The 115343-nt window shown below is 47.7% G+C and carries 95 protein-coding genes, 2 pseudogenes and 2 riboswitches (2 of these 99 running past the window's edge); of the genes and pseudogenes, 50 read left to right on the forward strand and 47 right to left on the reverse strand.

Going from position 1 to position 115343, the window contains the following annotated elements; translation table 11 throughout:
• A protein-coding gene (locus P6910_RS19095; RefSeq protein ID WP_317142838.1) for a hypothetical protein crosses the window boundary here: on the forward strand, positions 1 to 481 show its 3' portion. 386 nt of this gene lie to the left of the window's left edge; only the last 481 of its 867 coding nucleotides appear in the window; its start codon lies beyond the left edge, outside the window; it ends in the stop codon at positions 479 to 481.
• Positions 482 to 583: 102 nt separating this feature from the next.
• Positions 584 to 737: riboswitch (FMN riboswitch) on the forward strand.
• Between the two features lie 116 nt (positions 738 to 853).
• Positions 854 to 1507: a 3,4-dihydroxy-2-butanone-4-phosphate synthase gene (ribB, locus tag P6910_RS19100; protein ID WP_317142839.1), complete on the forward strand. Its 654-nt coding sequence runs from the start codon at positions 854 to 856 to the stop codon at positions 1505 to 1507.
• 97 nt (positions 1508 to 1604) lie between these two features.
• Here ribB and P6910_RS19105 read toward each other — a convergent pair whose 3' ends face one another.
• Positions 1605 to 2315, reverse strand: coding sequence for a DNA-3-methyladenine glycosylase I (locus P6910_RS19105; protein WP_317142840.1), 711 nt, complete (start codon positions 2313 to 2315; stop codon positions 1605 to 1607).
• Positions 2316 to 2466: 151 nt separating this feature from the next.
• On the opposite strand from P6910_RS19105, the gene P6910_RS19110 reads away from it, so the two are divergent.
• From P6910_RS19110 to P6910_RS19130, 5 genes are all read left to right on the forward strand, one after another.
• A complete protein-coding gene (locus tag P6910_RS19110) occupies positions 2467 to 3636 on the forward strand; it encodes an alanine--glyoxylate aminotransferase family protein (RefSeq protein ID WP_317142841.1) in 1170 nt (389 codons plus the stop codon).
• A gap of 126 nt (positions 3637 to 3762) precedes the next feature.
• Complete coding sequence (locus tag P6910_RS19115) at positions 3763 to 3972, forward strand: hypothetical protein (protein ID WP_317142842.1); 210 nt, start codon at positions 3763 to 3765, stop codon at positions 3970 to 3972.
• 719 nt (positions 3973 to 4691) lie between these two features.
• The gene (locus P6910_RS19120) at positions 4692 to 5066 is read left to right on the forward strand and encodes a hypothetical protein (protein ID WP_317142843.1); all 375 of its coding nucleotides are present in this window, start codon (positions 4692 to 4694) and stop codon (positions 5064 to 5066) included.
• Between the two features lie 156 nt (positions 5067 to 5222).
• Entirely contained in the window at positions 5223 to 6548 is a 1326-nt protein-coding gene (locus P6910_RS19125) for an ADP-ribosylglycohydrolase family protein (RefSeq protein WP_317142844.1), read from the forward strand.
• Positions 6549 to 6914: 366 nt separating this feature from the next.
• Entirely contained in the window at positions 6915 to 7976 is a 1062-nt protein-coding gene (locus P6910_RS19130; protein ID WP_317142845.1) for a hypothetical protein, read from the forward strand.
• Positions 7977 to 8107: 131 nt separating this feature from the next.
• On the opposite strand, the gene P6910_RS19135 is transcribed toward P6910_RS19130, so the two are convergent.
• Positions 8108 to 8881, reverse strand: coding sequence for a ferredoxin--NADP reductase (locus P6910_RS19135; RefSeq protein WP_317142846.1), 774 nt, complete (start codon positions 8879 to 8881; stop codon positions 8108 to 8110).
• 426 nt (positions 8882 to 9307) lie between these two features.
• Here P6910_RS19135 and P6910_RS19140 point away from each other — a divergent pair, with 426 nt between their 5' ends.
• Positions 9308 to 9433, forward strand: coding sequence for a LysR family transcriptional regulator (locus P6910_RS19140; protein ID WP_317142847.1), 126 nt, complete (start codon positions 9308 to 9310; stop codon positions 9431 to 9433).
• Positions 9434 to 9568: 135 nt separating this feature from the next.
• Here the strand turns inward: P6910_RS19140 and P6910_RS19145 are convergent, their stop codons facing one another.
• Both P6910_RS19145 and P6910_RS19150 read right to left on the reverse strand, forming a co-directional pair.
• On the reverse strand, positions 9569 to 10858 hold the full coding sequence (locus P6910_RS19145; protein ID WP_317142848.1) for an ankyrin repeat domain-containing protein: 1290 nt from the start codon (positions 10856 to 10858) through the stop codon (positions 9569 to 9571).
• A gap of 217 nt (positions 10859 to 11075) precedes the next feature.
• Positions 11076 to 12371, reverse strand: a complete 1296-nt coding sequence (locus tag P6910_RS19150; protein WP_317142849.1) for an ankyrin repeat domain-containing protein — start codon at positions 12369 to 12371, stop codon at positions 11076 to 11078.
• Positions 12372 to 12661: 290 nt separating this feature from the next.
• On the opposite strand from P6910_RS19150, the gene P6910_RS19155 reads away from it, so the two are divergent.
• The 6 genes from P6910_RS19155 (at position 12662) to P6910_RS19180 (ending at position 19237) form a co-directional block, all read left to right on the forward strand.
• Positions 12662 to 13552: a LysR family transcriptional regulator gene (locus P6910_RS19155; protein ID WP_317142850.1), complete on the forward strand. Its 891-nt coding sequence runs from the start codon at positions 12662 to 12664 to the stop codon at positions 13550 to 13552.
• A gap of 300 nt (positions 13553 to 13852) precedes the next feature.
• Complete coding sequence (locus P6910_RS19160; RefSeq protein WP_317142851.1) at positions 13853 to 14725, forward strand: aspartoacylase; 873 nt, start codon at positions 13853 to 13855, stop codon at positions 14723 to 14725.
• A 184-nt stretch (positions 14726 to 14909) separates the two neighbouring features.
• Entirely contained in the window at positions 14910 to 15473 is a 564-nt protein-coding gene (locus P6910_RS19165) for a hypothetical protein (RefSeq protein WP_317142852.1), read from the forward strand.
• Positions 15470 to 16528: a DNA polymerase III subunit delta gene (gene holA / locus P6910_RS19170; RefSeq protein ID WP_317142853.1), complete on the forward strand. Its 1059-nt coding sequence runs from the start codon at positions 15470 to 15472 to the stop codon at positions 16526 to 16528. Before P6910_RS19165 ends, holA begins: the two co-directional genes overlap by 4 nt.
• A gap of 276 nt (positions 16529 to 16804) precedes the next feature.
• Positions 16805 to 17686 carry a hypothetical protein gene (locus P6910_RS19175; protein WP_317142854.1) on the forward strand — a complete coding sequence of 294 codons (882 nt, stop codon included), beginning with the start codon at positions 16805 to 16807 and terminating at the stop codon, positions 17684 to 17686.
• Positions 17687 to 17857: 171 nt separating this feature from the next.
• Positions 17858 to 19237 (forward strand): sodium-dependent transporter, encoded by a 1380-nt coding sequence (locus tag P6910_RS19180; protein ID WP_317142855.1) that lies wholly within the window; start codon positions 17858 to 17860, stop codon positions 19235 to 19237.
• 245 nt (positions 19238 to 19482) lie between these two features.
• On the opposite strand, the gene P6910_RS19185 is transcribed toward P6910_RS19180, so the two are convergent.
• A complete protein-coding gene (locus tag P6910_RS19185; RefSeq protein WP_317142856.1) occupies positions 19483 to 21300 on the reverse strand; it encodes a hypothetical protein in 1818 nt (605 codons plus the stop codon).
• 356 nt (positions 21301 to 21656) lie between these two features.
• Between P6910_RS19185 and P6910_RS19190 the strand changes: the two genes are divergently transcribed.
• Complete coding sequence (locus P6910_RS19190) at positions 21657 to 21917, forward strand: AbrB/MazE/SpoVT family DNA-binding domain-containing protein (protein WP_317142857.1); 261 nt, start codon at positions 21657 to 21659, stop codon at positions 21915 to 21917.
• Entirely contained in the window at positions 21917 to 22246 is a 330-nt protein-coding gene (locus P6910_RS19195) for a type II toxin-antitoxin system PemK/MazF family toxin (RefSeq protein WP_317142858.1), read from the forward strand. The genes P6910_RS19190 and P6910_RS19195 overlap by 1 nt, the downstream gene beginning before the upstream one ends.
• A 114-nt stretch (positions 22247 to 22360) precedes the next feature.
• Here P6910_RS19195 and ilvD read toward each other — a convergent pair whose 3' ends face one another.
• From ilvD to P6910_RS19240, 9 genes and pseudogenes are all read right to left on the reverse strand, one after another.
• Positions 22361 to 24202, reverse strand: coding sequence for a dihydroxy-acid dehydratase (ilvD, locus tag P6910_RS19200; RefSeq protein ID WP_317142859.1), 1842 nt, complete (start codon positions 24200 to 24202; stop codon positions 22361 to 22363).
• A 150-nt stretch (positions 24203 to 24352) separates the two neighbouring features.
• On the reverse strand, positions 24353 to 25063 hold the full coding sequence (locus P6910_RS19205; protein ID WP_317142860.1) for a DUF3581 family protein: 711 nt from the start codon (positions 25061 to 25063) through the stop codon (positions 24353 to 24355).
• A gap of 287 nt (positions 25064 to 25350) precedes the next feature.
• Positions 25351 to 26055, reverse strand: a complete 705-nt coding sequence (locus P6910_RS19210) for a glutamine amidotransferase-related protein (protein ID WP_317142861.1) — start codon at positions 26053 to 26055, stop codon at positions 25351 to 25353.
• The gene (locus P6910_RS19215) at positions 26052 to 27221 is read right to left on the reverse strand and encodes an iron-containing alcohol dehydrogenase (protein ID WP_317142862.1); all 1170 of its coding nucleotides are present in this window, start codon (positions 27219 to 27221) and stop codon (positions 26052 to 26054) included. The genes P6910_RS19210 and P6910_RS19215 overlap by 4 nt, the downstream gene beginning before the upstream one ends.
• 18 nt (positions 27222 to 27239) lie before the next feature.
• The gene (locus P6910_RS19220) at positions 27240 to 28628 is read right to left on the reverse strand and encodes an aldehyde dehydrogenase family protein (protein WP_317142863.1); all 1389 of its coding nucleotides are present in this window, start codon (positions 28626 to 28628) and stop codon (positions 27240 to 27242) included.
• A gap of 23 nt (positions 28629 to 28651) precedes the next feature.
• Positions 28652 to 30025: a glutamine synthetase gene (locus P6910_RS19225; RefSeq protein ID WP_317142864.1), complete on the reverse strand. Its 1374-nt coding sequence runs from the start codon at positions 30023 to 30025 to the stop codon at positions 28652 to 28654.
• 61 nt (positions 30026 to 30086) lie between these two features.
• A pseudogene (gene eat, locus P6910_RS19230) lies at positions 30087 to 31289 on the reverse strand (ethanolamine permease); the annotation flags it as partial.
• Positions 31290 to 31314: 25 nt separating this feature from the next.
• Positions 31315 to 32876, reverse strand: a protein-coding gene (locus tag P6910_RS19235; RefSeq protein WP_317142866.1) for an IS3 family transposase whose coding sequence is annotated in 2 segments (ribosomal slippage) — positions 31315 to 32414 and positions 32414 to 32876 — 1563 coding nt in all. Because the reading frame shifts where the segments join, the coding sequence is not laid out codon by codon here.
• 75 nt (positions 32877 to 32951) lie between these two features.
• Positions 32952 to 33206 (reverse strand): annotated as a pseudogene (locus P6910_RS19240) (ethanolamine permease); the annotation flags it as partial.
• A gap of 277 nt (positions 33207 to 33483) precedes the next feature.
• On the opposite strand from P6910_RS19240, the gene phrB reads away from it, so the two are divergent.
• The 5 genes from phrB to P6910_RS19265 all read left to right on the forward strand — a co-directional run bounded on the left by phrB (position 33484) and on the right by P6910_RS19265 (position 39771).
• Positions 33484 to 34902 carry a deoxyribodipyrimidine photo-lyase gene (gene phrB, locus P6910_RS19245; protein ID WP_317142867.1) on the forward strand — a complete coding sequence of 473 codons (1419 nt, stop codon included), beginning with the start codon at positions 33484 to 33486 and terminating at the stop codon, positions 34900 to 34902.
• A gap of 180 nt (positions 34903 to 35082) precedes the next feature.
• Entirely contained in the window at positions 35083 to 35277 is a 195-nt protein-coding gene (locus P6910_RS19250) for a hypothetical protein (protein WP_317142868.1), read from the forward strand.
• A 239-nt stretch (positions 35278 to 35516) separates the two neighbouring features.
• Positions 35517 to 36491, forward strand: coding sequence for a DUF523 and DUF1722 domain-containing protein (locus P6910_RS19255; protein ID WP_317142869.1), 975 nt, complete (start codon positions 35517 to 35519; stop codon positions 36489 to 36491).
• 214 nt (positions 36492 to 36705) lie between these two features.
• A complete protein-coding gene (locus P6910_RS19260; RefSeq protein ID WP_317142870.1) occupies positions 36706 to 36975 on the forward strand; it encodes a hypothetical protein in 270 nt (89 codons plus the stop codon).
• A 345-nt stretch (positions 36976 to 37320) separates the two neighbouring features.
• Positions 37321 to 39771 carry an ATP-binding cassette domain-containing protein gene (locus P6910_RS19265; protein ID WP_317142871.1) on the forward strand — a complete coding sequence of 817 codons (2451 nt, stop codon included), beginning with the start codon at positions 37321 to 37323 and terminating at the stop codon, positions 39769 to 39771.
• A gap of 6 nt (positions 39772 to 39777) precedes the next feature.
• Here the strand turns inward: P6910_RS19265 and P6910_RS19270 are convergent, their stop codons facing one another.
• Both P6910_RS19270 and P6910_RS19275 read right to left on the reverse strand, forming a co-directional pair.
• Positions 39778 to 40758, reverse strand: coding sequence for a methyltransferase (locus tag P6910_RS19270; protein WP_317142872.1), 981 nt, complete (start codon positions 40756 to 40758; stop codon positions 39778 to 39780).
• Between the two features lie 596 nt (positions 40759 to 41354).
• A complete protein-coding gene (locus P6910_RS19275; RefSeq protein ID WP_317142873.1) occupies positions 41355 to 41549 on the reverse strand; it encodes a hypothetical protein in 195 nt (64 codons plus the stop codon).
• 26 nt (positions 41550 to 41575) lie between these two features.
• Between P6910_RS19275 and argS the strand changes: the two genes are divergently transcribed.
• Positions 41576 to 43318, forward strand: a complete 1743-nt coding sequence (gene argS, locus P6910_RS19280) for an arginine--tRNA ligase (protein WP_317142874.1) — start codon at positions 41576 to 41578, stop codon at positions 43316 to 43318.
• A gap of 48 nt (positions 43319 to 43366) precedes the next feature.
• Here the strand turns inward: argS and P6910_RS19285 are convergent, their stop codons facing one another.
• Positions 43367 to 44965: an FMN-binding glutamate synthase family protein gene (locus P6910_RS19285; RefSeq protein ID WP_317142875.1), complete on the reverse strand. Its 1599-nt coding sequence runs from the start codon at positions 44963 to 44965 to the stop codon at positions 43367 to 43369.
• 183 nt (positions 44966 to 45148) lie between these two features.
• Here P6910_RS19285 and P6910_RS19290 point away from each other — a divergent pair, with 183 nt between their 5' ends.
• On the forward strand, positions 45149 to 45637 hold the full coding sequence (locus tag P6910_RS19290; RefSeq protein ID WP_317142876.1) for a DUF29 domain-containing protein: 489 nt from the start codon (positions 45149 to 45151) through the stop codon (positions 45635 to 45637).
• Positions 45638 to 45668: 31 nt separating this feature from the next.
• Here the strand turns inward: P6910_RS19290 and dtd are convergent, their stop codons facing one another.
• Positions 45669 to 46106 carry a D-aminoacyl-tRNA deacylase gene (dtd, locus tag P6910_RS19295; protein WP_317142877.1) on the reverse strand — a complete coding sequence of 146 codons (438 nt, stop codon included), beginning with the start codon at positions 46104 to 46106 and terminating at the stop codon, positions 45669 to 45671.
• A gap of 87 nt (positions 46107 to 46193) precedes the next feature.
• Positions 46194 to 47147 carry a prolyl aminopeptidase gene (gene pip / locus P6910_RS19300; protein ID WP_317142878.1) on the reverse strand — a complete coding sequence of 318 codons (954 nt, stop codon included), beginning with the start codon at positions 47145 to 47147 and terminating at the stop codon, positions 46194 to 46196.
• 266 nt (positions 47148 to 47413) lie between these two features.
• On the opposite strand from pip, the gene P6910_RS19305 reads away from it, so the two are divergent.
• Complete coding sequence (locus P6910_RS19305; RefSeq protein ID WP_317142879.1) at positions 47414 to 49114, forward strand: CAP domain-containing protein; 1701 nt, start codon at positions 47414 to 47416, stop codon at positions 49112 to 49114.
• A gap of 41 nt (positions 49115 to 49155) precedes the next feature.
• Here the strand turns inward: P6910_RS19305 and typA are convergent, their stop codons facing one another.
• Both typA and P6910_RS19315 read right to left on the reverse strand, forming a co-directional pair.
• Positions 49156 to 50970: a translational GTPase TypA gene (gene typA, locus P6910_RS19310; protein ID WP_317142880.1), complete on the reverse strand. Its 1815-nt coding sequence runs from the start codon at positions 50968 to 50970 to the stop codon at positions 49156 to 49158.
• Between the two features lie 22 nt (positions 50971 to 50992).
• A complete protein-coding gene (locus P6910_RS19315; protein WP_317142881.1) occupies positions 50993 to 51634 on the reverse strand; it encodes a toluene tolerance protein in 642 nt (213 codons plus the stop codon).
• 392 nt (positions 51635 to 52026) lie between these two features.
• On the opposite strand from P6910_RS19315, the gene msbA reads away from it, so the two are divergent.
• From msbA to P6910_RS19330, 3 genes are all read left to right on the forward strand, one after another.
• A complete protein-coding gene (gene msbA, locus P6910_RS19320) occupies positions 52027 to 53868 on the forward strand; it encodes a lipid A export permease/ATP-binding protein MsbA (protein WP_317142882.1) in 1842 nt (613 codons plus the stop codon).
• Positions 53869 to 54153: 285 nt separating this feature from the next.
• Positions 54154 to 55596 (forward strand): bifunctional D-glycero-beta-D-manno-heptose-7-phosphate kinase/D-glycero-beta-D-manno-heptose 1-phosphate adenylyltransferase HldE, encoded by a 1443-nt coding sequence (gene hldE / locus P6910_RS19325; RefSeq protein ID WP_317142883.1) that lies wholly within the window; start codon positions 54154 to 54156, stop codon positions 55594 to 55596.
• Between the two features lie 142 nt (positions 55597 to 55738).
• Positions 55739 to 57130, forward strand: a complete 1392-nt coding sequence (locus P6910_RS19330) for a hypothetical protein (RefSeq protein WP_317142884.1) — start codon at positions 55739 to 55741, stop codon at positions 57128 to 57130.
• Between the two features lie 33 nt (positions 57131 to 57163).
• On the opposite strand, the gene P6910_RS19335 is transcribed toward P6910_RS19330, so the two are convergent.
• Together P6910_RS19335 and P6910_RS19340 are read right to left on the reverse strand one after the other, a co-directional pair.
• The gene (locus P6910_RS19335; RefSeq protein ID WP_317142885.1) at positions 57164 to 57973 is read right to left on the reverse strand and encodes an aldo/keto reductase; all 810 of its coding nucleotides are present in this window, start codon (positions 57971 to 57973) and stop codon (positions 57164 to 57166) included.
• On the reverse strand, positions 57966 to 59180 hold the full coding sequence (locus P6910_RS19340; RefSeq protein WP_317142886.1) for an FAD-dependent oxidoreductase: 1215 nt from the start codon (positions 59178 to 59180) through the stop codon (positions 57966 to 57968). Before P6910_RS19340 ends, P6910_RS19335 begins: the two co-directional genes overlap by 8 nt.
• A 252-nt stretch (positions 59181 to 59432) precedes the next feature.
• Here P6910_RS19340 and pxpB point away from each other — a divergent pair, with 252 nt between their 5' ends.
• From pxpB to P6910_RS19360, 4 genes are read left to right on the forward strand one after another with little or no spacing between them, the layout of a single operon-like run.
• Positions 59433 to 60134, forward strand: a complete 702-nt coding sequence (gene pxpB / locus P6910_RS19345) for a 5-oxoprolinase subunit PxpB (protein WP_317142887.1) — start codon at positions 59433 to 59435, stop codon at positions 60132 to 60134.
• On the forward strand, positions 60131 to 61117 hold the full coding sequence (locus P6910_RS19350) for a biotin-dependent carboxyltransferase family protein (RefSeq protein ID WP_317142888.1): 987 nt from the start codon (positions 60131 to 60133) through the stop codon (positions 61115 to 61117). Before pxpB ends, P6910_RS19350 begins: the two co-directional genes overlap by 4 nt.
• A complete protein-coding gene (locus tag P6910_RS19355) occupies positions 61107 to 61886 on the forward strand; it encodes a 5-oxoprolinase subunit PxpA (protein WP_317142889.1) in 780 nt (259 codons plus the stop codon). The genes P6910_RS19350 and P6910_RS19355 overlap by 11 nt, the downstream gene beginning before the upstream one ends.
• Complete coding sequence (locus tag P6910_RS19360; RefSeq protein WP_317142890.1) at positions 61886 to 62578, forward strand: diphthine--ammonia ligase; 693 nt, start codon at positions 61886 to 61888, stop codon at positions 62576 to 62578. The genes P6910_RS19355 and P6910_RS19360 overlap by 1 nt, the downstream gene beginning before the upstream one ends.
• Before the next feature lie 48 nt (positions 62579 to 62626).
• Here P6910_RS19360 and P6910_RS19365 read toward each other — a convergent pair whose 3' ends face one another.
• On the reverse strand, positions 62627 to 65614 hold the full coding sequence (locus P6910_RS19365; RefSeq protein ID WP_317142891.1) for a hypothetical protein: 2988 nt from the start codon (positions 65612 to 65614) through the stop codon (positions 62627 to 62629).
• Positions 65615 to 66727: 1113 nt separating this feature from the next.
• Here P6910_RS19365 and P6910_RS19370 point away from each other — a divergent pair.
• Both P6910_RS19370 and rsuA read left to right on the forward strand, forming a co-directional pair.
• Positions 66728 to 67507, forward strand: a complete 780-nt coding sequence (locus P6910_RS19370; RefSeq protein ID WP_317142892.1) for a DUF2057 domain-containing protein — start codon at positions 66728 to 66730, stop codon at positions 67505 to 67507.
• Complete coding sequence (gene rsuA, locus P6910_RS19375; RefSeq protein WP_317142893.1) at positions 67504 to 68220, forward strand: 16S rRNA pseudouridine(516) synthase RsuA; 717 nt, start codon at positions 67504 to 67506, stop codon at positions 68218 to 68220. Before P6910_RS19370 ends, rsuA begins: the two co-directional genes overlap by 4 nt.
• Here rsuA and P6910_RS19380 read toward each other — a convergent pair.
• The 12 genes from P6910_RS19380 to P6910_RS19435 all read right to left on the reverse strand — a co-directional run bounded on the left by P6910_RS19380 (position 68202) and on the right by P6910_RS19435 (position 80658).
• The gene (locus tag P6910_RS19380) at positions 68202 to 68732 is read right to left on the reverse strand and encodes a DinB family protein (RefSeq protein ID WP_317142894.1); all 531 of its coding nucleotides are present in this window, start codon (positions 68730 to 68732) and stop codon (positions 68202 to 68204) included. The two genes, rsuA and P6910_RS19380, sit on opposite strands and share 19 nt — an antisense overlap.
• A gap of 28 nt (positions 68733 to 68760) precedes the next feature.
• Positions 68761 to 69981 (reverse strand): hypothetical protein, encoded by a 1221-nt coding sequence (locus P6910_RS19385; RefSeq protein WP_317142895.1) that lies wholly within the window; start codon positions 69979 to 69981, stop codon positions 68761 to 68763.
• Positions 69982 to 69997: 16 nt separating this feature from the next.
• Complete coding sequence (locus P6910_RS19390) at positions 69998 to 70906, reverse strand: cyanophycin synthetase (RefSeq protein ID WP_317142896.1); 909 nt, start codon at positions 70904 to 70906, stop codon at positions 69998 to 70000.
• A complete protein-coding gene (locus tag P6910_RS19395; RefSeq protein ID WP_317142897.1) occupies positions 70903 to 71757 on the reverse strand; it encodes a hypothetical protein in 855 nt (284 codons plus the stop codon). The genes P6910_RS19390 and P6910_RS19395 overlap by 4 nt, the downstream gene beginning before the upstream one ends.
• A gap of 34 nt (positions 71758 to 71791) precedes the next feature.
• Positions 71792 to 72310 carry a hypothetical protein gene (locus P6910_RS19400; RefSeq protein ID WP_317142898.1) on the reverse strand — a complete coding sequence of 173 codons (519 nt, stop codon included), beginning with the start codon at positions 72308 to 72310 and terminating at the stop codon, positions 71792 to 71794.
• A gap of 310 nt (positions 72311 to 72620) precedes the next feature.
• Positions 72621 to 73094 carry a YHS domain-containing (seleno)protein gene (locus tag P6910_RS19405; RefSeq protein WP_317142899.1) on the reverse strand — a complete coding sequence of 158 codons (474 nt, stop codon included), beginning with the start codon at positions 73092 to 73094 and terminating at the stop codon, positions 72621 to 72623.
• Positions 73095 to 73288: 194 nt separating this feature from the next.
• Complete coding sequence (locus tag P6910_RS19410) at positions 73289 to 74233, reverse strand: CNNM domain-containing protein (RefSeq protein ID WP_317142900.1); 945 nt, start codon at positions 74231 to 74233, stop codon at positions 73289 to 73291.
• Between the two features lie 268 nt (positions 74234 to 74501).
• Positions 74502 to 75086, reverse strand: a complete 585-nt coding sequence (locus tag P6910_RS19415) for a cobalamin adenosyltransferase (RefSeq protein ID WP_317142901.1) — start codon at positions 75084 to 75086, stop codon at positions 74502 to 74504.
• A gap of 91 nt (positions 75087 to 75177) precedes the next feature.
• Positions 75178 to 77007: a TonB-dependent receptor domain-containing protein gene (locus P6910_RS19420; protein ID WP_317142902.1), complete on the reverse strand. Its 1830-nt coding sequence runs from the start codon at positions 77005 to 77007 to the stop codon at positions 75178 to 75180.
• Between the two features lie 4 nt (positions 77008 to 77011).
• A complete protein-coding gene (locus P6910_RS19425; protein ID WP_317142903.1) occupies positions 77012 to 78079 on the reverse strand; it encodes a cobalamin-binding protein in 1068 nt (355 codons plus the stop codon).
• A 129-nt stretch (positions 78080 to 78208) separates the two neighbouring features.
• Positions 78209 to 78417: riboswitch (cobalamin riboswitch) on the reverse strand.
• Between the two features lie 119 nt (positions 78418 to 78536).
• A complete protein-coding gene (locus P6910_RS19430) occupies positions 78537 to 79130 on the reverse strand; it encodes a cob(I)yrinic acid a,c-diamide adenosyltransferase (protein ID WP_317142904.1) in 594 nt (197 codons plus the stop codon).
• 46 nt (positions 79131 to 79176) lie between these two features.
• Positions 79177 to 80658: a cobyric acid synthase gene (locus P6910_RS19435; RefSeq protein ID WP_317142905.1), complete on the reverse strand. Its 1482-nt coding sequence runs from the start codon at positions 80656 to 80658 to the stop codon at positions 79177 to 79179.
• 230 nt (positions 80659 to 80888) lie between these two features.
• Between P6910_RS19435 and waaA the strand changes: the two genes are divergently transcribed.
• Positions 80889 to 82178, forward strand: coding sequence for a lipid IV(A) 3-deoxy-D-manno-octulosonic acid transferase (gene waaA / locus P6910_RS19440; RefSeq protein ID WP_317142906.1), 1290 nt, complete (start codon positions 80889 to 80891; stop codon positions 82176 to 82178).
• A gap of 451 nt (positions 82179 to 82629) precedes the next feature.
• Here the strand turns inward: waaA and P6910_RS19445 are convergent, their stop codons facing one another.
• From P6910_RS19445 to P6910_RS19455, 3 genes are all read right to left on the reverse strand, one after another.
• Complete coding sequence (locus tag P6910_RS19445; protein ID WP_317142907.1) at positions 82630 to 83610, reverse strand: hypothetical protein; 981 nt, start codon at positions 83608 to 83610, stop codon at positions 82630 to 82632.
• Between the two features lie 437 nt (positions 83611 to 84047).
• A complete protein-coding gene (locus P6910_RS19450) occupies positions 84048 to 84659 on the reverse strand; it encodes a hypothetical protein (RefSeq protein WP_317142908.1) in 612 nt (203 codons plus the stop codon).
• A gap of 215 nt (positions 84660 to 84874) precedes the next feature.
• Entirely contained in the window at positions 84875 to 86272 is a 1398-nt protein-coding gene (locus P6910_RS19455; RefSeq protein ID WP_317142909.1) for a TolC family outer membrane protein, read from the reverse strand.
• Between the two features lie 250 nt (positions 86273 to 86522).
• On the opposite strand from P6910_RS19455, the gene P6910_RS19460 reads away from it, so the two are divergent.
• The 4 genes from P6910_RS19460 to P6910_RS19475 all read left to right on the forward strand — a co-directional run bounded on the left by P6910_RS19460 (position 86523) and on the right by P6910_RS19475 (position 88861).
• Entirely contained in the window at positions 86523 to 87164 is a 642-nt protein-coding gene (locus tag P6910_RS19460) for a cupin domain-containing protein (RefSeq protein WP_317146571.1), read from the forward strand.
• A 26-nt stretch (positions 87165 to 87190) separates the two neighbouring features.
• A complete protein-coding gene (locus P6910_RS19465; protein ID WP_317142910.1) occupies positions 87191 to 87631 on the forward strand; it encodes a DUF1249 domain-containing protein in 441 nt (146 codons plus the stop codon).
• Between the two features lie 101 nt (positions 87632 to 87732).
• Complete coding sequence (gene cpdA, locus P6910_RS19470; protein WP_317142911.1) at positions 87733 to 88515, forward strand: 3',5'-cyclic-AMP phosphodiesterase; 783 nt, start codon at positions 87733 to 87735, stop codon at positions 88513 to 88515.
• A 91-nt stretch (positions 88516 to 88606) separates the two neighbouring features.
• A complete protein-coding gene (locus tag P6910_RS19475) occupies positions 88607 to 88861 on the forward strand; it encodes a PA3496 family putative envelope integrity protein (RefSeq protein WP_317142912.1) in 255 nt (84 codons plus the stop codon).
• A gap of 47 nt (positions 88862 to 88908) precedes the next feature.
• Here the strand turns inward: P6910_RS19475 and P6910_RS19480 are convergent, their stop codons facing one another.
• On the reverse strand, positions 88909 to 89676 hold the full coding sequence (locus P6910_RS19480; protein WP_317142913.1) for an alpha/beta fold hydrolase: 768 nt from the start codon (positions 89674 to 89676) through the stop codon (positions 88909 to 88911).
• Positions 89677 to 89878: 202 nt separating this feature from the next.
• Here P6910_RS19480 and P6910_RS19485 point away from each other — a divergent pair, with 202 nt between their 5' ends.
• Entirely contained in the window at positions 89879 to 90757 is an 879-nt protein-coding gene (locus P6910_RS19485) for a hypothetical protein (protein ID WP_317142914.1), read from the forward strand.
• Positions 90758 to 90826: 69 nt separating this feature from the next.
• Here P6910_RS19485 and P6910_RS19490 read toward each other — a convergent pair whose 3' ends face one another.
• The 3 genes from P6910_RS19490 to P6910_RS19500 form a co-directional block, all read right to left on the reverse strand.
• Positions 90827 to 91660 (reverse strand): thymidylate synthase, encoded by an 834-nt coding sequence (locus P6910_RS19490; RefSeq protein WP_317142915.1) that lies wholly within the window; start codon positions 91658 to 91660, stop codon positions 90827 to 90829.
• Positions 91661 to 91695: 35 nt separating this feature from the next.
• Positions 91696 to 92586: a prolipoprotein diacylglyceryl transferase gene (lgt, locus tag P6910_RS19495; RefSeq protein WP_317142916.1), complete on the reverse strand. Its 891-nt coding sequence runs from the start codon at positions 92584 to 92586 to the stop codon at positions 91696 to 91698.
• 342 nt (positions 92587 to 92928) lie between these two features.
• Positions 92929 to 93717 (reverse strand): sulfite exporter TauE/SafE family protein, encoded by a 789-nt coding sequence (locus P6910_RS19500; RefSeq protein WP_317142917.1) that lies wholly within the window; start codon positions 93715 to 93717, stop codon positions 92929 to 92931.
• A 371-nt stretch (positions 93718 to 94088) separates the two neighbouring features.
• Here P6910_RS19500 and P6910_RS19505 point away from each other — a divergent pair, with 371 nt between their 5' ends.
• The 7 genes from P6910_RS19505 to P6910_RS19535 all read left to right on the forward strand — a co-directional run bounded on the left by P6910_RS19505 (position 94089) and on the right by P6910_RS19535 (position 105014).
• Complete coding sequence (locus tag P6910_RS19505; protein WP_317142918.1) at positions 94089 to 94985, forward strand: lysophospholipid acyltransferase family protein; 897 nt, start codon at positions 94089 to 94091, stop codon at positions 94983 to 94985.
• 389 nt (positions 94986 to 95374) lie between these two features.
• Positions 95375 to 96793, forward strand: coding sequence for a glutamate decarboxylase (locus P6910_RS19510; RefSeq protein WP_317142919.1), 1419 nt, complete (start codon positions 95375 to 95377; stop codon positions 96791 to 96793).
• An 87-nt stretch (positions 96794 to 96880) separates the two neighbouring features.
• A complete protein-coding gene (gene gadC, locus P6910_RS19515; protein ID WP_317142920.1) occupies positions 96881 to 98467 on the forward strand; it encodes a putative glutamine/gamma-aminobutyrate antiporter GadC in 1587 nt (528 codons plus the stop codon).
• The gene (glsA, locus tag P6910_RS19520; RefSeq protein ID WP_317142921.1) at positions 98464 to 99402 is read left to right on the forward strand and encodes a glutaminase A; all 939 of its coding nucleotides are present in this window, start codon (positions 98464 to 98466) and stop codon (positions 99400 to 99402) included. Before gadC ends, glsA begins: the two co-directional genes overlap by 4 nt.
• Positions 99403 to 100017: 615 nt before the next feature.
• Complete coding sequence (locus tag P6910_RS19525) at positions 100018 to 101940, forward strand: PrkA family serine protein kinase (RefSeq protein WP_317142922.1); 1923 nt, start codon at positions 100018 to 100020, stop codon at positions 101938 to 101940.
• A gap of 187 nt (positions 101941 to 102127) precedes the next feature.
• Entirely contained in the window at positions 102128 to 103411 is a 1284-nt protein-coding gene (locus P6910_RS19530) for a YeaH/YhbH family protein (protein ID WP_317142923.1), read from the forward strand.
• Entirely contained in the window at positions 103404 to 105014 is a 1611-nt protein-coding gene (locus P6910_RS19535; protein ID WP_317142924.1) for a SpoVR family protein, read from the forward strand. The genes P6910_RS19530 and P6910_RS19535 overlap by 8 nt, the downstream gene beginning before the upstream one ends.
• Positions 105015 to 105033: 19 nt before the next feature.
• On the opposite strand, the gene P6910_RS19540 is transcribed toward P6910_RS19535, so the two are convergent.
• Positions 105034 to 106350: an amino acid permease gene (locus P6910_RS19540; protein ID WP_317142925.1), complete on the reverse strand. Its 1317-nt coding sequence runs from the start codon at positions 106348 to 106350 to the stop codon at positions 105034 to 105036.
• Between the two features lie 349 nt (positions 106351 to 106699).
• Between P6910_RS19540 and P6910_RS19545 the strand changes: the two genes are divergently transcribed.
• The 3 genes from P6910_RS19545 (at position 106700) to P6910_RS19555 (ending at position 109376) form a co-directional block, all read left to right on the forward strand.
• A complete protein-coding gene (locus P6910_RS19545) occupies positions 106700 to 107845 on the forward strand; it encodes an FAD-dependent oxidoreductase (RefSeq protein ID WP_317142926.1) in 1146 nt (381 codons plus the stop codon).
• Positions 107846 to 107868: 23 nt separating this feature from the next.
• Entirely contained in the window at positions 107869 to 108816 is a 948-nt protein-coding gene (locus P6910_RS19550) for a sulfurtransferase (RefSeq protein ID WP_317142927.1), read from the forward strand.
• A gap of 263 nt (positions 108817 to 109079) precedes the next feature.
• Positions 109080 to 109376, forward strand: coding sequence for a cold shock domain-containing protein (locus tag P6910_RS19555; RefSeq protein ID WP_317142928.1), 297 nt, complete (start codon positions 109080 to 109082; stop codon positions 109374 to 109376).
• Positions 109377 to 109650: 274 nt separating this feature from the next.
• On the opposite strand, the gene P6910_RS19560 is transcribed toward P6910_RS19555, so the two are convergent.
• The 3 genes from P6910_RS19560 to tyrS all read right to left on the reverse strand — a co-directional run bounded on the left by P6910_RS19560 (position 109651) and on the right by tyrS (position 114732).
• Positions 109651 to 111315 carry a choline dehydrogenase gene (locus tag P6910_RS19560; RefSeq protein ID WP_317142929.1) on the reverse strand — a complete coding sequence of 555 codons (1665 nt, stop codon included), beginning with the start codon at positions 111313 to 111315 and terminating at the stop codon, positions 109651 to 109653.
• Positions 111316 to 111567: 252 nt separating this feature from the next.
• Positions 111568 to 113205: a phosphoglucomutase (alpha-D-glucose-1,6-bisphosphate-dependent) gene (gene pgm / locus P6910_RS19565; protein ID WP_317142930.1), complete on the reverse strand. Its 1638-nt coding sequence runs from the start codon at positions 113203 to 113205 to the stop codon at positions 111568 to 111570.
• Between the two features lie 219 nt (positions 113206 to 113424).
• A complete protein-coding gene (gene tyrS / locus P6910_RS19570) occupies positions 113425 to 114732 on the reverse strand; it encodes a tyrosine--tRNA ligase (protein ID WP_317142931.1) in 1308 nt (435 codons plus the stop codon).
• Positions 114733 to 115203: 471 nt separating this feature from the next.
• Between tyrS and P6910_RS19575 the strand changes: the two genes are divergently transcribed.
• Positions 115204 to 115343: the beginning of an OapA family protein gene (locus P6910_RS19575; protein ID WP_317142932.1), read on the forward strand. The gene runs 1300 nt beyond the window's last position; the window shows 140 of its 1440 coding nt (coding positions 1-140); the start codon lies at positions 115204 to 115206; its stop codon lies off the right edge, out of view.

The raw sequence follows: 115343 nt of genomic DNA on the forward strand, positions 1-115343 counted from the left end.
GGGAGATGCCCCCCATGAATTTACCGAGGCCATTGATAAAATTGAAATAAGCTCCTGGCTGGGCCTGCTGAACCATGAACTTGAAAATCAGGTTCCGCTTAAAAACATCATACGTCAGCTTGAAGCTCTCAGGCTGAAACACATCTGGTCAAAAGATCTGGCTATGTTTGCCATTCCAGTGACCACAGCCTATTTTCGTGAACAAGCCAAAGAAAAGCTCCTGGATGGTGATTTTATCGGAACTTATCGTGACCTGGAGCAGGCCCTGAGACTCCCTGAAGAAGACAAGTCAGAGACCTACCAGGCCTATGCTGATTGTATTGTCCGACAGGTGAATGATCCTCTGTTTCGTTCAAGAGCGATCAAACCCGATCTGGAAAAGCTAAGCGCCAAGATGGAATACCTGCACGAAGTAGACTTCTGGACACCGGAGCTGGACATCGGACGCTTTCATCTCAAGAGTATGATGGGTGATATTTAGCGTTCTGATTTAAGAAGCCCGAGGGGCTTTTAAACATTATTCTCTGCAGAAACTTGCTCACTGACCTGCGCCCGCTTAGCATGGCCTGCTCAGTAATATCTGACTTATTCTCAGGCCGGGTGAAATTCCCCTCCGGCGGTCATTGCCTGAACCTCAGGTAAGAGCCCGCGAGCGCCTGTAGTCCAGTAGGACAGGGTCAGCAGATCTGATGTAAATCCAGAGCCGATGGTGATAGTCCGGATGAAAGAGAATGAAGAGCAACCCGTCTTTGGTTTGTGCCGGTGGCTCTATCTGCCTGAAACAGGAGCCTTGCTCCTGCCAGTGTTCATTCCTGTGCCCTGATTCTGGTGAACCCGATATAAGAGCTTTTCCATGAGTCAGTCTTTATTAGAACCCTTTGGTGACCCACTCCAACGTGTAGAAAGAGCGATTGACTCGCTTCGCAGAGGCGAAGGCGTCATTCTTGTAGATGACGAAAACCGGGAAAACGAAGGGGACCTGATTTTTGCTGCAGAAACTCTCACAGTAAAACAGATGGCCCTATTGATCCGTGAATGCAGTGGAATTGTCTGTCTGTGCTTAACCGATGAAAAACTCCGAGCTCTCGAGCTGCCTGCGATGGTTGAGGACAATTCCAGCAGCTATGGCACCGCTTTTACAGTGACTATTGAAGCCAAAAAAGGTGTAACCACTGGTGTCTCTGCAGCAGATCGTGTCACTACTATCAAAACCGCCATAAAAGACGATTGTCGTCCTCAAGAACTGGCCCGGCCAGGCCATGTATTCCCCCTGAGAGCTCAACCCAACGGAGTACTGGACAGAAGAGGGCACACTGAAGGCACTGTTGATCTTGCCATGCTAGCTGGATACAAGCCTGCTGGCGTTCTCTGTGTACTCATCCGTGAAGATGGGGAGATGATGCGCCTGCCTGGTCTGGTGGAATTTGCCAGAACTCAAAAACTTCCTGTTCTGACCATTGAAGATCTGGTCAGCTACCGTCTGGGTCAGCTGAAAAAAACCGCCTGAACATGCCTTTCATGACCGGAGTCAAAAGCGCCATTCAGGCCGTGGCTCCGGTGACAGACGGCTAATCATGACACTTTCCTGTCCAATGAAATTTTATTCAGTGAGCCATATCAGCCAACGCCTGAACATGGTTATCACCGACACCAAAAGCCAATATTCTGCTGAGTTCGGTCAACGATCGACCACTGGTCCCCCTAAGCTGATTGAAGAATAATTGGATAGCTTTCTGGCTTTTCTGGCTGGTTGCACTGCCCTCAATGATTTTCATAGCTCGGAAATAACCTTCAACATCCCTTGTCATCAGGAAGGTATCTTTGCCCAATGCCCTCAGGGCATAGGGGCCGGTATTCCCGCCCAGACGACTGCCATGTTTTTTCAGATAGGCCCAAAGCCCAATGATATTATCTTCAGGCCAGAGCGCGACAAACTGTGCAAAGCTGCCTTCTCCCTGTCGTACATCATGGATCATCAGGGCGTTTTCCCGGATGCTCCAGACTTTCTTGAGATGACGAATAATTTTAGGGTCAGTGGCTTTTCGCTCCAGCATGTCGTCAGGCATCATCAGCAGCTTGTCAATATCAAAACCCCAGAATACCTCCTCAAAGTCAGGCCATTTCTGATCCACAACTCTCCAGACAAATCCACTCTGAAAAACCTTGCGGGTAAGTTCTGCAAGATAGCGATCATCCGGAATACTTCTTAATTGGTCATTGGAAAGGGGTTTTACCAGCAACGATTCAACAGCTGCTTCTCCCCCCTTGCGTTCACAGGCACGCTCAAAGATGACATCATAGCGTTCTGGCTTCATGGCCACTCCATACTTCTGGCAAAGGTTTGCCGAAAAGTGTATACAGTGCTCAAAAAAAATTGAACATTGATACTTACTGATAAAATGTGTATTACATACACACCCGTTTGTCATAAACCTGACCAAAAGGTCAATAACAGCAGAACAAGACATGACCATTCAATCGTTTCACCCACCCAAACGAACACTGATGGGCCCAGGCCCTTCAGATGTATACCCTCGAATTACAGAGGCCCTGTCCCGCCCCACCATCGGTCATCTTGATCCTGAGTTTGTCCGTATGATGGATGAGGTCAAGGAGCTGCTTCAGTTCGCCTTCAGAACCCGTAATGCCCTGACACTGCCCATCTCCGCACCCGGCTCTGCCGGCATGGAAGCCTGTTTTGTCAACCTGATCGAACCAGGCGACAAGGTAGTGGTATGCATTAACGGTGTCTTTGGTGGCCGTATGAAGGAAAACGTCGAGCGGGCGGGTGGCGAACCCGTTGTTGTTCAGGGTGAATGGGGTCGTGCTGTTGATGTGGCTGAAGTTGAAAAAACGCTTCAGGCCCACCCGGACAGCAAAATTCTGGCCTTCGTTCATGCAGAAACCTCTACCGGTGCCCGCTCTGATGCAGAAACACTCTGTCGTCTGGCCAAAGAGCATAACTGCCTGACCATCGTTGATGCGGTCACGTCACTGGGTGGATCTGAGCTGGAAGTGGATGCCTGGGGTATCGATGCTATCTACTCAGGCACACAGAAATGTCTCTCCTGTGTGCCGGGTATTTCTCCGGTAAGCTTCAGTGAAAAAGCCGTGGAAAAAATTGCCAACCGCAAACACAAAGTCCAGAGCTGGTTCCTGGATATGAACCTGATCATGGGATACTGGGGCAAGGGGGCCAAACGGGCTTATCACCATACCGCGCCTGTCAACGCTATGTATGCCCTTCATGAGGCCCTGGTTATTCTGCAGGAAGAAGGCATCGAAAACGCCTGGCGCCGCCACAAGCTCCATCATCAGGCCCTGGCAACCGGTCTGGAAGCAATGGGTCTGGAGCTGGTTGTTCCTGAGGCTGAGCGTCTGAGTCAGCTCAATGCGGTCAGGATTCCCGATGGCATTGACGACGTCCGGGTGAGAAGTGAACTGCTGTCAAAGTACAATCTGGAGATCGGTGCTGGCCTTGGTGATCTGGCTGGAAAGGTCTGGCGGATCGGGTTGATGGGCTGCAGCGCCGACCAGACTCATGTTCTGTGCTGTCTGGGTGCTCTGCAGGCAGTATTGGGTTCTGATAAAAACGGAGCAGCCGCCGCTCTGGCATTTTATCGCTCTCAGAGCTGATGGCTTTGGTCTCCTTCATCCATTGCGGGAGACCTGATTTTTATTCAGCGAATTCTCAACAGTACACCGAGCCTTAAAGCATCATTCTGCTAATATCGAAGTAACAGATTCGTTGGGGTAAGAAGTATGTTCAAGCTGCTGGCAATTATTTTACTGACTCTGGCTGCGATCGTCGGCCTCGCCCGAAATTTTGAAATGCTCATTGGACAGGATTATGCCTATGTGAAAGCGGACTATCCCCGCTTTGCCGATAAGGCCTGGTTTGACTTTGAATTCGGTAAAAGAGCTGGACTCGAAGGCGTGTACGATGACGTTAAAGAAAAAATAAATCATTAGTCCTGCTTCAAACGTCTATATGCTGAGTCACCATTGCGCTTGCGGAATACTTGCCTCCTGCTGTAATTGTGAGTCCGCCAGCTGTTGTCGGCATCAGGAGACCACTGACTTGTATCATGAAAACCAACATTGTTTTTGGTTCTCTGAAAATCAGCTCGCGGACGCCCGCTTGTACTCATAATGTAACTACACCACGATCTGCAAAAATGATTCGTAAGTACTCAGCCATACGGAATCGAATATTTCTGGCTTATTGGGCAGGTGCTCTGCAAGGCGCAACGACGGGAACATAGCAAGCTATGTGACCAGAGTTGCAACGCAGCACGACTGCATGGATGCAGGAGCTAGAGCAACGCAGGAGCAGTTGCCGCGAGTGCCTGAGCAATAAGTCAGAAAATATGATTTCGTATGGTTGAGTACTTATATAACGGCTATTATTTTTTCCTAAGCGTGAAGGTACGACTATTATGTTGCATTGTTATTTAACTAATAGAGCTACTAACGCTGTGATTCCAACAAAAAGACTGTATGTATTATTATTTTTCATATTAGGCAATAGCTCTGTTTCAGAAGCTTCAATATTATCGGCTACAGAGAAATTTTTGAAGTTACATGACAAGATACTCGTAGAGTCCCAAAAACTAGGGTTGGAACAAGTGGATTTTTTTGCAGACATTTGCAGGTCTTCAGGTTTGAGGGATCCCATAGGGGATCTGAGAATGTCGCACTCCATGTTAACATGTCGTGATCAGCCCAGCCCCATGACAACCAGAGTCTTACTTTCTCAAAATGAGCAGGGCGTAGAGCAAGTTGGAATAAGTATAGAAATGCAAGTTTCTCTGGCATCTGTAGCCGCTGCAATCACTCATCGCTGCACACTCGACAAAGCTTTTTCTGAACTGGATACGAAGGCCAGAAGTGAGATAGAAAATGAATTAAAAATGCTACTTATTCAAATACGAACAATAATTAGCGGATACGAGCCTTTTATTAAACTGTGTGCAAATTTTAATTTATCCAAAGAACTAAAAGATACAATTGAGTTAATCGATGAGTCAGTTAAAGATATCAGTGAGTCAACTACCCGCCCCTAAAGTGACAGGCTTGTAAAAGCCCTTGTTGACCAGACCAATACGTTCGTACCAGCTTCGGTCCCCTACGTTCAAACATTGCTCCCAGGCTTCTGGGTAGCAAGATTTAAGAAAGCCGCTATTATTCCCTTACTTGAATTAATATAAGGAATGTATCTAATGACTAACCTCGGACGAACGGATCCAGAATGCTGGTATGAAACAGTTAATCTTCAATTTTTCATTGCTCAGTGCATTTACTTTGCAGTCTTTTTCCTGCTAATAATGCCTGCATTTGCTGCTACCCCGACCAATGCAGAGCTGGCTTTGCTTGGCACCGCCCTGGGAGATTGCAAGGGAACCGTTCGTTACGGCTATGGAGCAGGGAGACGTGAGCTATTTACGGATGACACTCACAAAGCGGCTGCGATTTACAAGTTCTTTCTGGACTATTACCGAAGCTCTGATCACACTAAAAAACAGCATCAAAAAAAGGGTAAAGGTGCACAAATTGATACTGTCAGGCTAGCTAGATGCCAGTGTTTTTTTGCATTTCCCGAAGAGCAGCGTTTTCATTTAAAGATGGAAGATTCGATGGATGTAGTGTTAAGCGACTACGGTGCTTTTCACTCTCGGTTGTTAAAAACTTTCTTTCAGGGATTCAGAAATGGCACTCTAACTACCAGGGATCAGGTTCTGGATCTTTCCAGTCAGAGTTTTCGTACAAGGTCAGGAAAAACAGAAGGCTCCTCTGGTAATGGCGGCTGTATGGGAATTGCTACGATTGTTGCTATCCTTGATCATGATCCGTTTATCAGTGACGAGGATTTTGTCAGCCGGGTTCGACAAACGGTTCAGGTCAGTCATAACCATGAACAGGCCATGCAGGCTGCTGTCGCTATCGCCCTTGCTGCGAGAGTCATGATTGAAGATCGTGATTCAAGGACTGCAAACAGGGATCTGGCTGAAATAACCTTACAGCGCATTTATAGGCATGTAACTGAACCAGAAGTTCTGAAATGCCTGAGAATTATTGAGCAACAAATCCTGCAAAACACGCACACTCGCAAACTTGATCATGGGGAGGTTATGGCTGAGTTAAATATCCTTCTGCCTTCCAGTTCTGGTGCAGAGAGATCTCGAAAAAAGAATGGTGACACAAAGCTTAGAGGAACTTGGGCCCCCAGTTCTGCAGCGGCCGTCTTGTATTTTCTTTTTACCGGTGACGGATCCCAGAATTCATTGCTGCATCAGGTGGCAAAATTTACCATAGACCAGGATACGATTGGGGCAATGTTAATGGCACTCAGTGCCTTGCGGGAAGGTGGTTTCAGGCGAAGCGAGTTTGGTGCGGGGCAGGAGCTGAAACTGTTACAGGAGTTGCTAGACAATTTGCCGGGGTGGGTTGCAATAAACCCCAATGCTGTGGATTATCTGGTCGATGATGATGAGGACGAAAGTGAGGCAGTTGCGAGTAATTGTGCCTGTCGGAGCCAGTCAATGTGAATTTAAAATATTGAGCTAATCGATGAATCGATTAAGGACATCAGTACATAAAAACCAAACAACAAAAGCTTATCAGCTTCGATCGCTGTACCTCCAAAGCTGGTTATATGTCTCACCCCTTCACTCCAGAGTCTTTAGAGGTAACGGGTAAAGCTGAGACAAGGAAAAAGTGTCGAAAAACCGCTAATTACAGAGAGAAAATGCGTATTTTGAGCCAATTCCTAATATCATACCAGCATTTTTCAACGGCCTCTGAAGCAAGCAAACAAGTCAACGACTGTTATATTTTTTACTCAGAAATTAACGTTAGAATTACTAACTAAAAAGATATATTTGGAACTTTATAAGACGTAAGAAATCAAACAAATGAGTAATTTTTTACGATATAAAGTTGATAATATGACTCCACCTCATCTAAATGATCCATTGTACGGAAGTTGGTATTTTGATAAGAGAAATCCTATTCATAAAGGAAATACTGAAAAATTAAGAATGCGATCTTTTCGATCAATGAAAAGAGCATCTCCTTATCCTCTGAAATTCAAATATATACCCATTCCTGATAAAGCCAAAAGGTCACAGACTGCAAGTCTGGAAAGAGGAAGAAATTTAGTCACACAGAAACTTATAGAAGTACTTTCAGTAGCGCAAGTTGACTGGGCCAGGGCAGTAAAGCTACTGAGAAGTGGTGGAGATCCTTTTGCATATAAAGGGACTGGCTTCACTCCAAATATATTATTTAAGCTTATTGTTGATATTACCAATACTCCAAAAATCGAAGCAAAACATCTTTTAGCGTCAAAAGAACGGGAAGAGTTCATTGCATTACTTCTGGAGAGAGATGAGATTGAATCGGCCCTAATGGAGTTTGATTCGACACCCTTTCAAAACACGCCATTTACCGCAGCCATTGCAGCCAGAGATATAAAGTTATCAAAAGCCCTATTCAATCATCTAGCGAAAACAAGCCATGAGTTATTAATCACACCAAATCAAAAGACATTAGAAAGGCAATTTGGAAACAATACACCTCTGGTATTGGCCATTAAAACTAACAATGAAGAACTGGCTTTGGATTTAGTACCTTTTTATACCGATGAGTTATTGCGTAAGCGTGTAACCTGGGCAAACAACAATGCTCTTGAATTGGCTCATTTAGCGAGATTCAATCGTTTACTTCCAGTCATAGTGGCAATAGCTCAAGGTTTTACTATGGATGAAGCAACCAAGCTTCAATCATTATATGATGGATGTCCACGTGGGAGTGATATATGGCATGATTTATATGAAACAGATATGTTTCTTAATGACGAAGGAGAATTCATTGAAGATAGACAGAGAGTCTCAAACCCTCATATTTATCATACCTCAAAATATATTCGAACCAGTGTAATCCCCCAACCCCAGGATCGGAGCTCCCTCCATTAATACATAACTCTCAATAACTGATAGCAGATTGAAAAGAGGCTGTCGCAAAAGTAGCATACAAAGCTGGCCCAGCTTTTAACGGCTCTATTGGCCAAACAAAAGACTTTCACAACAGCCTGTTCAGAAAGGGATTACTTCTCAACAAAAGCTCTTTCAATAACATAGTGCCCAGGATTTCCACCACGTGCTTCCTTAAAGCCACGCTCATCCAGAATACGACACAGATCTTTCAACATGGCAGGGCTGCCGCACAGCATGAAGCGATCATTTTCCAGATCGGGCTCAGGAAGATTCAGGTCGGCAAACAGCTTGCCACTTTCCATCAAGTCTGTAAGGCGCCCCTGGTTGCGGAAAGGTTCCCGGGTAACCGTTGGGTAATACTTCAACTGTTTTTTAACCATTTCACCAAAGTATTCATTTTCTGGCAGTTCATTTTCAATCCGGTCCTGATAAGCCAGTTCAGAAACATAGCGAACGCCGTGAGTCAGAATTACATTGTCAAACTGCTCATAAATTTCAAAATCCTTGATAATGCTCATAAAAGGAGCCAGACCCGTTCCGGTGCTGAGTAGATAGAGATTCTTTCCGGGCAGCAGATGATCGGCTACCAGAGTCCCCACAGGCTTGGTGCCCACCAGAATGTCATCTCCCACTTCCAGCTTCTGCAGGTGTTGGGTCAGGGGGCCATCCTGTACCTTGATGGAGAAAAACTCCATCTCTTCTTCATAGTTGGCGCTGGCAATGCTATAAGCTCTCAGCAGAGGTTTGTTATCGATTTCCAGACCGATCATGGTGAAATGGCCGTTCTTGAACCTCAAGCCCTGGTTGCGTGTAGTGGTAAAGCTGAACAGGGTATCATTCCAGTGATGTACACTGGTCACTGTCTCCCGGATAAGATTACTCATAGTAGGTGTCACTCCTGATGGTCGATTTTTCTTTCTGACACTTTGCTGTAACCTGAAAATTTACTTGTCTTTGTAATAATTCAAAGGTGGCCAGCTCCCTCGCGATCTTTTCCTGTGAATCGAGCATCCCTGTCAATGAGTTTTCGCACCGATTCGATGTCCCGAGCTTTGAGAGCGTATTTAAGAAAGCTCCTACCCCGAGAATCTACCGGTGCATTAACATCACCGAAGCCATTGATAGCGGACGGGAGTAACAATTTAATATATACCGCTCTTTTGGACAGATATCTGAATTTTTTTGAAAGCGTCATTAGCCGAAAGTTCATTTATTCGTACTATTTTTTCTTCCGGGATATCTTAGTCAGGGATAGGATATTTGTGAAACAGATAATTCTTATAAGATTATTCGATTAAATCGATTACCCAATGAAACTGACTCTCCAACAACTGGAGATTTTCCCGGAGGTTGCCCGCCAGCAGAACCTTAACCGCTCCGCCAAAGCTCTGGCCATGTCCCAGTCTGCCGCCAGCAGTGCACTGAAAGAACTGTAACAAAAATTCAATACTCAGCGCTTTGATCGCATTGGCAAAAGACTTCAGCTGAATGATCCCGATAAGATTACTCAAGGTTGTTATCACTCCTGATGATCGCTGGTTCTGCCTGACACTTTGCTGAATCATGAACAGTTACTTATCCTTATGATCATTCAAAATCGAGTCAACTCTATCACGGTTGCTGTCTGTGACTTGAGCGCCTCTTTTAATGAGTTGTTGCAATGCTTCCTTGTCCTTAGCAATGAGTGCATATTCAAGAAGGTTGTCACCTGGGTGGTAACCTGAATAACCTGCCGGTGCATTAATATCAGCAAAGCCATTGATAGCAGACGAGAGTAACACTTTAATAATTTCCACCCTGTCGGATGGATTTCCCACATAATCGACTCCGTCAAAAGCTGTGTACCCGAGTCCGGTGCGAAGCTCAACTTTTGCCCCCGCATTGATCAGCATCCTGACCAAGCCTACATAGTTTTTCTCTTTAGGGTAATCTTGATGTAAACCAAGTACCATTGCGTAGTGAAGGGCGGTACGTCCATCGCGAGCAGTTGCATTTACATCGGCTCTGTTTTTAATCAGAGTTTCAAGTGCCAACTCATGGTCAGCATCAACAGCTATGTGGATTGCCCTGTTACCGTCGTTATCTGGAATATCGAAACGGGCTCCATGCTCCATCAAAAGTGTAAACAAATCAGGACATTCAGGGTTTTCGGCCGCCAGATGCAGAGGTGTACGGCCACACTTGTTGCGGATGTTTATACCAGCATTGAAATCCAGTAATGTTCTCACCGTCTCCAGGTTATGATTGCTGACTGCGTAGTGTAGTGCTGTGTTGCCCTTTGAGTCTTGAACATCAATATCTTCGCCTATGTCAAGTTCTTCGGCGGCACCAATACCTTCGTCAGGTTCAATATCTTCGTCGGTGTCAGGATCCTCGGCCAGTAATCTGGCTATATTTTGGTCGCCCTTTATCGCTGCAATGTGGAGGGCTGACATTTTCGCTTCCTGCCAAGAGTGTTTCGAGCCCGGGCCTTCATGCTCCATAAGTTCCAGGGCGTGGTCTATCTGGCCAGATACTACAGCATGGGCCACCGATGAAAATTCTAATTCCGGAGCACGGTAATCCTGACAGACAGGGCATATTTTCCGGGAATCGAGACTCTGCTGGTTTTCTTTAAATTCCCTGTGGCAGGAACCATGAAAAAGATGGAGGTTGATTGACTTAAAAAAATTTTGTGGAGCGTGTGCAACAACGACGTTGTGAGAGCCAAAAACCCCCTTAAAGCAAATGCCACATTCTTGAGAAACATTACCTTCAGTCAAATTGTTGATTTTTCTTGTACTTTTTTCACAGAATCTATCTGATTCCAGAATCAATTGTTTCAAATTTGCCATTGAGAAGGTGTGTGAACTTATATCCATTAGTCAGTCCCTTATTGTGTTTTTAGATCAATATCGAACCATCATATCAACTGACAGCAGACATTCTTTGATCGACAACTAGTCGCATCAGGTGCTGGCACCTGAGCTATCTGAGTGATTGTTTCTTACCCGGAGCGTAAAAAGTTCATCACAATCGAACGTTTTACAGAAAAGTTAGCCAAAAGTTCTGCCTGACACTTTGCTGCATCATGAACAGTTACTTATCCTTATGATCATTCAAAATCGAGTCAACTTTGTCTCGGTTTCTGTCTGTGACTTGAGCACCTCTGTCAATGAGTTGTTGCAATGCTTCCTTGTCCTTGGCAATGAGTGCATATTCAAGAAGGTTGCGACCTGGGTCGCGACCTGAATGACCAGCCGGTGCGTTAATATCAGCAAAGCTATTAATAGCAGACGAGAGTAACACTTTAATAATTTCCTCCCTGCCGGATGAATTTCCTATATATTTGATTCCGTCAAAAGCTGTGTACCCGAGTCCGGTGCGAAGCTCAACTTTTGCCCCCGCATTGATCAGCATCCTGACCAGGCCTAAATGGTTTTTCTTTTTTGGGTAACTTTGATGTAAACCAAATACCATTGCGTAGTGAAGGGCGGTACGTCCATCGTGAGCAGTTGCATTTACATCGGCTCTGTTTTTAATCAGAGTTTCAAGTGCCAACTCATGGTCAGCATCAACAGCTATGTGGATTGCCCTGTGACCGTCTGCATCTGGAATATCGAAACGGGCTCCATGCTCCATCAAGAGGGTAAACAAATCAGGACATTCAGGCTTTTCCGCAGCCAGATGCAGAGGTGTACGGCCACACTCGTTGCGGATGTTCATACCAGCATTGAAGTCCAGTAATGTTCTCACCGTCTCCAGGTTATGATTGCTGACTGCGTAGTGCAGTGCTGTGTTGCCCTTTGAGTCTTGAACGTCAATGTCTTCGCCGATATCAAGTTCTTCGGCGACACCAATACCTTCGTCAGGTTCAATATCTTCGTCGGTGTCAGGATCCTCGGCCAGTAGTCTGGCTATATTTTGGTCGCCCTTTATCGCTGCAATGTGGAGGGCTGACATTTTCGCTTCCTGCCAAGAGTGTTTCGAGCCCGGGCCTTCATGCTCCATAAGTTCCAGGGCTTGGTCTATCTCGCCAGATACTACAGCATGAGCCACCGATGAAAATTCTAATTTCGGGGCCAGGTAATCCTGACAGATAGGGCATATTCCCCGGGAATAGAGACTCTGTCGGGTTGCTTCCAATTCCCTGGAACAGGAACCATGAAAAAAATGGAGTTTGGGGTTGGTTGACTCAAAAAAATACCATTCTACGTGTGCAACAACGACGTTGTGAGAGCCAAAAACACCCTTAAAGCAAATGCCACATTCTTGAGAAAAATTACCTTCAGTCAAATTGTTGATTTTTCTTGTACTGTCATCACAGAAACTTCTCGATTCCAGAATCAATTGTTTCAAATTTGCCATTGAGAAGGTGTGCGAACTTATATCCATTAGTCAGTTCCTTATTGTGTTTTTAGATCAATATCGAACCATCATATCAACTGACAGCAGACATTCTTTGGTCGACAACTAGTCGCATCAGGTGCTGGCACCTGAGCTACGTGAGTGATTGTTTCTTACCCAGAGCGAAAAAAATTCATCACAATCGAACGTTTGAGAGAAAAGTTGGCCAAAAGTTCAATTATTCATACTATTTTTTCTTCCGGAATAGACCAGTCAGGGGTAGGATATTTGCAAAACAGATAATTCTTATAAGATTATTCGATTAAATCGATTAGCTCATGAAACTGACTCTCCGACAACTGGAGGTTTTCCTGGAGGTTGCCCGCCAGCAGAACCTTAGCCGCGCCGCCAAAGCTCTGGTCATGTCCCAGTCTGCCGCCAGCAGTGCACTGAAAGAACTGGAGCAAAAGTTCAATACTCAGCTCTTTGATCGCATTGGCAAAAGACTTCAGTTGAATGACCTCGGCCAGCAGATTCGACCGGACGCCGAAGCTCTTCTGGAAAAGGCCCGGCAGCTTGAGCAGAAACTCTTCAGTAAAGCTCTGACAGGACAGATCCGGGTTGGCGCTACTTTGACCATAGGCAATTATCTGGCCGTCAACATCGTAGCCCGAATGATGAGAGACAAACCGGGTACCCATATTGATCTGCAGGTGGCCAATACCGCCAATATTACCGAGAAGGTTCTTAACTTTGATCTGGATATCGGACTGATCGAAGGAGAGTTACACCACCATGACCTGAATGTCATTCCCTGGTGTGATGATGAACTGGTTGCCTTCTGTGCACCGGGCCATGACTTCGAACACAAAACCCAACTGACAGACCAGGATCTTTTGAGTGCTGACTGGATTCTTCGTGAAGCCGGTTCGGGTACCCGTCAGGCGTTTGATCGAGCCATGCACGGCATTCTGCCCAACCTGAAAGTGGTTATTGAGTTGCAACACACTGAAGCCATCAAGCGAGCTGTCGAGGCCGGTCTCGGGATTGGCTGCCTGTCGAGAATTACACTTCAGGATGCTTTCAAAAGGGGCAGTCTGATACCTTTGTTAATCCCTGACAGAGATTTGAGCCGACAATTCTATTTCATCATGCACCGACAAAAGTACAATAGTCAGGGAACCAGGGAACTGATTGAACTCTGTCGTAGCTGGACCGCCAGCCCATGAGAACATAAGAGGTCTGCGGGCTCTTAACTTCCCAGAAAGTTATACAAATCTGAAGCCGGGTCTAGCAGCCTGTCGGACTTAAGCGTCCGTAGCGAGGATTGCAAGAAATTGAGGATAAAAATCTCTGTTTCTGAGGAGAATAGCGAGCTATTTGACGAAGAAACAGGGATTTTTAGACCAATTTATTGCAACCGCACGACTGCATGGATGCAGGAGCTAGAGCAACGCAGGAGCAGTTGCCGTGTAGGACAGTCTTAAGTCCGACAGGCTGCTAGCAGCCTGTACAACAAAGGTCTGATTATGATTAAAAGAATCACTATCGTGGGCGGAACCCACGGCAACGAGTTGATTGGGCCTAACCTGATCAGGAAGTTGGAACAGGACGGTAGTTTCAAACAGAGCGTCATTCCAGTAGATTATCTGCTGGCCAATGTTGAAGCTTATAAAGCAGTCAGACGATTTATGGATGCCGACCTGAATCGTTCCTTCACGGATAACATTCTCAACGGCGATGATGATTCGGTCTATGAACACCGCCGAGCCCGGGAAATCAATCAACTGCTCGGCCCCAAAGCCAACAATGACCGTTTTATCATCGATCTGCACAGTACCACCAGCAACATGGGAATGACGCTGATTATCAAAGATCAGGCAAGTTTCAACCTCAAGGCAGCATCCTATGTGCAACAACAGATGCCGGAAGTAAAAATCATTCTGAGTGACCGTGATAACCAGTTCAGCCGGACGCTGAACAGCCTTTCCGACTACGCAGTGACCATTGAAGTCGGCCCTCTTCCCAACGGCGTTTTGCGACACGATCAGTTTTCAGACACTGAATCAGTGATCCAACATCTGGTCAACTTCACCCAAATGTCAGAAAACGAACAGGACAATATCCTGCCAGCAAGCACCGAAGTCTATACCGTCAGGGATCGTTTTTATTATCCCAGAGACGACGACGGACAAATATCTGCCATGGTTCACAGCGCCCTGCAGGACAGGGACTTTGAGGAGCTGAAGCCGGGCATGCCGATGTTTCAGAATATGGATGGCACAGTGACTCCCTATCAGGGTGAACCCGGATACCCCATCTTTATCAATGAAGCTGCGTACTATTACGAGAACACAGCTTTTGTCATGACAACCCGGAAAACGGTTGTTCCAGACGGTTAAGCTCTTCAAGGCAACGATACACAGGCAGGCATTCCGATGTTAACCTTTAGGGGACGCCATGCTAGCATGCCGTCTCCTGAGATACTGTCCGACTGCTGGTACAATCTCTGGTCACAGTTCATCAGCCTTGAGCTAAAACAGCCATGAGCTCAATAAAGAGTCCTGAGCCCGGAATGGAGAAATCATGACAAGACGCTTTCATACAGGAGCCATTCTGCCCCTGCTACTGATCACCAGTTTGCTGACAGCCTGCGGCTTTCAGCTGCGAGGCAAGGTCGATATTGCCAGTGAAATTGCCCAGCTGTCTGTCTCAGGAAGTGATCTGCCGTTTGTCAGGGAGTTAAAAAAAGCCCTCACGCTCAATGGTATTGAGATCACAGATAATGCCCACTACCACCTGCAAGTGGTGAGTCTGGAGCGTTCGACAGGCGATGAGATTCAAGCCAGTGTCGGTCAGTACGAACGCCTGCTGATCCTGAAAGCCACCTACCAGCTCAGCACCCATGATGGCCTGAAACTCTTTGACCCCATTGTGCTCTTCAACGAGCGCTACATGTTCCAGGACAAGAACCAGACCAACGCAGCCCTGAGCGAGGAAGCCATCATCTTTGATCAGCTTCGTCAGGAGCTTTTGCTGACCACTGTTCGCAGAGTAGCCGGTATTTCCGAAGAAGTGCTTCGCCAGGAAGAAGTGCGAGCCCGCAAAGCCCTCGAAGCCGAGCGAGAGGCGCGTGAAGTGGAAGAATGAACATCAGACCCGACCAACTCGGCGCCCAACTCAAGCGACAACTCGCTGCTGTCTACATAGTCAGTGGCGATGAGCCCCTGCAGGTCTCGGAGTGCTGTGACCAAATCCGGCAAGCGGCAAGAAAGCAGGGATTTACCGAGCGACACGTTTACCATGTCGACAATAGCTTTGATTGGGGGGATTTTCTGGAAGCAGCAAACAGTCTCTCACTGTTCGCTGAAAAACAAATTCTCGAAGTCAGGATGCCCAATGGCAAGCCCGGGGATGGAGGCCGAAAAGCTTTTCTGGAATATCTGAAACATCTTTCTCCGGATAACCTGCTACTGATCATTACCGACCGGCTTGATAATGCCAGCCAAAAGGCAAAATGGTTCAAGGCCCTGGAACAGGAAGGACTGTTTATCCCGATCTGGCCTATTGAACATGACAAGTTGCCGGGCTGGATTGCCCGCCGTCTGAAAAGTCAGGGGTTTGAAGCCAGCCAGGATGCTCTTTCGCTGCTTTGCGAACGCATTGAAGGAAATCTGCTGGCCGCGTCACAGGAAATTGAAAAGCTGAAGCTCCTGGCGGATGGCAAAAAGATTGAAGTGGAAACCGTCAGGGAAGCGGTTTCTGACAGTGCCCGCTATGACGTTTTCCAGCTGGCTGATGCCGCTCTGAATGGTGACCCGAAGTCTGTGGTCAGAATACTTGGCGGCCTGAAAAGCGAAGGCATTGAGCCACCCATTGTACTCTGGGCTCTGGCCCGTGACGTGCGACTGCTCAGCCACCTCAGCCGATTAAAATCCCGGGGCACGCCGCCCAATGTGGCTTATGATCAGGCAGCCAAAACTCACGGCATGTCACCCTTTATTCTCAAGAAGCGTAAAAACCTGCTGGAAAAATGCATGGGTCGTCACAGTGAGCGTGCCTTTCGCCAAATGCTGATTCACTCTGGCCATATTGACAAAGGTGTCAAAGGGCTTGAAAAAATCAACTGCTGGGATGAATTATTGACCCTGAGCCTTTTCCTGGCCGGCATGCCTGCTCCCCTTCAAGCTGATCTCACACAATGAGGCTCCCTTTGAGCTTCATTGATTACAACCACCACTGAGCACGTTATTAATGACATTAAACAGACAGCTGTGACCGTCAGACGTCTGGCTAAAAATGGTATTCAATCTCAGTCGGTTGACTCAATCTGCCTTTAATTAGTCGCTTGTAATTTCCTATTGCACTAAATAAACCCTCTTGCTAGACGCATTTGCAACAAGCGAACAACTTCTATAAAGGCTTCTATGGCAGGGCCGATGGTTCGAGAGATCCGAAACCGCGCACAGGAGTGTATGGATATGATTTTTCGAAACCTGCTGGGAGCAGCTGCTGCATTGCTGATAGCAGGCTGTGCCTTCAACGTGTCAAACCATAAAGGGGCCTATAACGAAAAATGGTCCAAAGCCAAGAACCTGACTAATGCAGGCGGCATGCTTGAACAGGTGTATGACCAGCAGTTACCTGCCGGAGCTTACAACAAGGAAGGCAAGCTGGAGGACTACAAACTGGGCAATATTTCTCACCCGGCCTATGGTGCCGCCAGCGGTGTGGTGGGAGTTAATGTCAAACCTTATGGCGCCTTTGAACGCTTTTACTGGGGATGGACGGTACCGGGTGCCAGCCATTATGACCACCACAGGTTGTTTGCCTGGATGCCCATCGCCATGGCCAAGGATGAGATCGGAGCCAGGGAAACGATGGAGCTGATGCTGACCCGCTCCGCCCTGACTATCCTCAACGACATGAATTACAAGTACAAGCCGATCAAAACGCCTTTCGAGCATAATGGTCTGGCTTTCAAGCAGTGGTACCTGGAACAGACCGGTGCTACCTGCTCTTTTGCACGAATGAACTGTGTTCTGAGTCTGTATATCCCGGTTCCAAGCACTGTCGACCATGCTCCTTCATTCTCCTATTTCAGTATGGCGGGAGAGCCAGCCTGGTTTTTCTCAGCCCATGATGATAACGCTTTCCCCAGGCTGTCCATCACCCAGGGGGAAGGTTTGGAGAGCATCAGCGAGAATGTCTTTTATCAGAAGCTGAGTGCCCGTCTGCCAGGGTGGGTCTATTTTTACATGGCGCCCAAAGAGGTGGGTATCGGGGACGACAACAAAACCATCGCCTACCCCTACGTACTGGAAAAGGGCAAGCCGTTGCTGTTCATTCGCCCTATCAAGTAGATAGAAACGAAAAGCAAACCTCGAAATCACTGCTATAGTCTTTGGGGTTTGCTGGTACAGCGACGCAGTTGTCAGCCCATACAGATCAGGCTCACGCATCAGACAACGAGGAAGCTGCTATCAACAGGCTGCATTAAAAATAAGCCGGCGGACAAACAGTCCCTGAATGGAATGACTGATCAAAGTAAATCCACATTGCCAAAAATCCAGACTACACGAGGTCAGTTCAGTAGCAGACTGAGCTTTATTATTGCCGCTGCCGGCTGCGCAGTAGGTGTGGGAAACATCTGGAGTTTTCCAACCCAGACGGCACAAAATGGCGGCGCAGCCTTTGTTCTGGTCTACCTCTGTTTCTCATTCCTTCTGGCTTACCCCACACTGGTGGCCGAACTGACTATCGGTCGATACAGTCAATCCAACTCAGTGACCGCCATGACCGGTCTGGACAACAGGAACTGGGTCAGAAAACTGGGCTTGATCACCAGCATTATGGGATTAGTGACCCTGACTCTGATTTACAGTTTTTACAGCATTATCGGTGGCTGGTTTACTGGTTTCTCTCTGGCCCCGATCTTCGAATTGAGCAGCCTTCACGCGGCGGCCAGCTGGCTGACTGATTTTAATGTTTACTCAACGACTCTGGTCACCCTGCTTTTCATGGTTCTGACCACATTGATCGTCATCGGCGGGGTTAAAGAAGGCATCGAGCGCTGGTGTAACAGACTGATGCCCGCCCTGTTTATTATTTTGTCGATGCTCATTGTTTTCGCTCTAAGCCGACCCGGTGGCATAGAAGGTTTGAAAGTCTATCTGATTCCGGACTTTTCCAAACTACTGAACCAACAGCTTTTGATTTCAGCCCTGGGGCAGTCTTTCTTCTCTATGTCTCTGGGTGTGGGCTGCATGATGGTTTACGGTTCTTATCTGGGTAAAAATGCCAATCTTCCACTCACCGCTTTCCAGGTTGCACTGGTTGACAGCTCAGTGGCGTTCCTGGCCGGTATGCTGATCATTCCCTGTATGTTCGCTGCCATGCAGCAGGGTATCGAGATTTACACCGCTAACGGACAGCTCCACAGTGCTGACACGCTGGTGTTTAACGTACTGCCAACCTTATTTAATCAGTTGGGAATACTCGGGCAGCTGGTTGCCCTGGCTTTCTTCATGCTGCTGACGATTGCCGCGCTGACTTCATCGATTTCTCTGATAGAGCCAACCGTAGCCTTTATGGTTGAAAAGCTCAGTTTTCGTCGCCACTACGCCAGCTGGTGCATTACGGTGATCTCGGCCTGCCTGTCGATTTTAATCATTTATCACATTGAGATGTTGCTGGGTCTGGCCGTTAAAGTCGCTACTCAGTATCTGCAACCTGTTTTGTGCTTCATGATTGCCATTTATGGCAGCTGGATCATGCGTCAGAACCGCCTGCTGAAGGAATTGAGTCAGGGCTTTCCTGAAATCCGAAAGAGTCTGTTCTGGAAGATCTGGCCCTGGTACATCAGGACGATTTGCCCGGGCCTGATTCTGATACTCTTCCTGAGCAATCTCTGATCTTCTTTTTAAAAATTTACCGGAAAGCCTGCTAATAAGTACCTAACCAGTTGGTTTCGCATATTCTGGACGGCGGCTTTTTCCATCCTTCTGCGTTCCAACTCTGGTTGCGTAGCTATGGCTACGCGCCCGTCGTTGCGCCTTGAAGGATGAAAAAATCCTCTCGCCAGAATATGCGAAACCAACTGGCCAGGTACTTAGCAATCGGTCTGAAAGAACAGGAAGAAGATTAAAAATAAACTCCTTCAAAAGCCAAAACTCTCTCTGACGGCGTCGATACCTCCAGAATCATAAAGCGCTTCCACTCTCGCCATCACAGCCTCGATATTCTCAGAATCATAAAGCGTTTCCACGCTCGCTCTGACGGCCTCGATATTCTCAGAACCATAAAGCGCTTCCACAGAATAATCAAAGTTAGCATCGAACCAATCAGTGAAATCGCTCAGGTATTTTTGCCGTTTTTCCAGATATTTTATCCTCTCTTCTTCTCTTTTTCTCTCCTTCTCTTTCTCTTCGATGCTAAGCTCTTTTTCTTTATCTCCCTTTTCTGCCTTGTTTTGTATAGCTCCATGAACCTGCTCAGTGACGTTGGTTTTAACAGTTGGCAGAAACATCGCCCTCACAGCGCGTGACACCGCCAAATCATAGTTTATCTGCATTTGGGCAAATCTTATGGAGAGCCTTAACATTGTGGGAGTGTATTCACTTCTACCAATAAACGGTTTTTCTAATTGATTTGATATGAACTTTTCTAAGGCTAGAAGAAAGTTTTGAAACAATTCAGGGTTTTCATTTCCAGGGTTGTCATTTGAGGCCTTTAATACCCTTTCGTGTCTTATCTTTAATTCTAATTTTCTGAAAATCGTTACGTAATGTTCAAACATGTCTTCATCCGTATCTGACTGGCTAAAACAACTCGACATATTATCAACATGTACACTTACGATTTTTTTAAAGAGAAGTTCAAGCTTCAGACTTGTGGCATACAAGAAACTCATGAACTGCATATTCGAGGCAACTGATTCAGGATCTTTCTCACCATATTCTTCTATAAGCATTAACATTTGTTCAGCTGACTCTATATCATACTGATAAAGCGGTGTTAAATTTTTATTAACGCCAAAGTTGAGCAGAGAGGAAGCCGCTAATAACATTGGGTCTGCTGATGACTCAGAACTTTCAGCTTCTGAAGGACCACCCAATTGTTGCAAAATCTTAAGACGCATTTCTCCCAATAACTTAAGGCCAGAGAAGACTGAAGCAGACTCTTTAACATTTGCTTTTAAAACATCGTGATCGTTTATTGATGCTAATGTACCTAAAAGATCACGTTTTCCGGCATGGAGTCTCTCAATACCAGACAAGCCAGTGGCGTGAAACAGGAATGCGTCAAATAAAGCATGAGCTACCTGAGGGAGGCTTCCATTTGAATGGATGACTGTGTAGTAACTCAACATCAAAATCGCCAGGTTCTGTTGATCTTCTGGCTTGCTCATATCGACAGGAGATTCGGTACCCACAATGTTAGTCAGAACGCCTATCATTGCATTCTGGTTACTGTCAGCCGAAATATGCAGAGCTTGTTGCACTTGCTGAATCATGCTTGCAATTGTAAGGCTCTCATCGGGTGGGGTTATCGGGATATAGCTCAACATAGTGTTCAGGGTGTTGTTATCAATTCCCGTATTCAATCCCGTGATAATGGCAGTAATTTGTGCATGATTCATTGGCGGGAGCGGAATTTCCATTAAAGGCTGCGGCTGCTGCGCTCCGGCCCCGTCCGATGCTTCTGAATCCTCAGCTACTTTTTCACCTTGCTCATTTTCATGGTTCATTGCAAAGATAAGATGGGTGCTATTTGGGCTGGGTACAAAAGGAGGGATTTTCCCTGTATAAGCATTATGATTAATTAAATCGTCCAGGAAGCCAGACCCTTTTGTGGTTTTTTCTCTGGCAAATTCCTCCACCACTGGCGTTGAAAAAGGACTTCCTGCCAGCAGTTTTGAACAGGGGCAAGCCATCATGATGAAGCCAAGGGAAGCAGCGGTTGGTAATCGAGCCATATAATTACCCATCGTCGTCTTTCTCGCTTAGTTTGAACGCAACAGTAAAGTAGTCCATCTATTGCAGCAGCGACAGATTTTCAGCACCCGCCAGGCTTTGCCTGATCACCCTTTTAACTCCGTTTTTGAATAGAAAAAGGCGGATAACGGGCTCAACCTCATCTCTGAAAATGAAAGTCAGTAAGGATTAGTGTTTGAGCATGGGGTGGAGACCTGAAACTAAAATTTCAGTTACCTGTACGATTTTGAGCACTCGTAGTTTTAAAAGTGGCCAAATTTAAGAACGCTTGTATTAACTTGCACAGGCGCTATAGTTTATACCTGTGTATATACTTTTATTCGGAGCCAGTGGCCAGATGATCGTTCAAATTAAAAAATGGGGTAATAGCCTTGCCGTTAGAATACCTGCTAAGGCTCTTTCTATTTCAGGGTTAGGTGAAGGTTCCTGGTTGGAAGTAAATTCTTTAAAGGGCGAAATTCTCCTGAAGGAATCAAAGCCAAAGATGAAATACACCTTGGAGCAAATGTTTGATGGTTATGACGAGAACAGTTTTGAGCCTAGTCAGGAAGATAGGGAGTGGATGAATGATGGTCCTGTTGGTGGGGAGAAGATTTGATGCCCTATATTCCTGACAGAGGTGATGTTGTATGGATCAACTTCGATCCCTCCTCAGGAAGGGAAATACGTAAGAGAAGGCCGGGGTTGGTTCTATCGAATAAGCTGTATAGCCGGTTTACCAAATATGCTTTGGTGGCCCCAATAACATCAACAATAAGAGGCTGGCCCTTTGAGGTCAAAATTGATGGCGGAGATGTTTCAGGAGTTGCACTTTGTGAACAGATCAAGTCATTGGACTACATTTCGAGAGAACTAGAATTCATAGAGAAAGCTGATCCTGATGCAGTTGAAGAAGCGATAGCCAAAATAGTGGCTATTTTCGATTAAGTCGGCACATCAATGTAAGCTCAGACTCATTGTCCTGAATTTTTTGTTTTTTAAGATTCATAAAATGAACGACAAGATCTATATAACATAGAGCTTGTCGTTCAAGAGTCACTATCAGTCCAGAAGCGACACATCTCTGACAGCACCTTTATCGGCGCTGGTCACCATAGCCGCATAGGCTTTTAATGACGCCGAAACCTTACGAGGCCGCTCTTTCAGAGGTTTCCAGGCTGCCTTGCCTTTCGCTTCCATCCGGGTACGACGCTCGGCCAGCTCTTCATCAGACAACTGTACGTCAATGGTACGATTAGGAATATCGATACGAACAATATCACCCTGTTCCACCAAACCAATATTGCCTCCCGCTGCGGCTTCTGGAGAAGCATGACCAATGGAAAGTCCGGAAGTACCGCCAGAGAAACGACCATCGGTCAGGAGCGCGCACTCTTTACCCAAACCTTTGGATTTCAGGTAGCTGGTCGGATACAACATCTCCTGCATACCCGGACCACCTTTGGGACCTTCATAGCGGACGATAACAATATCACCGGCTTCTACCCGACCTTCGAGAATATCACTGACCGCATCTTCCTGACTCTCACAGATATGAGCAGGTCCTTCAAAAACCAGAATACTCTCATCGACACCAGACGTTTTTACTACGCAACCATCCAGGGCAATATTACCCGTGAGAACCGCGAGACCACCTTCATTGCTGTATGCATGCTCCAGTGTACGGATACAACCTGATTCACGATCATCGTCCAGCGTTGGCCAGCGAGTTTCCTGACTGAATGCCTGTGTCGTACGAATGCCGGCCGGTCCCGCCTTGAAGAATGTCAGTACCGATTCGTCACTGGTCTGTTTGATATCCCATTTAGCCAGAGCCGCAGCCATGGTTTCACTGTGAACCGTCGGGATCTCGTTGTTCAACAACCCTGCCCGATCCAGTTCACCCAGGATGCCAAACACGCCACCGGCACGATGGACATCTTCCATGTGGTATTTCTGGATGTTAGGTGCCACCTTGCACAGCTGAGGCACCTTGCGAGATAGAGCATCAATGTCCTTCATGGTGAAATCGACACCGGCTTCCTGTGCAGCGGCCAGCAAATGCAGAATGGTATTGGTAGAGCCGCCCATAGCGATATCCAGGCTCATGGCGTTTTCGAAAGCCTTGTAGCTGGCAATAGAACGAGGCAGAACAGAGACGTCATCTTGCTCGTAGTAACGCTTGGTAATATCGACAATCCGTCGCCCGGCTTCGAGGAACAGTTGCTCACGATCAGCATGAGTGGCCAGCATGGAACCATTGCCCGGCAGGGACAGACCCAGAGCTTCCGTCAAACAGTTCATGGAGTTGGCGGTAAACATACCGGAGCATGAGCCACAGGTTGGGCAAGCTGAACGTTCATACTCAGCAACAGTTTCATCGTCGGCATCGGAAGCGGCAATGACCATGGCATCGACCAGGTCCAGGCCATGCTGTGCCAATTTGGTTTTACCGGCCTCCATGGGGCCACCCGAGACAAATATCACCGGGATATTCAGTCTCATGGCGGCATTGAGCATTCCGGGAGTAATCTTGTCGCAGTTGGAAATACAGACCAGGGCATCAGCAGTATGGGCATTCACCATGTATTCAACGGAGTCGGCAATGATATCCCGGCTGGGCAGGGAGTAAAGCATGCCGTCGTGCCCCATCGCGATACCATCATCGACGGCGATGGTATTAAACTCTTTGGCTACACCGCCATGCTTTTCAATTTCTCTGGCCACCAGCTGTCCCATGTCTTTTAGATGAACATGGCCGGGAACAAACTGGGTAAAAGAGTTGGCTACAGCAATAATAGGCTTTTTGAAGTCATCATCCTTCATACCCGTGGCACGCCAAAGCGAACGGGCTCCAGCCATATTACGACCGTGGGTCGAGGTTCTTGAACGGTATGCAGGCATGACTCACTATCCTTTCTCTCTGGTTCTTAATCCTGATGTTTGAGAAGCTCTCTGGAAACCGGGCTCTCTGTTGTCTTCCTTGGCGGATTCGGGATTATAACAGAATGACGGGAGCCTGATAGACTCCCGAAAGGTAATGCAGAAGAAGAATCAGGCTGCGTATTCTATCCGGCGACGATTATACTCCTCTACCATACTGTCGATGGTAGTCTGATCGTATTCCCGCAGGTTGGCCAGAACCATGGTTTTCTTCCCTTCTCCCACAACTTTGCCACCTTCTTTGAAGACAAAGCCCAAGGTAACATTACCACGTTTGCCATTCACTTCCAGATGAGACGCTGAGGCCTCTATTACCGGGTCTTTCAGTTCAATCGTATCCAGATGTACCGACATGGTTTCATAGATAACCAGAGGCCGTGCCACATTAATCATGACATTCTTCTCTTTCATCAGTGGCACCAGGACATGTGGGAAGTTTTCACCTGAGAACGCCACATAAGCCTTTACCAGCTTTGCAATCATGTCGGCATTGTTTGTTTGCTTGCCATTATGCTCAACCCGGAGGTATTCCTTCTCACTCTGGTCACAAATAATCTTGTCACCATTGTCAGCATCGGCAATCGACAGGGCAACGCCATCACTGACCATGCCACTGAAACTCACTTTCATATCAGGGTACAAACCTTCAGAGCACAGGATTTTAGCAAACAGAAGATCACCCGGAACACAAAACTTCTTGGTGTCCACATCATGCAGCGGGTTGAAGTCATTGGCGATATTCTTGGCAAAATCACTGGACTGCTGACGAGTGAATGAGAACTGGTTATTTTCCAGTTCAGTACAATATTGATCTAAAAACATAATGTTGTTCTGTTGGCCCGGTCTTTCAGATGCGCGACCAGAGCTCAATCCATTTCATATGGACTTGGGTTTCCTCAGGGCAATGACAATCAAACACTCAACACGGCCAGAGGGTTCGATCTACCTCTGGCAACTGACTGATATCATACGTCAAATCTGAATAAGACTACTGTTACTAAAACGTAGCCGTTTGTTTCAGCACTTCATATATTAATATAACCAATTGATTAATAAGCCATTTTAATGTGAACCCGGAAACTCAATTAAATTTCCGGGTTAGATCGTGACTACTGTTTGAAAAACCGCATGATCCATTGAGCTATCAGATCACTGTCAGGATCGTCTTTCAGCGAATCCATACCCTTGAGCACTCTGTCCCCGGGAATCGCTTCCCGACGTGAGTTCATCAAGTCCGCAGAGTAAGACTTGCTGAACTCCGGATGCCCCTGAACACTGATAAAAGAATCGCCATATTGCAGCATAAAATTGGGACAGAAATCACTGCGGGCCAGTACTTCAGCCGAAGAAGGCAAACCTGTGACCTGATCCCTGTGACTGACCAGTAATTTGAAATCCACAACCGCAGGCTCCATCCAACGGGTCTTTCGCGTGACGTGATTGTAGGACATACCAACACCCCAGCCTTTATCAGCCAGCACTACTTGCCCCCCAAGACTGTTTGCCATGATCTGATGACCAAAACAGATACCCGCCAGCTTGCAACGATCCTCATACAGCCTTCTGATAAACCCTTCCAATAAAGCTATCCATGGAAAAGGATCATAAGCACTGTGACGGCTGCCCGAGATAATCCAGCAGTCACACTCATTGGTCGTTTCAGGAATCTCATCATCCAATACCCGGTAGGTGACCATCTGTATATCAGGTTCCTGCTTTTTCAGCAGAGCCAGAAACATATCCGGATAATTGTTGTGGACCTTACGCAGCTCGGGCGAAACGTCATCACACAACAGCAAACCGACTTTCATCATAGATCTCCTCGAACCGCATCCTGACCTATCTGCTGATATTCAGCCGCAGAAAAAGAGATTGGGTTTCCGGCTGCCGAAGGATCGGCAAACGCCATCCGCCCGACTTTATCCAGCTGGCTTTCGTCGATTCCGATTTCAGCCAGAGTATGGGGGATTTCCAACTCTTCTCTGAGCTCTATCACCCAGTTGAAGAAAGCGTCAAAGCCCGGGGCAGGCAGGTCAAGGTAACGACTGAGAGCCGCCATTTTCTGACCGATGGCGGCTTTGTTTGCCTTCAGAACATAGGGCATCAGAATGGCATTCAACAATCCATGATGAGCGTCGTATAAAGCCCCCAGTGGATGGGCCAGAGCGTGCATAGCACCCAGACCTTTCTGAAAGGCCGTTGCCCCCATACTGGAGGCCACCAGCATTTGATGCCGGGCCTCAAGATCACTGCCCTGCGCCACTGCCCTGGGAAGATAGTCTTTTACCAGACGAATGCCTTCCAGTGCGATGCCCTGGGCCATAGGATGATGGAAAGGCGAACAATAGGCTTCAAGATTGTGAGAGAGTGCATCTATACCGGTCGCTGCGGTGAGTCCGGCAGGTAAACCACAGGTCAGTTCCGCATCAAGAAGCACGATGCCAGGAAGCATACCCGGGTGAAAAATAATCTTTTTCACCTGTTCATCCTGATGGGTGATCACGGAAGAACGCCCCACTTCTGAGCCTGTTCCGGCAGTGGTGGGCACAGCCACAACGGGCAACATTCCCTCTGCATTGACTCTCAGGTAGTTATCACCCACATCTTCAAAATCCCAGATTGAACGACTCTGGCCAACCATCAGGGCAATAGCCTTGCCTGCATCCAGGGCAGAACCTCCACCAAAAGCGATGACACCATCATGGTTAGCTTCCTTGCAGGCAGCCACACCGGCTGAAACATTCTCGCCGGTTGGATTACCCTTGATTCCGGAAAACAGTCCACACCCGGTCAGAGCAGAGCTGACCTGTAGCCGGGCTTCCTGAACCATGGGCAGCTGTGATAACCCCGGATCGGTAATAATGAGTGGATTTTTCATCCCCAGTTCAATGCAGGCAGCAGGTAGATCTTTGATGCGGCCAGCGCCCGTTCGGATAGCTGTCGGGAAGTTCCAGTTAGCTGTGTACTGCTCAATGTTCATTGATGTCTCCTTACTGCCTCAGCCGTGCTTGATGTGGAAGGATTTGGGTCGGGTCAGGGCATTAAAACCCAACACCGACAGAGTACAGCCCCGACCAGAGTTTTTAATACCTGTCCAGGCCAGAGCAGGGTCAAGATAGTCACAGCGATTGACAAAGAAAGTGCCGGTTTGAACCTGACGACCCAACTCAACCGCCCGCTCAATATCCCTTGAGAAAATGGCGGCAGTCAGTCCAAATTCACTGTCGTTCATCAGGCTGATCGCTTCTTCATCTGAGGAAACTTTTTGAATCCCTAAAACAGGACCGAAACTTTCTTCAGTCATCACTCGCATAGCGTGATTTACCTGAGTCAGCAGCTGGGGAGCAAGATAGGGAGTGCCTGGCTCATGCTTTGAAAACAAGGCCGGATCGATATGAGCAACGGCCCCCTGTGAAACAGCTTCGTCCACCTGCCCCCTGACAAAGTCCGCAGCACTGCTTTTCACCAGAGGGCCCAGAGTGGTTTCAGGATCATCGGGTCGTCCGAGACGGTATTGCTTCACCAGCGCAACCGCTTTTTCAACAAATGCATCATAAATAGCTTCATGCACATAGAGCCTTTCTATGCCACAGCAGGACTGACCGGAGTTAAAGAAAGCACCGTCTATCACCGTGTCTGTTGCTGCATCCAGATCAGCATCCGCTCTGATATAAGCGGGATCTTTGCCACCAAGCTCCAGACCCATACCGATGAATCGTCCGGCAGCCGCCTTTTCTACTGTGGCTCCTGCAGGTACTGAGCCAGTAAATGCCACATGCTTGATGGCGTCACACTGAATCAGGTACTCGGTGTTCTCATGGGACATATGCAGATACTGAAAAAGCCCTTCAGGCAGACCCGCTTCCAGAAAGGCTTCTACCATGCGCTCGGCACAAAGCGGGGTTTGAGCGGAATGTTTCAGAAGCACAGCATTACCGGCCAGCAGGGCTGGCATAATGCTGTTGATTGCGGTGAGGTAGGGATAATTCCAGGGCGCTATGACCAGCACAACACCCAGAGCTTCCTTGCAGATATAACGGGTAAAGCCTTCTTTTTCAGGAATTGTGACGGGCTTCAGTGCTTCACTTGAAGCTTCAATCATATAGCGGGCACGCTCTTCAAACCCTGCTACTTCACCGGCAGCGTATTTGACAGGCCTGCCCATCTGCCAGGTAATTTCACTGGCAATGTCGTCTTTCTGGCTGACAAAGTAATCCACCGCTTTGCTGCAGATGTTTTGCCGCTCTTCCAGAGCAAGACTCTGCCAGTCAAGCTGAGCTTTCTCAGCCTTTGCCAACGCTTGACTAATGTCTGAAACATCAGACAGTGGACGTTCAGCAACCACCGAACCATCCACCGGCGAAAGGGTAATCTGTATATTATTCATTGTTTTAAATCCGTTGGAAGTGATCAGATAATTTCGAAATAACGATCCATTTCCCAATCCGTAATATGCTTTCTGAACTCTCGTTCTTCCCACTCTCTGGAAGCAGCGTAGTGTTCGACAAAAGCGTCACCCAACATCGTTCGGGCGGCTTCGGATTGCTTGAATTTTTGGGCTGCGTCCCAGAGCGTTGATGGAAGTGCATATTCAGGTGGGTGCCCCTGGTCGTAGGCATTACCTTTCACCTGATCCTCAGGCTCCCATTGGTGAATAATGCCCTGAAGACCAGAAGCCAGAGCAGCGGAAAGGGAAAGATAAGGGTTAGCATCCGCAGAGCCCAGCCGGTACTCCACTCTCTGTGACTTTTCTGAGCCCGGAATGACACGCAGTGCGGTGGTTCGGTTTTCAACCCCCCAGGTCGCGTCGGTAGGTGCCCAGAAGCCGGGAATGAGTCGGGTGTAACTATTGACGGTAGGGGCCAACATCGGCAGGAATTCAGGCATTAATCGCTGCAAACCGGCAATAAAGTGCCTCTGTGTCTGGCTGATGTTGTGTTTCTGGCTGGGATCAAAGAACGCCGACCGCCCATCCTTTTTGTTGAACAACGACAAATGAATATGACCGCTCTGCCCCGGATAATCCGGTGACCACTTGGCCATAAAAGTGGCCATCAGTTCATTTCGCTGTGCCAGCACTTTCATAAACGTTTTAAACAGTGCGGCTTTGTCTGCGGCGTTTTCAGCAGTGTCAACGGCAATGGCAGCTTCGACCACGCCCGGTCCGGTTTCTGTATGAATGCCTTCGATGGGAAAGTCCATTACTTCGGCCATTTCCAGTATCTGGTGATAAAGATCGGAATGCACCGAGTTTCTTATCATCGAATAACCAAACCAGTCAGGCGTCAATGGTTTGAGGTTTCGAAAACCTTTTTCCCGAACCGATTCCGGTGTCTCCTGGAACATAAAAAACTCATATTCCAGCGCCGCACGGGCATCAAAACCCATATCGGCTGCTTTTTCTATCACCCTTCTCAATGTCCCGCGCGGACAGAGCGCTTCTGACTGCCCCTTGAACTCTGCGATGAACAATAGCATGCCATTTTCAAATGGGATCTCCCGGCAGGAATGGGGCAAGATGCGGACGGGAGCATCAGGGTATCCGGTATGCCAGCCTGTGTATTTTACATTGTCATAGAGCTGGTCTTTACTGTCCCAGCCAAGGATCACATCACAAAAGGCAAAGCCGCTTTCCAGAGCTGAAAAAAACTTGGCCTTGCTCATGTATTTGCCAAGCATGATCCCGTCATTATCGAAAAGACCGACCTTAACGTGCGAGAGTCCCCTCTCTTCAACAATCTTTTTGGCATCATCAATGGTTCTGACATCTCTGGGGTTGTGCATATTTGATACTCGTTTTTCTCAGGCTTTTCAGGAGTCAGGCACCGGAAAGGTGCCCAACCAATCAGCTCAGCTCAGACTCAGCTTTGGTAATAGCTTCGAATTCTTCTTCTGGCGCTTTAGCCACCAGGTGTTGTCGGCTATATAAACCGAAATAAGCCACCATGACAGCGTAGAAAACCGCAGACCAGAAAGCAGCTTCCCTGCTCACCAGAAAGGTAGAGATAAAGGCAATAATGGCAAGAGCAAAAGCGATACCTGACGTTATGATGCCGCCCGGCGTCTTATAAGGACGTTCCAGCTCTGGCTCTTTAACTCGCAGGATAATATGAGACAGCGTCATCATGGCGTAGGAGATAGTGGCACCAAAAACGGCCATAGTGATCATCAGATCACCTTCTCCGGTCAATGACAGCAGGAAGCCAATGATTCCCGGAATAACCAGGGCCATTGCAGGCACTTTTCGCTGACCGGTTTTTGATAAAAAGCGAGGTAAATAGCCGGCTCTGGACAAAGCAAATACCTGTCGGGAATAAGCATAAATGATAGAAAAGAAGGAGGCGATCAGACCGGCAAGCCCAACAAAGTTTACAAAGGTCGCCATGTAAGAACCTTTACCATAGACCTGTTGCAAAGCCCCTACCAGTGGAGCAGCATGATCCTTCATGTATTCAGCGCCTACTGCGCCGGGGGCCAGAACCAGCACCAGCCCTCCAAACAACAACAATAGGGCCATGGCGGTGATAATCCCTCTGGGCATATCCCTCTTGGGATCAGTGGCTTCTTCCGCCGCCAGGGGAACACCCTCTACCGCCAAAAACAGCCACATGGCAAATGGGATGGCAGCCCAGATACCGATATAACCTTCGGGCAGGAAAGTTGAAGCGCCGTTAGCTTCTGCATTGACGGCGATATCAAACAGGTTGTCGACGTTGAAGGCAGGAATCATTCCCAGGATAAACACGACTATGGCTAAACATGCCAGACCGGTAATCACCATCATGATTTTCAGAGCTTCTCCAGCCCCCAAAAGGTGCAAACCAATAAAGGCAGCATAGAAGGCACCGTAAACCAGGGGCCCATCCCAACCAAAAAGTTCGTTCACATATCCGCCTATAAAAACAGCTATCGCCGCAGGCGCGATCGCATATTCAAGAAGTATGGCGGTGCCTGTCAGATACCCTCCCCAGGGACCCATTGCCCGACGGGCATAGGAGTAGCCGCCACCTGCAGTAGGTAATGAAGAAGACAGCTCAGCCAACGGTAACTTTCAAGGTAGATGTCGCCTCAACTTATGCAGCTAAATCACAATGCTGCTGATTCTCTGATCGCTCAGGGTTAAGCCACACCTCTACCGGTAATTGCCAGTTTCTGGTTTCACGGCTTCCCCATCGCTCAGGGTGTTGCTCTTTTGCTTTACGGTAAACTCTTTCACGATTCAGAACCCTTTTCTGAGCCTTCCCTGTATGTCTGTCGTAGGGGGTCTGGAACTTGATGCCACTGTGCTTATGCTCCATGTTGTACCAGTTTACGAACCCGTACACCCACTTTCTGGCTGACTCCAGACTGGAGAAGTGATTCGGATACCCGGGACGATATTTCATGGTTCTGAAGCCTGACTCTGAGTATGAGTTATCGTTACTTACGCGCGGCCTGCTGAACGATGTCTGTACTCCTAGCTGCTGAAGAGTACTCAGCATGGTCGCCCCTTTCATTGGGCTGCCATTATCGGAGTGCAGAACCAGTGGTTGCTCCTGAAGGCTGATTTTATTCTGCATGAAAGCTTTGCGGATCATCTGAGCAGCCAGATCAGAGGACTCCCTCTCATGGACTTCCCAGGTCACAATCATGCGGCTATAGACGTCCAGAACCAAATAGAGATAATAATATTTACCCCTGATCGGCGACCCCAAAAATGTTATATCCCACGACCAGAGCTGATTCGGAGCCGTAGCCCGATGCGATGTCGGCTTCCGCTTTGCGGGCTTCTGACTGCGACCGCGATGATGCTGTTGATTATGGGCCTTCAGCACTCGATAAAAGCTTGACTCAGAAGCCATATAAACACCTTCGTCGGCCAGTGTCGGTACAATTTGGCATGGCGACTTACTTTTGAATCGCTCGCTGTTACAGACTTTCAGAATCTCGTTTTGCTCACTCTTGGTTAGTTGGTTGGCAGGCATTGTCCGGTCTGCGTATTGACGCTGATCTTCCCGCACCTGTTCTACATCTTTTTGCCAGCGCTGAACCGTGCGTATCGACAGGTTGAGCGCAGCACAGGCTTTCACTTTACGTGCACCCTGTGAAACAGCTTCCTGGATTAAAGCAACGGCTTCCTTGCGATCAGGGAGAGGAATCAATCGTCCTCGCGCTCCCCCCAGATCGCGTTTGCCTTTTTTGTTAGAACCAACAGTGCTGCGGTTTCAGCAAGTGCCTTGTCTTTGCGTTTGAGTTCTTTTTCCAGTTTCTGGATGCGCTTCTTGTCATCTCGTCTGGCAGCGGCCTGTACCTGACGGGATTCAGCAGGCTTTGTGCTGCCTGCGATAAAATCAGCTTTCCACTGCTGCAAGTCTTCGTAGTAGAGACCCTTCTTACGACAGTATTCGGATAGCTCTGTTGTGTTCATGTTGGCGGTTTCCATCAGAACCGCGAACTTGTTTTCAGCACTCCACTGCTGAGGATTCTTACCATCACCGGGCACGGCTACACCTTGCGCTTTTGCCTGTTTGCGCCAAGTATACAGGGTTGCATCATTAATGCCGGTTTCTCTTTTAAGCTGAGCCACGGAAACATTATTTGGCGGCATCATCTTCTGGATAATGGACTCTTTCATTTCTTTGGAGTAGCGAGTCATAACAGCCTCTTTTTGTATGCTCTCAATTATTGAGAGTCATGAATCAAAAGAGGCGACATCTATCCTGACATAGGGGGCCAATGACAGCACCATAGAGGTATACATAATAGCCATGACAAGGGTGGCCAGGAGCATGCCACCAAAACCGCCCTGTTCCAGCCCGAAGTTCCAACCGGCAAAATCTCCGGAAATAACGTAGGAAACCCCGAGTCCAGCCAGAACCAGCCAGCCCGCTGCTCCTTTCTTAAGCTGTCTCTGCTTCAGATAATCATCAGAAACCTGCTCATATTCAACGGAACGGGTTGTTGGAAGCGAACTCGTGTCGAGCATGTGTAGTACCTTTTCTTAAAGCCATCCTGTTAGCTCACTTATGCTATTAATACCCCAGATAGCATAGTGAGAAAGTTCAGATGCTGTTAAGCAACTATCAGGCCAGAAACTCTTAACGTATCCCCGGGATGATCCACTTCCTGTCATAACCCGTAACAGAGTTATAACTTAAAAATATGACTGAAGGTGTAATTGAGACTATGAAAATCCAGCACAATCAGAGCCAGCATTCATTAACATATTTCGGGGGTGGGCTGGATTTCCAGCTCGTACTGCTATGAGTCGAACACTGGTCTGGTTCAGAAGCGATCTGAGAGTAAGTGACAACCCTGCTCTATACCACAGCGCAGACAAAAATGAAGTTATAGCTGTCTATTGTCTGTGCCCGGATCAGTGGCAGGAGCACAATGACAGTCCGAACAAGCTCTGGTTCTGGATGCAGAATCTCAAACAGCTGGAACAGTCTCTTAATAGACTCAACATTCCATTGATAGTCATCCAGTCTCTCCGCTTTGAACACTGTGCCCAACAACTGTTGCAGATGGCCCGGCAGCTACAGTGCGATGGCATAAGCTTTAATAACGAACATGGGCTCAATGAAGAAAACAGGGACAAGGCTGTAGAGCAAACATTTATCGGGCAACAGCTAGAGTGCCTGCGCTTTTCTGACCAGACCCTGATCCCCCCCGGTCAACTGTTGAATGGCAGCGGTGATTATTTCAAAGTTTTCACGCCCTTTAAAAAAGCCCTCTATCGAACCCTTAACCCGCATCAGATTCAGCCACTGGCTGCGCCTGAAAAACAAAAGCCCTTGAAGCTGCCTGAAGTTGAGACAGTCGACTATCAAAATCTGTTTACGCCCGTAGAAGGTCTGCAAAAACTCTGGCCCGCTGGTGAGGAGGAAGCAGCAAACCGGCTCAAAGCATTTATTGAGTCTCACGGTGAAGGTTATAAAAAGTTCCGGGATTTTCCGGGTATTGATGCCACCAGCACCCTTTCACCCTATCTGGTTTCAGGAACAGTCTCCCTCAGACAGTGTTTTTATGCTGCCCTTCAAGCCAACAATGGCGAAATGGATTCAGGAAGTGATGGCCTGCAATGCTGGATGAGTGAGTTAATCTGGCGGGAGTTTTACAAACATATTTTGCATGGATTCCCCAGACTCTCCAGAGGCAGGGCATTCATTACGGAAACCGAACATCTGCCCTGGAATCAGGATAAACAGGCATTCAATGCCTGGTGCAAAGGTGAGACCGGTTTTCCATTGGTCGATGCAGCCATGAAGCAATTGCTGAGTACCGGCTGGATGCACAACCGTCTGAGAATGGTCACGGCCATGTTCCTGACCAAAAATCTGATGATTGACTGGCGCCTCGGGGAAACTTTCTTTATGCAGCATCTGATCGATGGTGATCTGTCTGCCAACAACGGTGGCTGGCAATGGTCTGCCAGCACTGGCACCGATGCGGCCCCCTATTTCAGAATGTTTAACCCTGTCAGTCAGTCCGAGAAATTTGATTCACAAGGTCAGTTTATTCGCCACTGGCTACCCCAGCTGGACAAACTCAGTGGTAAGGAGATTCACGCCCCCTGGCAAAAAGATACTCATGAGATTGACTACCCAGCACCGATTGTTGACCTCAAAGCATCCAGAGCAAAAGTACTCTCTGCTTTCAAGGCGCTGAAGCAGCCATAAGAATTTCAGTAGGGCGAGTCAGCTTTTTTTGTTGGATTTGAGCGACGATTAGTACACCTGTCTGAGCAATTCTTCAGGTCAATTTTGCCTGATAACTCATGCTGCTTATAACGCCTCTGAATTTGCGGGTTATGACGGTCGACTACTAGACTACGAGATTATGGTCTTTTGAGGATAATCATGACTGATGTCAAAACTGCTTCATCCATATTGCCTCTCTGGAAACGGTGCCTGATTACCCTTGCAGTGATGTTGGTGGCAAGTTTTTTAATCGGTTTATTGTTTCGTAGTATATTCGGTTTTTCCCTGCCCGATTATATGTCCGGGGTGGTCGGTGGTTTCTCAGCGATATTGATCTGGGAGTTTCTCAAGTAAGTGTAACCCGGGCTTTTGTTATTACCGGTGTAGTATCGTTGGCTTTGTACGTATGCGGTATTATATTAGCCTTCCATACTGACATTTATACCCGGACCTCACAGGGAGCTTACAAAAGAAAAGATGGCCGTTCTTTCTGGAGCCCGGTTCGAACTTCCTCACAGTCCGACAGGCTCCCGGGGATTTGCCTTAAAAATAAGTTACATTGAAAGCAAAGGGATAAAAGAAGGAAGTGTTAAATGGCCATTGTCTCCATTCCAGAACCTGAAAAAGAGATCAAACTCGGCATCAGCGCCTGCCTGATGGGTCAAAAAGTCCGATACGATGGTGGACACAAGCGCTCTTCATTCTGCATGAATACCCTGAGCCAGTACTTCCACTTCGAGCCAGTCTGCCCCGAAGTGGCCATTGGACTCGGCACCCCCAGAGAGCCCATTCGTCTGGTTGGGGATATCCAACAGGTTCGGGTTGTGGGTACAGACCATCCGGATGTCGACGTTACCGATCAGCTGACGGATTATGGCTACAAGAAAGCCAGAGAATTAACCGATATCAGTGGCTACATCCTGATGCAAAAATCCCCCAGCTGCGGTATGGAAAGGGTCAAGGTGTACCATGAAAACGGCTGCCCTTCCGGCGTCAGTTCAGCCGGTGCCTATGCCAGGGCTCTGATGGAAGCGCAACCTCTACTGCCGGTAGAGGAGGAAGGCCGACTCCATGATCCCGTTTTAAGGGAAAATTTCTTCACCCGGGTCTATGCCTACCACCGCTGGCACAACGAAGTGCTGAACAACCCCAGTCATGCCGCTGTGGTCCATTTCCACTCTACCCACAAATATATGATCATGGCTCACAACCCCAGTGATTATACGGCTCTGGGAAAACTGGTTGCCAAAGGTGGCAAGCTGGAACTGGAATCTTTGCTGGCACAATACTTCGAAGAATTCATGAACACCCTGAAAAAAAGAGCTAACCGCAAGTCCCACACCAATACCATGTTGCACATTCTGGGGTATGTGAAAAAGACCGTGGATACCAAAGAGCGAAACCAGTTTCTCAAGCTGGTCGAGGAGTACCGCCAGGGTATATTGCCATTAGTGGTTCCAATGACCATGCTCCGTCATTTCATTGAAAATCATGGTAACGATTACATCCAGGAACAAACCTATCTTAACCCTCATCCTGATCAATTAGGACTCAGGAATCAGATCTGAATTCTGTCGCTCCACAGTAAAAGCCAGGCACAAGTGTCTGGCGCTGAGCAACGAACGGTGAAACAGAAACCTTCTTGAGCGGTCAAGAATCCCCTCCCAATAGAGGCTGTCGCAAAACTCTCTCCTCATTCTCGTCATTCCCGCGAAGGAGGGTGTCGCAAAACTCTAAATCGGGTAGGACTGGTCTTTCAACTCGTTCCCACGCTCTGCGTGGGTGTCGCAAAACCCTCTCCAGCGAGGGAACGAGTTGACTCCCGTCATTCCCGACTTCATTCTCGTCATTCCCGGCTTCATTCTCGTCATTCCCGCGAAGGCGGGAATCCACACTGACTCACCACCAGAACCATACTGCCCGGCGCCCCCCTGGCCTTGTCATACCCGAGAAGGCAGAGACCCACTGTTGGCCCTGGATTCCCGCCTTCGCGGGAATGACGACCTCAGAGCATGGGAACGAACTGGTGGAGTTTTGCGACACCCTCAATAGCGCTAACAGTCACAAAATCACTAATCGGATACTTCACATCTTGCACACCGCACAGCAATGGCCTCTTTCTAAATAACCCCTTCAAACTACTTCTCTGATATCGGAAAAGACAGGAACTTTTCCGGTTCCCCGTACTCTAACTATTACAGTCCACAGAAGTGACAGATAAAAAAAATCAAGAAGTAAAAGGAGTTTTGAATGCGATTCTTTTTCCCTGGATTCATTCTATTACTAATGAATCAAATGGCTTTCTGCTCAGAATTATTACAACCCTCTTATCCTGATCTGGTGTCTCACCAGCCACATCAGATATTGCATAACTCTCAGTGGCTGGTAATGCCTGTCATGAGCGGAATTGCAGGTGGCATAGCTGCGAGCAATTCGCCTGACCAAACCCCTTATACCGTGAGTGCAGGCGTTATTTCCGGTGTCGCCCTATCCGGCCTGGATTTACTTTACAATCACTTCAATACATCTGCCTCCTATTATATGAGTGCCGGTGTCATGGGAGCCGCTACCATGAGCAATACTCCCATGCCCAGCTTTATTAATTACCTTTGTGGTTTTGTCGGTGGCGCACTGACTGCTTCAGGCCAGTTTAACTTCCTTGAAAAGTACGTCAGCGCACCCGCAAAGGGAGCCATCAACGGCGCCATCCTGGGAGGAATGCCGGGAGCGGCTGCAGGAGCGGCTCTCGGTGCAGTCGATGAAGTGATGGCAGCCTGTAATCTTACGGACACCGAGCCCTTATCCACAACATTATCCGCTGTCACCCAGCTAAAAGTAATGACGCCCTTTTTCTCATCGGCTCTGGGCCGACTGCCACTGATTGGCAGCTCCTACAGCTCTGCGGTGTCTCAACTCAATGTTCCTTATTTAATGGAAAGTGCCGGCACTGTCTGGAGTGGAACCTGCCTGTTTACCTCACTTTCAGAAGACGAGCGCTCCCTTTCTTATCTGTGTATCACTCTGAAACCCTCCAGTCGCGAGAATGACAAATCCAATTTGGAAGTCGTTTCTGAAATGGATCAGATCCTGAATGAAATTATGGATCACCAGACCATCCAGAGACTCTCACACATGCAGGCTCTTGCCATAGCAGGCTCTCAACTAATGAGCTCCAGACTGACCAAAATACACTCTTCCCGGGCCCAGTCTCTTCATGCAAGTCTGTCAAACTTTAATCCAAGGTTCGGTCTAAAACCTGAAGAGGCTTTATCCGGTTATGTTGAAGCCGGTCTGTCAGTGGGCTATTTCTGCCTGCCTTACGTAGGACACTGGTTGATGGATTCGGTGATAGAAAGCTACTACAGAATTCTGATGACGCAAGCTGCAGAAGATGAACTGGAGAGTCTCTTTTTCGATGACCAGAATTTTATAAGACTGAACCTGGATAAAAATCTCGACACCCTGATTGCCGGAATGGATGTCAGTATCCACAACATCGTCAATGCCGGTAGCTCACTGAAGCGTTCGCTGGCCCGTGCTTATATCGGTGGTTTTTATGACCTCTCTTTTATTGTCAAAAGCGGCGCTGCCGATATGCTGGTGTTCATGGATATCTATAGCAAAATGACTGAGTCCGTGACCCTGAGCCTTAACCAGGGAGCCCTGGATCTGGAAACCAAAAGGCATTCCCTGAGCACTAAACTCGACTTATTGAAAAAAGACTTCAACACCAATGCACGAACCATTGGCAGCGGTGCCAAAAAGGATTTTATGGTCGAAAAGTATTCTGAGCTGCTGCTGGCAGTTCGTGAAACAGAAGCCAGCCAGTCTCAGGCAGGGCTGATTTCGGGCAGCTGGAGCATAGCAAAAGGCCTTGTCGACTTCGTCGCCAAAAGCCTTTTTATTGCCAAAAAGATGAGCACTGGGGAAGTTGCATACGACGATTATCAGGCCCTTCTTTTCGCCTCTGACAGTGTCTCCGACGCCTTCTCATGGCACGCTAATAACGTCGAATACCTGCTCAGCTTCGATAAAGCGCTCTATAGCATTTACTCACTGGGAGCAGAAATAAACGATCCCCCGGCGGAACTTTGGAAACAACCTGACTATCGGGCAAAAAAAGGGGATGAGGTCGCCATTCGTCTGGACGCCTTCTCCATGGGGCATCCTGAAGGAGTGCTGATGACCGATCAGGCATTGACCATTCCCAAGGGCTATTATGCGGTTTCCGGTGCTTCTGGCAGTGGCAAGAGCAGCCTGCTTTCAAAGATCAGAAGAGAAGCCGGCAATGGTATCTGGGCAACGGGTAATGTGACCTACACCACTGCCAATGGCGAGTTGCCTGAAGTCTTCCATGCCGAGCAGTTAACCTACATTCCTCCCAACACAACCCTGAGAGAACTCGTCACGTTAAGATTGGAAACCGACTCAAACGACCCGCATCCTCAAAAGCCAGAATACAGAGGCGACCTGACAGACAGAGAGTTAATCAACATGTTGCAGGAGATCGATTTCTACCCTGAAGATCAATGGCACCTTCTGGAAGCACAGCTTCGCGACGAACGTAACTGGAAAGATCAGCTCAGTGGTGGCCAGATTAAAAAACTGGCGCTGCTCTCGGTGATTAACCGGCGCCCTGAAGTAGCCATACTGGACGAAATTTTCGCCGGGATGGATCAGGCATCGGTGCAACGGGCGCAGTGGATGTTAAAAAAATATCTGCCTGACAGCCTGCTGCTGATCGTCGACCACAATGCAGCCCATAATAACCACGATGGATTTTTTTCGGGCAGAATCCACCTTGAAGACAGCCAGGTCAATCTCTGGGAGATGGAAAGTGAACAGTAATGTTCTTTATTTATAAGCGACAATGACCATATCGTATTTTGGAATGGGAATGTCTTCACCGGTTTTCACATCCTTAAGCCACACTTTTCCACGAATCCGGTGCTCTAAAATCCATTCATTATCAAAAAACTTAGCTACATGAACTTTAAAACCAACCTCGTTCAGCATAAAAATAAGATCACGGGGATCAATGAATCCGTAATGTTCTTTAATTTCTGCATGCCAGTCTTCCGTATAGTCCTTTCTGAACATGTAATCATAAGCTGATGCCATATCCGTCTCGACGGATTCATAATCTTTGGTACTCTCATACGAACCAATTGGCACATGCCGGTTAAGTTGCCAGAAGCCGAGTGCAAATTCAGCGAAACAATGTCGCTCCTTTACATCAGATTTTGCGTGATAAAAACGAACTTGCCTCGTACCATCTTCAGGTCGGGCAAAATCTTTGATAATGATTCTCCCCCCTTTCTTAAGCGTCTCATAGGCAAGCTCTAAAGCATTTTTAACAGCGTCGAGAGAATCTTCGTTGTAGGAATAGATCTCATGAAGGACCGCAGCCATTATCACTGCGTCAGCATTCACTCCATAAGGTTTATTGCTACTGCCCTGCTCAAAATGAAGATTTTCTATTGCGCTGTATCGACTTTGGGCATGGGCTATCATCGGAGGCTGAATATCGATCCCCTGAACCATTAATCCGGGATTTCCCCTGGCAATGGCTGCGGCCACAGCTCCAGTGCCAGATCCTACATCAATAATAAATGCCCCGTCGTATAATGGCAGATGGGGTAACAGCCGGGACAGTTTGTGTTGTAAAGCAGCATCCATCTGATTGGTGTAAAGGTCGAAATTACGATGCTCGGCAGCCGCCCCCATTAAACTGGATTCATATTGTCCGGCTGAAAAATTAACTGCTGAAACATTAACTAAAGGTGCTAATGCCAGCCATAGAGTCAGGGCAAAGCAAAAAGTCCTCAAAAACATCGCAAGCTCTCACTGATCTGAAGAATATTCAAGTGTCTGAATTCAGATCCTTATGTTTAGTCGCTTTTTGGAAAAAAGACAGTTATTTTATTTTCCCATTGATGGCGATAAATCCGGTTTATCAGCCTCTGTAGCAGCCGGGGCAGACAAATCATCCAGCTGACCATGGTCTAGGAGCCTGACCGAGAATAGCGCCCGTCGCGAGGACGGCAGAAAATTGAGGATGAAAATTCGGTTTTGTAAGGAGAATAGCGAGCTATTTGACGAACAAAAGCGGATTTTCAGACCAATTTGCTGCCGCCGCAGTAGGGCAGTCTATTCTCGGTCAGGCTCCTAGATGCTCGTCTCTCCCAACTTCACACTTCTCGGCAGTGGCAACATTTCTCATGATTAGAGAAGACTGCTATTGTCTCAAAGCCGTTTTATTCGCTATTATTTCCCGCTATGAAATCACTCTCATCAGCCACTCCACCGGCCTCTCAGGCGGCAAGTCCTGAAAGGCTTCAGTCGGCATCTGATATTGCCCTCTGTTGCGGCAACTTTCCGGGCTGCCTGACATTCACATGGCGACGATGCCAAGGCTGAAAGGTTGCTTTTCAGTCACCATCACTTTCGACATCCTGCTTTTTTGCAGAACAAGGCTGCCGCTGACCAGAAAGGTCAACAAGCTCTTTGTTAGAGATGCCCATAGCGATAGAAAGATATTTTGAAAAACCATCAACAATGAGACGCAGACAGTGCAAAATATTTTTCCCGATGCGCAGCCATGAGCAAAAAAAATCATCGTACACTCGTTTCAGACCAAGGAATTTTTTCCATGAATATTGTTAAACTGCTTGAAGACAGAGTCATCAGAGCACTGATCGCCGCCGGAGCCCCGGAGGACACTCCTGCGATGGTTCGTCAGAGCGCACGGGCCAACTTTGGTGACTATCAGTGCAATGCAGTGATGGCAGCAGCAAAGAAAATGGGACTCAAGCCTAGAGATCTGGCCCAAAAAGTGGAAGAAAATCTGGATCTGGAAGGTATTGCTGAAAAAACGGAAATCGCCGGCCCCGGCTTTATTAATATCTATCTCAAGCCAGAATGGCTCGCTGCCAGATTGCAGGAAGCAGTAAAAGACGATCGTTACGGTGTAGCCTCTGTCAGCAACCCGGAAACCGTGATTGTCGATTACTCTGCGCCCAATGTTGCCAAAGAAATGCACATTGGCCACATTCGCTCCACCATCATTGGTGATGCCACCGCTCGTACCCTGGAATTTCTGGGCCACAAGGTCATTCGCCAGAACCACCTGGGCGACTGGGGAACTCAGTTCGGCATGCTGATTGCTCACCTCGAAGAGCTGGAGCAGGACAGCCAGGAAGCCCAGGCTATGGAGCTTGCAGACATGGAAGCCTTCTACAAGACGGCTAAAAAACGTTTTGACGACGACGAAGCCTTTGCCGCCAGAGCCCGTAAGTATGTTGTCGAATTACAGTCTGGCGATGAGCACTGCCTGAAACTCTGGAAAAAGCTGGTTGATATCACTCTGTCTCACAACCAGGAAGTCTACGAGCGACTGAATGTTTCCCTGACGCCATCTGATGTTATGGGTGAGAGCGCCTACAACGACAGCCTGCCTGCCATTATTAATGCACTGGACAGCAAAGGCCTGTTGAGTGAAGACCAGGGTGCAAAAGTGGTCTTTCTGGATGAATTCAGGAATAAAGACGGCGACCCCATGGGTGTCATCGTCGAAAAGTCTGGCGGCGGCTTTCTCTATTCTACAACCGATCTGGCAGCATTGCGGCACCGGACCCACGCCCTGAATGCCGACCGTGTTCTTTACTATGTTGATGCTCGTCAGGGACAACACTTTGACCAGATCTTCACCATTGCCCGCAAAGTCGGCTTTGTCAATGAAGATACCCGCACAGAACATCATGCATTCGGTATGATGCTGGGCAAGGATGGCAAACCTTTCAAAACCCGTGCCGGTACTACCATCAAACTGGTAGATCTGCTGGACGAAGCTGAAGAGCGTGCAGCCAGACTGATTGCCAGCAAAGCCTCTGATCTCAACGAAGAACAAAAGTTTAAGGTCATTAAAGCTATTGCCATGGGCTCGGTGAAATACGCTGACCTGTCCAAAAACCGCACCAGCGACTACGTTTTCGACTGGGACACCATGCTGGCTTTCGAGGGCAACACTGCGCCTTATCTGCTCTATGCCTACACCCGTATTAAGAGCATCTTCCGCAGGGCCGGAGTTTCTGAATCCGACCTCACCGGTAACATCCTGATTGAAGAGCCTTCCGAGAGAGACCTGGCGCTGAAGCTCAACCAATTCAGCGAAACCATTGAACAGACTGCCCGTGAAGGAACACCTCACGTACTTTGCGGCTACCTCTATGACCTCTCTGGTGCCTTCATGGGCTTTTATGAAAACTGCCCGGTTAACAAAGAAGGCGTCAGCGAACCCGTTAAAAACAGTCGCCTGCAACTCTGTGCCCTGACGGCCCACATCCTCAAGAAAGGCCTTGACCTGCTGGGCATTGAAACCGTTGAACAGATGTAATCCTGTTTAACCCGGAAAATGCCGACTTTAATGTCGGCGTTTTCTGTTTCAGGCAATTCCCCCCTGTCCGGGCAAAAACTCACCAGCCGAAGCCTGCGCCCAGTGGTTGCTGTAGCCAACCGTATCGTCGCGATTCAACAGGCATCCTGTTTCCAGAACCGGGTAGATGGTTGCGTAAGAAGCTTCTGTCTGATCGGCGAGACGTCGGAAGATATGCCTTGCACTCAGCTGTTCAGGACTGTCCAGCCCCATAGCTCCAACGATATCGAGAAAACTAGCCACCGTCACACGGTGATAATTTGCCACCCTGATCTGTTTTTCAGCAATGTTGACAGCTCTGCCTCTGACCGGGTCCTGAGTGGTCACTCCGGTCGGGCAGTGATTGGTATTGCACTTCAATGCCTGAATACATCCCACAGCAAACATCATGGCTCTGGCCGAGTTACATAGGTCAGCACCCAAAGCAATCTTTGTCACCATATCAAAGCCCGACGCTACCTTGCCGCTGGCAATGACCTTTACTTTCTCTCTCAGACCTGCACCTGTCAGGCAGTTGTGCGCAAAGACCAGGGCTTCATTCAACGGCATTCCCAGCCGGTCCGTGTACTCCACCGGGGCTGCACCTGTGCCCCCCTCTGCGCCATCAACCGTAATAAAATCCGGAGCCAAACCGGTTTCCAGTATGGCTTTACAGATCCCCATAAACTCCACTTTGTTGCCCAGACAGAGCTTAAAGCCCACCGGCTTATTGGCAATCCCCCTGAGATGATCAATAAATAAAATCAGCTCTTTAGGCGTTGAAAAAGCCGAATGAGCAGGTGGAGAAATGACGGTCACTCCCTCAGGGACTCCTCTGGCCTCAGCAATTTCTTTCGAGACTTTAACAGCAGGTAGTACGCCACCATGGGATGGTTTGGCTCCCTGGGATAATTTGACTTCAACCATCTTCACGGTTTCATGCTTTACTTTTTCAGCAAAGCTTTTTTCGTCGAAACCACCTTCTTGTGTTCGACAACCAAAGTAACCTGTGCCGATCTGCCAGACCAGATCCCCTCCCTCTGCCAGATGGTGTCGGCTTAACCCGCCTTCTCCCGTGTTGTGAGCGAAGCCTCCTCTGCGAGCGCCCGCATTCATTGCTCTGATGGCATTGGCACTCAGGGCACCAAAGCTCATGCCGGAAATATTCAACCTTGACGCCAGATAAGGTTGTGAGCAGGAATGTTCACCGATCAGTATTCTTCCATGGCTGGCATCTACCTCTTTGGGTGTCAGGGAATGATTGGCCCGGTGGTAACCGCAATCGGTCAGTTCAAACTGGGTGCCAAAAGGTTGAGTATCAGACACACCCTTGGCTCTTGAATACACCATGTTTCGTATTTCACGATTAAAAGGTTTGCCGCTCTGGTTTGACTCAATAAAGTACTGATGAATCTCGGGACTGATAAACTCCAGCGCATAGCGCATATGACCAATGACAGGATAATTTTTCAAAACGTTATGATTGGTGCAGGTCAGATCAAGAACCCCGACCAGAGTGTAAGGCACCAGAAAAACAAACAACCAAAGTATCCCGGGCCAGAAAAACGACAGAAGCAAGGTGATCAGCGTTCCGCCAATGGCAATCCAGAAAAACAGTTTACGAGCCATTTCTCCACCTTTTTCAGCGAGAAAGTCCAGATAGCTGGATCTGATGCTCTTGAGTCTTGATGATAAAACGGTCTTTGGCAATGCTCCTTCTTTTGCCCCCCCACAAAGACGTCTGAGCCTTGGGACTTCATTTTGATTCCCTTCTGCTTTTTGCCTACAGTGGTAAGGCAATGGAGGTATTTTATGGAAAATCTTTACGAAACCGATTACACCCAATGGCTTGGCCAGCAACGGGAACTTCTGGCCAAGGGGCAATTTGATCAGCTTGACATCCCTAATCTTTTGGAGGCGATGGATATACAGATGGGCAATATTGCCGACGAGTTAGGTTCCCACTTGATCATATTGCTGGTGCATCTTCTCAAGTACGACTATCAGAAACGGGTACTGAAAGACCCTTGGGTCAAAGATAAAGTGATCCATACCTGGATGCCAAGCATCAATAATTCAAGAACACAAATTGGACGCCACATACAGAAAAATCCCTGCCTGCAACCCAAAGTTAATGACCTGCTGGCCGAGGTTTATCCACATGCCAAAAATGATGCCATCAAACAAATGAACAAGTACATTCGCTCTGAGGCCAGTCGCCTGAACAAGGACAGCTTCCCCGAACAATGCCCATGGCCGTTTGAGCAGATCACAGATGACGACTGGCTGCCGGGAGATTAACCCTTCTGGCGTTTTTCCATCGAATAATACATCAGACTTCGAGATTGAAAGTAACCGGCCCATCATTCAACAGGGAGACTTTCATGTCGGCTCCAAAACGCCCCGTTGCCACATCGTGATGAAGCGTGTGGGCACGCTCGACAAAATAGTCATACAGCTTTTCACCATGCTCAGGAGAAGCCCCGGAACTGAAGCTGGGACGGAGTCCTTTGCGTGTGCCGGCGACAAGCGTGAACTGTGAGACGACCAGCAACCCACCTCCAGTGTCTTTCAAACCCAGATTCATTTTTCCGTCCTGATCGCTGAAAACCCTGTATTTGAGCACTTTATCCAGTAACTTATCCGCTTTTGCCTGATCATCGTCCTTTTCTACGCCCAACAATAGCAATAGACCTTCTGCAATCTCGCCTACGGTTTCGCCATTCACTTTTACATTGGCAAACTGAACTCGCTGGATTAATCCACGCATGAGTTATCCTACTCCGGAAGTCTGTATAAAAGTTGGCCCCGGCTGATAGCCGGGGCCAGGAAGAAAATCACTGGAACCCATGTGAAATTAACTGAATTTAACCGCCAACTTATCGGTGGCAATCACCAGTGCATCCACAATGCCCGGCTCGGAGGACGAATGACCCGCCTCCCTGATCACCTGAAGCTCTGCTTCTGTCCAGTGATCAGCCAAAACCTGAGCGTTATCCAAAGGACAGATCATATCGTATCGACCATGAACAATAATGCCCGGAATCTGGTTAATGAATTTCATGTCACGAATAATCTGATGAGGTTCAATAAAGCTGTCATTCATGAAGTAATGGGCTTCAAGGCGGGATATGGCTTTTGCGTTGTGTGGCTCACTGCAAAACTCTTCAGCATCGGGACAGGGCTTCAAAGTGCTGATCCGGCCCTCCCATAACGCCCAGTGTTTGGCAGCATTCATCTGTGCCAGCTCATCATCACCGGTCAAGCGATTGTAATAAGCTTCCAGCATATTAGCTCGCTCACTTTCCGGAATAATTTCCTCGAAGTGCTTCCAGTGATCAGGAAACACTCTGCCGGCCCCCTGTTCAGTGTAGAGCCAGTCAAAGTCTTTCTGTCGGGACAGAAAAATCCCCCTGAGCACCATGGCCATAACCCTTTTAGGGTGGGCCTGAGCGTAGAGCAGAGAGAGGGTAGAGCCCCAGGAACCGCCAAAAAGAAGCCATTTTTCAATACCCAAATGCACCCGAATCTGCTCCATATCTGCGATCAGATTCTGGGTATTATTCCCTTCCAGCTCGGCATGGGGAAGCGACCGACCACAGCCTCGCTGATCAAAAAGGATGATTCTATATTTCTCGGGATCAAAGAATCGCCGCGACTTTTCTGAAGTACCCACCCCGGGCCCGCCGTGGACAAACAACACAGGAATACCATCAGGACTCCCGCACTCTTCCACATAAAGTTGATGAACGGTATCTACAGCCAGTTTGAAAACAGAGTATGGCTTTATAGCCGGGTAAAGCGTGCGCATGTTCCTTCCTTCAGAAGTCACTGAATCAAGCGAAGTCAGTCAGCTAAGCAAACAGAGCATCTGATCCACCTCTTGTCTCTGGAGACAGTCGAAAGCTTAAATCAGACAGGCTCCCAGCACTCTACAATACTCTTAAAAACCAAGGTTTTCCAAGCATTGTCATGGCTTCTGAGGAACTTTTACGCCTCTGGGCTATCCAAGTTTCATAGCTGATATGAAAGGCAGGGAGTGCTTATGTATAACGTTCAAACAGCGAGCAGTAGTCGATGAACAATCCATTTTTTCACAGGTCCATTGATCCATTGATCATAGCTTTGGCGTTCTCCACAGCCATGGGCTTTTGTCATGCCGCAGTGGTGGACCCCTTCCCGGTGAATAATTCTGAGGAGCTGAACAGTTACCTCTCAAGCCACAATTATCAAATGCCTGAAAGGTGTAACAAAAATGCAGATCAGGGAAGTTGCTGGGCCCGCTCCATCATGAGCCTTCTCAGTGAACAGGAACTCAGCCAACTCTACAGGCAATCGGAAGAATACCTCAACTACCCGGACGATCAGCCAATCAATGTGGCTGCTCTGCATCTCTACCTTGAAAGTCATAGTGCGGTCATACCCGAAGGTTCGACACCTGGTGTGCCTATCAACCATCTGAACACACAACTGGCCATTCTTCTTAAGAAAAGAATACTGACAATAACGCCGTTAGCGGATGGATCGATTGCTACTCAATTCTTCACAGGGTTTGAAGATGGCAGTTACGAAGTAGAAGAAAACATCATTTCATTGTCAGAAGAGCCAGAAACTCTTTTCTCGGCCTTAATCTCAGCGGATATAAGCCTTTTCCTGACACTCGGAGTTAATGACACTCCTGGTCATGTGCAGCCCATTGTCTTCAATCTGCAACCCCATCAGACAGCCAGGGCAGCTCTTGCTGAAGACTCGCTGAATGCAATGATCAACCGACCTGCCAGAACACTTGATATCTTCGCTGTCAGCAGCGGTGATATACCACCCTACTTTTTCTCTGCGCTCCAATTTGGCGTCAGAAATGTCCTCCACCAACCCAGTCACGAGGAGATGGAGCGCGAAATAAAAGAGGCTAGAAAAAGAAAATTCGCCAGAGAAAAAATGAAACAAGATGTCGAGCATTACAGAAACGAAGCCGCAAGCGAATATCGAAAAGGAGCCATGACTCGTTTTTGTGCAAGCTGTGCAAAAGGTGCCTTCAAACTGGGTATTCTTGGTGCTGCCTCCGCAGTCATCTACCAGAAATGGGAAACCGTCAAGGCTCATTTACAAGACTTCTGGAAAGAAGTTATTGCTCCAAACTTGCCAATGATGGCCCGTCTCGACGGCACAGGGGTGATAGGAAACTCTACAGATATGCCCAAGGAACTGGCCAGCTATATGGACACAATTCCGCAGAAAATTCTTGAAGCATGGAAATACTCCTCTTTCAAAGTGGACAGCTTCCTGAGATCCCGTTGGTCTGTCTCTCGCTGGACTCACTCTCATTGGTACAACGAGGCCATAGACCAACCCACTCAGGGCTTTGCAGATCAGATGCTAACCGCTGTCAATGCTATACGCTCTAAACCGCGGGTCTGTGGCAATACCGTCATGCGTGCAGTCGGACGTTTGCGCTGGAACTACTCTCTTGAAGCAGCCGCCTTCAAACACGCAACGGATATGGCCAATAAAGATTTTATGAGCCATGTAGGTTCAGATGGCAGTGAAATCAATCAACGAATTGAATCACAGGGTTATCGCTGGTCAGCCTATGCCGAAAATGTAGCCGTAGGCCCACACAACCTCGACGCCATACTCACCGGCTGGATGAGCAGTCCAGGGCATTGTAAAAATATCATGAACCCTAATGTCATCGAGATGGGAGTCAGCTTTGTAGAGAACCCCTCAGGCCGATACAGAATATACTGGGCCCAGGTTTTTGCTTCACCAGCATACTGACCGGGGAGCTGCCCCCGCCCCCGGTCAGAACAGCCAGTCAATTATTTGCTGCGGCTGGCGCGCTTGCGCTCATGCTCCTTCAGAAACTTCTTGCGCAGACGGATATTGTCAGGCGTAACTTCCACCAGCTCGTCATCGTCGATAAATTCCAGGGCCTGTTCCAGGCTATGCTGGATAGGCGGTGTCAGCTGAATGTTTTCGTCAGAGCCGGAAGCACGAACGTTCGTCAGCTGTTTACCCTTGGTCGGGTTAACCACCAGGTCATTGTCACGATTATGCAGACCAATGATCTGACCTTCATATACGTCAACGTTCGGATTCAGGAACAAACGACCACGATCCTGTAAGTTCCAGAGCGCATAACCCAGCACCTTACCATTCACCATAGAAACCAGAACACCGTTCTTGCGGTGAGACACTTCTCCGCCTTTGACGTCGCCATAGTGATCGAAAACGTTGGTCAGAATACCGCTACCGGAAGTCATGGTCAGAAACTGGGAACGGAAACCGATCAGACCACGGGCAGGCATAATGAACTCCAGGCGAACACGACCCTTGCCGTCTGGTACCATGTTGGTCAGTTCTGCCTTACGGTGGCCCATCTCTTCCATCAGAGAACCCTGATGTTCTTCCTCAACATCCACAACAACCTGTTCGTAAGGCTCCTGCAAAACGCCGTCAATCTCCTTGATGACAACCTCTGGACGAGAAACCCCCAGCTCAAAACCCTCACGGCGCATGGTTTCGATCAGAACCGACAGATGCAGTTCACCACGACCAGACACCTTGAACTTGTCAGCATCATCGCCCTGCTCAACACGCAGCGCTACGTTATGCAGCAGTTCACGATCCAGACGCTCTTTGATGTTACGGGAGGTCACATACTTGCCATCCTGACCTGCAAAAGGAGAATCATTGACCTGGAAGGTCATGCTCACGGTTGGCTCATCCACCGTCAGTGCTGGCAGCGCTTCAACGTGGTTTGGATCACACAGGGTGTCTGATATGTTCAGCTTGTCGATGCCCGTTACACAAACGATATCGCCAGCACGAGCCTCTTCCACGTCTACACGTTCCAGACCCAGGTGCCCCATGACCTTGAGAATCTTGGCATTGCGCTCATTGCCATCAGCACCAATCAAACGAATCGGAGTGGAAGGCTTGAGGACACCACGGGTGATACGACCAATACCGATAACTCCCAGGAAGCTGCTGTAGTCCAGGGCAGATATCTGCATCTGGAAGGGTGCATCGACATTCACCTTGGGAGAAGGGACATTATTGACGATCATTTCAAACAGTGGCGTCATATCTTGTGCCATGTTTTCAGGATCATCACCGGCAATACCGTTCAATGCAGAAGCGTAAATAACCGGAAAATCCAGCTGCTCTTCGGTAGCACCCAGACGATCAAACAGATCAAAGACTTCATCCATTACCCAGTCTGGACGAGCACCAGGACGGTCAATCTTGTTGATAACAACGATAGGGCGCAGACCCTGCTCAAAAGCTTTCTGGGTGACAAAGCGGGTCTGAGGCATAGGACCGTCAACCGCATCCACCAACAGCAGCACCGAATCCACCATGGACATAACACGTTCCACCTCACCACCGAAGTCGGCGTGTCCGGGTGTGTCCACAATATTAATGTGGTAGTCCTGCCAGTTGATGGCGGTGTTCTTGGCCAGGATGGTAATGCCCCTCTCCTTCTCCTGGTCATTGGAATCCATGATCCGTTCGGCACCCTGATCCTTTCGACCCAGAGTTCCGGACTGCTGAAGCAGTTTGTCAACCAGGGTGGTTTTACCATGGTCAACGTGTGCGATGATGGCAATATTGCGTAACTTTTCTATCACTGTCTTTCTCTCTTGAAATCTTTCAGGTTTGCTGCATTACAGCTTCGACCTTGTCCACATCCAAATCTGCCAGCCTGGCGTAGGTGGAACAAAATGTCTGATCCTTAATCAAATACTGAACATCCTGCTCATAACGAGCCAGATGGTGTAAATTCCTGAGCCTTAACGCTTCTTTCAGAGAACTCCGGCTAAAGCGCATATCGGCAATGTCTATCAGCCCAAGAGCACCGTCGGGCAACTTCAGAATATTACCCATGTGCAGGGAGCGAAAATAGACGCCCTGTTTATGCAAGTGCGCAATATATCGGGCTAATTGCTGGGCCAGAACTCTGGTTCCATCTTCATCCAGAGCAGGGAAAACCTGCCTGAGGGTCCGACCCGGCAATGGCCGATAATGAACAGCCGTGTTTTTATACCTTTCAAGACGGTAGCAGCTAATGATGTCAACCGTTTGAATGCCACGCGTCATAAGTTCGGAGGCATTTCTGGCAAACCGGACAGAATATGGCTTAAACCACGCCGAGCTGATAGTGCTTTTAACCCGAAACAGTTTCAGAAAAGTCTTATCTTTCAGCTTCAGAACCTTGTCGCCAAAATGGTCCTGCTCTATCACCTCAGCCCCTTCGATCAGGGTCTGATAAGCCGTGGAAGATAATCGCTGCATACCACTCATCTGTGTTGAATACTCATTATTTCCACAATAAAAAAAGGCGGCCAATCATACCTTAGACCGGAAAATTCATAAAGCCGCTTTGACACGGGTGTAGGCCGTATTGCTGCTCATGCTCAGTATTCACACACTCCCTGCTATGCAAAAAACTCAATGGGAGTGTGTCCTGGGCAGTAAAACCGACCTTTCAGGGTAACAACACTTCAGATCATTTTTTGTGACGTCACGCAAATGATCGAACCGGGTAAAGGAGGGCAACGCAGGGTAGAGCTTTGCTAAAAACGTCATTTTACGGTAAAACCCGTGGTTTTAGAGGCACTATCCATTGAGCCTGCAGCCAGATTCATCCAGAATAGGCCCCTCATTTTTAACTGATTACAGTGGCCATGTCGGAACACGCCAAGTCGGGAAGCCTGCAGATTTACCTGCGCCTTCTCAGCTATGTAAAGCCCTACTCGGGCTTTTTTGCCCTCAGTCTAATGGGCTATGTCATGTTTGCGCTCAGCCAGCCAGCTTTTGCCCGTTTGCTGGAATATTTTGTTGAAGCACTTGAAGGCAGCTTTGCCACTATTGACAGGGACCTTGGGAGTTTTCTTCCTGCCTCTATCATGACTTCGGTGGCCCTGATTCCCATCGTCATGTTGTCTATTGCCATATTCAGGGGGATTGGTTCCTTTCTGGGCAACTACTTCCTGGCCAAGGTGTCCTTATCGGTTGTGCACGACCTGCGCTGCCTGATGTTTAACCGAATGATTCAGTTGCCCAATAACTATTTTGACAACAACAATTCCGGACACCTGATTGCCAGAATCACCTACAACGTGGGTATGGTGACCTCGGCAGCTACCGATGCCGTCAAGGTTATTGTGCGGGAAGGCCTGACCGTTGTTTTTCTGTTCGGGTATCTGATCCTGACCAACTGGAAGCTCACCCTGGTATTCATCGGCGTTGCTCCCATCATTGCCCTGGTGGTCAGTACCGCCAGCAAACGTTTCCGTAAGCTGAGTTCGAAGATTCAGACATCCATGGGGGATCTGACCCACGTCAGTTCCGAATCGATCAATGGTTACCGGGTAGTCAGAGGCTTTGGTGGTGAGAGTTATGAAACCAGCCGCTTTTTTAATGCCAGTGATCGCAATACCCGTCAGGGGCTGAAAATGGTCAAGGCTTCCGCTGTCCATACGCCCACCCTGCAATTCTTGGTAAACACGGCCCTCGCCATCCTGTTCTTCCTCGTGCTGTGGCTAAAAGGAGATGCAACCACCGCTTCTCTGGTGAGTTTTGTCACGGCTGCGGCACTGCTGCCAAAGCCTATTCGTCAGCTGAGCGAAGTGAATGCCAACATCCAGAAAGGTATTGCCGCAGCAGAGAGCATTTTTGAAATGGCTGACCAGCCTTCCGAACCTGATAACGGCACCTTTGAAAAGGAAACAGTTGAAGGCAAGCTGGAGTTTCGAAACCTGTTTTTCAAATATCAGAATACTGACAAACCCGCCCTGAAGAATATTAACTTCACTGTTAATCCGGGTGAGACTATTGCTCTGGTGGGTCGCTCGGGATCGGGAAAAACCACACTGGCCAACCTGGTTCCCCGTTTTTATCCTCACGGGCAGGGTGAAATCCTTCTGGATGATACGCCCATTGATGATTACAGCCTGAAGAACCTTCGCAGTCATATTGCTCTGGTGGATCAGAATGTCACTCTGTTTAATGATACAGTGGCTCGCAACATAGCCTATGGAGACCTGCGCGACAAAGATGATTCTGACATTCACCTGGCTGCCGAAGCCGCCCATGCCAATGAATTTATCAAAAATATGGCTCAGGGCATGAACACGCTGGTTGGCGAAGATGGCGTACTGCTCTCGGGTGGCCAGCGTCAGCGTTTGGCCATAGCCAGGGCTATTCTGAAGGACGCTCCCATTCTAATTCTTGACGAAGCCACTTCGGCCCTGGATACCGAATCCGAGCGTCATATCCAGGCGGCCCTGGATGAAGTCATGAAGAATCGAACAACGCTGGTGATTGCTCATCGACTCTCCACCATTGAGAATGCCGACCGTATCATTGTGATGGATAAAGGCGAAATTGCAGAGAGCGGTACTCATTCCGAACTGTTGGCCAGAGAAGGTCATTATGCCAAACTGCACCAGATGCAGTTCCAGGAAGAGCAGGAAGAAGCCATAGAGGTCATACCTTTGGCTTCTTCGCAGCCATTACAACATTGAACTCTTTAAAAAAGCTAGCAGCCTGTCGGACTTAAGACTGTCCTACTGCGGTTGCAATAAATTGGTCTAAAAATCCCTGTTTCTTCGTCAAATAGCTCGCTATTCTCCTCAGAAACAGAGATTTTTATCCTCAATTTCTTGCAATCCTCGCTACGGACGCTTAAGTCCGACAGGCTGCTAGGGTTTTACCATGATTACCCTTCAAGACGATTTCGTGGTAAACCTACCGGAAGCTCGGCCAACTCACTTGGCAGGACCCCTAAATACCGAAGCGGAAGACACTGAATGAAACTGACTCTGCCACGATTTAATGAAGCCAGGGTTCTGGTGATCGGCGATGTCATGCTGGATCGCTACTGGCACGGCGGCACCTCCAGAATCTCCCCTGAGGCACCAGTACCTGTTGTTCGCGTCACCAATGTAGAAGATCGCCCCGGCGGCGCTGGCAACGTAGCCCTGAACATTGCCTCTCTGGGCGCCCCGACCTGGCTGATAGCCGCTACCGGAGATGATGAAGCAGCCGACTCCCTGCAGACCCGTCTGGAAGCGGCCGGAGTCTATTGCGATTTTGCCCGACTGAAAGATATGCCTACCATCACCAAACTCAGGGTCATCAGCCAGCATCAGCAACTCATTCGCCTGGATCAGGAAGAACCTTTCTCCGTTCTCAGCAGCGATATTCTGGAAGAAAAAGCAGCCAATTTGCTGAAAAACATGGGGGCTGTCATTCTTTCTGACTACAACAAGGGTACCCTGCAGAACCAACAGCAGCTGATCAAACTGGCACGTACAAAAGGCATTCCGGTCCTTGTTGACCCGAAAGGTACAAACTTTGAGCGTTACCGTGGTGCCAGTATCATTACCCCGAACCTGCATGAATTTGAAGCCGTTGTTGGCCCCTGCACAGATGAGCAGGAACTGATCACCAAAGGTCACCAGTTACTGGACGAGCTGGAGCTTGACGCCATGCTGATCACCCGCAGTGAGCACGGCATGACCCTGATTCGCAGAGGCGAAAAGGAACTGCACCTGCCAGCCAGAGCCCGTGAAGTTTTTGATGTGACCGGCGCCGGAGATACCGTTATTTCCACTCTGGCCACTGCACTTGCAGCGGGGGCTGAGCTGCCCAAAGCAGCCGCTCTGGCCAATATTGCAGCCGGTATTGTGGTTGCCAAGCTGGGGACTGCAACGGTCAGCATGCCGGAACTGCGCCGTGAGGTGAACAGAGAACTGGGCGCAGAGCGTGGCGTTGTGACCCCCGATCAGCTCAAAATTGCCTTGGAAGATTCCCGGGCCCATGGCGAAAAGATCGTCTTCACCAACGGCTGTTTCGACATTGTTCATGCCGGCCACGTGGGTTATCTGGAGCAGGCCCGAAAGCAGGGTGACAGGCTGGTACTGGCGATCAACAGCGATGCTTCTGTAAAAAGATTGAAAGGTGAAGGCCGCCCCATTAACTCGGAAGATCGCAGAATGGCGGTACTGGCAGGCCTTGAAGCGGTGGACTGGGTCGTATGCTTCGAAGAAGATACACCTGAAAACCTGCTCAGAATGGTTAAACCTGACGTTCTGGTAAAAGGCGGTGACTACACCATTGATGAAGTGGTCGGTGCTCCTATCGTCTACGAATACGGTGGCGAAGTGAAGGTTCTGGCGTTCCTGGATAACTGTTCGACAACGGCCATTGTTGAAAAAATCAGGAAGGACAAATCTAAAGAATCCGCCTGATACTTTTATCGTAAAACAACAGGATTGCCGCCAACTTTTCGACGGTTAGCGGCTATCTTCTCCAAAACCCAAGGCTAGCCACTCTCCAGAACTTTGCCCTCTATAATAAGTTGAAAGCACTCAAAGATTCAGGGATAGAGTAATGGGTATTATCAACGGCGGCGAAAAGATTTCTATCAGCCCGACATGGTCTGAACATGCTCAACATAAAGTTGATAAACCCAGGGGACGCCATAAGGGCTCTTCAGTATACTCCATTGAAAATACGGTCCCTCAAAACGGGAAAGGCAAGAAACTACCGATAAAAAGCCTCTTCTCCCGCAGTGTCAGCAATTCTGATAAAGCCGCAGCGAAAGAAAAGAAAGCCACTGAGAAGAAAGCCGTCAAAGCATTTATGGTGGCACTGGATGATGTCAAAAAAGCAGTAAACAACAAAAATGGCAGTTCTGAGTCTGTTCAGAAAGTGATTAACAAGCACGCCAAAAACCAGGGTGAATTGGAAGACCTGTTGGCTAACCTGACCAGAAAATCCGGACAAGCAGCCTTGCAACCTCATGTTCAAAAAGCATTCAAGGAAGCCGGTCTTTCCATGATGCTGTCGAAAGCAAGAAATAGCGCTCAGCCACTAAAAAATGCCACAGATCATGGGCAGTCTTTCAGAGATGCACTGGATAAGTGCATGGCACCGTTAAGGGCTCAGCGGCAAGAACTGAGTTACTCTACATATCCTGACTCCATTCGAGATCAGCTTAAATCTTATCCCGCACTGACTGAATGCCTGGTGGAAGAACTACCCAACTCAAAAGGATATTCTTCTCCCGGCAACCGGTACTCTGCTATCCAGGCCCAGACTATTCTGACCTGCCAATGCTTTGAACAGGCTCACCAAATTAAGCAAAATCTGAACAGAACTATGAAGAGTCAACAATTACCCCCTGAAACAAAAAGCAAGATCGCGAGTGCTTTAAATGAAGTTCAGGGAATTTTAGAAGCTACGCAAAAAGACCTCAAAAGCCTGCACCGTAACTACGCCATGAAAGGAGAGGGTCATTTCCTGAACACCGAGTACCGAGAGAGTATCAAGGAAAGAATTCATTCAGACCCTGTTAGCAAAGATTCATTCAGTAGCAAGCAAACTTCCAGCAAGCGCCAACCGGTCAGTCAAACTATACCGGCTCAGGAAAACAGGGTTCAACCTGAAGCCAAAGCGGCTCCTAAGCCACCTGGAAGAGCAGCACCCGCCATTCCTTTCGATGCTTCTCTTGCAGCCCTGAAAAAAGAGAGGCCAGAGCTGACACGTGAAGCAGGCCTACTACGTGATTACCTGAAGGAACTGCAGACTTTCTGCAATTCACGAGAGTTAGTTAACCTTCTGGGTAAAGATTTTTCAGCTCACAGAGACGCAGGCTGGAGCTTTGATGAGTACGCATCCCTGTGTCAGCAGGCAGCTGGAATCTTGGCCGACACCCCGTCACTGACAACAGTTGAAGTGATGGATGCGGCGTACAAAAACATGGGAACCCCGCGCCAATAAAAACCTTTTTTCTCTAACCTGGCCGCCAGGGAATCAGCTCCCAAGACGTCTGATGACTCTGGCGCACGACTCTGCATTGCTCTTCAGGTGTAAAGGATTAATGGTGCCAATCACTGCCGCCGAAGTCGCAGGATGAGAGAAAACCAGTTCCATGCTTTTCTCCACCGGATCTTCACCTTCCAGACAAACATGCCCACTGGCCAGAGCTTTCTTGATCAGAATGCCCTTATCGTTCCGGAGAGCGTAATCAAGTACCGGTTTCTCAGCCTGTTCCTTCAGGTTATAAGTCACCATGGCGATATCCGACTTTTCCAGGGCCATAATGCCGCCTTCAACGGTTTTGGTAGACATGCCTGACGCCAGAATTTTGCCTTCTCTTTTTAATGCTTCCAGTACTTCCAGACAGCCATAGTGCTGAATGACATTGACGTCATCGCCATTGGAATGGACCAGCACCATTTCAATCCGATCAGTATTCAGCCGTTTCAGACTTCTCTCAATACTGAAACGAATATGTTCCGGTGTGAAATCAAAACGAGACTCACCGTTCTCAAACTCTTCACCGACTTTACTGCAGATAACCCAGTTGTCTCGCTGACCTTTTAGTAAAGACCCCAATCGTTCTTCACTGGTGCCGTAGGCTGGCGCTGTATCCAGCAAATTAATACCCAGGGTTTGTGCCAGTTCCAGAAGCTCTCTGGCCTCGCTATCATCCGGAATCCTGAACCCGGATGGGTATTTCACTCCCTGATCCCTGCCCAGCTTTACGGTTCCGAAACCGATGGGAGAAACCCGGATATCGGTGCCTGCAATGGTTCTTGTCTCAAGCCTGTAATCAGTCATGATCGACGAATGCCCCACTCCAGAAGGGTTGGCAGATTTCAGGATGCTGAACATCCTCTGGCAAAGCAAAGCCTTCATTGCCAGAAGGTGAGAGTTGCTGCCTGTTCAACACTTTAATGACCTCATCAGAAAGGTTGGGTGCCAGCGCCAACTTGGTCGGCCAGGAAACAATACCGTTTTCTATCTCATGAATGAAAGCAGCATCCGGTCTCAGCAGTTTGCTCTGCCTGGGTTCGGCCCGGTTTACAAACATCGTCGCCCATTGGGCATCCTCCAGATTAACCCATGGCAATAATGCAGTCAGCTCACGTCGGGCCACCCGGATCTGTTCTTCCGGTGTGCGTTCCATCCCGTCTTCTGCGATTTCGCCACCCAGATACCAGACCCAATTACCTTCACCATCCGGATGGCTGGTGACTGTCATTCTTGGAACAGGCTTGGTACCCAGGCAATGCGCAAAGAGCGGCTCAGGATGACGATGCCGAACCATAACCATATGAAGCGGCCTTCTCTGCATCTCTGGCCGGGAGAGTCCCCAGAGCTTCATCAGGTCCTCGGTGCCTTCACCCGCCGTGGTAACAAACTTGCAAGCCCTGATTTGCAGGGTTTTGCCCCCAAGGGTATGCTCGATGAAATCTATTTTCTTGCCTTCAGTGACAATACGGGTGTTTTCAGACCAGTCCACCTTGAGAATCCGGTCTTCCAGACCTTTCACCAGTGCATCAACGACCGTGCGGATATCCAGCACGATCTCATTGAGCTGATAGACTTTGCCCCGAAACGCTTCATGACGAAAAATATCAGGAAAGTCTTCCGGTTTCTTCAACTGCTCCACCCGGCCTCGCAGAGCCTTGCTGGCGAAAAATGAGGTGAGCCTGGAACCCAGATCACCGGGAGACCAAAGGTACTGGGACTCAGAGAGTATAGCGGCTCCCGACAGATCGACCTCACCTTCCCCCCTGAGAGCCATGCGCCAGCGGTCTGGCATGCCGGCAATACACTCTGCCGCCTTGGTCAGAGTGCCAGTCAAAGTGTACTTGGTTCCGCCATGAACGATCCCCTGGGATTTGATCGTCTGACCACCACCGAGGGTAGCATCTTCCAGAAGAAGGGCCTTATAGCCTTGCTGATTGAGGGTGTTGAACAGCCAGAGCCCGGCAATGCCTCCGCCAATTACAACAACATCTGTTTCTATGGTCTGAGTCATATAAAGTGGATCAGAGAGTAAGACAGGGAAAATACAAAACCCGCAGTATACGCCTCATACCCGTCTGACACCAACATCGCCTTCAGCCAGTGGATGCCATACGTAGATGTTGCCCTGTAAGACCTCGCACCTTATTGAAGGTAGGGTATTCGTTTCTTTTCCAAAAATCATTTTACCCTTACGTGATCGACGAGCTTGATAACCCAATCCTATGTTAGAATCGGCTGCGGACTCTGTAAATATGACGATAATATGAACCATCCCTGTGAGTGCTTCCCTCTGGGTGACTCAGCTCTAATGCTGTGTTTTGGTGACCGGATCAGTCCCAAAATAAACCTGATCGTTCACACAGCGGCAAAACAAGTTCTCGAAGCAGCATACCCTGAAATAATTGAGATGGTTCCGGCTTACACAACGTTGACTGTCTATTACGATCCCTGCCAGATTCAATCAGCAATACCTTATGAGGCTTTGAAAGAAAAAATACTCAATATCCTGCAAACACTCGAGGTGGGTCAGACAAACGTTGGCAATCTTGTTGAAATACCGGTCTGCTACGAAAGCAGCTTTGCTCCGGACCTGGATCGTGTAGCCAAACACTGTCGCTTAAAAACTGAAAAAGTGATTGATCTTCACACTTCAGCCACCTACGACGTTTACTTTCTTGGCTTTGCTCCGGGTTTTCCCTTTCTGGGTGGAATGGATAAAAGACTGGCGACGCCCAGACTTGATAATCCACGTCTAACGATTCCGGCTGGCTCCGTTGGCATCGCCGGTGAGCAAACAGGTATCTACCCTCTTTCTACCCCGGGAGGCTGGCAGCTGATAGGTCACACCCCTGTTTCTCTGGTGGACTTCAGTAACGACCCCCCCACCCTGCTCAAGCCGGGTGACAGAGTAAAGTTCACCGCTATTTCCTCCAGAGAGCATCAGGAAATGGAGGCACAAAGGTGAGCCTGACCATCAAACAAGCCGGAATGCTGACCAGCATCCAGGATCTTGGTAGATACGGCCTTCGACATCTGGGCTTATCAACCTGCGGCGCCATGGATTCTCTTGCAGCCAGAGTCGCTAACCTGATACTGGGTAACCCGGAGAATGCCCCACTGCTGGAATTCACTCTGACAGGACCCATTCTGGAATTTCATAAGTCCACCGTGATCTGTCTTAGTGGAGGAAGTGTCGATGCCACCGTGGATACTCATCCCATCGCCAGTAACTTCGTAACCGCCGTTAAAGCAGGGCAAACACTGAAAATTGGCAGTCTCAGGACAGGCTGCCGGGGTTATCTGGCGATTAAAAACGGCTTTCAGGCCCGGCAAGTTCTGGGAAGTTGCAGTACTTATCTGAAAGCGGGTATCGGCGGCCTTGGCGGCCGGGCACTGAAAGAGAACGACCGGCTTGGCTTTAACGCCTGGGCAGCAAAGAAAAATTTCAAACCTGATATTGCTGTGGGCCAAGGGTTTACGCAGTATCTTGAGGATCAGGAACATGTTCAGCCTGTTCGTTTTATCCGGGGCCCACAAACGGCATGGTTTTCCGGACGAAGCCTGAATGTTTTCCAGAACCAGAGCTACTCTGTCCGCCCGGATTCTGACCGGATGGGCTATCGTCTCAGTGGTCAAAAGATCGAATGCAGCTATCCCGGAAATCTGATCACAGAGGGGACAGCCATGGGTTCCATTCAGATTCCTCCGAATGGTCAACCCATTATTCTGATGAGTGATTGTCAGCCCACTGGCGGATATCCCAAAATCGGGAACATCATCTCCGCAGACTTGCCCAGAGTCGCCCAGCTGAAGCCATCGGACACACTGACCTTCCGGGAAGTCAGTGTGGAAGAAGCACAGCGGGAACTGATAGAACAGAGAATCAGCCTGAACCGTCTGGCCATAGCGGCTGAATATTATTGGAAGCAAATCCAAAATGAATACTGATAAAGCTCTGACACTGGATCTGAACTGCGACATGGGTGAAAGCTTTGGCCAGTACAGGCTGGGAAACGATAGCGAAATCATGCCGTATATCAGTTCTGCCAACATTGCCTGCGGCTTTCATGGGGGTGATCCGAATATCATGGCCAACACGGTAAAATTGGCCTTGGAACACAGTGTCGCCGTCGGTGCTCATCCCGGCTTACCGGACCTGCAGGGCTTTGGTCGAAGAAACATGCACATCAGCCCCGAAGATGCCTATAACCTGACACTCTACCAGACAGGCGCATTAAACGCCTTTGTCACTGCTCAAGGTGGTCAGCTTCACCATGTAAAACCTCACGGAGCCCTGTACAATATGGCCGCCCGGGACCCGAACCTTGCCAAAGCCATAGCCGAAGCGATTTATCAATTTAATCCGGAACTGATTCTCTATGGGTTAGCCGATAGTTGCCTTATATCTCAGGCTGAAGCCATTGGCCTGAAGACCGCCAGCGAAGTCTTTGCCGACCGCAGCTACCAGAGTACGGGTCAGCTAACCCCCAGAGATCAGGCCGGCGCAATGCTTGAAGACCAGCAAAAGTCCCTCGACCAGATCAGAGACATGGTATTGCACAAACAAGTGACATCAGTGGATGGCCAAACAATTGCTATCCGGGCCGAGACCCTGTGCATACATGGCGATGGTCCCCAGGCTCTGGACTTTGTCCGTGGCTGTGAACGATTTCTCCAGGCACAGGGCATCATCATTCAAACCATTCAGGCGCAGTAATGAATATTTCTCCCCAGGCTTCATTGCCCTCTTCAGGATCTCTTTTCGCCACTTCCTGGAGTGGCGGCAAGGACGGTTGCTTTGCTCGATGGCTTTCCAGCCAAAGCGGCGCCAAACCCGCCTGTCTGCTCACTATGCTCAAAGAAGGTGAACAGAGAACCAGTGCCCATGGACTGCATCAGGAGGTTCTTCAGGCTCAGGCTGATTGTCTGGGAACCCCTATCATTTTTGGTTCTGCCGGATTTGGAGGTTATGAACAGGGATTAAAAAAGGCACTGGCAACCACTATCAGTGAGTATTCTGTCAGTCACCTTGCTTTTGGTGATATCGACCTGGATGCCCACAAGGACTGGTACGACCGGATTCTTAAAGATACTCCTATCCAGACCTGCTACCCCCTCTGGCACTACAACCGTAAACAGCTTTTGAAAGATATGTTCTCGGTGGGCCAGGAGGCCCTGATTGTCAGCGTCAAGAATGAATCACTGGATCAAAGTTTTCTCGGACGAATACTGACACCGTCATTGGCCGATGAGATAGAAGCCAGAGGTATCTGCCCCACTGGAGAAGAAGGCGACTTTCACACACTGGTGATCAATGGTCCTGACTTTAAAGAACCCTTGTCCGTCAAAAAAGCGGATATCTGGCAGGATGACTGGAGTCATTCTGTGCTTGAGCTCTCACCTGCCTGAGCCTCAGGGTAAGGAGAACGCTTTCTGTCCCTCTCCAACATCGCTCTTTTATGCCTTGGAAACGTCCGGGGCAGGCACAAACGTTTCTTCATAAGCAACCCCGTTAAATGCTCTGGAGCGGAGAATGCTGGCCATTTTGCCCAGGGCTGGATCGGGGTAACTGTCCTGAAGACGCTCCAGAACATGCATAAGTACAATGCCTGATATGGAATCAAGCTTTGGCTCTGAAGATTCAAGGGCTGCCAGAACATTAATGCGCATCATTGCCATCAGTGCACGGGCAGGGCCAGCAGCCTGACCGACTGCCAGGTTGAGTTCGTCAATCATAATGCTGGTAAGGGGTCTGGCGAGGGTCGGATTACCGGAAGCCAGCACGGGGGAATCGTAAGGCAGCAGGGTTGACGGGCCAGAATCCACAGGGGTGATCAAGTCAACCACATAAACCCAGTCTTTCTTTGTATACCCTTCTTTTAAACGAAGAATGAGGTTGCAGAAAAAGCATTTTTTTCCGTAGTAAAGTTCCTCCCCAACTTTGGTGGTAAGCAGCACACATTTCTCAGGCAAGTAACCACCTGCCCGGGCAGCTTCCTCCAGCCGGTCATAGAGTCTTTCTTTGATCTCACTGAATTGCTCTTTGTTAAGTACCAAAAGATCTGTATCCCTTGGCGTGACTGAGCGCTCAATAACTTCCCGGGATATTTCGCCCGGTAACAGATCGCTGCCGGTTGCCCGTTTTAATGCCTGGCTCCCCCAGCGTGACTGAACCTGCGTCTGATAAGCACGGCTTCCCAGATATACCACAGGTTTATTTTTATGATTCAACGCCTGTACTTCGCTGGCTATTTGCTCATGAAAATAAGCTCTTGTCTCGAGAGTCTCCTGAGTATCTACCCTGAAAAATGTATTCACGACAAAATTTGCCAGAGTATCAGGCTTATTGCTGGCTTGTTTTTTAAATCGGCCATTTTTAATCTGGGCTGGATTCGGTTCATTATTGTCAGCAGTTTTCGCTAGTGATAGTTCTTTAGAATTATCCAGATCTTTTACGCAACCTGCTATGAAAGCAATATTTTTATTAATTTTCTTCCTGCAACTGACTGTAGACTGCTCAAGGTTGGCAATAGTGGGAAATTCACTTTTGAGAATATCGATACGTTTACTGCTAACGGTAACAAGTGCCGTATTCAAATGCTGAAGTTGTCGTAAACCATGATATAAAGTAGCCTTGATTGATTCGAACAGGACAATCTTCAGACATTTGTCTTGCCCGGCAACAACTTGCTCTCTGATTTTGTTCAATTGCCTGAAAGCATCTTTGAAACAGGTTTTGATGTTTTGATTGATCTTATCAAATTGATCAATTTTCTCTTTAATCCCGGAAGCATTTGCTTTGATTTTTTCTTTCCATTTCTCTTTGGTCACCTTAAGCGAGGTTGATGGATCACTTGTTTGAATGCTTGTAATGCAGCCCTCCAGATCACTGAAAATTGAAACGCACTCACAAATATGCTCAATGAGCATTGCACAGTAATAACTGCAGTGGGAGAACGTCAGTAGCAATTCAGTGTGTGGTGATAGGGCAATGTTTGCAAAAATATTGATTAGCCATTCACAGGATTTCCTGTCTAGTTCTGTGATGTTAATGTCTGGATTGTATATATCGCACTCTTTATTTATGAGCTTTAAAATATCATTATTCTGGATCAGAGTTTGTGCCAACCGTGATTTCAGGCATTCAGGAAGCTGTTGCGGATTGTCATTTGTTATCCCATCCGTGGCGGTACCTTGCACGATGACTTTTTTGACCTCATCAAAGCTATTCCTGATAGCCAACTCGTGATTGTTGGTCAGAGTCTGTATTCTTAGTTTGGCGAGTGATAATCGACGATGGTATTTACAGGATTCCACGGCTTCATTGGTCAATAAGCCAAGCTCCTGCAACTGGGCTGCCCATGGGCTCAGAACATTAAGTATGTGTTGCAGCTCTTCTGTCTTCTTTATCTTTATTAATGGTGACTGGTTCTCTGTGACACTCTCCTTGTGAGCAAGCAGGGTACTCAGGTAGACGGAAGAAGCTTCAATCCCAAGGGCGAAATAACGGTCCAGGGGATAGGATCGGGTTTGTGTATATTCATTAAGACCATCATGCCAGCTTTCAATGTTGATCTCTGCCGTATTATTTTTTTTAAGTCTTTGAATAACTTTTTCCAGTGAATAGTCGTTATGGAAAACTATTCCACTGGTTGTTTCACAAACCTTATTAACTACATCCCATCGTCCTGACATTAAAGCTGCATGGAACAACTCTGCACAGAATAAATGCTGACCAATCGTCTTATTGTCAACGCAGACGGGTTGGAATTCGTGATCGTACCCTTCATTCCTGTATCGATCAATTGAACTGAAAAGACATCCAGAGGCGATTTTCACGATATCTTGAGAATCTTTCTTGCTCTGGATCTCCAACGTCGCCGTAGCAACGGTAGTGAGCAGATTGCTTATCTCTTCATTTAGTCTGTAAGCCTCACATGTCATTAAGTCAGGTCTTTTCCGGGGGGGCGCATGCAAAATTGAGTGGTACTTCCTGATTTTTGGTTCAACGGGCGCCCGAAGGGCAATATTTCTTCTGAAATCAGCGTGTCTTATCATGCTCTCCACAAGACCATAAATACAGGACAAATGGCATACAATAGACTCACTCAGAAAGCTGATTGATTGCTGGCCCGGGGAAGCATCCTTGGGGGACCATCGACATAGCATTCTCTCGAGAACACGATAGTTCAGGGCCAGCTGCAGTGTTACGTTACTCATATCATCACTCAAAAACAGCTGTTTGGACAATACGACATATTCGCTTTTGTCGGCCAATCTTATTGTGTTGAACCAATCAACAAGTTTGTATGAACTGTCTTTGAGTACCTGATATTTATTAGCGAGACGCTTGAGCAAAGCCAATCTACTGTAGATCAAGTTATGGAACTGCAGACCATCTGTATCAAGAAACTTTCTATCAAGAAACTCTTGATCAAGTTTCATTTGAAATTCGAGTAATTCATGCCTGAAGCTTTGGACACCCTCTATCGTAATTTCTTGAGAAGGTGAGGACGGTGCTTCGTGAAAACAAGGAAGAGTATCCAGAATGATGTCATCAGGCAGAGGCCCCAGGAGAACGCTGAGGGGAGGACAGCTGGCTGATGACTGCTCCGGCAAGCTCTGGTCAGAAGCTGATGTCAAATCAGGTGTATGATACGTTTGTTCTACTGAACTGATTGCAGCCTGTCTTTCAGATAACGAAAAATTACCGGGTTTGAAGCATGCCGGATCATTGGTTTGATCACTGCTCTGGAAATGAGACTCTGGATTTATTGCAGTCGTTGAGCCTCTGTCCTCAGGTCCCTCTGAGCAGTACTGAGTGTTGCATCCTTCAGGGTCAGGCTGCGAGTATAAAGGCGAAGCAAAAGTGTTTTTGATATTTTGCATAATTCATACTTAAATCGAACAATCATTAGTTAACTAACCACATGTAATAATCAGGCATATTCTGTTTTGACATCATTATGGTGATTTGGTTCCATGGACTTAAGTACTCAACCATACGAAATCATATTTTCTGACTCATTGTTCAGGCACTCGCGGCAACTGCTCCTGCGTTGCTCTAGCAGCCTGTCGGACTTAAGCGCCCGTAGCGAGGATTGCGAGAAATTGAGGATAAAAATTTCTGCTTCTGAGGAGAATAGCGGGGCTATTTGACGAAGAGGCAGGAATTTTTAGACCAATTTATCGCAACCGCACGACTGCACGGATGCAGGAGCTAGAGCAACGCAGGAGCAGTTGCCGCGTAGGGCAGACTTAAGTCCGACAGGCTGCTAGCTCCTGCATCCATGCAGTCGTGGTGCGTTGCAACTCTGGTCACATAGCTTGCTATGTTCCCGCCGTTGCGCCTTGCAGAGCACCTGCCCAATAAGCCAGAAATATTCGATTCCGTATGGCTGAGTACTTAATTATGCTCGCAATAGTCTTCACATCACCGAGGCAAACCGGCTGACCAGAGTTCAGCCTCCCAAAAGCCACTTGCTTTTAGCCCCTGAGTCCGGCATGTTGTAGCGCTTTTCTTACCCTCATTAATATAAGTTGCATAAGGGGATATCTATGCGCTCTCTTTTAAACGACTTTTTCAGCCTCTCTGAGCGCTCAAGACTGCATCATCGCACATGGCTAAACAGACTCCTGGCGTCAACTCTTGGCTTTTTCATGGTCGCTTCAGTCTCGGCGGCTGAATCCAGAGCAGAACAGGCCACCCTTCAGTTACCGGTCAAATCTGAGTTACTGGTTCTTGACGGCACCAATGCCAAAGACCTCGACTTTAAAGTAGAAGCTAACGGGCCCATTTCTCTTACCAATGTGCGCCATCAGATTGTTTTCCAGTTATCTGATACCGTCACTAATGGCGGGGACCGAAGTCGCTTTACTTCCAAACCTTTTGTCCTGACCTTCCATCCGGCAACTGGCAAGCACTACAGCATTGATGTTCCCAACCTGAGAGACATACGTCAGGCCGAAGCTTTCAACAACAACCCCACCAGCAAGATTTCATTGAAGGATGACAAGGGCGAAGCCGTTCCCTATGAATTTGCCATTTTACCCAGCAAGGGTATCCAGTTCGGGCGCAACTATGCAGCAGACGTCCAAAAGTTTAATCGTACCAACAGTCCGGCAGCGGCCAGTGAATTTTCAGGCATGGGTGTCTTCGCAGAGACAAACACAGGCTTTGCCAATGCTACTCAGAATGAGGAAACCTATGGCTCTGCTGCCAATAAGAATGATGAGGCCAATATAAGTGCCAGCATGTTGCGCTACTGGTTTGAAAAAGCCGATCCAAAAACCCGGAAGGCCTTCGTCAACTGGGCCCGGGAACAGGTCAGCCAGTGAGACTCGACAAATTTCTTTGTGAAAGCACCGAACTGACCCGCTCAGAAAGCAAAAGGCTTTTGAAAACCGGGTCAGTGACTGTAGAGGGCTCTGTCGTCAAAAACCCTGCCTGTAAGGTTTCTGACGATGCTGAAGTACTTCTGGATGGAACACCGCTGACTCTGGTGGGATTTCGTTACATTATGCTCAACAAACCTGCGGATACTCTCTGTACGACGCCCTCAGGAACAGGAGCCGAGATGTATCCATCCGTTATTAATCTGCTGGATGTCATTAAATCCGATCGCCTCAGGATTGCCGGCCGGCTGGATGTGGATACCACTGGGCTGGTGCTGATTACAGACGATGGTCAGTGGTCCCACAAAATCACGTCACCGGTTAAAAAGTGCGGAAAACGTTACCGGGTAGAACTGGCTTCGCCTCTGGATCAGTCAGCCATCGAACAGTTTGCACAAGGTCTCCAGCTGCATGGGGAGAAAAAGCCAACCCGCCCTGCGCAACTTGAATTTATGTCTGATCAGGAAGTACTGCTGACGATTCATGAAGGCAAGTACCACCAGGTCAAGCGCATGTTTGCGGCTCTGGGTAATCGTGTAACGGCCCTTCATCGGGAACAGATTGGCTCTATCACGCTCGACCCTGATCTGAAAAAGGGTAGGTGGCGCTATCTGACTGAAGACGAAATCCACTCCGTTCAGGAAGCCACCACCTGACCCCGGTTAAAGCTTGACGTCGCTGGAGCCATACCCACGGAAGGGTCTATATTGTTGCCTGCTACTTTTGCGATCGTCGCCATCATTGCCAGATGGTGAGTCAGGTGACTGCTGGCAAAAACCAGCTCCCTTCCCAGGGTGGATTTTAGTCGCACGCTGCTGCTTTCTGACAAAAGAACCTCGGTTTTGATTTCAACATCTGAATCCAGATCCCCTGCTTTCAGCGCCTTTAACCATTGCTGCAAATCTTTTAACTCTGCCAGACCCGCGTTCTTTTCATGCTCCAGCAAAAGCCCCCGGCGTCTGAGATCATAATCCACCCATTCTTCAGAAGAAGAGCGGATCGCTTCATACAGATCCAGAACGTGACGCAAGTGCTGCCCGACGGTACTTTGAAAAAGATCGGAGTCCGTGAATCGGTAGTCATCAGCGCTCAAACCAGAAACAAAACCGATCATCTGTTCAACCGCTTCCTGATTACCCCGGAGTATCCGCTCAAAATCATTACGCATGATAAAAATATCCTTTTCTCTTAACTATCTATCGAGTTTTTATCAGAAGATTATTTTTTCCGCTCATGGCTTCTCCATCCACCCTGACAGCTCCGGTCTGCCAGCTATAGCGGAAATAAACCAAGGCTAAAATGGATGAAACAAAGTACACAGCCTGAAGTGCCTCCAGAGGTGCCTTTCCCTGATGCAGGAACAGAGCTGTAACAATAAACAAAACAGCGACACCCAGTTGAGAGCAGTAACTTTTCAGTAAAAGGTAGGTATGGGTACCCGTTTTATCAGAACGATCAAAAAACACTTTGTTGAATGACAAACGGAACAGGCTGGTCAGGAAAGCAATGACGAGAATAACTCCATACTGCTGCTGCGTTGAATGCGTTTCATCCACCATCCCCCTGAGCAGCCAGCTGAATGCATAAAGAAGAATGGCCCAGCGGAAAAGACGGATAGCGGACATACGGTCAATAAAAGTCTGTACCAGTTTAAACAGGGCAGCGACTGCGATTGCCAGAATCACCATCATCCCACCCAGCTCGAGCAGACTTTCTCTATTGATAAAATAGAGTGAGAGAGTCCAGAAATAACTTTCCAGAAAAAGAAACAGACCATCTACAAAAAACACCCCACGGGAGCCAAAACTATCACGAAATCGGAGCACTTCAGAGACACGGACAGCCGGTGCCGAAAACGCTGTGTTGATTTCAACAGCCACCTTGGTTTTGAAAGTTTGAGCAACACCTGCTGTTGAAATCAGTACGCTGAGTATAAACAGAATCAAGTCACTCGATTGCTCCAACAGAAATGCACCCGCCACTATGCCGATTTTAAGCATCACTGCTACCAATATCTGGAAGTTGCCAAAGTGCTGACCGGAATTCCGACTATGACTGATGGATTTGAACAGCAGTCGTTGAGCCATCCAGTAGAAACAGCCATAAATACCATTCAGAATGGCCAGTAGAATAAGTCCTGTGGCTCCGCTGTCTGCTTGCTGCTGAAAGGAAAACAGTCCCGCCACCAGCAGGACCTCAGTCAAAAACGAGGCTCTTACGACCCGGACGCTGCCTTTTTCAGATCTCAGGTGTTCCCAAACCCACAGGGTAAAAAGATAAGCCAAACCGGACAGGGCAATAAACACAGCTATTTCGGTCAGACTATAACCTTGTTGCCACAATAGAGTGGGCATAAAGAACGGCAACAGACCGACCAGAAATGCGTGAATGCCTGAGAACTGAAAAAAGTAATGCACTCCTGTCTCCCCTGTCTCAGAAAATATCAGTCTGAGCGACCTGGAGTTTATCCAGTTCCTCAAACACCCCGGAGATATCTTCTTTTTCCCCATATCTGGGGTAGTCGTGCATTTTCACGTAAGGACGAGAGTTCACCTCCAAAAGAATACATTTCTGATCTTTATGACTATGCTCTATGCCTTTTTCCATGATGACATCGATACCAAGAATATTGGCATCGAAAGTAGCCAGCACTTTTTCCATCAGTCGTATATTCTCTCTGGCCAGTTTATTGACCGGAATGGTTTCAATGACACCGCCGGGTGCCAGGGCAATTCGATGGAAAAGCTTTACCTGCTCCTGATCAGCCGGAACGGAATTCAGATCAAAGCCCTGTCTCGCTAAATAGGTTCTGGTTTGTTCACTTTTCTGTAGCGGGTACATGCAATCCAGAAGCCCCATCTCCTTCCGAATAGCATTCTCCTGATCAATCAGGGTGCTGATCGAGTCCTCACCATTTCCAGTAACAAAAGGAGCATAACGCTGAATCACAGACACCACTTCACCGTTCGCCACCAGAACCCGATAGTTTTTTCCTTCCAGATACTGCTCTACCACACTGGCAGGCCACCAGATTTTGGCCAGCAAAGCCGCTTTCCATAACTCACGATAGTTGCGAATGGGAAAATAGCTGCCTCTTGAGAAACCGCCGACATTGGGCTTAACGACCAAAGGAAAGCCATGCTGTCTGGCAAAGCGAATAGCCTTCCATGGATTGATGAAAATCTCACCTTGAGCATGAGGAATATCATTTTTACTGAATGCCGCTCTTGCCTGAGCTTTTGAACGACAGCTCTTGCGAACTTCCAGAGAATTGTACTGAGTGCAGCCATTCATGAATTTCTGGCTGATGTAGCTGTAAACCGCTTTCCTGATAAATTTCACAGCACCATCTCCTCTTCGGTCTTGGCTGGCAGCTTTTTAAAATTCAGCCGATTCAGATAAAACAGCTTCCTGAAGAAAATAGATTTCCGTTTACGGGCTTCTGGAATTTCACCGGTCACTTGTGCCAGTTGACCGGTCAACTGGCCTATCAGCCGCAACTTCTCGAAAGTCCCCAGATTCTTGCTTAACAGCACCAGAGGCATAGGCAGGAAGAGATTGATTTCAAAAATTTTGAACTCCCCCTGAACCAGAGCTTCGATGCTGTCAGCCCGGATACCATAGCGAGCCATTCTAAACGGCCCGGCCTGACTCAAATGCAAAGCCAGCTGATCGGCCTGTTTTCTATTCAGCTCGTGGGTTTTGTCCAGATAAAACGTTTCGCTGTTGTAAATACCATTGACAGGATGTGCATCATTGCTGGTATTCAGAACCTGAGTTACGGACAGTGTTCTAAGGCACTTTTTGGAATCCGGGGAGCAAATCACAAACACTTCAAACTCTCTTTTCCCCTGAGCACCCTCCTGAATCAGGTAGGGCACACTGTCCTGAGCGCGATTCGCTCTTGCAGCCTCCAGCTGAATTTCATTATCGATCCGTATAACCCCGGCGGAGTTCTGTCCCCATTCAGGTTTCAGAAAAACCGGGTATTGCTCCGGCTTTGTGCCATCAGTATCCAGGCTCTGTTGCAAGCGCCACCGTCTGGGAATGGACTGATCCATATCAAGCTTCGAGTACAGCCCTTTGGAATCATTGAAGTAATCCGCATTCAACTGAAAAAACAGCCAGGGCTTTACTCTTTGTCTCAAGGCGTGCCAGATAAATCCCAAAACCAGCAACGTACGAACTATCATAATGATCACTTCCAGATTAAGTGTCCCCGGGGAGTTAAGGGTTAGATCTTGCCAGCTTTTCTTCTTTAACCAAAGAGAAGTTGGCCATCGCCATGATCAGCCCCAACACCAGGATGGATACAGCGGCGTAGAACAGAGAACCGCCGTCACTTTTCCCCTGGTGCAATACCTCTATTCCCAGAGGTGTAGCCAGGTGGAAGAAAACCGCTCCCACCATGATGCCAGACGCTGCCAGCCCACCCAGACTGTGTATCAGACTCTGACTGATTTCACTTTCATCGGTACTCAACTTATTTTTAATGAACAGTATGACAGGCAGAAACAGCAGCAAACTGATGGATAATTCTGCAAGTCCAACGGCAATAGCACCATAACTGCTGAACCACTCCCCCACGGAAACACCTATAACCCCCTGCATCCACTGACCGATGGTTCCAAAGATATGCTGGGTATCCGGATGCCCACTGAACTTGTAGGGCAGGGAGAACAAAAACACCTTGGCTATCCAGAGGACAGTTAACCAGCTAAAAACTTGTATCACGCGCTTTTTCATGCGAACAATTCCATTTCTCAAAGATCAAAAAGTCCTTTCACCCGATTTAAAGTGATGTGACTCATCGTATTAATGGGATAGATGAGTAAAGTCTCAGATCATCAGTAAACCAGACCTTACCCGGAACTTGATAAGTACCTGGCCAGTTGGTTTCGCATATTCTGGCGAGTGGATTTTTTCATCCTTCAAGGCGCAACGACGGGCGCGTAGCCGTAGCTACGCAACCAGAGTTGGAACGCAGAAGGGTGGAAAAAGCCGCCGTCCAGAATATGCGAAACCAACTGGTTAGGTACTTACGAAACCAGTGGGTTTAATTGATCACTTTCGGCCAGTTGTCATCAGCTTCATTGATCAGTTTTTTCTTATCCTTGAGCCATTTCTTCTGAACCGACCCGTTGTAATTCAGGTAAAGCTTACCATCTTCGATGTTCCATTGCCGAGGATCAGCACTGGCAGTCTTACCATGAGCTACAGCCCATGCACAGTAGCCGCCGTACTGAGGAGCGTACTTTTCCGGGGACTCCAGAAACAGATTTTTATTTTCTTCACTGCTGAAGTACCAGGCAGCACCCTTATAGCGGGTAGAAAATTTATCGGAACCTTTTACCGGCTTACCTTCAGTGAAGTAAGCCACCGGGTCATAGCCACTGACAGCCTTATCGCTGAAAAGCCCGGTATAAATCTCGTCTTCGGCCATAGCCTGCATCGAAAAAATCAGTGTCAGAGCCATGATCAATCTGGCCCATATGCCTCCAGTTAAAAATGAGTGATTTGCTCTGGTCATTTGCTTTACCTCTTTGATATTCGAAAAAAATAATTGTCCTCTTGTCTTCACATACGCTATGGCAGATTAAATAGTTTCAGAACCAAGAAATAAAAATTAAACAGATCAAAACTGTCATTCAGTTTGCAATAATCGATGAATGAATACGAGTTTCAGGGAAGGCAATAAGATGGGAGGCAGGGAGGTCTACAGACTCAGGAAGCCTGTAGGATAGCTCGATAAACCTGTTTGGCCGTGATCATTCGGGTCTGTTCCGGATTGCGCCCGGCAAGAAGTGCGACAGAAGCCCGGGCCTTGCCAAAAGCCTTTACGGCATCCAGCAAAGTACACTGCTCTTCCAGGAAAACAACCTGTCTGGCCAACTCTCCGACCGTTTTATCGGCAAGGCCATTAACCAGACAGCTAGTGATATGACGATAGTGCACAATACCCACTACTTCGCCATCGTTCACAACCAGATAGCGCTTGTAGGAATGCTCGCAAATGAATGCCTGAATGTCCTGCACTCTGGAATCAGAGGCAAGCCAGACCATAGGACCATCCTCCGTGGTCAAGGCTGCCAGAGTCTTCTGGTTCATTTTCAGAGCCAGTTCTGCCATTTTACGCTCTTCACGCTCTATCACACCGGACTTATTGAAGTGACGAATGATGCCTTTCAGCTCGTCCCGACTTGGCTCCTGAGTATTCTCAATCCTGAACAGTCTGGCCCAGACCAGCGTCATCTTGAGCATTGGCCGAAGCAGAAAGCAGATAACTCTTACGAAACGGGCAGAATGATTGAGTACGGGCTCTGCCATCTGAACCGCAAACAGCTTTGGTAAAATTTTGGCAAATACCAACATGAAGTAGGTCAGAAGAGCAGTGAATATGGCCAAACCGGTGTCATTAAAATGTCTGGCAGCAATAGCTCCTATCATCGAACTTCCGGCAATACTGATCAGCGTGATCAAAGTGACCATGGAGGACAGGTGAGCCTCCTTGTTCTTGATAACGTATTTAATGTCGGCCTTGTTGACCGGCTTGTGTCTGAGAATTGTGGCTAGCCTGAGATCATCAACATAAATAATGGCAGATTCAATAACCGAAAGAATAGCAGTAACAGCAACAATCAGGCAGGCAACAGCAACAACAAGAAGCATCCTTGCTCCTCCATTTTTTTATCTGTGGGAATAAACCTTTATCGGTCACCTCATTGATAAGTTTAAGTCAAAAAATTCATGACGACAGGCTGATTTCACGACTTGCAGACAGCGCTTCTTATTCTGAAATAGAACGCCTGAAAAGCTAAAGGCACATAAACAGCCATGAGCGTAAAAATAGTGAAAAGAAAGTCCTTTTCTCATCATGGACTCCGATTTTTATTATTATTTTTGAGCCTTATTTCTATCCTAAATCGAACTTTCCTGATTACACAACCTTTTTCGTCGACTGCTGCTTTAACTTTGAGGGTGACTTGGACTTATAACTCTTGCTGACATACTCAGGTTCGTTGATCCCTAGTCGTCCATTAATCACCACCGTTAATCTGAAAAAGAGATTGCAAAGCATGTTGGCAAAGCGGTGCAAAACATCCGGAACTTCTATGCCTTCAGCATCCACCAGAACCATAGCTCTGATCGCTTTTTTACTGAGCGAACGACAGGAGTGAAGCAACTGAACAGGCCGGGGTCCGCGAGGTAAAACAAAACCTTTTATTCGCCCGGCAATCTCTTCCTGATAACGATCAAAATACCCGGAGAGCCACTCTATCTGCTCTTCAAAGATGGCCTGCTTCCCCCGGATAGAAGCATTAAGATGAAAAATTTTCGGCTGCAGTTCGCAGAGAAAATCGTAGATATCCCTGAATCGTTCATCTCCTTCCAGCTCATAGATAGCTCCGCCCAGTGTCGTACAAAGCTCGTCGGTAATAATTTCGTGATCACACAAAGGTGAACGCTCGTAGATGAAGGGATAGCATAGTTCCCGGACGTCTTTGGATTTTTTAAGTGCCATATTGACTACCTTATAAAAAAGCTCTCACTCCAGGGGAAGAGAGTGAGAGCTTGCTTGATACATGACAGACGTTAGTCGTACAACAAATGACTTACAGTTCAGGGGTCCAGGTCAGAGTAAAAAACACACCTCTTGGTTCATCTCTGTACCCTAAATTTGATGAATACTCTTTGTCCATCAAGTTGACAACTTTAGCTTCTGTTTTAAGCTCTGTTGTCAACTGGTAAGCCATTCTCAAATCAACTGTTCCAAACCCAGCAACCTCTTTGGTGTTTGCTTGGTCGTTGTATGTTTTACCTTGAGCTCTGAAAGTACCACCAACAGACCACTTTCCATATACTCGATTAGTATCAAGAACAAATAGTTGCTTAGCTCTTCTATAAAGAACATTACCATTATATAAGTCCCCTCGAAATTCCGGATCAAGGAATGTCATGTTACTTCTGGTATGCCAACCAAAGAGCTCTGTTGACAATACAAACTCGATACCTCTAATGCGAGCCTTCTCTATATTCTCCGTTTTCTGGGCGTCAGAATTGTACTCCAACATATCGTTGATATCATTCTGAAATATATTTACAGACCACCTACTGTCACCTACCAAGCCACTTAGCTCTAACTCTTTATTCTTGGCTGTTTCAGGCTTTAGAGTAAGATTAGGCCCCGCTGGAGTATAGTAATCCCCAAGAGTTGGTGCTCTGTAAGCAGTTCCATAGGATGCAATAATCTTCATACCCTTTGGTAAATCTATGCCCCACGCTATATTCCCTGTGTTGTTGTAGCCATAAACTTCATGTTTATCTCTTCTGAGGCCGATCTGGAGTTCACTCCGAGAAAATGTAGATGTATTTTGAGCAAAAACACCAATATTGTATTGATCTTCTACACCATACTCATTACTAGACTCTGTTAAATGCTCATCTGAGTAGTCAATACCAGTCACTAAGAACTGATTTTCGGTCCAATTTAAATCATTCTGCCAACTAAAAGTATTTCGTTTGGTTGTGGCATAGCTTGGATATGTAGTGCTACCTTTGTCATCTCTTTTATCGATACCATACCCAATATCCAACCTAGTTCCCCATTGTTCAGTTACTGGAACAAATACAAAACCATTAAACTCTGTCGAATTAAAAAGTGTATATGTGTTTTCAGTATTAAAACTACTGTCGTATTCAGACTTCCCTTCTACATGTGTAAAGCTCAGGCCAGCCTCAAGCCCTGAGGAATAACGTTTCGAAATACTGCCGGAAAGTGATTTATCCCTATATGCATCATCATCAGCATCCAGTCCAGATGTGGCGAACGTCCTGTTATAACCCTGTGTTTCAAATAGGCGAGCACCTAAGTTAAACCGAGTACCATCAACTTCTCCGCCATAATTTAATCCATAATCACCGGTCCCTCGGCTCCCCCCCCCTACCTTTACAGTTAACTTTGGATTCCCGGTGCCCTTTCGAGTAAAAATTTGTATAACACCACCTACTGCATTTGCACCGTACAAACTAGACTTTGGGCCCCGTACAATTTCGATTCTCTGAATTTGATCTGGGTCCAAGTGCTGTATTGGTGCTTCACCAAAATCCATTGAGCTAGCTTTCACACCGTCAATCAAAATTAGCGTTTGTGCAGTTCTGGTTCCCCTCAAAAAAATGCCTACCTTGCTTCCTGGCCCACCTGACTGTTCGATTTGCATACCCGGTGTTTTACTGAGCAATTCCGGCACACTGGTAGCCTGACTACGCTCAATTTCTTCCCGCGTAATCACGGTAACCGGAGCCAGAGCCTCATCCACCGACTGAGCAGTTCTGGAGGCTGTCACGACCACTTCCTCCAGCTCGATGATTTCTTCACTGGCCTGAAGCGTGCCTGCCAGACCTGCTGTGGCCAGGGCGACTGCAATACGCAATGTGCGGGACATGGGATTATTCCTTGTGTGTGTTTTCTGGCGTCTTTGAAGCCTTAGTGAGACTTTCTTTTCTGACGCTCTCAAGTTGTTGGCAAAGGGATTCGGCGGCATCCAGCGCCCGGGGTGTTGGTCTGGATATCAAATTGCCCTGAACGGTAAACAGATGGTGCTGTTTCACCGCCTGAAGATCGCTCCATTTCGACCAGCGCTCTTCGATGGCTTTACCGTCTTTAAGATTGCTGGAGCTGACAATAACCTCGGGGTTCTTGCCAAGAATGGATTCCATGCTGACTTCAGGTACCCGTATTTTTGAGTCAGCATAAATATTCTGGCCACCACAAAGCTCTATCACCTGCCCGATAATCTGGTTCCTGCTGATACTCATCAGCGGTTTGTTCCAGATCTCATAAAAGACAGTGACAGGCTTTCTAAACTGGTATTTCTTCTTGATGGATTGATAACGAGTCAGAAACCTTTTGGCTTCTTTATCCGCTACCGCAGAGGTACCAAACAGTTTGCCCAGACGCCTGATGACCGATGCGATCTCAGGAAAGCTTAGCGGATCAATGTAGAAAACTCTGACACCCAGTGACTCAAGCCTCGACGTCACTTTCGGGCTGTTGCCCCCTGCCCAGGCCACCACTATGTCTGGTTTCATGGTGGCAATGGCTTCAACACTAACATTGGGAAAGCCACCTAGTCGGGGAACTTTAGCGACTGAGGGTGGGTAGTCGCTGTGATCGTCAACCGCAACAACACGAACACCCGCCCCTGCAGCATAGATCAATTCGGTTGAACCGGGAGAAAGACTGATTATTTTTTTGACGGATTTGGGAACACAGACTTCCCTTTTCAGGTCGTCTTTTACGCAAACCTGTGCTGCCTGCAACAATGTCGTATGACCAGAAATTACAACAGCAGCCAGCCAGGTAGCAGACAGAAGATACCTCTCAGCGAAGCGCAGCACTTTTGCGACAGCCTTCTCGAGTGGTGAACGACTTGGTTCTCGACTTGTTTGATGCAGATGCCTCATGGAATCCCTGAGATCGATGTTTCTCAGGGCGGCAGACAGCCGGTCGGACACAAAGTTCCAACCGCAGAATTATTCTGACTTATCTCTTGCTCAGAGACTTGTCAGTATCCGGGGAAGATATGAATTTTCCCAACCGCCAGGTGACCCGCCCGGTTAGAAAGCCCAATTGCGTCGAGCTTCCATGGTTGCTTTACTGAAGGCAGGTCTCCTGGCTCCGGGATCATCATGCTTTTCTCACCTTCCCGGACCTTGAATCCAGTGGTTTAGGAAGCCTGCAGGGGCTTTCTTGAGAGCGCATTACTCCGTCACAGTTGCGGGCACAGCCGGGTTTAAAACCCCGTTCCCTATCATTTGCAATCGGGTAGTAGACCGTTTCGCAAACAATCCACAGCGTCAGAATATGTCAGCACTTTTTATGCGCTGGCCACTGCCACCGTGGGACCTTCGTAAAGGTCGGGCATATTACCCGAACTTTCGTTTTAATTCACCCCTCTTGCGAAAAGCGCAATTACCCTTCGATTTTTGACTTCGGAGAGGCCTGCCAGAGCACCTCTCCTTCGTTCTTTCTGGCACAATGCCTTGAGAGCACATACATCGCATCGGACAACCTGTTGAGAAAGGTAATGAGAGGGGCATTAACGTCGACACCAGATTCACGCAGTCGGATCACTGCACGTTCGGCCCTGCGGGAAACCGTTCTTACCATATGACAATGACAGGCGGCAGTCCCTCCACCCGGCAGTGTAAAATTTTTCAATGGTGGTAAATCTTCATTCAATTCGTCAATCAATGCTTCCATGACTGTCGTATGTTCTTCCTGAATCAGTTGATATCCGGGCATAGCCAACTCCCCGCCGACATCAAACAGCCTGTGCTGAATCTCACTGACCCGACTCAGCTGCGACTCGGTCAAGTCATCGGACTGCCTGAGCACATTTAGCAACATACCCATCCAGCTGTTTGTCTCATCAACGGAGCCAATGGCTTCAATCCGATCATCCGCTTTTGACAGTACATCACCACTGCCAATCCGGGTGGTTCCCTTATCACCGGTACGGGTATAAATTTTGGTCAGGCGATAGCCTTTGCGCTCTTCTGTCATCTTAAATATTCCCTCAGACGTAATTATTTAAGTAACGAAATATTTTTCACTGATAAACAGCTAACAATTTTTTCAAATCAATATTCTGCTCAACGGCATCCGCCATTCTATTAATACCTTCTTCCCTGAGCGCTTCGTAGTCCACTGTCGCTAATTGCCTGAGACCAGACCAGGTTAAAAAGGCATTACAGGCTGCCGTTGTTTCAAAAATGCCATGCAAATAAGTACCAAATATCTGGCCATCTTCAGACATGACACCGTCCACCCCCTGTTTCAGTTGAATGAGAGGGTTATCAAGAGCCGAGCCCCGGGTAATACCCGCATGAATTTCATAACCGGTCACTGCAACCTTTTCCATATCGGGAAGAGAGAGGCAACCTGCCACCTGTTTCAGCTGCTTTTGGGGGGATATTGTGGTTTCCAGGTTCAGCAACCCCAATCCTTCAGTGCTGCCTGGTTCTCCCTCGATACCCTGAGGGTCATGTACAATATTGCCGAGCATTTGATAGCCTCCGCAGATACCCATCAGTTTTCCGCCATATCGCAAATGCCTGAGAATATCCCGGTCCCATTCATTCTCTCTTAGATAGTCGAGATCAGTCCGGGTATTTTTGGTACCGGGAATAATAATCAGATCCACCGGAGGAATGGGTTCACCTTTGCCAACAAAGTGAATCTGAACATCAGGTCTCAGCCTGAGGGGATCAAAATCAGTGTGATTACTGGTACGGGTCAGTATAGGCACTGCAATTTTTAAAACTGCATCGTTATCATGGGAGATCTGTTGTGACTCAATCGCATCCTCAGCCTCCAGATGCAGGCCATGGAGATAAGGAAGCACACCCAGCACCGGCTTACCCGTTTTTTTCTCGAGCCATTCCAGTCCCGATTCCAGTAGCTTGATATCACCTCTGAAGCGATTGATCACAAAACCGGCTACCCGTTTTTGCTCTGATTCCGACAATAGTGCCAATGTTCCGTAAAGATGGGCAAAAACCCCGCCTTTATCGATATCAGCAACAATAATAACCGGACAGTCGGCGGCCTGGGCAAACCCCATGTTGGCAATATCCCTGTCACGCAGATTGATTTCTGCCGGACTTCCCGCCCCTTCAACCAGCACCAAACGGTATTGCTCTGCCAGCCTGCGCCAGGATTCCAGAACGCACTTCAGCAACCTCGGTTTGAATTCATGATAGGTCTGGGCATTCATTTCCCCGATAGAACGTCCATTGACGATCACCTGTGCACCTATATCGGAGTTAGGCTTCAACAAAACAGGATTCATATCCGTATGGGGCTCAAGACCCGCCGCTAATGCCTGCAACGCCTGGGCTCTGCCAATTTCGCCGCCATCCTCGGTCACCGCACTGTTCAGAGCCATGTTCTGTGGTTTGAAGGGAGCCACTGGGATACCCCGCCTGCTGAAAGCTCGACAAAGTCCGGTAACCAGCGCACTTTTCCCCGCATCACTGGTGGTTCCCTGAACCATGAGAGTGCGTCGCCCGGGCGGTATTGAGTGATTCATAAGTTCGAGAATGGCAGTCCTGATAATAAGGTGAGGCAGTTTGATATTGTTCAGTGAATGGATGCAAGCGCTTTCTTGATGTCTGACATCATTTCTCCATGGGATACTTAAGTGTTCGAAAGCCCTCTGTCACCGAAAGCCTCACAGATTCGATCCATAAATCTATTTCGGGTCAGGCTCTATCTGTTAACATACTTGGTAGTCCAACTCCTAACGAACCCAGCCCGAGCATGAGTCGATACTTATATTCACTTTTATTGTACCTTTTGGTGCCCTTTGTCCTGATAAAGCTGGTTGTGCGCACTAGAAAATCTCCCGCTTATGGCCATCGCTGGGGTGAACGCTTTGGTTTTATCAAAACGTTGCCCAATGACAAACCCGTCATATGGATCCATTCCGTTTCTGTGGGTGAGACCATAGCCAGTGCGCCGATGGTTAAAGCCTTGATGAATCAATACCCCAATTACCGCTTTGTCGTCACCACTATGACGCCCACCGGCTCCGAGCGTGTTAAAAAAATATACGGTGAACGTGTTTCTCATGTTTATTGCCCCTACGATTTGCCAGACGTGCAAAACCGTTTTTTAAATCGGACTCACACCAAAATGGCTTTAATCATGGAAACAGAGCTATGGCCCAACACCATTGCCGCCTGTAAAGCCAGAAACATTCCTGTTGTTATCATCAATGCCCGGTTGTCAGAGAAGTCGGCCCGGGGTTATGCAAAATTGAGCTCACTGACTCGAAACATGATGCAGAACATTCATCAGGTGGCCTGTCAGACCGAGAATGACGGTGAAAGATTCAAACAACTGGGCTTGCCTGCTGAACGTCTGGCCATAACAGGCAGCGTCAAGTTTGATATGTCTGTGGATGATGAAATCAACAACAGTGCAGCTTTGCTTAAATCCACATGGGAATCGGGATTAGGCCGCAAGACAAAAATACTGATAGCTGCCAGTACCCACGACGGCGAGGACAAGCCGGTTCTGGATGCTTTTCGCAAAGTGCACGAGAAATTATCCGATACCCTGTTGTTGCTTGTTCCCCGACATCCCGAGCGCTTTGACCGTGTTTTTGAACTGTCAGAAAGTCTCGGATTCAACACCATAAGGCACAGTCAGGCTACAGAAACTTCTATAGATACCCAAGTGATCATTGGCGATACAATGGGTGAGCTGATGAAGCTGTACGCAACATCCGACATAGCCTTTGTCGGAGGTAGTCTGATTAAGAACGGAGGTCATAATATGCTGGAGCCCGCCGCCTTGGGGATACCTGTTTTATCCGGCCCCAGCGTTTATAACTTCACAGATATCAGCCAACAGCTAGAAGACGCTGGCGGTATGAAAACTATACAGAATTCAGAACAACTGGCAGCAGTCGTATACGATCTGCTGACAGACGATGCAGCCAGAAAAAAGATGGGCGGCCAGGCTCAAAGATTTGTGGAAGGTAATAGAGGTGCATTGCAAAAGCTTTTGAAACAGGTGTCAGAAACCATTGATCATCTTGGCTAAGTGGCCACAGAAAGTGCAGTGATCGCCTGACTGGACATCAGAGCCAACTCAGTTGAACAGAGTCGACAAATGTCTCGACTCTGGCTCCTGCCGTCGTTCTGCCTCATAAATCCATTGACTCGAAGCGCCCCTCTTAAGTACTCAGCCATACGGAATCGAATATTTCTGGCTTATTGGGCAGGTGCTCTGCAAGGCCCAACGACGGGAACATAGCAAGCTATGTGACCAGAGTTGCAACGCAGCACGACTGCATGGATGCAGGAGCTAGAGCAACGCAGGAGCAGTTGCCGCGAGTGCCTGAACAATGAGTCAGAAAATATGATTTCGTATGGTTGAGTACTTAAATTACCGATCTCCGCTAGAATACGAAGTGGCAACTTAGTCGTAGACCTGTGTCCATTTTACCGGAGAATATCATGGCTCACTGTGTTCGCCATCTTTGCTGCAAGCATTAGCTACCATGCCAGTTGTTAGCCCTCAGATTGTCTTCCAGCAAACAAAATTCAGAATAACCGGCTTTGCAAATATATTTTACTATTTCTAAATATTGTGTCTTCAGCATAGCTAGAATAACATTGGAACTGTACAGTGGAAGTGAGGATATATACCCTTGTGCAAAACTGTTAAAAGGGGTTAATAGACATTCATGATTGCTACCGCAATTCTCATCAGTGTCCAGCTGATCATAAAGATCAATCATACTTAGTAGCCAAAACCCCAGTTCTTCTTTCACTTTAACTTCTCTTCCAACATATCTATTATCATCAGCTAAATCCAAGATATATATTTTATCTTTATTTTCATGATATTTTTCATTCCTGGTATTTCTATCACTAAGATGCAGTCTTACCGATCTATTTAATATGATATCTACGTCCTGACTTGGCTTTTCAGGGTCAAGATGATTAACTGATAAAACCTGCCCATAGCGATAAAATGCTTTCTTTAAGGTTTCTTTTCGTATTTTCCCGTTAAAATATTCACTGTAAATATCTGATAATGTTTCACCAGGAACCCAGGCATAACTGGCAACTAAATGTTTTTTATTTTCCAGAATAAAGGTTGCACCTTTTTCAGGAAATACCAGTTCAGCATTTTTTAAACCAAGCCATGAATAACTCTTATATTCTTTCTTTAATTTCCACTCAGTATCAAAATGAGTACTTTCACATGATTCGCAGTCTTCTCTAGTAATTTTAACGAACCATCTTTTGTTCAGAGATATAACAGAAAAGACTTTTTCAACCTGACCGCCAGAAGTCTTTATTTCTTCTATCTCTTGTAAATGATCATCGAAAAGCATTCTGACGGCATCATAGTATGAGTTAACTTTTCCAAAGTCTGGCAATTTTGGAAGCCCTTTAAAATCTGCTTTTAAAGAAAAAGGATGCAGCAAGCAGAACAGAAATATTATTAGACGCTTTTTAAACATTTTTTCAACTCAAGTATTTTTATTGTTATCGGCACTTCAAAAAATAGCTTTACTAATCAACCTCAACCAACCTCAAGACAGCCAACAAGCAAACCTGATCTTGTTTCGATAAAAACTATTAGCGTTGTCACTTGATATTTAGAAAACAGTCATAGACTGAATCGACAAAGACTGGCCAAAGTGGAATGGAAGCTCAAGAAGCATAACCAGGATCTCAACGGCAGGGAATTTGTTCTATTGAAAAACTCCGTTAGCGAGATCATAGTAAGAGAGCCTCAACATGTGTTTACTGTAAACTATTGTTTAACAGTGGATCATAACAGGCGAATTAGACACTCTTGCCAATATTTTATTATCGACAGTTACCAGAGCAAGGCGTTATTTCGACTTAACGAAATTAAACTTCACATATTTCCTATTTTGTTGAAACTGCAATGCTAATGTAATGCCACACTAATTAAATCAAAAGTTATTTTGTACTCTTTTTCCAAGCCTAAATCAGAACACCTTGTAAAAAAAACTTCATCATTTTCCAGCGCCCTGTACATTTTTGATAAAAAATCTTTTACTTTCTCGTGAATTTCTTCATCTTTCAGGTCGTCTGTTTCTGAAAAAAATACAGGCTCTAAGTTACCACATGCTTCACCGCTCCCATCAAATGGAAAGTGAGCCACCCCTTCATAACGGGACATTGATTCATTTATACTTTGCAGCATATGATGGGAAGAAGCTTCTGGCGTACAGCGAAGCTTTCGTTTTTTTATTTTTCTTACATAGATAACTTTTGAAGGAACTGCATCTGGCTGCTCCCTGGCACTTAATGTTGCCTGATATAGTTTTAGCAAATCGAGATTGCAATGCAATATTGGATGAGAAAAAATAGGTCTGCCTTTTTGATTTATTTGATATTGTTTAACAATTATCTCATCAATGAGGGAGTCTAAACTACTGATTGCATCATTAAGTGGTGATGCATTGGCATTGTATGAGTACAAAATAGAGATAATAAAAATAATTCGAGTTATTACACTTGCTCTGTGATTTTTCATGTGCTTCAGGTCTGGTTACTTCGAAAACTAACCCTAAAATGTAGCACTTTTTTATTATTTTGCAGGATACCCAAAAAAGGAGAAGACCTGGTGGGATAATACACCAACTCACACGGAAAACGATACAAAAGTTTGAGATCTATAGACAAAATAATAGCGCTGAAACCAGCGCTGTTATTCTGCCATTCAAAACTGTTTAAACCAAAATGTATCTGTCAGTTTGCACGACACTGGGCGGGAATGGACATCTCCTCTGAAGACACTATCCAATTATTCAGCTGGGTAAGGTCTTCCGGATTCAGAGTGCCTGCTGTCAGCTTCAGCTTCAATGTGTTCACGATAAAGTCGTAGCGGGCGTTCAGGTAATCACGCTGGGCAGCAAACAGTGTCTTCTGGGCATCCAGAACATCGGTAATGTTACGGGTACCGACTTCATAGCCGCTCTCAGTGGCTTTCAATGCACTTTCAGAAGAGACAATACCCTGACAACGAGCTTCTACACGAGCGACATCAGAATTGACGGTGCGAAACAGGTTACGGGTACCGGAGTTAATCTCACGTAACGCCTTGTCGTAATTCTGCTGAACCGATTCCATCTGGTAAGTCGCCTGACGAACCTGGGAGCTGGTTGCACCACCGGCAAACAGAGGCAGGTTAAATTTAACGCCTACTACTGTCTGGTCACCATCACCGGTCCTTATCCCGTTGGAGTCAATATTTACTCTGGCAGAGTCTGCATCACTGGAGTTGTAGTTATAGCTGGCAAAAGCATCAACAGTCGGAGCATGTCCTGATTTCTTGGCCTTGATATTGCTCTCTGCGGCTTTCAGGCTTTCACGTGCGGCCTCAAGCTGCAGGTTATTCTTGAGCGCGTTGTTGACCCATTCATCAGAGACAGCAGGCGTGGGAGCAGTGACGGGCATGGTTTTATTGAGTTTGCCAATGTCCCGAACATCTTTATTGATGATTGTGCGCAGCGCTTCATAAGACACCGAGAGGCTGTTTTCACCATCAATCCGGACCACCCGAGCGCCGTCATAACGCGCCCTGGCTTCGAGAACATCAGTCTCCGCAATAAGGCCCACATTATAACGTTCACGTGCCTGATCCAGCTGCTGCTTAACCGCTTTTTCTTCGGCTATGGCGGTGATCAGACTGTCTTCAGCTCTCAGCACATTAAAGTAGGCTTCTGCAACCCTGAGAATAAGATTCTGTTGCTCATAGCTAAAAGTGACTTCCGCCTGGGCGCTTTGAAACTTGGCAGAATCATAACCAAACCAGCTGGCCATATTGAATAATGGCTGGCTTAATGTGGCTCCCCAAGTATGAGAGTTATAGTCGTCTTTAACGTCACTGACTGCCGCCTCGAGAGATGTTTTGTTGTACTGAGTTCCCCCCGACAAAGACAAATTGGGCAGCAATAGAGCTCTTGCCTGGGTGCTACCTTCCTGAGTCGCCATCATATCGGCACGTGCAGCGGCCAGCTGGGCATCATTTTTCAACGCCAGGTTGTATACTTCCAGCAAATTGTATTCAGTCTCAGCCGCTTGGGCAGACATAATTGAGCTGGCCAGGGCTGCCAGTAAAAAGCCTTTAAGATAAGTTTTTGGCATATCTCCAGTTCCTTGAAAAATGGGCCCGAAAGCCGAACAATAATGTCGGTTTACCGGTTGTTACTCAAGCGCAACTCGCTGAATTTACACTAGTTTACCTGTCGTCAAAAGCAATAAACTCAATGTGAAAAGATTTTAACCGGCTTCTTATTACAGGCGACCTCGAATCCAATAATTGTTTGCTCAGGAAACCGACACCTAATGGTCATCCACTGTCTTATAGTTAAACAGGTAATATTACGTGCTGAACATGAACTTTCAGGAATCCGTTGTTATTCAAACCGAAAATCAGGAGTGGCAACCAAGCCCCGCCATTAAAGTGTTCCGTAAGCCTCTGGCCCGGGAAGATAAAGAGTCAGGACATGCCACCAGCATCGTTCAGTATGTTGCCGGTGCCAGTTTTCCTGAGCACCCTCACCCGGGTGGTGAGGAAATTCTGGTACTTTCAGGGACTTTTTCGGACGAGACGGGAGATTTTGGTCCCGGCAGTTATCTACGAAACCCACCAGGTAGCCAGCATGCGCCTTTCAGTAAAGGAGGCTGCGTGATATTCGTGAAGCTTTGTCAGTTTGATCCGTCAGACAGGCAAACTGTTCGAGCCAATATGTTCGAAGCCTTGGGCCGGAATGATTCAACCGGTGTTGCTGAGGTGATTCTACATCAATTCAAATATGAGAAAGCTTCTACGCTCAGAATTCCTGTAGGTAAAACCTTATCTCTGCTAGACAGGTCTGGAGGAGTAGAAATACTGATTATTTCTGGTAAGCTTTCGACAGCTTCAGGAGACTGGCCTGCTGGCACGTGGATAAGAGCCCCACATTTTAATTACGATTTTGAGCCGGCAACGGAAGACACTATCGTTATGGTCAAGTCTGGCCACCTTCCTCTTTAGCAAGGCCATGCATTACAATTGAGCATATGGAAACCAGGACAGAAAAGGCTCGCTATAAAGCCGACCTCATCAAGCAGCAAAACTTGTGTGAAAGAAATTTCCATAAACTCATGCTTCTGCTGCCCGATCTTGAGGAAAAAGATAACGTTGTTCTTTCATTTTATTTCGCTGGCAAGGAAGGGCAGGCGTTGTTTCAGGTGCTAGAGCGGGCTCCTTTTACGACCGTTCTGCAAGTCGACCTGGATGCAGCCTGGAGTGAGTGGCTGAAGCTGCCCGAGTTCCGAATCCGGATTTATCTGGATGTCAGAATGGCCGAGATCATCAGCGTTAATAAAGAAAGACACTTCAAGGCTATCTACCCTTATCCCAATGAAAAGATGCTCATGCCTGACGAAAAGGAACAGTTGAATCAGCTTTTTTCCGAATGGCTGAACTTCTGTCTCACTCATGGTTTAAGTCAAATTTGATATGAACTGAAGATGTGCCAAGAGTCACTGCTTTATTCTTACCTCCCTGATAAAATTATGAAGAAGACTCGCTGCAGCCATTATGAATTATGAGAGAGCCTATGACCGGAATACGCATCATTCAGTTAACAGATACCCATCTGTTCGGCTCTCCTGAACGCAGATTGATGGGAGTAGACACCAATCAGAGTTTCCTGGACGTCTGGGAGAAGATTCAATCCTCATCCTTTAACCCGGACGTTTTCCTTGTCACCGGAGACCTTTCCCAGGACGAGAGTCTGGAGTCCTACCAGTCGCTGAAAACGGTTCTGGATACCAGTGATAAACCTTATCTCTGGACTTGTGGAAATCATGATGATGCTCAACTGATGCAGCGGGTCAGCCCGGAAGCCATGAGCCCTTATCTGGATTCAGGCCCCTGGCAGATCATTATGCTTAATTCCCAGATTCCGGGGCAGGTTCCGGGCTTTTTATCGGACAAAGAGCTCCAGCTTCTGGAAAAACACCTCTATGAGACCCCGGATAAACACACACTGGTGGCTTTTCACCATCCGGCATACACCATTGAGAGTCAGTGGCTGGACACTATCAGCCTGAAGAATGCTGAACAGTTTATGAGCCTGATACAGTCATACTCCAATGTCCGGTTGGTTATCAATGGTCATATCCATCAGGAACGGGATCAGATCATCCAGAATACCCGGTTTCTTTCTACCCCTTCTACCTGTGTCCAGTTCAAGCCTGAATGCGATAATTTCATGCTGGATGACCGCTGGCCGGGCTATCGAGAGCTTGAGCTAATGCCCGATGGCACCTTGCACACCCGGGTGGTCCGACTGGAAGGCTACTCTCTGAAACCGGATCTGAATGCTAACGGCTATTGATAGCCCCCTTCAATATCAGCATTTTTTATTAGAACCCTGACTGTTTTTTTCTAGATTGATAATTAGGAGTAGTAAAAAAGGAAGTAGGATTATGTCCAGGGTTAGGTCAATGCAGTTCGATGACCAGGATAAGATCTTTTGGGATTCGGGTCAGGAATTCAGAAAGAGACAAACCGCCAAGGAACGCTGCAAGCAGAGAAAGAAAAAATCCATTCGACAAGGCATTGAGGATTATTGGGATAAAAAGTCCCTCCGTCAAAACCTCGCCGATCCCTTCGACGATGTAGATGACGATGATGATTACAGTCAATGGGATGACATCGAAGGTGAACAACCCAGGCATTGAAGTTGATACAATAAGGCCGCCCGTCTGAGGCGGCTTTTCTTATTACTTCAAGATTCAAGAAAGCGCATCAAAGTACGGGCAACCAATTCTGGCTTTTCGGCATGAAGCCAATGTCCTGTATCGGCAATTTCTCTCATAGCCGCTTTAGGAAATCGTTTAAGTACTTCTTCCCGGTGTTCTGCAAGAATGTAATTCGAATTACCGCCCCTCAGGAACAATACATCACCTTCAAAAGACTCCTTTCCGGAATTACCCGCAGAAATATTCAGATAGTTATGATGAATCGCTTCCAGATTCATTCTCCAGCAGTAACTTCCCTCGTCATTGCGATAAAGGTTCTTCAGAAGAAATGTTCGAATGGCCAACTCCACTATATGCTGGCGCAGCGCATGATCAGCATCGGCCCGCTTCTGAACAGTCTCAAGATCAACAGCAGACAGACCCGCGAAAACATCGTCGTGCCGTCGCACCCCATACTGCACAGGAGCTATATCCATAACAGCCAGTTTGTTCACCCGGTCAGGATGAGTCAAAGCCACTTCCATAACGACTTTACCACCCATAGAGTGTCCTAGCAGGTGTGCTTTCTCAATCTGCTGATCATCCAGATACTCAACAACATCGGCAGCCATAACAGGATAATCCATTGCGTCATCATGGGGAGAACGACCATGGTTGCGAACATCCAGGCCGTGAACCATGAATTTTTCTGCAAGCTGGCGATTGATAGCCCCCAGATTTTCCTGTGATCCAAATAATCCGTGTACACTGATCAGGGGTTCACCTTCTCCCTGTTGTCTGGCATACAATTTCATGGGTTATTAATCTCTCCTTCAGTCTCGCAGCGATCCTCGCAGAATAGGGCATCATTCTGGTTGACCACGTGGACATCGTATTTCCTTAAGATACTTTATCAGTATGGTCTTTCTTCAGTAATACGGGAAAAGCCTAAAACTCTCCCTCTGACATAATGCTAGTCTGAACTTTATAACTTCACTATTTGGTAAGGACACCATTATGAAAGGCTCTCAGTGGCTCTGTGGCCTCTTAATCTCGGTATTTTGTCTGCCAGCCTGGTCTACGCCCCCCTTAAAACCCGAACTGCTCTCCGAGCAGGTACAGGCAGACAAAGAAGGATGGTGGAAAACTGGCTTCCTGGTTGGCACGGTTTCCTCAAAAGGCTGGGAAGTGGGCTTTATCTGGGAATCCGGAGAGCTGGAAGTTCTGGCAGGGAAAGGCGCCTTGAATGGCACAAACTACCCAGCCAAAACCTACGAGGTATCGGTACAACCTGAATATTATTACCTCTGGGACAAACTGAGAGTTTCCAGGAAACCTTTAGTGATCAGATACAAATATCCATTTTGGTCTAACCCTTTCGCTACTAACAGTGGTTATCGAGTGATTGATGTCCAACCGGTTGAGAGCAGCTTTTCCAAAACGCCTTCATTTACACAATACCCTAATGGCATTGATTTAAATCCGACGATAAAAAATTCAAGAACCTACACTCAGCGGCAAACATTCGGGCTGGTGCTCCATGTAGCCCGTTGGTTACTGAACCACAAATGTACGGTATACCTTCATTTGGGTGGCACCGCCAGGAGTCTAAAAAGCAGGCCGACTTATAAACCGTCTCTTGAATACAATGCCGATAAACGTGAATATGAACACCAAATGGTTTTAACCTATGAAACTTATGAAGTAGAAGTGCCCAACGTTGTAAGGCTACACACGGACAGTGAAGCCATTTGTTGCTATGCAGAAGATTCCGCTATGTCGCAGTCAGAAGTCTATGTTGAATACTATGGAGCAAAAGCCCAGGCTGATACCGTGACGTTCTCTATTCTCAACTCCATCCATGTTGCCCCCCCCTTCGACGAAGAAGAAAATTAATGACTCAATCTGACGTAACAACAACATCTGGTTTGATACGTCAGAACATCTGAATACCGCGAAAACTGATTAAACAGATACAGCCGCCCTGATATGAGGATGAGCCTGATAATCAGCCAACTCAAAGTCATCAATAGTAAATTCAAACAGATCGCTGATGGCAGGATTCAGCTTCATTATTGGTAAAGGAAGTGGCTTGCGGGTCAGCTGTTCTTCTGCCTGTTCCAGGTGGTTGGAGTAAAGATGGGCGTCACCAAAGGTATGAACAAAATCGCCCAGATCCAGGTCACAGACCTGGGCAATCATCATGGTGAGTAGTGCATAAGAGGCGATATTAAAAGGCACACCCAGGAAAATATCAGCACTGCGCTGGTAGAGCTGGCAGGACAGTTTGCCATCCAGAACATAGAACTGAAACAGACAATGACAGGGAGGTAAAGCCTGCTTACCCATCGCGGCATTGTCTTTAGGGCTGAACTTTACGTCGGGCAGCACACTGGGATTCCAGGCACTGATGACCAGCCTTCTGGAATCTGGATTGGTTTTTATTTCATCCAGCAGCCACTGAATCTGATCAAACGTTTCTCCGTTTGCACCTTCCCAGCTTCGCCACTGCTTGCCATAGACAGGGCCCAGATCACCTTCGTCCGTCGCCCACTCGTCCCAGATTCTGACACCGTTTTCCTTGAGATAGGCGATATTAGTGTCGCCCTTCAGGAACCAGAGCAACTCATGAATAATGGAGCGCAGGTGACACTTCTTGGTGGTAACCAGCGGGAAACCTTTCGACAGATCAAAGCGCATTTGATAACCAAAAACACTGTACGTTCCAGTGCCGGTCCGATCAGATTTGAAAGTGCCTTGCTCTTTTACATGACGCAGGAGATCAAGATACTGTTTCATGACGTTGATCCTTTATTTATTAACGCTCAAGGCTGTTATTTCCGCTCATGGCTGTTATTTCCGCTCACGGCTGCCTTCTTACCGGGCCTGTGTTTATACTTTTTCAACCAGGCCCGATCATCCTGATTCTGACCATCCACCAGTGGGAACTTTTTATAGGCTACCACCATAAGCGCCACACCCAGAAGGATCATGGGCACCGTCAGCAACTGCCCCATCGTCATCCAGTCAAAAGCAATAAAGCCCAGCTGCTGGTCGGGCTGCCTTACAAATTCTACGCAGAAGCGTCCAATGCCATAGACCAACAAGAATAGTCCCGATACTGCCATACGGGGGCGAGGTTTGGCCGAGAACCACCAGAGTGCTCCAAACAGGATGACACCCTCAATAACAAACTGGTAAAGCTGTGATGGATGCCTTGGCATCCGGGAGGGATCTGTCGGAAATACCATAGCCCATGGAACATCCGTTACCCTTCCCCACAGCTCACCCCCTATAAAGTTACCCAGACGGCCCATACCCAACCCCAGAGGAATGAAAGGGGCAATAAAATCCGTCATCTGAAAGAAGTTCTTATCAATCCTGCGACCAAAGAGAAATACGGCCAGCAGAACCCCCAGCAAGCCACCGTGAAAAGACATGCCACCTTCCCAGATGCTGAACAGCCAGAGCGGATTTTGCAGAAAATAATCAAAGTTATAGAACAGCACATAGCCCATGCGTCCACCCACTATGACCCCGACTGCTATATAGAACAATAAATCTCCGATTTGTTCGGGATTCCATAAGCCGTTTGATTTCTTGGCTCTCTGGACCGCCAGCCACCAGCCTCCGGCAAAACCCACCAGATACATCAGGCCGTACCAGTGAACTTTGAGTGGCCCAAGGCTGATCGCAACGGGATCAATTTGAGGATATGGGATCACAGGAGGATTCCGGATAGTTCTCTAGGAGGCTGACCGAGAATAGACTGCCCCACGCGGCAACTACTCCTGCGTTGCTCTAGCTCCTGCATCCATGCAGTCGTGCGGCGGCAGCAAATTGGTCTGAAAATCCGCTTTTGTTCGTCAAATAGCTCGCTATTCTCCTCACAAAACCGAATTTTCATCCTCAATTTTCTGCCGTCCTCGCTAAGGGCGCTATCCTCGGTCAGCCTCCTAGGTTTGCTGTTACGCACTCCTCTCTTTCAGTTTGAGAGAAGTGCCATGGATATTAGTTGGACCAGTGTATCAGCTGTATAGAGGAGTGGGCCAGCTGGCCAGACTCTTTTACATTGAGAAAAGAAACTTAAACCCTACAATCACTAACAGGAGAGCAAAGAGTTTTTGCAGCTTTTCAGAAGGCAGCTTATAGGCTAACTGAGCACCAAAGCGGGCGAACAGCATACTGGTCAGGACAATGCCAAGAAAGGCTGGCCAGTAGACATAGCCAGTACTCATCAACGGCAACAGCTCGTTTTCCCGACCCAGAAACATGTTGGCAGTGGTTCCCATGATAGCAATCGGTAAGCCACATGCGGCAGAAGTCGCCACCGCCTCAGTCATTGAGAGATTGCATTTGCGCAAAAAGGGTACCGACAGGCTTCCCCCTCCAATGCCAAATATACTGGAAGCCCAACCGATGAAACCTCCAGCTGCGACTAGTATAGGTCGTGCCGGTACCTTGCTGCTTTCAGAAGGCTTGAAGCCAAACCACATCTTTACAGCCACTGCCAGGGCAAATGTCCCAATCACTTTCTGAAGCATCGAACCTGACATCTGGATCGCAGTGTAAACGCCCAGCCATGAACCCAACAGAATCCCCAGGGTCAAAACACTGAAAACAGGCCACTGAACAGCGCCCTTGGCATGATGAGTTCGAATGGAGCTAACTGAAGTGACAACAATAGTGGCAAGCGAGGTACCCACAGCCAGGTGAGTGAGAATATCGGGAGATAATCCCTGCAGTTCGAAACTTAAAACCAGTACCGGAACAATTATCAGCCCTCCACCGATCCCGAACAGACCAGCCAGAGTCCCGGCCAGAGCACCGAGCAGAAGATAGGAAAGAAAAATCATTGAACAGCTATCCAGCTAAGCAGCCTCAAATCAGGCATCCTGTCGTGATTACCCATAACAGAGGCCATCAAATATTATCAGGGCAGCATTCCTTAAAGGAATGAAGAGTGACCCTTATTGTAAATAAAATCAACAAGTTAATTAACCAGAAAATAGCGATTTAGCTCATCTCTTTCAAAAAAATAACCCGACAGGAGCTCATCAAGGCTCAACACAATGACCGCATTGAATACAGCATCGAAGCATCCTCCCTGAATCCGGAGCTTCTGCAACATAAACAACAAAGCACAAATTTTGCCCCATTGACTAGCAATAAAGCATTCCTTCTCCTAGTCTGGTTGTTACAACTTTTTTACATAACAAGAATAAAAATGGCGATACTCTTAAAGTCCGGCTGGAAGGACTCGGTAGCGGATCTCTTAATCGGGCTCTTATCCCGAACGCCTCGGGCGCTCTATTCTGTCATAGGCTTGGTATTTTCTTACGTCTTACGAGCTAAAAAGGGTCACATTGCCCGAGCATCAATGCAGCTGGCTCTGTTAACTGTATCCGAGAAGAAGCATAAACAGATCATTCAACAGTCTGCACGTCACACCGTTGATTATATTCTTACCCTGCCTTTTCTTGATAAGTTGGCTTACCTGCTCAACAATCAGGATGTCGTTGCCCGCGCCCTTTCAGAAAACAAGGGTGTGGTTATACTCTCTCTCCACATGGGCCCCCCTGATTTGGGAACGCTGGCACTCTCACAACGGGGTTTCCCGGCAACGACCCTGATTGGTTCAGGAAAGCAGTCGCCATTGACTCATAAGCTCGGAAAGGCCTTTCTTTTGAGGGTCGGCATTGAACCCATTGTGAAAGGTGACCCCACTGCCCTGCTTCAGGCTCTGAAAAAGAAAAAAGCCGTATTTCTATACAGCGATCTCCGCTCAAAAGAGATGCCTGTGACATTTTTTGGACAGGCAACCCGAGCCCCTGCCAGCGGAATCATGACAGCCCGTCTTCTAAAAACTCCCGTTCTCTTCCACTACTGCACATTTGAAAATAATCAATGGCAGTTGCATTTTGAGCCTCTGCCACTGACCCGAACCGGTAACAGAAAACTGGACACCCAGCACGACCTCCAACAACTGATGAATAGAATGGAAGAGGTGATCAGGGAGAACCCCCAACTGTGGATATGGCATTACGACCGGTTCAAATTGAAAAACAAGATTTACCGGAACAACAGCTTTTCATTATCTTCAAACAAGCCAGATGTATCATAAAATCTTTCGGTGCGGGTAAAGATGGCTCAAGATCAGACTCTGAACGACAGCTCTCCTTAAGACTTCAACGTTCAAAATTTTTCACTGGTGACTGTCCCCCCTTTATAACAACTTTCCATGGCTGGCAAAAGCCTGCGATCATGGCGAGTTGTTCGATTAAGTTAACGGTATTCATTGCACTGCTCTCAGTTATTCCCTGAAGGGGCTTTTCAGGAGATCAAAGTGTTACCGAAATTGCATTTAAGGGTATTTGCTTTGGGCCGGCTTTTCGTAATTTTTCCGTGCCTCTCAATCTACTTCCAATAACTTTGCTACACTTTTGTCATACGTCAGTCCTGCCAGGTCTAATGTCAGTTATCTCTCATTTCCACTGATTTGGAACCGCCGCCATGCCTCTTCACTCTATTCATCGAAGCAATAGCAGGGACTATCAAAAGACTGATGACGTTTACGCATCGTCTGATTTATCCGTCAGTATGCCGAGGTACAAAATGCCGAAGACATCCGAAGACCCTCGGCATGCTTATCAAGTCGTTCATGATGAGCTGATGCTGGACGGTAATTCCCGCCAAAATCTGGCCACATTCTGCCAGACCTGGGTAGATCCGGAGATTCATGCAATCATGGATGAATGTGTCGACAAAAATATGATCGACAAGGATGAATATCCTCAAACAGCAGAGTTGGAAAAGCGGTGTGTACATATTTTGGCTGATTTGTGGAATTCACCGGATGCAGCAAACACACTGGGTTGTTCCACTACTGGCTCAAGCGAAGCTGCTATGCTCGGCGGTATGTCTCTTAAGTGGCGATGGCGCGAGCGGATGAGGCAGCAGGGCAAACCTGTTGATAAGCCGAATCTTGTCTGTGGGCCAGTGCAAATCTGCTGGCACAAATTTGCCCGCTATTGGGATATAGAGCTTCGAGAGATTCCAATGGAAGGCGACCGTCTTATAATGAGTCCAGAAGAAGCCGTTAAACGCTGCGATGAAAATACGATTGGCGTCATTCCAACACTGGGGGTCACCTTTACCTGCCAGTATGAACCAGTAGAGGCGGTTTGCAAGGCATTGGATAAACTTGAGGAGGATACTGGCCTCAATATCCCGGTGCATGTCGACGCCGCAAGCGGCGGTTTTCTTGCTCCTTTTTGCCAGCCAGATTTACTTTGGGATTTCAGACTGCCAAGGGTAAAGTCCATCAACGCCTCCGGTCACAAATTTGGCCTGGCGCCTCTAGGCGTTGGCTGGGTTGTCTGGAGAGATCATGAAGATTTACCGGAGGATTTGATTTTCCGGGTCAATTATCTTGGCGGAGATATGCCCACTTTTGCTCTGAACTTTTCCCGCCCCGGAGGTCAGATTGCTGCCCAATACTATATTTTCCTGCGCCTGGGAAAAGAGGGCTATCAACGTATACAACAAGCCTGTTATGACACAGCCCAATACCTCAGCAAAAAGATCGAAAGCCTGGGTTTATTCGACGTAATCTATGATGGAAACGGCGGGATTCCGGCCATAAGCTGGTCACTGAAGGGGAACGTTAACCCCGGCTTTAACCTATATGATCTGTCGGATCGCATTCGCATCAGGGGGTGGCAGATTGCAGCCTATTCAATGCCAGCCAACCGTGAGGATCTTGTTATCATGAGAATTCTCGTTCGTCATGGTTTCAGTCGGGATCTTGCAGACTTACTGGTTGATGACCTCAGACGTTGCCTTGATTACTTTGAGAAGCATCCTGTGGAAAATTCGGGTAACGAAGGGGATTCATCCAGCTATAACCATACCGGCTTCAAGTCCAAATGACTCACCTCTCCTCAGGCTAGACTGACTTTTTTATCAGACGACTACCCCCTCCGAGGGTAACAATGTGTGGAATGAGGTAAACACCTGATGGCTCACAATTCCTCTCCCGGGGTCAGTGCTAAGAAGCTCACCGTTTTTACACTGGCAATTATGAACATCGTTGCGGTAGTCAGCCTTCGTGGCTTACCCGCAGAGGCTGAATATGGGCTCAGTTCAGTTTTCTATTACATCTTTGCAGCAGTAGTCTTTTTGATACCGGTATCTCTTGTTGCTGCAGAACTTGCCACCGGCTGGCCTGAAAAAGGCGGTGTATTCCGCTGGGTTGGAGAAGCCTTTGGCCCTAGATGGGCTTTTCTGGCCATGTTCATGTTGTTTATTGAAGTCAGTGTGTGGTTTCCTACTGCGTTGACTTTTGGTGCAGTATCTCTGGCATTTGTTGGACCGGACCAAACCTGGGATCAGGCCCTGTCTTCCAATAAGCTATTTGTGCTTATTGTTGTTCTTGTCATCTACTGGTTGGCCACTTTTATCGCGTTTCGGGGCGTAGACGCATTCTCTAAAGTTTCGAAGTGGGGAGGGATGATTGGCACACTTATTCCCGCCGCTGTTTTGATTGTTTTGGGATTCAGCTACCTGTTCAGTGGTCAGCCAATTCATATTGAACTTAAGTGGGATGACGTTCTTCCTGACTTCACTAATTTCAGCAATATTGTACTGGCTGCCAGCATTTTTCTCTTTTATGGCGGCATGGAAATGAATGCAATCCATGTAAAAGAGCTGGATAACGCATCAAAATCTTACCCGGTGGCTATCGCTGTAGCATCCATTGGAACAGTAGCGATATTTGTTTTTGGCACATTAGCTATTGGTTTTATTATTCCTCAGTCAGATATTAATCTGACTCAGTCACTTCTGGTGGCGTATTACGATCTATTCAAGTGGGCAGGTCTGGGCTTCCTTGCCCCATTTACAGCCATTTGCCTTGCCATCGGGGTTCTTGCCGGCATTGTCACATGGGTCGCAGGCCCATCTTCGGGTTTATTAACTGTCGCAAAGGCTGGTTATCTACCACGGTTCTGGCAGCACACTAATAAGCATGATATGGCAACTCACATCATGTTATTCCAGGCTGGAATAGTCAGTGTTTTGTCCGTACTCTTTGTGGTCATGCCTTCTGTGCAGGCTGCCTATCAGATTCTCAGCCAACTTACGGTTATTCTTTATCTGGTGATGTACCTTCTTATGTTTGCTGCGGCAATACATCTGCGCTTTACCCAGCCCAATCGTCCAAGACCATACAGTGTGCCCGGTGGCAAAGGTGGTATGTATCTAGTTGCAGGTATTGGCCTTTTTGGGTCAATGATTGCCTTTATCTTCAGTTTTATTCCGCCAGCCCAGATTGCTATAGGAAGTCCAACCACTTTCGTGTTCATTCTGATCGCCCTTACCATCCTCTTTATCATTCTTCCTTTTATTATTTATGCCTGTCGGAAGCCGCACTGGAAAGACGAGCATGCCGATTTTGCTCCGTTTACCTGGGAGATTGAGGATACTCAACCGGGCATCCCCAATGAATCTGATACTCACACCACACACCTGACAGAACGACATTTTCAATGGTTGCACAAAAAGAGAGCTGAGAATCAGGTTGAAATTAAAGGAGATCAGGCATGAGCTTCAACACGACTCAGTTGCAGAATCTTGCCAATGAAGCCCTGATAATTGGCAAGACTTGTCTTGAGGGGAAAAATGCCGATTATATTCCGTTCCTTGCCAGCGTCCCTCCTGGTTTATGTGCCATATCCATATCATGCTGCGATGGAACAATCATTCATAGTGGTGATTACGATTATGATTTTGCCCTCGAGTCCATCAGTAAAGTGTGCTCAATGTCACTGGCTATGCAACAAAAAGGCTCGGAACAGGTTAGAAAAAAAATCGGGGCTGAGCCTACGGGGTTGCCGTTTAACTCTGTTCTGGCACTTACAGTACATCAAGACAAGCCGCTGACACCTCTGGTTAATGCCGGTGCCATTTCTACTGTCAGCTTTATCGATGCTCCCGATAAAGAGTCACGCTGGCAGATGATCCTTGATTTCCAGAGGAAAATGATGTCCCAAAACGTTCGTCTCTCAGAGGATGTTAACACTTCCGAGCAAGAGACCAACTTTCATAACCGGGCCATCGCATGGTTATTGTATGCAGCTAACAACTGCTTCAGCGATCCAATGGATGCCTGTGATGTATATACACGTCAATGCTCAACTCTTGTTAGTTGTGATGATCTGGCAACCCTTGGCGGAACACTGGCTAATGGCGGGGTAAATCCAGTCACGAAAGAAAAGGTGATTGACCACGAACATATCGCGCCTATTCTCGCAGAAATGACGATGGAGGGTATGTATGACTATTCCGGGGACTGGGCATTTCTGGTGGGTTTACCGGGTAAGAGCGGTGTTGGTGGTGGCGTAGTGGCTGTCGCTCCCGGAAAGATGGCCATTGCCGGATTTTCACCACCACTGGATGAGGCTGGCAACAGTGTTCGAGCCATGAAAATGATTAGTCATATTGTCAATAGCCTTGATCTTAGTGTTTACCGCCCTTCTTGACGTAAGTCTGACAGTATGGGTCCTCTCCCTTCCGACCAGGGAACTTTGGCACTCCCACGATGGGGTTTTCAGCAACAACCCTGATTGGTTCAGAAGGCAGTTGCCAATAGCTCGTGAGCTTGGCAAGGCACTTCCACTACTGCGCGTTTGAAAATAATCAATGGCAGTTGCATTTCAAGCCTCCGCCACTGACCCGAACCGGTAACAGAAAACTGGATGCCCAGCACGACCTCCAACAACTGATGCATAGAATGGAACAAGTGATCAGGGAGAGAACGACAGCTCTCCTTACGACTTCAACGTTCAAAATTTTTCACTGGAGACTGCCTGAAAACCCCTTTAAGATAGGAGGGCTAACTCTCTCGGGAATTACTTTTATCCTTCTTTATCAACAACTTACCCCCCCTACCCAGACAAGAAAAAGTCCGAAAAGAAGTAGACATTTATACGGATAGTCTCTATAACATTTACTGTGACCAACACACACAGAGCACTTATAAAGTTACAGTGTCGTGTGAATCGCAGTAACAATTCGCGTTCAAAATACAGTGCCCAGACCAACAATAATATAAGTACGCCTATGATCATGGAGGTCGTGGCGAGGGGGAGCCGGATATGTCTATTTTTTCTCATTATCAGGAAAGGTATGAATCAACTCAGCAAGAGGAGATGAGCCTTCAGGAGTACCTCGACCTATGCAAGACCGACCCTGGTGCCTATGCCAATGCGGCAGAGAGAATGCTGTCAGCCATTGGCGAACCGGACGTTGTCGATACGTCTCGCGACCCACGTCTAAGCCGTATTTTTTCCAATAAGCTGATCAAGCGCTACCCTGCTTTTGAAGAGTTCTATGGCATGGAAGAAGCGATCGAACAGATTGTTTCTTACTTCAAACATGCTGCACAGGGTCTGGAAGAGAAGAAACAGATTCTTTATTTGCTGGGTCCGGTAGGTGGTGGTAAGTCGTCTCTTGCTGAGCGCCTTAAAGCTTTGATGGAACTGAAACCATTCTATGCCATCAAGGGATCGCCCGTGTTTGAATCACCACTGGGTCTGTTTAATCCCGACGAAGACGGCAAGATTCTGACCGAAGAATACGGTATTCCCGGCCGCTACCTGAAGTACATCATGTCTCCCTGGGCGGTTAAACGCCTGCACGAGTTTGGTGGTGATATTTCCAGATTCCGTGTTGTTAAAGTTTACCCAAGTCGTTTAAATCAGGTGGCTATCGCCAAGACTGAGCCAGGTGATGAGAACAACCAGGACATTTCCAGCCTGGTCGGCAAAGTAGACATCCGTCAGTTGGAAGAATTTTCTCAGGACGATCCGGATGCCTACAGCTTCTCAGGCGCACTCTGCCGAGCCAACCAGGGTGTAATGGAATTTGTGGAGATGTTCAAGGCACCTGTAAAGGTTCTGCACCCACTGTTGACTGCTACTCAGGAAGGTAACTACAACTCTACAGAAGGTATGGGGGCTATTCCTTTTGAAGGTATCCTGCTGGCGCACTCCAACGAATCCGAGTGGCAGACCTTCCGTAACAACAAGACCAACGAAGCATTTATTGATCGTGTCAACATCGTTAAGGTTCCTTACTGCACACGCATCAACGAAGAAGTGGGTATCTACGAAAAACTGCTGGAACACAGCTCTCTGAAAGATGCGCCCTGCGCACCCGACACTCTGAAAATGCTGGCCCAGTTCTCCGTTCTGTCCCGCATCAAAGAGCCCGAGAATTCTTTGGTTTACTCCAAGATGCGTGTCTACAACGGTGAGAATCTGAAGGACACCGACCCTAACGCCAAACCTCTGCAGGAGTACAAAGATTCAGCCGGTGTTGATGAAGGCATGGACGGACTCTCTACCCGCTTTGCATTCAAGATTCTGTCCAAGGTCTTCAACTTCGACTCCACCGAAGTAGCAGCCAACCCTGTGCACCTGATGTACGTTCTGGAACAGCAGATTGAGCAGCAGCAGTTCCCGGATGAGTTGACTGATCGCTACATGCGCTTCATCAAGGAATATCTGACCCCTAAATATGTTGAGTTCCTGGGTAAGGAAATTCAGACCGCCTACCTGGAGTCCTACTCTGATTACGGGCAGAACATCTTTGATCGTTATATCACTTACGCTGATTTCTGGATTCAGGATCAGGAATTTCGTGATCCCGATACCGGACACATTCTGGACCGCAGCGCCCTGAATGATGAGCTGGAAAAAATCGAGAAGCCAGCTGGCATCGCCAACCCGAAGGACTTCCGTAACGAAGTGGTTAACTTTGTTCTGCGTGCCCGGGCGAACCACGAAGGCAAGAACCCAAGCTGGTTGAGCTACGAGAAAATGCGCGCGGTGATCGAGAAGAAGATGTTCTCCAACACAGAAGATCTGCTGCCAGTGATCTCCTTTAATGCCAAAGGCTCGAACGAAGACCAACGCAAACATGCAGACTTTGTTAAGCGCATGGTTGAGTATGGGTACACAGAGAAACAGGTTCGCCTACTGTCCGAGTGGTACATTCGGGTTCGTAAGTCTCAGTAAGTCGTGAGCCCATTTGCAGCTATGGCAGCATTCATAATTAATCGCCACAGCGCCTTTGCGGGCGCTTCTGCATCTTGTTTAATCAGGAAAAATAGTCATTTTTCAAAGAACGACATAGCCATGGCAGTAGGAAAATAATTCTGGATAGAACAAACAGCCACAGCTAAGCACCCAAGGAGAGCGTCCTATGAGCATAATAATTGACCGACGCCTCAATGCGAAAAAGAAAAGTACGGTCAACCGTCAGCGTTTCCTGAGACGCTATAAAGGTCTGGTAAAAGAGGCAGTTCAGGACGCTGTCGATCAACGCTCTATTACTGACGTTGACAGCGGCAGTGACATCAGCATTCCCAGAAAAGACGTGTCAGAACCGGTTTTTCATCATGGTCGGGGCGGCCGTGTGGAACAGGTTCATCCAGGCAACAAAGAGTTCACCACCGGTGATCGTTTCCAGCGCCCTCAGGGTGGAGGTGGTCAAGGCAGTGGTGAAGGCGAAGCCAGCAACAGCGGTTCTGGTGAAGACGATTTCATTTTTTCCATTAACCGTGAAGAGTTCCTGGAATATCTGTTTGAAGATCTTGAGCTGCCCAATCTGGTTCGCAAAGAACTCAAGGATTCCACCGACTTTAAACTGAAAAGAGCAGGCTACACGACTGCGGGCTCTCCTGACAGGTTGAACGTAGTTCGCTCCCTGAAAGCAGCTCACGCCCGTCGAATTGCTCTTTCCGGTAAAGAAAGAAAAGAGATTCGTGCCCTGAAACGTCAACTGCGTGAAATGGAAGTCAGCCCGGAACGCAACGATGAAGTTCTGAGAAAAGAGCTGAAGGATCAGATTGCTGCGCTGAACAAAAAACTCAAGCGTCTGCCCTTTATCGACGAGTTCGATCTTAAGTTCAACAACCTGGTGAAAGTGCCGCAGCCCTCTAGCAAAGCGGTCATGTTCTGTATTATGGACGTGTCGGGGTCTATGACCCGTGAAATCAAGGACATCGCCAAGCGCTTTTTCCTGCTGCTCTATCTGTTCCTGGAACGCAATTACGAAAAAATTGAAGTTGTTTTCATTCGTCACCACAGTGAAGCCCGTGAGTGTAACGAGCACGACTTCTTCTATGCCCGGGAAACCGGTGGCACTGTTGTATCCTCAGCACTGACACTCACAGACGAAATAGTTACCGAGAGATATTCCCCTGATGAGTGGAACATCTACGTAGCACAGGCATCTGACGGCGATAACTGGGAAGCAGACTCTGCCAAGTGCCGTAATATTATTGTCGACAAACTGTTGCCTCTGACTCAGTACTACTCCTATGTAGAAATTACTGATCGTCACCACCAGAACCTGTGGCATGAATACAAAGCGATCGAAAAGAATCACGAAGGTCATTTTGCCATGCAGCAGATACGACATGCTGGAGAGATATATCCGGTGTTCCGCAAACTGTTCGAAAAGAAGGAGGGTCAAAATGCCTGACAGGAAACGCTACGAGCAGGACATCGATCCGCATGCATCAGGGCCTTCCTCCGAAGCTGCCAATGTTCAGAAACCATCACGTCGTGCAGAGCCTATTTCCAAGGGCTCTGAGTGGACTTTTGCACTGCTGGAAGAATACGACAGAGAGCTGGCAAAGTTGGCAGAACGCTACCAACTGGACACCTACCCCAACCAGATAGAAGTCATCAGTTCCGAACAGATGCTGGATGCTTATGCTTCTGTGGGTATGCCACTTATGTACAACCACTGGAGCTTCGGTAAACAGTTTCTCAGTAACCAGCAAAGCTACCAGTGCGGACAAATGGGCCTGGCCTATGAGATTGTGATCAACTCCAATCCTTGTATTGCCTACCTGATGGAAGAAAACACCATGCCCATGCAGGCACTGGTTATCGCCCACGCATGTTACGGACACAATTCTTTCTTCAAGGGTAACTATTTGTTCCGGCAGTGGACAGATGCAGACTCCATCATTGACTACCTGCTGTTCGCTAAAAACTACATTGCAGAGTGCGAAGAAAAGCACGGTGTTGACGCTGTGGAAGAGCTGCTCGATGCCTGTCACGCTCTCATGAATCAGGGTGTCAATCGCTATGAGCGTCCTCGTCCTATTTCACCAGAGGAAGAGAAAGCACGAATCAAAGAGCGTGAAGAATACATTCAGCGCAACCTGAATGACTTGTGGCGAACCATTCCTCTTCGTGAAGAGAATGAAGTAAAGCAGACTGAGCGTTATCCAAGGGATCCGGAAGAGAACATTCTCTACTTCATAGAGAAAAACGCCCCTCTGCTGGATACCTGGCAACGAGAACTCATACGGATCGTTCGCAAAGTGGCTCAATACTTCTATCCTCAGCGTCAGACTCAGGTGATGAACGAAGGTTGGGCAACCTTCTGGCACTACCACCTGATGCACGAAATGTACAACGAGGGTCACATTACAGAAGGCTTCATCATGGAGTTCCTGCATTCGCACTCCAACGTGGTGTTCCAGCCTGATTTTGATGACCCCCGTTATAGTGGCATAAATCCATACGCTCTGGGCTTTGCGATGTTTCAAGACATCCGCCGGATTTGTGAAAGCCCAACAGAAGAAGATCGTCGCTGGTTCCCTGATCTGGCCGGTTCGGATTGGCTGGAAGCCGTTCACTTTGCCATGAAGAACTTTAAGGATGAAAGTTTCATCATGCAGTATCTTTCACCCAAGGTGATGAGAGATCTGAAACTCTTCTGCATCGACGATAATGAAATCAACCCCTATCTTGAAGTCAGCGCCATTCATGACGACTCCGGCTACCGAAAGGTCAGGGAATCTCTTGCCGCCCAGTACAATCTGGGCAACCGTGAACCCAACATTCAGGTATACAGCGTAAACACCCGCGGTGACCGCTCTATCACCTTGCGTCACTTCATGCACCAGGGTCGCCCGGTAGATTCTGACAGTACTCGCGAAATCATCAAACATGTCCACAGACTTTGGGGCTTTGATGTGCATATGGAGTCTGTTGATGAGTGCGGTGGTGTAAAAACCATTTACGGTCTGCCCAGACAGGAAAAAAATGAAGAGACCGAGGCAGCCTGAAAAAGCTCAAACAACCTCTTTATCCATTAGCCGGATCCTCCAGAGTATCCGGTTTTTTGTTACCCCGATGCTGATACCGGTAAACTGCACCACCAAAGACAATCAACGCCATACCGTATAAAAAAATCATATAGCCAGCCCCACTGAAACCGAGAAGACAGTAACCGGACGCCAGTAAAATGATAATAAACCAGCCTGAAGTAATCCCTTCGGGTTTTCTCCGCTGAATCTGGAAGCAGGATAGACAGGCACAGAAATAAGTGAGCAACATAATATAAACTGCAATCAGCACGATAGACTCAAAATGCTTTTGAATAGTAGGTTCCACTGTTAACAGAAGCATTATGGACATTAGAATGGCTGTGATTAACAGTCCTTTCCAGGGTGATCCATAACGATTCAACACCGTGAATGCTTTAGGTAAAAGACCGTCCGAAGAGGCCGTTATGGCTACCCGGGAGTGCATAAGAATCCAGCCATTAAGGCTGCCAAAACAGGCAATAACAGCCATGGCACTGACCAGCTCACCGGCTCGGTCACCCAGCAAATAGCTGGCCGTTACAGAGAAGGGTGCAGCACTGCTTTGCAGAATATCGTTAGGTACAATACCCATCATTGCCGTGGTGCTCAGAATGTAGAAAAGAGCAGCCAGTAGAGTGCCTAATAATGTCGCACAAGGGACATCCCGCCTGGGATTTTTGGCGTGACACGCAAGGTTACAAGCTGATTCCAGACCTATAAAGGACCAAAGCGTCAACGTGATGGATTCAGACAAGATATGACTGGACGGTTGTCCGGTCACATTAAAGGAGCTAATGATGTTTACCGTTTCAAACTGACTCCAGCCCATAGTACTGACAATAATCACAGGCACCAGCATACAGGAAGCCGTAACGATCTGGAGACGACCTAAAAGACGAATATCGGTCAAATTGATCAGGCTGAGGATCCAGATGACAGCAATAGCTGCCAGGGCGGTTTCCCAGGGACCACCGAGCACAGGAAAGAAATAACTGAGATAGGCTACACCACTCAGAGCCACTGCAATGTTGCCAATCCATATGGCAGCCCAGTACCCATAAACAACCTGTGAGCCGATATAACGTCCCAGTCCTGCCCTGATAAAAGCGTAGAGACCGGAACCCTGTTTACAATCTGACCCCAATCGAACAAAAACCAAAGATAGCATTACCGAGCCAATAACCGTAACAATCCATCCCAAAAGAGTGATTGAACCATAACTGGCCAAAGATGAAGGTAACAGAAAAATACCGGCACCCATCATATTTCCTGTTACCAACATGGTCAGTGGCAAAAGGGATAATTTTCCAGACACCAAAGACACACCTCCATCATCAACAGCAATGAGCTGAGAAAAGTATTTTGAGTTATTCTTTGCCTAATCCTTATCCTTTTACTTCACTCTCCTCGACGAGCACTGACATCGCGAACCAGCTTTGTTATTCCTTTGGATAGCTGGATGTGTATCCCAAACCGCTCATTTATCGCTGCTACGAAGTTTTGACAGTTTAGACTATAAAGCGTTACAAAACGTTTTCCGGACCTTTGGAAATACCCTTTTTTTAAAGATCCATCCGGACAGCATCGGCGGGGAAAAGTAAAATCATAATAAGAGCGTTCCTGACGGCAGATAAAGTGGTAAATCCAACAATTGAGAGAGCAGTATGACTAATACTATTCAGCCTACAGTTGTTCTGGCCGGAGGAGGCCATGCCCATGCACTGTTCCTGAAAAGGCTTCAGAAGAAGCAAACACCTCCCGCTCATTTTATTCTGGTCTCTGCCAGTCGCTATACTCCTTATTCGGGCATGCTTCCTGGTGTCATCTCAGGACAATATACCGCTGAACAGTCCCACATTGATCTCGAGTTGCTGGCCCATGAGTCAAAATGCACATTCCTTAAAGCGACTGTCTCGGGGGTGGATACCAAAGCGAATGAATTGATTTTTTTGAATGGCGACCGACTGCAGTATGACATACTCTCCATCAATACAGGCTCTACACAGGCGCGTGTCATTGATGCAAAAGACAGCATCACCATAAAGCCAATCAGGCCTTTTTTATCTTGGTTGGTGCAGCCTTTGCCGGAACACATTAAGCAGAACGAAAGTTTTATTCTGGCCATCATGGGTGCTGGGGCTGCAGGTGTTGAGGTAGCCATGGCCCTTCACCAACGCTTCAAGCATCTTCACTCCCTTGAAATACATATTGTCACAGCTCAGGGTATCCTGAAGGGCTATCCACCGAAAGTTCAGAAAATGGCCAAAGAGGAAATTGAACGAAAGCCTATCAAAATACATACTCATTTTAGGGTAACCGGAGTCAAAGATAAAACCCTGATCAGTGATCAAAATGACCACCTGCCGTATGATTCCCTGATACTGGCTACATCGGCTGCTCCCGCTCGCTGGCCTTCTGAAAGCTCACTTGCGACCAGCCCAGATGGATTTATCCAGGTTAACCTCATGCTGCAATCCGTCAGCCATGACAATGTGTTCGCTTGCGGTGATGTCGCTGAATTCACTCACTCCAGACAGGCCAAGTCGGGGGTTTATGCGGTTCGACAGGCTCCGACCCTATTTCAAAATATTTGTAACATGCTTGAGAAAAAAACACTGAAACCCTATCGTCCACAGAGCCAATTTCTTTCTCTGCTAAGCTGTGCAGATGGTCGGGCTATTGCATCAAAAGGCTGCTTCAGTACCAGGGGACGCTTAATATGGCTTTGGAAAGACTGGATCGATCAACGATTTATGGCGCAGTTCCCCGTGCCCGCCACAGACTCCATGGAGTTCAATGGTTCCGATTAAAGCTAAACCTCACAGGAATTTTATTGGCCCAAAAGAAGCCTATGGCTTTTCTGATTTTAATGTTGTCTGTTGTGATGTCAGTGCCAGTCCATTCAAACGCGGTGGTCAGCCTTGATGATCTGGAGCAAAAGATCAAGCAGGCCAGCAACCTGCTGCTTCTGGATGTACGCCCCAAAGTCCGTTTCCTGCTGCTGGGTCATATTCCTGGTGCTGTCAATATCTGGCGCCCGGCTTTTCAGGCTGAAGTAAATGATTACCCCTACTCGGGAATGAGAGCCAGCAAGCAGAAAATGTCCGAACTATTAAGCCGACTCGGTGCTACTGCGGACACAGAGATTATTCTCTACGATGATCAGCAAGGCATGGATGCAGCCCGTCTCTGGTGGTTACTAAAACTCTATGGTCATGATCAGGTCTCTATCCTTGATGGAGGCCTGTCAGCTTGGGAAAAGCACAAAAAAAAGCTCAATTTCAAGTCACCTCTGACACCTGAACGATCCAATTACCAGTTCACGGGCAAACCCCACCCTCAATGGCTTGCTGAGATAGAAAAGGTAAAGTCGGTTCAAGCAAAAAAAGAGAACGCCATACTGGTGGACGTCAGAAGTCTCGATGAATTCACCGGCAAAACCATAAAGTCAGGAGCCTATCGCCACGGCCGGATTCCCGGAAGTATCTGGTTTGAATACAAGCAGACCGTCAATAAAAATGGATTTCTTGACAAAGAACGATTAAAACATCTCTTTCAGTCAGCAGGCATCACACCTGATAAAGAAATCATTGTTTACTGTCAGTCCGGAGTCCGTTCGGCTCATACCCTTTTTGTTCTTTCTGAGATACTGGGATACAACAGGATAAAAAACTACGACGGTTCCTGGATTGAATGGTCCTGGATGAGAGAGTTACCAGCCGTCCAGGGACCACCCAAAAAAAACCATATAAAGTTCACAAATCCTCTGCAGCGTAATTAATTCTAAAAAATACTGTCGTATCTATTCCTGAATATCAAAATGGGCTGTTATCTCGCGTCAATATGGTCTTATAATAGGTTTAGCTCTATATGGAAATGTAGGCTGTATTCTTGGCATGAAAGCTTTCTAGCCGAGGAGACATCACCAAAAAAGAGCTCTGTGATATGGACGACGCAGAATAGACATGTGACTAAAAATAAAACAACAAGGGTTGCTGTTTCCCGGCAGTTCCTTCAATGTTAATAATGTAGGAATCGCGCTGTATGGAAGCGACCAAGAAGGAAATGGAAGCTATGCTGGAAGGTACAGTAAAGTGGTTTAACAATCCTAAGGGATATGGATTCATCCAGGCCCAGGAAGCCACTGAAAATCAAGACGTACTCATACATTACTCCGTTATCGAAATGGACGGCTTCAAGACGCTGAAAGCCGGACAGCTTGTGCAATTTGAAATTGGCCAGGGACCCAAGGGGCTGATAGCCACTCGTGTCGTTCCTGGTGGTGGAGAAAGCGCAAGCCAGAGCACACAAACTTCCCGGGAAGAATCCCTGCCAGCCTGACAGTTATTGTCAGTCTGGCTCCAGAGTTCAGAGACAATGTCACCCGAAACTTTGCCTTGTCGAAGATAAAGGGTGACATTATCCTGACAGGGACTTGTAATGAAATGCGCCTGTTAATCAGGTAGCAGATGCCCAGTGTTTGGAAAAATGCTCGCCGGACGACCTGATGATCAGGGCAGAAAAGTACTGTGTGTTTTGATAAGTGCCATGAACATCACTTATCAAAACACACTAACCCTCTCTTTTACCGGCTATAAAGCCGGCACAAGAGGCATTAACAGAAATCCTGGACCGAGATCTTTTCTGTTTCCATCACTTTTTCAGAATGAATTTTTGGCTGATTTTTGCCAAGAATCATATCCGCTGCTTTTTCAGCGATCATCATTGCAGGTGCATTGGTATTCCCGCTGATCAGAGTTGGCATGATTGAGGCGTCAACCACCCGCAACCCTTCGAGTCCGTGAACTTTCAGACGAGTGTCGACTACAGCCATGTCATCAGCTCCCATTTTGCAGGTACCCACCGGATGATAAATGTGATTGGCATTATTTCTTATATAAGACTCAAGCTCATCATCGTCCTGTACATCCGAGCCCGGCAGATACTCCTCTCCAGCGTAACGGGACAACTCAGACGACTGAATAATCTGCCTCACTCTTTTGATACCCCTTACCAGACAGTCCATGTCGGCCTGTTTTTCCAGAAGATTCAGTTCAATCTCGGGATTATCCGTGGGGGATGCACTATTAAGGGATACTCGACCCCGGCTATGAGGCCTCAGGATACATACATGAATCGAAAACCCGTACTGTAGATATCTTGAGAGTTTACGACCATGGTCTTCCATGGCTGCTGGAATAAAGTGCAGTTGCAGATCAGGCCTTTCAACTTCCGGAGAGGATTTTATAAATCCGCCCGACTCTGCAAGGCTACTGGTCAGAAAGCCTTCTCTTTTATGGATATATTTCACTGCATCCCTGATAACTCTGCACATTCCCATCGGTCTGGCAAAAGCCATTGATGATGCAGTCTTGTCATTGGCGACAACCAGAACATCAGGATGTTCCTGAAGGTTTTCACCAACACCTGGCAGTTCATGCAAACAGTCAATATTGTGGGGAGCCAGTTTATCTCTGGCTCCGATGCCCGAAAGCAGCATAATCTGCGGAGACCCATAAGCTCCAGCTGAAAGAATTACTTCTTTTCGAGCAAAGAGCTTCCTTCTGGTAACGCCTCGAACAATTTCAATCCCTATAGCCTTTTTGCCTTCAAGGATAACCCTGGCAGTATGACTTTTGGTCATGACCGTCAAATTGGGTCTATCCATGACAGGGTGCAGATAAGCAGCCGCTGAACTGCATCTTAGACCCTCTTTCTGTGTCACCTGATACCAGCCTACACCTTCCTGATCAGCACCATTAAAGTCCGGATTGTTTTTTTCTCCAACTTCTATCGCACCTTTAATAAAAGCTTCACTCAAGCAGTGCTGACTTCTTGGGTCAGCAACATTCAGCGGGCCACCTACACCATGAAATTCAGAAACACCCCTCTCCTGGTTCTGGGATTTTAGAAAGTAGGGCAGGACATCATCGAAAGACCAACCTTCATTACCCAGAGCAGCCCATTGATCGTAATCTTCTCTTTGCCCTCTGATATAGAGCATGGCATTGATGGAACTGCTCCCCCCAAGGGTCTTCCCCCTGGGACAGTATATATCCCGGTTATTCATGGTGGACTGAGCCTCGGCATTCAGCTGCCAGTTATGAAAGCCATGGGGCACAGTAATTGCGGCTCCGGCAGGTACATAAATCAAGGGAGACTTATCGCTGCCTCCTGCTTCTATCACGCAGACCTGATGGTCAGGATTCTCAGACAGGCGGTTAGCCAGAACACAGCCTGCAGAGCCACCTCCCACAATGATGTAGTCGAACTCTGTCATATAAGTCACTTTATTATGAGTCTTTTTCAGCTTATTGCTGCTGAATTCTTTGCCGTAAAAGCTTACTAGCTAGCCCGCTATCGCTTCAAGTTCATTTTCCTTGCCTGGCATTTAGCCATCAAAATGTCTTTGCAACTCTCCCGATATCAGGGACTTATTCATGGACATGATTATTAGATATTCCGGACTTCTGAAATGCCCCTCCCGCAGAAGCAGACGGGAAGGGAGTCTGGGAGACCGTTGAAAAAACGCCTAGCCGGCAGCAAAAACTTCCGAGACCATAGCTTTGGCTTCTTCCTGAATTTGCCTGAGGTGGTCAGGACCGACAAAACTTTCGGTATAGATCTTATAAACTGCTTCAGTGCCAGAGGGTCTGGCAGCAAACCAGCCGTTTTCAGTAACGACCTTAAGACCACCAATAGCAGCACCATTTGCCGGAGCATGGGTTAATTTGGCAGTAATGGGATCACCCGCCAGAGTATCAGCTTTAACCCTATCCGGGCTCATGGCTGAAAGAACTTTCTTCTGCTCATCGGAGGCAGGAGCCTGCAGTCGTTCATAAACCGGAGAACCATACTTGTCTGCCAGCTCCTGGTAATGTTCACCCGGATCTTTACCTGTAACTGCAATAATCTCAGCAGCAAGAAGGGCCAGGATGAAACCATCCTTGTCTGTACACCAGGTGAGCCCATCACGGCGCAGGAAAGCAGCACCGGCACTTTCTTCGCCTCCAAAGGCCAGCTCGCCAGAAGCCAGACCATCGACAAACCATTTAAATCCGACAGGTACTTCTGCCACCTCTCTGCCTAAGCCTTTTGCTACATGATCAATCATGGCGCTGGACACCAGAGTCTTGCCAATTTTGGCATTGCCCGACCATTGCTCACGGTGGTTGTACAGGTAATTGATTGCCACCGCCAGATAATGATTGGGGTTCAGCAGACCATGTTCACGAGTCACAATACCGTGGCGGTCAAAGTCTGGATCGTTACCAAAAGCAATATCAAAGCGATCTTTCAATTCGATCAGCCCTGCCATGGAATAGGCTGAAGAACAATCCATACGAATCTTGCCGTCTTTATCAACATGCATGAAGGAGAAAGTGGGATCAACTTTCTTGCTGACCAGCTCAATATCAAGCCCATAACGCCTCGCAATGGGCTCCCAATAGTGAAGGCCGGATCCACCCAGTGGATCAACACCTATTTTCACGCCTGCCTTGCGAATAGCCTCCATATCAATGACATTTTCCAGGTCATCAACATAAGGTGTGACATAGTCGTATTCGGTAATAAAGCCGGATGCCAGCGCTTCATTAAACGACATCTGTTTAACACCTTCCAACCCCTGAGCAATGAGTTGATTAGCTCGATCCTGAACCCAGTTGGTGACTTCAGCACCGGCTGGACCTCCATGGGGCGGGTTGTATTTAAAACCACCGTCTTCTGGAGGGTTATGGGAAGGCGTTATGACAACACCGTCCGCCCTGTCCTGTTGATCCCGGTTGTAGGAGACGATGGCGTGAGAAATGACCGGAGTCGGTGTATAGCCTCTGCCTTCCTGGATTCGAGCCTTTATACCATTGGCTGCCAGCACCTGAATGGCGCTGATCAATGCAGGCTCTGACAGGGCATGGGTATCCATGCCAACAAACATGGGGCCGGTAATATTATGCTCGCGACGGTATTCGCAGATTGCCTGTGTGATAGCAACGATATGAGTTTCGTTAAAAGTGGCCTTGAAAGAAGTCCCCCTGTGTCCTGAAGTACCAAACTGGACTCGCTGCGAGGGGTTCAGTGGATCGGGCTGAATAGCGAAATAGTCGCTGACCAGACGGGGAATATTGGTCAGCATATCATCTGTGGCGACTTTACCGGCTTGAGGATGCATGAAGAATTCCTGAGTGAGTGACACTGAAGCATAAAGCAAAAGCCGCTCCAAGTCAGAACACAATATGGCTTGGGTTACCCGCCCTGACTACACAAAGACAGTATCGGAAATTGCCATTATACCGTGCTAACGATGACCCAGAAACGTCTTGCCAGGAGGCCCTGAACTCAACAGAGCCCTGGAGATGCCTTTAAAGAGTTGGAAGCCAACTACCCGCCATCAGATCACTTCAAACAGGAAGTGATTTTTCTTGCCCAATTTCACCAGGAAGAAACGTCCATACATGGCATTTTCTTCAGCAAAGCAGTCAGGCAGGTTCATGTTGTCGGCTGCGCCACGGGCTGCTCCATTGAAGAATACCGCATTACGACCCAGCGCATCTTTTACCTGCTTACCGCTTTTCACCATGCCAACTTCTGCAAACAGCTGGGTCATGGGATTACCTTCCAATTGATCTCGCTTGACGGTTGCACTGGGCAGCCCATCCAGCTTCAACTGTTCAAGATCCGTTTCGGACAAACTGCTGATCTCTCCCGAGAACAAAGCTTCCGTGATACGCTCTGCAGCTTGCAGGCCTTCTTCACCATGCACCAGAAGCGTGACCTCTCTGGCTAGAATCTGCTGGGCCTGTGGACGACCTTCACGCGCTTCGTCTTCTTGCTTGATCGCTTCAATCTCTTCCTTTGGCAAAAAGGTAAAAAAGCTCATAAAACGGTAAACGTCAGCGTCCGCAGTATTCATCCAGAACTGGTAGAAAGCGTATTGGGAAGTCTTGGAAGGATCCAGCCAGACTGCACCGCCCTCGGTTTTACCAAACTTGGTGCCGTCGGACTTGGTGATCAGGGGCACAGTCAGGCCAAAGGTTCTGGCCTGATTCTGACGACGGGAAAGATCAATACCACCCACGATGTTACCCCACTGGTCACTGCCACCCACCTGAAGAGTGCAGTCATAACGACGGTTCAGCTCAGCGAAGTCCATCCCCTGGAGCAGGGCGTAGGAGAACTCGGTGAAAGAGATACCGGAACCTTCTCGATTCAGTCGCTGCTGGACGGATTCTTTGTTGATCATGGCATTGACGGAGAAATGTTTACCGACGTCTCGCAAAAAATCCAGAGCGGTCATCTCACCGGTCCACTCTAGATTGTTGACCACTAAAGCTGCATTCTCACCGCAGTTAAAGTCAATAAACTGGCTGACCTGTCTCTTGATCTTGTCAACCCAGCCTGCCACAACATCAGGTGTATTCAGCTGTCGCTCGGCTGCTTTGAAACTGGGATCTCCTATCAGACCCGTTGCACCACCCACCAGCGCAATAGGCCTGTGCCCTGCCATCTGGAAACGTTTCAGGACCAGCAGAGGAACCAGATGTCCCAGATGCAGACTGTCTGCAGTCGGATCGAAGCCGCAATAAAGAACCCTTGGCTGTTCACTCAGATGAGCGTCCAGCTCTTCCACGGCAGTGGTCTGCGCGATAAGCTGGCGGGCCTGCAGATCTTTCAGAAGCAGATTTTGACTCTCAGACATTTACCTATCCTGCTATGAAGTCAACGAGACCGGGAGAAACCGTTACGGCCCAGTCTCCTGAATTAAACACTGCCGAAGCAGCCTTAGACTCAATTTAGCGGGTAAAAGTACAATAAAACGACTAAAGAACAAAGCCAGAAAAATCGGTTTAATTACATTAATTAACTTAGAGAGCGGTTTAGTTACCTTACTTTAGAAAAAACCACAAAGAGAACAGGGCAGATTGGTTGCTTTCAACTAATAATGTATAGAGCTTTGGGCCAGCGTCGATTCCCTGACACCCACCAGCAAAACATTTACAATTCGTTTATAGCTATATATCAATTCATTATGTAGCTTTTAGAGATATAATTCATATATATTCTTCACAAAACTTTAACCGAACAGCTACGAGCTATTTGAAATACTGTCTGATCCGAACCATGAAAGTGGCAGGTACCTGAAACAGTAATTCAACAGTAAATACGTGCAATGACCAGACTTTCTCCCAGAGGTGCCACGCGCAAGCGACCCGGTGGCATCAAGAGTTTTCCTAAGAGACACCTGTTACTGGTAACTGGTGTCGCGGCTACAGTGATGACTGTTATTGGCTTGCTACCCTCTCCACAAGT

Origin of the sequence: Endozoicomonas sp. 8E (assembly GCF_032883915.1) — a bacterium.
In the GTDB taxonomy this organism is placed as follows: Bacteria; Pseudomonadota; Gammaproteobacteria; order Pseudomonadales; family Endozoicomonadaceae; genus Endozoicomonas_A.

Excerpts from the sequence above, each read along its gene's own strand:
- ribB (WP_317142839.1), top strand. The coding sequence starts at position 854 with ATGAGTCAGTCTTTATTAGAACCCTTTGGTGACCCACTCCAACGTGTA.
- P6910_RS19105 (WP_317142840.1), bottom strand. The coding sequence starts at position 2,315 with ATGAAGCCAGAACGCTATGATGTCATCTTTGAGCGTGCCTGTGAACGC.
- P6910_RS19110 (WP_317142841.1), top strand. The coding sequence starts at position 2,467 with ATGACCATTCAATCGTTTCACCCACCCAAACGAACACTGATGGGCCCA.
- P6910_RS19115 (WP_317142842.1), top strand. The coding sequence starts at position 3,763 with ATGTTCAAGCTGCTGGCAATTATTTTACTGACTCTGGCTGCGATCGTC.
- P6910_RS19120 (WP_317142843.1), top strand. The coding sequence starts at position 4,692 with ATGTCGCACTCCATGTTAACATGTCGTGATCAGCCCAGCCCCATGACA.
- P6910_RS19125 (WP_317142844.1), top strand. The coding sequence starts at position 5,223 with ATGACTAACCTCGGACGAACGGATCCAGAATGCTGGTATGAAACAGTT.
- P6910_RS19130 (WP_317142845.1), top strand. The coding sequence starts at position 6,915 with ATGAGTAATTTTTTACGATATAAAGTTGATAATATGACTCCACCTCAT.
- P6910_RS19135 (WP_317142846.1), bottom strand. The coding sequence starts at position 8,881 with ATGAGTAATCTTATCCGGGAGACAGTGACCAGTGTACATCACTGGAAT.
- P6910_RS19140 (WP_317142847.1), top strand. The coding sequence starts at position 9,308 with ATGAAACTGACTCTCCAACAACTGGAGATTTTCCCGGAGGTTGCCCGC.
- P6910_RS19145 (WP_317142848.1), bottom strand. The coding sequence starts at position 10,858 with ATGGATATAAGTTCACACACCTTCTCAATGGCAAATTTGAAACAATTG.
- P6910_RS19150 (WP_317142849.1), bottom strand. The coding sequence starts at position 12,371 with ATGGATATAAGTTCGCACACCTTCTCAATGGCAAATTTGAAACAATTG.
- P6910_RS19155 (WP_317142850.1), top strand. The coding sequence starts at position 12,662 with ATGAAACTGACTCTCCGACAACTGGAGGTTTTCCTGGAGGTTGCCCGC.
- P6910_RS19160 (WP_317142851.1), top strand. The coding sequence starts at position 13,853 with ATGATTAAAAGAATCACTATCGTGGGCGGAACCCACGGCAACGAGTTG.
- P6910_RS19165 (WP_317142852.1), top strand. The coding sequence starts at position 14,910 with ATGACAAGACGCTTTCATACAGGAGCCATTCTGCCCCTGCTACTGATC.
- holA (WP_317142853.1), top strand. The coding sequence starts at position 15,470 with ATGAACATCAGACCCGACCAACTCGGCGCCCAACTCAAGCGACAACTC.
- P6910_RS19175 (WP_317142854.1), top strand. The coding sequence starts at position 16,805 with ATGATTTTTCGAAACCTGCTGGGAGCAGCTGCTGCATTGCTGATAGCA.
- P6910_RS19180 (WP_317142855.1), top strand. The coding sequence starts at position 17,858 with ATGACTGATCAAAGTAAATCCACATTGCCAAAAATCCAGACTACACGA.
- P6910_RS19185 (WP_317142856.1), bottom strand. The coding sequence starts at position 21,300 with ATGGCTCGATTACCAACCGCTGCTTCCCTTGGCTTCATCATGATGGCT.
- P6910_RS19190 (WP_317142857.1), top strand. The coding sequence starts at position 21,657 with ATGATCGTTCAAATTAAAAAATGGGGTAATAGCCTTGCCGTTAGAATA.
- P6910_RS19195 (WP_317142858.1), top strand. The coding sequence starts at position 21,917 with ATGCCCTATATTCCTGACAGAGGTGATGTTGTATGGATCAACTTCGAT.
- ilvD (WP_317142859.1), bottom strand. The coding sequence starts at position 24,202 with ATGCCTGCATACCGTTCAAGAACCTCGACCCACGGTCGTAATATGGCT.
- P6910_RS19205 (WP_317142860.1), bottom strand. The coding sequence starts at position 25,063 with ATGTTTTTAGATCAATATTGTACTGAACTGGAAAATAACCAGTTCTCA.
- P6910_RS19210 (WP_317142861.1), bottom strand. The coding sequence starts at position 26,055 with ATGATGAAAGTCGGTTTGCTGTTGTGTGATGACGTTTCGCCCGAGCTG.
- P6910_RS19215 (WP_317142862.1), bottom strand. The coding sequence starts at position 27,221 with ATGAACATTGAGCAGTACACAGCTAACTGGAACTTCCCGACAGCTATC.
- P6910_RS19220 (WP_317142863.1), bottom strand. The coding sequence starts at position 28,628 with ATGAATAATATACAGATTACCCTTTCGCCGGTGGATGGTTCGGTGGTT.
- P6910_RS19225 (WP_317142864.1), bottom strand. The coding sequence starts at position 30,025 with ATGCACAACCCCAGAGATGTCAGAACCATTGATGATGCCAAAAAGATT.
- phrB (WP_317142867.1), top strand. The coding sequence starts at position 33,484 with ATGAGTCGAACACTGGTCTGGTTCAGAAGCGATCTGAGAGTAAGTGAC.
- P6910_RS19250 (WP_317142868.1), top strand. The coding sequence starts at position 35,083 with ATGACTGATGTCAAAACTGCTTCATCCATATTGCCTCTCTGGAAACGG.
- P6910_RS19255 (WP_317142869.1), top strand. The coding sequence starts at position 35,517 with ATGGCCATTGTCTCCATTCCAGAACCTGAAAAAGAGATCAAACTCGGC.
- P6910_RS19265 (WP_317142871.1), top strand. The coding sequence starts at position 37,321 with ATGAGCGGAATTGCAGGTGGCATAGCTGCGAGCAATTCGCCTGACCAA.
- P6910_RS19270 (WP_317142872.1), bottom strand. The coding sequence starts at position 40,758 with ATGTTTTTGAGGACTTTTTGCTTTGCCCTGACTCTATGGCTGGCATTA.
- argS (WP_317142874.1), top strand. The coding sequence starts at position 41,576 with ATGAATATTGTTAAACTGCTTGAAGACAGAGTCATCAGAGCACTGATC.
- P6910_RS19285 (WP_317142875.1), bottom strand. The coding sequence starts at position 44,965 with ATGGCTCGTAAACTGTTTTTCTGGATTGCCATTGGCGGAACGCTGATC.
- P6910_RS19290 (WP_317142876.1), top strand. The coding sequence starts at position 45,149 with ATGGAAAATCTTTACGAAACCGATTACACCCAATGGCTTGGCCAGCAA.
- dtd (WP_317142877.1), bottom strand. The coding sequence starts at position 46,106 with ATGCGTGGATTAATCCAGCGAGTTCAGTTTGCCAATGTAAAAGTGAAT.
- pip (WP_317142878.1), bottom strand. The coding sequence starts at position 47,147 with ATGCGCACGCTTTACCCGGCTATAAAGCCATACTCTGTTTTCAAACTG.
- P6910_RS19305 (WP_317142879.1), top strand. The coding sequence starts at position 47,414 with ATGAACAATCCATTTTTTCACAGGTCCATTGATCCATTGATCATAGCT.
- P6910_RS19315 (WP_317142881.1), bottom strand. The coding sequence starts at position 51,634 with ATGCAGCGATTATCTTCCACGGCTTATCAGACCCTGATCGAAGGGGCT.
- msbA (WP_317142882.1), top strand. The coding sequence starts at position 52,027 with ATGTCGGAACACGCCAAGTCGGGAAGCCTGCAGATTTACCTGCGCCTT.
- hldE (WP_317142883.1), top strand. The coding sequence starts at position 54,154 with ATGAAACTGACTCTGCCACGATTTAATGAAGCCAGGGTTCTGGTGATC.
- P6910_RS19330 (WP_317142884.1), top strand. The coding sequence starts at position 55,739 with ATGGGTATTATCAACGGCGGCGAAAAGATTTCTATCAGCCCGACATGG.
- P6910_RS19335 (WP_317142885.1), bottom strand. The coding sequence starts at position 57,973 with ATGACTGATTACAGGCTTGAGACAAGAACCATTGCAGGCACCGATATC.
- P6910_RS19340 (WP_317142886.1), bottom strand. The coding sequence starts at position 59,180 with ATGACTCAGACCATAGAAACAGATGTTGTTGTAATTGGCGGAGGCATT.
- pxpB (WP_317142887.1), top strand. The coding sequence starts at position 59,433 with ATGAACCATCCCTGTGAGTGCTTCCCTCTGGGTGACTCAGCTCTAATG.
- P6910_RS19355 (WP_317142889.1), top strand. The coding sequence starts at position 61,107 with ATGAATACTGATAAAGCTCTGACACTGGATCTGAACTGCGACATGGGT.
- P6910_RS19360 (WP_317142890.1), top strand. The coding sequence starts at position 61,886 with ATGAATATTTCTCCCCAGGCTTCATTGCCCTCTTCAGGATCTCTTTTC.
- P6910_RS19365 (WP_317142891.1), bottom strand. The coding sequence starts at position 65,614 with ATGAAACTTGATCAAGAGTTTCTTGATAGAAAGTTTCTTGATACAGAT.
- P6910_RS19370 (WP_317142892.1), top strand. The coding sequence starts at position 66,728 with ATGCGCTCTCTTTTAAACGACTTTTTCAGCCTCTCTGAGCGCTCAAGA.
- P6910_RS19380 (WP_317142894.1), bottom strand. The coding sequence starts at position 68,732 with ATGCGTAATGATTTTGAGCGGATACTCCGGGGTAATCAGGAAGCGGTT.
- P6910_RS19395 (WP_317142897.1), bottom strand. The coding sequence starts at position 71,757 with ATGATAGTTCGTACGTTGCTGGTTTTGGGATTTATCTGGCACGCCTTG.
- P6910_RS19400 (WP_317142898.1), bottom strand. The coding sequence starts at position 72,310 with ATGAAAAAGCGCGTGATACAAGTTTTTAGCTGGTTAACTGTCCTCTGG.
- P6910_RS19405 (WP_317142899.1), bottom strand. The coding sequence starts at position 73,094 with ATGACCAGAGCAAATCACTCATTTTTAACTGGAGGCATATGGGCCAGA.
- P6910_RS19410 (WP_317142900.1), bottom strand. The coding sequence starts at position 74,233 with ATGCTTCTTGTTGTTGCTGTTGCCTGCCTGATTGTTGCTGTTACTGCT.
- P6910_RS19415 (WP_317142901.1), bottom strand. The coding sequence starts at position 75,086 with ATGGCACTTAAAAAATCCAAAGACGTCCGGGAACTATGCTATCCCTTC.
- P6910_RS19420 (WP_317142902.1), bottom strand. The coding sequence starts at position 77,007 with ATGTCCCGCACATTGCGTATTGCAGTCGCCCTGGCCACAGCAGGTCTG.
- P6910_RS19430 (WP_317142904.1), bottom strand. The coding sequence starts at position 79,130 with ATGACAGAAGAGCGCAAAGGCTATCGCCTGACCAAAATTTATACCCGT.
- P6910_RS19435 (WP_317142905.1), bottom strand. The coding sequence starts at position 80,658 with ATGAATCACTCAATACCGCCCGGGCGACGCACTCTCATGGTTCAGGGA.
- waaA (WP_317142906.1), top strand. The coding sequence starts at position 80,889 with ATGAGTCGATACTTATATTCACTTTTATTGTACCTTTTGGTGCCCTTT.
- P6910_RS19445 (WP_317142907.1), bottom strand. The coding sequence starts at position 83,610 with ATGTTTAAAAAGCGTCTAATAATATTTCTGTTCTGCTTGCTGCATCCT.
- P6910_RS19450 (WP_317142908.1), bottom strand. The coding sequence starts at position 84,659 with ATGAAAAATCACAGAGCAAGTGTAATAACTCGAATTATTTTTATTATC.
- P6910_RS19455 (WP_317142909.1), bottom strand. The coding sequence starts at position 86,272 with ATGCCAAAAACTTATCTTAAAGGCTTTTTACTGGCAGCCCTGGCCAGC.
- P6910_RS19460 (WP_317146571.1), top strand. The coding sequence starts at position 86,523 with ATGAACTTTCAGGAATCCGTTGTTATTCAAACCGAAAATCAGGAGTGG.
- P6910_RS19465 (WP_317142910.1), top strand. The coding sequence starts at position 87,191 with ATGGAAACCAGGACAGAAAAGGCTCGCTATAAAGCCGACCTCATCAAG.
- cpdA (WP_317142911.1), top strand. The coding sequence starts at position 87,733 with ATGACCGGAATACGCATCATTCAGTTAACAGATACCCATCTGTTCGGC.
- P6910_RS19475 (WP_317142912.1), top strand. The coding sequence starts at position 88,607 with ATGTCCAGGGTTAGGTCAATGCAGTTCGATGACCAGGATAAGATCTTT.
- P6910_RS19480 (WP_317142913.1), bottom strand. The coding sequence starts at position 89,676 with ATGAAATTGTATGCCAGACAACAGGGAGAAGGTGAACCCCTGATCAGT.
- P6910_RS19485 (WP_317142914.1), top strand. The coding sequence starts at position 89,879 with ATGAAAGGCTCTCAGTGGCTCTGTGGCCTCTTAATCTCGGTATTTTGT.
- P6910_RS19490 (WP_317142915.1), bottom strand. The coding sequence starts at position 91,660 with ATGAAACAGTATCTTGATCTCCTGCGTCATGTAAAAGAGCAAGGCACT.
- P6910_RS19500 (WP_317142917.1), bottom strand. The coding sequence starts at position 93,717 with ATGATTTTTCTTTCCTATCTTCTGCTCGGTGCTCTGGCCGGGACTCTG.
- P6910_RS19505 (WP_317142918.1), top strand. The coding sequence starts at position 94,089 with ATGGCGATACTCTTAAAGTCCGGCTGGAAGGACTCGGTAGCGGATCTC.
- P6910_RS19510 (WP_317142919.1), top strand. The coding sequence starts at position 95,375 with ATGCCTCTTCACTCTATTCATCGAAGCAATAGCAGGGACTATCAAAAG.
- gadC (WP_317142920.1), top strand. The coding sequence starts at position 96,881 with ATGGCTCACAATTCCTCTCCCGGGGTCAGTGCTAAGAAGCTCACCGTT.
- glsA (WP_317142921.1), top strand. The coding sequence starts at position 98,464 with ATGAGCTTCAACACGACTCAGTTGCAGAATCTTGCCAATGAAGCCCTG.
- P6910_RS19525 (WP_317142922.1), top strand. The coding sequence starts at position 100,018 with ATGTCTATTTTTTCTCATTATCAGGAAAGGTATGAATCAACTCAGCAA.
- P6910_RS19530 (WP_317142923.1), top strand. The coding sequence starts at position 102,128 with ATGAGCATAATAATTGACCGACGCCTCAATGCGAAAAAGAAAAGTACG.
- P6910_RS19535 (WP_317142924.1), top strand. The coding sequence starts at position 103,404 with ATGCCTGACAGGAAACGCTACGAGCAGGACATCGATCCGCATGCATCA.
- P6910_RS19545 (WP_317142926.1), top strand. The coding sequence starts at position 106,700 with ATGACTAATACTATTCAGCCTACAGTTGTTCTGGCCGGAGGAGGCCAT.
- P6910_RS19555 (WP_317142928.1), top strand. The coding sequence starts at position 109,080 with ATGGAAGCGACCAAGAAGGAAATGGAAGCTATGCTGGAAGGTACAGTA.
- P6910_RS19560 (WP_317142929.1), bottom strand. The coding sequence starts at position 111,315 with ATGACAGAGTTCGACTACATCATTGTGGGAGGTGGCTCTGCAGGCTGT.
- pgm (WP_317142930.1), bottom strand. The coding sequence starts at position 113,205 with ATGCATCCTCAAGCCGGTAAAGTCGCCACAGATGATATGCTGACCAAT.
- tyrS (WP_317142931.1), bottom strand. The coding sequence starts at position 114,732 with ATGTCTGAGAGTCAAAATCTGCTTCTGAAAGATCTGCAGGCCCGCCAG.